Source organism: Providencia sp. 6390, assembly GCF_058148425.1.
On the sequence record NZ_JBYVYL010000007.1, the window covers coordinates 1 to 115343 of the forward strand.

At 41.4% G+C, this 115343-nt stretch carries 110 protein-coding genes, 1 tRNA gene, 1 other RNA gene and 3 pseudogenes (1 of these 115 running past the window's edge); 53 read left to right on the forward strand and 62 right to left on the reverse strand.

From position 1 onward, the window contains the following. The 4 genes from ftsY to rpoH all read left to right on the forward strand — a co-directional run. Positions 1-1492, forward strand: a 1492-nt coding sequence (gene ftsY, locus AC3Z9T_RS14685) for a signal recognition particle-docking protein FtsY (protein ID WP_490126857.1), incomplete at its 5' end; no start/stop codon positions are given. Between the two features lie 6 nt (positions 1493-1498). Beyond that, the gene (gene ftsE, locus AC3Z9T_RS14690; protein ID WP_369509357.1) at positions 1499-2164 is read left to right on the forward strand and encodes a cell division ATP-binding protein FtsE; all 666 of its coding nucleotides are present in this window, start codon (positions 1499-1501) and stop codon (positions 2162-2164) included. Then, positions 2157-3134 (forward strand): permease-like cell division protein FtsX, encoded by a 978-nt coding sequence (gene ftsX, locus AC3Z9T_RS14695; protein WP_490126858.1) that lies wholly within the window; start codon positions 2157-2159, stop codon positions 3132-3134. Before ftsE ends, ftsX begins: the two co-directional genes overlap by 8 nt. Before the next feature lie 205 nt (positions 3135-3339). Further along, on the forward strand, positions 3340-4218 hold the full coding sequence (gene rpoH, locus AC3Z9T_RS14700; protein ID WP_070928993.1) for an RNA polymerase sigma factor RpoH: 879 nt from the start codon (positions 3340-3342) through the stop codon (positions 4216-4218). An 80-nt stretch (positions 4219-4298) separates the two neighbouring features. Here rpoH and AC3Z9T_RS14705 read toward each other — a convergent pair whose 3' ends face one another. Both AC3Z9T_RS14705 and panM read right to left on the reverse strand, forming a co-directional pair. Then, positions 4299-4685, reverse strand: coding sequence for a VOC family protein (locus AC3Z9T_RS14705; RefSeq protein ID WP_490126859.1), 387 nt, complete (start codon positions 4683-4685; stop codon positions 4299-4301). 4 nt (positions 4686-4689) lie between these two features. Beyond that, positions 4690-5094 (reverse strand): aspartate 1-decarboxylase autocleavage activator PanM, encoded by a 405-nt coding sequence (gene panM, locus AC3Z9T_RS14710; RefSeq protein ID WP_490126860.1) that lies wholly within the window; start codon positions 5092-5094, stop codon positions 4690-4692. Positions 5095-5468: 374 nt separating this feature from the next. On the opposite strand from panM, the gene AC3Z9T_RS14715 reads away from it, so the two are divergent. The 5 genes from AC3Z9T_RS14715 (at position 5469) to livF (ending at position 10340) form a co-directional block, all read left to right on the forward strand. Next, positions 5469-6578, forward strand: coding sequence for a branched-chain amino acid ABC transporter substrate-binding protein (locus AC3Z9T_RS14715; protein WP_490126861.1), 1110 nt, complete (start codon positions 5469-5471; stop codon positions 6576-6578). Between the two features lie 90 nt (positions 6579-6668). After that, on the forward strand, positions 6669-7595 hold the full coding sequence (gene livH / locus AC3Z9T_RS14720) for a high-affinity branched-chain amino acid ABC transporter permease LivH (protein ID WP_490126862.1): 927 nt from the start codon (positions 6669-6671) through the stop codon (positions 7593-7595). Then, the gene (locus AC3Z9T_RS14725) at positions 7592-8875 is read left to right on the forward strand and encodes a high-affinity branched-chain amino acid ABC transporter permease LivM (RefSeq protein WP_490126863.1); all 1284 of its coding nucleotides are present in this window, start codon (positions 7592-7594) and stop codon (positions 8873-8875) included. The genes livH and AC3Z9T_RS14725 overlap by 4 nt, the downstream gene beginning before the upstream one ends. After that, positions 8872-9639: a high-affinity branched-chain amino acid ABC transporter ATP-binding protein LivG gene (gene livG / locus AC3Z9T_RS14730; protein WP_490126864.1), complete on the forward strand. Its 768-nt coding sequence runs from the start codon at positions 8872-8874 to the stop codon at positions 9637-9639. Before AC3Z9T_RS14725 ends, livG begins: the two co-directional genes overlap by 4 nt. Next, complete coding sequence (gene livF, locus AC3Z9T_RS14735) at positions 9639-10340, forward strand: high-affinity branched-chain amino acid ABC transporter ATP-binding protein LivF (RefSeq protein WP_490126865.1); 702 nt, start codon at positions 9639-9641, stop codon at positions 10338-10340. Before livG ends, livF begins: the two co-directional genes overlap by 1 nt. A gap of 77 nt (positions 10341-10417) precedes the next feature. Here livF and AC3Z9T_RS14740 read toward each other — a convergent pair whose 3' ends face one another. Both AC3Z9T_RS14740 and hutC read right to left on the reverse strand, forming a co-directional pair. Then, complete coding sequence (locus AC3Z9T_RS14740) at positions 10418-11260, reverse strand: hypothetical protein (protein WP_490126866.1); 843 nt, start codon at positions 11258-11260, stop codon at positions 10418-10420. Positions 11261-11497: 237 nt separating this feature from the next. Next, entirely contained in the window at positions 11498-12214 is a 717-nt protein-coding gene (gene hutC, locus AC3Z9T_RS14745) for a histidine utilization transcriptional repressor HutC (protein WP_490126867.1), read from the reverse strand. A 241-nt stretch (positions 12215-12455) separates the two neighbouring features. Here hutC and AC3Z9T_RS14750 point away from each other — a divergent pair, with 241 nt between their 5' ends. Both AC3Z9T_RS14750 and AC3Z9T_RS14755 read left to right on the forward strand, forming a co-directional pair. Beyond that, on the forward strand, positions 12456-13715 hold the full coding sequence (locus AC3Z9T_RS14750) for a hypothetical protein (protein WP_490126868.1): 1260 nt from the start codon (positions 12456-12458) through the stop codon (positions 13713-13715). Further along, positions 13712-14842, forward strand: coding sequence for a hypothetical protein (locus AC3Z9T_RS14755; RefSeq protein WP_490126869.1), 1131 nt, complete (start codon positions 13712-13714; stop codon positions 14840-14842). Before AC3Z9T_RS14750 ends, AC3Z9T_RS14755 begins: the two co-directional genes overlap by 4 nt. A 198-nt stretch (positions 14843-15040) precedes the next feature. Here AC3Z9T_RS14755 and AC3Z9T_RS14760 read toward each other — a convergent pair whose 3' ends face one another. Further along, the gene (locus AC3Z9T_RS14760; protein ID WP_490126870.1) at positions 15041-16330 is read right to left on the reverse strand and encodes an MFS transporter; all 1290 of its coding nucleotides are present in this window, start codon (positions 16328-16330) and stop codon (positions 15041-15043) included. A 494-nt stretch (positions 16331-16824) separates the two neighbouring features. On the opposite strand from AC3Z9T_RS14760, the gene AC3Z9T_RS14765 reads away from it, so the two are divergent. The 6 genes from AC3Z9T_RS14765 to AC3Z9T_RS14790 all read left to right on the forward strand — a co-directional run bounded on the left by AC3Z9T_RS14765 (position 16825) and on the right by AC3Z9T_RS14790 (position 23513). Further along, a complete protein-coding gene (locus tag AC3Z9T_RS14765) occupies positions 16825-17499 on the forward strand; it encodes a CsgG/HfaB family protein (protein WP_490126871.1) in 675 nt (224 codons plus the stop codon). An 11-nt stretch (positions 17500-17510) separates the two neighbouring features. Next, a complete protein-coding gene (locus AC3Z9T_RS14770) occupies positions 17511-17861 on the forward strand; it encodes a DUF4810 domain-containing protein (protein ID WP_490127084.1) in 351 nt (116 codons plus the stop codon). Next, positions 17858-18514 carry a DUF799 domain-containing protein gene (locus AC3Z9T_RS14775; RefSeq protein WP_490126872.1) on the forward strand — a complete coding sequence of 219 codons (657 nt, stop codon included), beginning with the start codon at positions 17858-17860 and terminating at the stop codon, positions 18512-18514. The genes AC3Z9T_RS14770 and AC3Z9T_RS14775 overlap by 4 nt, the downstream gene beginning before the upstream one ends. 523 nt (positions 18515-19037) lie before the next feature. After that, the gene (locus tag AC3Z9T_RS14780; RefSeq protein WP_490126873.1) at positions 19038-20441 is read left to right on the forward strand and encodes a tryptophanase; all 1404 of its coding nucleotides are present in this window, start codon (positions 19038-19040) and stop codon (positions 20439-20441) included. 65 nt (positions 20442-20506) lie between these two features. Beyond that, positions 20507-21754: an aromatic amino acid transporter gene (locus AC3Z9T_RS14785; protein WP_490126874.1), complete on the forward strand. Its 1248-nt coding sequence runs from the start codon at positions 20507-20509 to the stop codon at positions 21752-21754. Between the two features lie 205 nt (positions 21755-21959). Beyond that, on the forward strand, positions 21960-23513 hold the full coding sequence (locus AC3Z9T_RS14790; protein WP_490126875.1) for a methyl-accepting chemotaxis protein: 1554 nt from the start codon (positions 21960-21962) through the stop codon (positions 23511-23513). Between the two features lie 72 nt (positions 23514-23585). On the opposite strand, the gene AC3Z9T_RS14795 is transcribed toward AC3Z9T_RS14790, so the two are convergent. From AC3Z9T_RS14795 to acuI, 14 genes are all read right to left on the reverse strand, one after another. Next, positions 23586-24794, reverse strand: a complete 1209-nt coding sequence (locus AC3Z9T_RS14795) for an ATP-grasp domain-containing protein (RefSeq protein ID WP_490126876.1) — start codon at positions 24792-24794, stop codon at positions 23586-23588. Beyond that, entirely contained in the window at positions 24766-25932 is a 1167-nt protein-coding gene (locus tag AC3Z9T_RS14800) for an MFS transporter (RefSeq protein WP_490126877.1), read from the reverse strand. Before AC3Z9T_RS14800 ends, AC3Z9T_RS14795 begins: the two co-directional genes overlap by 29 nt. Continuing rightward, positions 25929-26963, reverse strand: a complete 1035-nt coding sequence (locus tag AC3Z9T_RS14805; protein ID WP_490126878.1) for a threonine aldolase family protein — start codon at positions 26961-26963, stop codon at positions 25929-25931. The genes AC3Z9T_RS14800 and AC3Z9T_RS14805 overlap by 4 nt, the downstream gene beginning before the upstream one ends. A 590-nt stretch (positions 26964-27553) precedes the next feature. After that, positions 27554-27850, reverse strand: coding sequence for a DNA-binding transcriptional regulator Fis (gene fis / locus AC3Z9T_RS14810; protein WP_004258438.1), 297 nt, complete (start codon positions 27848-27850; stop codon positions 27554-27556). Between the two features lie 24 nt (positions 27851-27874). Then, the gene (gene dusB, locus AC3Z9T_RS14815; RefSeq protein ID WP_490126879.1) at positions 27875-28840 is read right to left on the reverse strand and encodes a tRNA dihydrouridine synthase DusB; all 966 of its coding nucleotides are present in this window, start codon (positions 28838-28840) and stop codon (positions 27875-27877) included. A gap of 316 nt (positions 28841-29156) precedes the next feature. Then, positions 29157-30041: a 50S ribosomal protein L11 methyltransferase gene (prmA, locus tag AC3Z9T_RS14820; RefSeq protein ID WP_490126880.1), complete on the reverse strand. Its 885-nt coding sequence runs from the start codon at positions 30039-30041 to the stop codon at positions 29157-29159. Positions 30042-30057: 16 nt separating this feature from the next. Further along, on the reverse strand, positions 30058-31521 hold the full coding sequence (gene panF / locus AC3Z9T_RS14825) for a sodium/pantothenate symporter (protein WP_490126881.1): 1464 nt from the start codon (positions 31519-31521) through the stop codon (positions 30058-30060). Then, complete coding sequence (locus AC3Z9T_RS14830; RefSeq protein WP_490126882.1) at positions 31511-31753, reverse strand: DUF997 family protein; 243 nt, start codon at positions 31751-31753, stop codon at positions 31511-31513. Before AC3Z9T_RS14830 ends, panF begins: the two co-directional genes overlap by 11 nt. 131 nt (positions 31754-31884) lie before the next feature. After that, the gene (locus tag AC3Z9T_RS14835) at positions 31885-32190 is read right to left on the reverse strand and encodes a DUF202 domain-containing protein (protein WP_490126883.1); all 306 of its coding nucleotides are present in this window, start codon (positions 32188-32190) and stop codon (positions 31885-31887) included. A 4-nt stretch (positions 32191-32194) separates the two neighbouring features. After that, positions 32195-32551 (reverse strand): YidH family protein, encoded by a 357-nt coding sequence (locus AC3Z9T_RS14840; protein WP_490126884.1) that lies wholly within the window; start codon positions 32549-32551, stop codon positions 32195-32197. A 95-nt stretch (positions 32552-32646) separates the two neighbouring features. Next, on the reverse strand, positions 32647-33993 hold the full coding sequence (accC, locus tag AC3Z9T_RS14845; protein WP_490126885.1) for an acetyl-CoA carboxylase biotin carboxylase subunit: 1347 nt from the start codon (positions 33991-33993) through the stop codon (positions 32647-32649). Positions 33994-34005: 12 nt separating this feature from the next. Beyond that, positions 34006-34476 (reverse strand): acetyl-CoA carboxylase biotin carboxyl carrier protein, encoded by a 471-nt coding sequence (gene accB, locus AC3Z9T_RS14850; protein ID WP_490126886.1) that lies wholly within the window; start codon positions 34474-34476, stop codon positions 34006-34008. A gap of 91 nt (positions 34477-34567) precedes the next feature. Further along, the gene (gene aroQ / locus AC3Z9T_RS14855; protein ID WP_490126887.1) at positions 34568-35023 is read right to left on the reverse strand and encodes a type II 3-dehydroquinate dehydratase; all 456 of its coding nucleotides are present in this window, start codon (positions 35021-35023) and stop codon (positions 34568-34570) included. A gap of 231 nt (positions 35024-35254) precedes the next feature. Then, a complete protein-coding gene (gene acuI, locus AC3Z9T_RS14860; RefSeq protein ID WP_490126888.1) occupies positions 35255-36238 on the reverse strand; it encodes an acrylyl-CoA reductase (NADPH) in 984 nt (327 codons plus the stop codon). Between the two features lie 877 nt (positions 36239-37115). Between acuI and AC3Z9T_RS14865 the strand changes: the two genes are divergently transcribed. The 10 genes from AC3Z9T_RS14865 to AC3Z9T_RS14910 all read left to right on the forward strand — a co-directional run bounded on the left by AC3Z9T_RS14865 (position 37116) and on the right by AC3Z9T_RS14910 (position 48839). Continuing rightward, positions 37116-38159 carry a rod shape-determining protein gene (locus AC3Z9T_RS14865; RefSeq protein ID WP_154635575.1) on the forward strand — a complete coding sequence of 348 codons (1044 nt, stop codon included), beginning with the start codon at positions 37116-37118 and terminating at the stop codon, positions 38157-38159. Positions 38160-38246: 87 nt separating this feature from the next. Beyond that, the gene (gene mreC, locus AC3Z9T_RS14870; RefSeq protein ID WP_490126889.1) at positions 38247-39215 is read left to right on the forward strand and encodes a rod shape-determining protein MreC; all 969 of its coding nucleotides are present in this window, start codon (positions 38247-38249) and stop codon (positions 39213-39215) included. A gap of 38 nt (positions 39216-39253) precedes the next feature. Beyond that, on the forward strand, positions 39254-39742 hold the full coding sequence (gene mreD, locus AC3Z9T_RS14875) for a rod shape-determining protein MreD (protein WP_490126890.1): 489 nt from the start codon (positions 39254-39256) through the stop codon (positions 39740-39742). Between the two features lie 39 nt (positions 39743-39781). After that, positions 39782-40369 carry a Maf family protein gene (locus AC3Z9T_RS14880; RefSeq protein WP_490126891.1) on the forward strand — a complete coding sequence of 196 codons (588 nt, stop codon included), beginning with the start codon at positions 39782-39784 and terminating at the stop codon, positions 40367-40369. Next, positions 40366-41835 carry a ribonuclease G gene (gene rng / locus AC3Z9T_RS14885; protein WP_490126892.1) on the forward strand — a complete coding sequence of 490 codons (1470 nt, stop codon included), beginning with the start codon at positions 40366-40368 and terminating at the stop codon, positions 41833-41835. Before AC3Z9T_RS14880 ends, rng begins: the two co-directional genes overlap by 4 nt. A 22-nt stretch (positions 41836-41857) precedes the next feature. Beyond that, positions 41858-45652 (forward strand): AsmA2 domain-containing protein YhdP, encoded by a 3795-nt coding sequence (yhdP, locus tag AC3Z9T_RS14890; protein ID WP_490126893.1) that lies wholly within the window; start codon positions 41858-41860, stop codon positions 45650-45652. Continuing rightward, positions 45652-46491: a deaminated glutathione amidase gene (gene nit1, locus AC3Z9T_RS14895; protein ID WP_490126894.1), complete on the forward strand. Its 840-nt coding sequence runs from the start codon at positions 45652-45654 to the stop codon at positions 46489-46491. Before yhdP ends, nit1 begins: the two co-directional genes overlap by 1 nt. A 22-nt stretch (positions 46492-46513) precedes the next feature. Next, complete coding sequence (gene tldD, locus AC3Z9T_RS14900) at positions 46514-47959, forward strand: metalloprotease TldD (RefSeq protein ID WP_490126895.1); 1446 nt, start codon at positions 46514-46516, stop codon at positions 47957-47959. Positions 47960-48047: 88 nt separating this feature from the next. After that, positions 48048-48530, forward strand: a complete 483-nt coding sequence (locus AC3Z9T_RS14905; protein WP_490127085.1) for a ribonuclease domain-containing protein — start codon at positions 48048-48050, stop codon at positions 48528-48530. A 9-nt stretch (positions 48531-48539) separates the two neighbouring features. Beyond that, positions 48540-48839 carry a barstar family protein gene (locus AC3Z9T_RS14910; protein WP_490126896.1) on the forward strand — a complete coding sequence of 100 codons (300 nt, stop codon included), beginning with the start codon at positions 48540-48542 and terminating at the stop codon, positions 48837-48839. Positions 48840-49007: 168 nt separating this feature from the next. On the opposite strand, the gene yjgA is transcribed toward AC3Z9T_RS14910, so the two are convergent. After that, positions 49008-49553, reverse strand: a complete 546-nt coding sequence (gene yjgA, locus AC3Z9T_RS14915; protein ID WP_490126897.1) for a ribosome biogenesis factor YjgA — start codon at positions 49551-49553, stop codon at positions 49008-49010. 173 nt (positions 49554-49726) lie between these two features. Between yjgA and pmbA the strand changes: the two genes are divergently transcribed. Then, entirely contained in the window at positions 49727-51067 is a 1341-nt protein-coding gene (gene pmbA, locus AC3Z9T_RS14920) for a metalloprotease PmbA (RefSeq protein WP_490126898.1), read from the forward strand. A 71-nt stretch (positions 51068-51138) separates the two neighbouring features. Here the strand turns inward: pmbA and rnk are convergent, their stop codons facing one another. The 11 genes from rnk to kdsD form a co-directional block, all read right to left on the reverse strand. Further along, positions 51139-51549, reverse strand: a complete 411-nt coding sequence (gene rnk / locus AC3Z9T_RS14925) for a nucleoside diphosphate kinase regulator (protein ID WP_490126899.1) — start codon at positions 51547-51549, stop codon at positions 51139-51141. Between the two features lie 461 nt (positions 51550-52010). Next, positions 52011-52283 carry a PTS phosphocarrier protein NPr gene (gene npr, locus AC3Z9T_RS14930; RefSeq protein ID WP_490126900.1) on the reverse strand — a complete coding sequence of 91 codons (273 nt, stop codon included), beginning with the start codon at positions 52281-52283 and terminating at the stop codon, positions 52011-52013. Further along, on the reverse strand, positions 52283-53134 hold the full coding sequence (rapZ, locus tag AC3Z9T_RS14935) for an RNase adapter RapZ (protein ID WP_154624894.1): 852 nt from the start codon (positions 53132-53134) through the stop codon (positions 52283-52285). Before rapZ ends, npr begins: the two co-directional genes overlap by 1 nt. A gap of 157 nt (positions 53135-53291) precedes the next feature. Continuing rightward, positions 53292-53759, reverse strand: a complete 468-nt coding sequence (gene ptsN, locus AC3Z9T_RS14940; RefSeq protein ID WP_490126901.1) for a PTS IIA-like nitrogen regulatory protein PtsN — start codon at positions 53757-53759, stop codon at positions 53292-53294. A 107-nt stretch (positions 53760-53866) separates the two neighbouring features. Then, a complete protein-coding gene (hpf, locus tag AC3Z9T_RS14945) occupies positions 53867-54154 on the reverse strand; it encodes a ribosome hibernation promoting factor (RefSeq protein ID WP_490126902.1) in 288 nt (95 codons plus the stop codon). 22 nt (positions 54155-54176) lie between these two features. Further along, positions 54177-55622, reverse strand: a complete 1446-nt coding sequence (rpoN, locus tag AC3Z9T_RS14950) for an RNA polymerase factor sigma-54 (RefSeq protein ID WP_490126903.1) — start codon at positions 55620-55622, stop codon at positions 54177-54179. 31 nt (positions 55623-55653) lie between these two features. Beyond that, positions 55654-56379 carry an LPS export ABC transporter ATP-binding protein gene (gene lptB / locus AC3Z9T_RS14955; RefSeq protein WP_490126904.1) on the reverse strand — a complete coding sequence of 242 codons (726 nt, stop codon included), beginning with the start codon at positions 56377-56379 and terminating at the stop codon, positions 55654-55656. A 5-nt stretch (positions 56380-56384) separates the two neighbouring features. After that, on the reverse strand, positions 56385-56933 hold the full coding sequence (gene lptA / locus AC3Z9T_RS14960) for a lipopolysaccharide ABC transporter substrate-binding protein LptA (protein WP_490126905.1): 549 nt from the start codon (positions 56931-56933) through the stop codon (positions 56385-56387). Further along, on the reverse strand, positions 56917-57510 hold the full coding sequence (lptC, locus tag AC3Z9T_RS14965) for an LPS export ABC transporter periplasmic protein LptC (protein ID WP_490126906.1): 594 nt from the start codon (positions 57508-57510) through the stop codon (positions 56917-56919). Before lptC ends, lptA begins: the two co-directional genes overlap by 17 nt. Before the next feature lie 39 nt (positions 57511-57549). Next, positions 57550-58110 (reverse strand): 3-deoxy-manno-octulosonate-8-phosphatase KdsC, encoded by a 561-nt coding sequence (gene kdsC, locus AC3Z9T_RS14970; protein WP_490127086.1) that lies wholly within the window; start codon positions 58108-58110, stop codon positions 57550-57552. A gap of 15 nt (positions 58111-58125) precedes the next feature. Next, positions 58126-59094: an arabinose-5-phosphate isomerase KdsD gene (gene kdsD / locus AC3Z9T_RS14975; RefSeq protein WP_490126907.1), complete on the reverse strand. Its 969-nt coding sequence runs from the start codon at positions 59092-59094 to the stop codon at positions 58126-58128. Between the two features lie 463 nt (positions 59095-59557). Between kdsD and mlaF the strand changes: the two genes are divergently transcribed. The 7 genes from mlaF (at position 59558) to murA (ending at position 64340) form a co-directional block, all read left to right on the forward strand. Beyond that, positions 59558-60361 carry a phospholipid ABC transporter ATP-binding protein MlaF gene (mlaF, locus tag AC3Z9T_RS14980; RefSeq protein WP_490126908.1) on the forward strand — a complete coding sequence of 268 codons (804 nt, stop codon included), beginning with the start codon at positions 59558-59560 and terminating at the stop codon, positions 60359-60361. A gap of 6 nt (positions 60362-60367) precedes the next feature. Next, the gene (mlaE, locus tag AC3Z9T_RS14985) at positions 60368-61150 is read left to right on the forward strand and encodes a lipid asymmetry maintenance ABC transporter permease subunit MlaE (protein WP_490126909.1); all 783 of its coding nucleotides are present in this window, start codon (positions 60368-60370) and stop codon (positions 61148-61150) included. 3 nt (positions 61151-61153) lie between these two features. Next, complete coding sequence (mlaD, locus tag AC3Z9T_RS14990; RefSeq protein ID WP_490126910.1) at positions 61154-61678, forward strand: outer membrane lipid asymmetry maintenance protein MlaD; 525 nt, start codon at positions 61154-61156, stop codon at positions 61676-61678. A gap of 34 nt (positions 61679-61712) precedes the next feature. After that, the gene (gene mlaC / locus AC3Z9T_RS14995) at positions 61713-62339 is read left to right on the forward strand and encodes a phospholipid-binding protein MlaC (RefSeq protein ID WP_490126911.1); all 627 of its coding nucleotides are present in this window, start codon (positions 61713-61715) and stop codon (positions 62337-62339) included. 4 nt (positions 62340-62343) lie between these two features. Then, positions 62344-62634 carry a lipid asymmetry maintenance protein MlaB gene (gene mlaB / locus AC3Z9T_RS15000; protein ID WP_490126912.1) on the forward strand — a complete coding sequence of 97 codons (291 nt, stop codon included), beginning with the start codon at positions 62344-62346 and terminating at the stop codon, positions 62632-62634. A 138-nt stretch (positions 62635-62772) separates the two neighbouring features. Then, complete coding sequence (ibaG, locus tag AC3Z9T_RS15005; protein WP_070928937.1) at positions 62773-63027, forward strand: BolA family iron metabolism protein IbaG; 255 nt, start codon at positions 62773-62775, stop codon at positions 63025-63027. A gap of 50 nt (positions 63028-63077) precedes the next feature. Continuing rightward, entirely contained in the window at positions 63078-64340 is a 1263-nt protein-coding gene (gene murA / locus AC3Z9T_RS15010) for a UDP-N-acetylglucosamine 1-carboxyvinyltransferase (protein ID WP_490126913.1), read from the forward strand. A gap of 157 nt (positions 64341-64497) precedes the next feature. Here the strand turns inward: murA and degS are convergent, their stop codons facing one another. The 3 genes from degS to zapG form a co-directional block, all read right to left on the reverse strand. Beyond that, the gene (gene degS, locus AC3Z9T_RS15015) at positions 64498-65562 is read right to left on the reverse strand and encodes an outer membrane-stress sensor serine endopeptidase DegS (protein WP_490126914.1); all 1065 of its coding nucleotides are present in this window, start codon (positions 65560-65562) and stop codon (positions 64498-64500) included. Between the two features lie 112 nt (positions 65563-65674). Further along, positions 65675-67069 (reverse strand): Do family serine endopeptidase, encoded by a 1395-nt coding sequence (locus AC3Z9T_RS15020; RefSeq protein WP_490127087.1) that lies wholly within the window; start codon positions 67067-67069, stop codon positions 65675-65677. Between the two features lie 374 nt (positions 67070-67443). After that, positions 67444-67848 carry a Z-ring associated protein ZapG gene (gene zapG, locus AC3Z9T_RS15025; RefSeq protein WP_070928933.1) on the reverse strand — a complete coding sequence of 135 codons (405 nt, stop codon included), beginning with the start codon at positions 67846-67848 and terminating at the stop codon, positions 67444-67446. A 213-nt stretch (positions 67849-68061) separates the two neighbouring features. Here zapG and zapE point away from each other — a divergent pair, with 213 nt between their 5' ends. The 5 genes from zapE (at position 68062) to sspB (ending at position 72009) form a co-directional block, all read left to right on the forward strand. Next, positions 68062-69195, forward strand: a complete 1134-nt coding sequence (gene zapE, locus AC3Z9T_RS15030; RefSeq protein ID WP_490126915.1) for a cell division protein ZapE — start codon at positions 68062-68064, stop codon at positions 69193-69195. 278 nt (positions 69196-69473) lie between these two features. Then, positions 69474-69902, forward strand: coding sequence for a 50S ribosomal protein L13 (gene rplM, locus AC3Z9T_RS15035; RefSeq protein ID WP_006814213.1), 429 nt, complete (start codon positions 69474-69476; stop codon positions 69900-69902). 15 nt (positions 69903-69917) lie between these two features. Next, entirely contained in the window at positions 69918-70310 is a 393-nt protein-coding gene (gene rpsI, locus AC3Z9T_RS15040; RefSeq protein ID WP_004258235.1) for a 30S ribosomal protein S9, read from the forward strand. A gap of 557 nt (positions 70311-70867) precedes the next feature. Beyond that, positions 70868-71509 (forward strand): stringent starvation protein SspA, encoded by a 642-nt coding sequence (sspA, locus tag AC3Z9T_RS15045; RefSeq protein WP_490126916.1) that lies wholly within the window; start codon positions 70868-70870, stop codon positions 71507-71509. Between the two features lie 8 nt (positions 71510-71517). After that, a complete protein-coding gene (gene sspB / locus AC3Z9T_RS15050) occupies positions 71518-72009 on the forward strand; it encodes a ClpXP protease specificity-enhancing factor (RefSeq protein WP_490127088.1) in 492 nt (163 codons plus the stop codon). 48 nt (positions 72010-72057) lie between these two features. Here the strand turns inward: sspB and AC3Z9T_RS15055 are convergent, their stop codons facing one another. Together AC3Z9T_RS15055 and gltB are read right to left on the reverse strand one after the other, a co-directional pair. After that, on the reverse strand, positions 72058-73473 hold the full coding sequence (locus AC3Z9T_RS15055) for an FAD-dependent oxidoreductase (protein ID WP_490126917.1): 1416 nt from the start codon (positions 73471-73473) through the stop codon (positions 72058-72060). A gap of 10 nt (positions 73474-73483) precedes the next feature. Further along, positions 73484-77947, reverse strand: a complete 4464-nt coding sequence (gene gltB, locus AC3Z9T_RS15060; protein WP_490126918.1) for a glutamate synthase large subunit — start codon at positions 77945-77947, stop codon at positions 73484-73486. Between the two features lie 769 nt (positions 77948-78716). Here gltB and arcB point away from each other — a divergent pair. From arcB to mtgA, 3 genes and pseudogenes are all read left to right on the forward strand, one after another. Beyond that, a pseudogene (gene arcB / locus AC3Z9T_RS15065) lies at positions 78717-81117 on the forward strand (aerobic respiration two-component sensor histidine kinase ArcB). Between the two features lie 178 nt (positions 81118-81295). Continuing rightward, the gene (gene elbB / locus AC3Z9T_RS15070; RefSeq protein WP_490126919.1) at positions 81296-81946 is read left to right on the forward strand and encodes an isoprenoid biosynthesis glyoxalase ElbB; all 651 of its coding nucleotides are present in this window, start codon (positions 81296-81298) and stop codon (positions 81944-81946) included. Between the two features lie 8 nt (positions 81947-81954). Then, positions 81955-82680, forward strand: a complete 726-nt coding sequence (gene mtgA, locus AC3Z9T_RS15075) for a monofunctional biosynthetic peptidoglycan transglycosylase (RefSeq protein ID WP_490126920.1) — start codon at positions 81955-81957, stop codon at positions 82678-82680. Positions 82681-82741: 61 nt separating this feature from the next. On the opposite strand, the gene dolP is transcribed toward mtgA, so the two are convergent. From dolP to AC3Z9T_RS15095, 4 genes are read right to left on the reverse strand one after another with little or no spacing between them, the layout of a single operon-like run. Beyond that, positions 82742-83317, reverse strand: coding sequence for a division/outer membrane stress-associated lipid-binding lipoprotein (dolP, locus tag AC3Z9T_RS15080; RefSeq protein ID WP_490126921.1), 576 nt, complete (start codon positions 83315-83317; stop codon positions 82742-82744). A 9-nt stretch (positions 83318-83326) separates the two neighbouring features. Continuing rightward, positions 83327-83917, reverse strand: a complete 591-nt coding sequence (diaA, locus tag AC3Z9T_RS15085) for a DnaA initiator-associating protein DiaA (protein WP_490126922.1) — start codon at positions 83915-83917, stop codon at positions 83327-83329. 20 nt (positions 83918-83937) lie between these two features. Continuing rightward, entirely contained in the window at positions 83938-84321 is a 384-nt protein-coding gene (locus AC3Z9T_RS15090) for a YraN family protein (protein WP_490126923.1), read from the reverse strand. A 48-nt stretch (positions 84322-84369) separates the two neighbouring features. Then, positions 84370-86130 carry a penicillin-binding protein activator gene (locus AC3Z9T_RS15095; RefSeq protein ID WP_490126924.1) on the reverse strand — a complete coding sequence of 587 codons (1761 nt, stop codon included), beginning with the start codon at positions 86128-86130 and terminating at the stop codon, positions 84370-84372. 60 nt (positions 86131-86190) lie between these two features. Between AC3Z9T_RS15095 and rsmI the strand changes: the two genes are divergently transcribed. Together rsmI and rnpB are read left to right on the forward strand one after the other, a co-directional pair. Next, complete coding sequence (rsmI, locus tag AC3Z9T_RS15100) at positions 86191-87066, forward strand: 16S rRNA (cytidine(1402)-2'-O)-methyltransferase (protein ID WP_490126925.1); 876 nt, start codon at positions 86191-86193, stop codon at positions 87064-87066. A gap of 112 nt (positions 87067-87178) precedes the next feature. Beyond that, positions 87179-87554, forward strand: an RNA gene (gene rnpB / locus AC3Z9T_RS15105) — RNase P RNA component class A. Between the two features lie 299 nt (positions 87555-87853). Here the strand turns inward: rnpB and dagF are convergent. From dagF to AC3Z9T_RS15155, 10 genes are all read right to left on the reverse strand, one after another. Continuing rightward, positions 87854-88594 carry a 2-dehydro-3-deoxy-phosphogluconate aldolase gene (gene dagF, locus AC3Z9T_RS15110; RefSeq protein WP_490126926.1) on the reverse strand — a complete coding sequence of 247 codons (741 nt, stop codon included), beginning with the start codon at positions 88592-88594 and terminating at the stop codon, positions 87854-87856. A gap of 1 nt (position 88595) precedes the next feature. Next, on the reverse strand, positions 88596-89708 hold the full coding sequence (locus AC3Z9T_RS15115) for a DgaE family pyridoxal phosphate-dependent ammonia lyase (RefSeq protein WP_490126927.1): 1113 nt from the start codon (positions 89706-89708) through the stop codon (positions 88596-88598). Continuing rightward, positions 89692-90831: an amidohydrolase/deacetylase family metallohydrolase gene (locus tag AC3Z9T_RS15120; protein ID WP_490126928.1), complete on the reverse strand. Its 1140-nt coding sequence runs from the start codon at positions 90829-90831 to the stop codon at positions 89692-89694. Before AC3Z9T_RS15120 ends, AC3Z9T_RS15115 begins: the two co-directional genes overlap by 17 nt. A gap of 25 nt (positions 90832-90856) precedes the next feature. Further along, positions 90857-91507 (reverse strand): DUF4310 family protein, encoded by a 651-nt coding sequence (locus tag AC3Z9T_RS15125; protein WP_490126929.1) that lies wholly within the window; start codon positions 91505-91507, stop codon positions 90857-90859. 2 nt (positions 91508-91509) lie between these two features. Beyond that, positions 91510-92301 (reverse strand): DUF4311 domain-containing protein, encoded by a 792-nt coding sequence (locus tag AC3Z9T_RS15130; RefSeq protein ID WP_490126930.1) that lies wholly within the window; start codon positions 92299-92301, stop codon positions 91510-91512. A 27-nt stretch (positions 92302-92328) separates the two neighbouring features. Further along, entirely contained in the window at positions 92329-92625 is a 297-nt protein-coding gene (locus AC3Z9T_RS15135) for a DUF4312 family protein (protein ID WP_008912675.1), read from the reverse strand. Continuing rightward, positions 92626-92991 carry an SFCGS family glycine-rich protein gene (locus tag AC3Z9T_RS15140; RefSeq protein WP_070928917.1) on the reverse strand — a complete coding sequence of 122 codons (366 nt, stop codon included), beginning with the start codon at positions 92989-92991 and terminating at the stop codon, positions 92626-92628. It abuts the gene before it with no gap. An 18-nt stretch (positions 92992-93009) separates the two neighbouring features. Then, complete coding sequence (locus tag AC3Z9T_RS15145) at positions 93010-93348, reverse strand: transcriptional antiterminator (RefSeq protein WP_490126931.1); 339 nt, start codon at positions 93346-93348, stop codon at positions 93010-93012. Positions 93349-93888: 540 nt separating this feature from the next. Beyond that, positions 93889-95826 (reverse strand): BglG family transcription antiterminator, encoded by a 1938-nt coding sequence (locus tag AC3Z9T_RS15150; protein WP_490126932.1) that lies wholly within the window; start codon positions 95824-95826, stop codon positions 93889-93891. Between the two features lie 214 nt (positions 95827-96040). Next, positions 96041-96742, reverse strand: a complete 702-nt coding sequence (locus tag AC3Z9T_RS15155) for a pirin family protein (RefSeq protein ID WP_490126933.1) — start codon at positions 96740-96742, stop codon at positions 96041-96043. Between the two features lie 143 nt (positions 96743-96885). Here AC3Z9T_RS15155 and AC3Z9T_RS15160 point away from each other — a divergent pair, with 143 nt between their 5' ends. After that, positions 96886-97788 carry a LysR family transcriptional regulator gene (locus tag AC3Z9T_RS15160; RefSeq protein ID WP_490126934.1) on the forward strand — a complete coding sequence of 301 codons (903 nt, stop codon included), beginning with the start codon at positions 96886-96888 and terminating at the stop codon, positions 97786-97788. A 213-nt stretch (positions 97789-98001) separates the two neighbouring features. Here the strand turns inward: AC3Z9T_RS15160 and AC3Z9T_RS15165 are convergent, their stop codons facing one another. The 5 genes from AC3Z9T_RS15165 to AC3Z9T_RS15185 all read right to left on the reverse strand — a co-directional run bounded on the left by AC3Z9T_RS15165 (position 98002) and on the right by AC3Z9T_RS15185 (position 100569). Beyond that, positions 98002-98397 (reverse strand): DoxX family protein, encoded by a 396-nt coding sequence (locus AC3Z9T_RS15165; RefSeq protein WP_490126935.1) that lies wholly within the window; start codon positions 98395-98397, stop codon positions 98002-98004. 235 nt (positions 98398-98632) lie between these two features. After that, the gene (locus AC3Z9T_RS15170) at positions 98633-98935 is read right to left on the reverse strand and encodes a YqjK-like family protein (RefSeq protein WP_490126936.1); all 303 of its coding nucleotides are present in this window, start codon (positions 98933-98935) and stop codon (positions 98633-98635) included. Then, positions 98919-99323, reverse strand: a complete 405-nt coding sequence (locus tag AC3Z9T_RS15175; protein ID WP_490126937.1) for a phage holin family protein — start codon at positions 99321-99323, stop codon at positions 98919-98921. Before AC3Z9T_RS15175 ends, AC3Z9T_RS15170 begins: the two co-directional genes overlap by 17 nt. A gap of 5 nt (positions 99324-99328) precedes the next feature. Beyond that, positions 99329-99634: an ElaB/YgaM/YqjD family protein gene (locus tag AC3Z9T_RS15180; RefSeq protein ID WP_490126938.1), complete on the reverse strand. Its 306-nt coding sequence runs from the start codon at positions 99632-99634 to the stop codon at positions 99329-99331. Between the two features lie 272 nt (positions 99635-99906). After that, positions 99907-100569 (reverse strand): DedA family protein, encoded by a 663-nt coding sequence (locus AC3Z9T_RS15185; RefSeq protein ID WP_490126939.1) that lies wholly within the window; start codon positions 100567-100569, stop codon positions 99907-99909. Between the two features lie 617 nt (positions 100570-101186). Here AC3Z9T_RS15185 and AC3Z9T_RS15190 point away from each other — a divergent pair. Together AC3Z9T_RS15190 and sstT are read left to right on the forward strand one after the other, a co-directional pair. Continuing rightward, positions 101187-102146 (forward strand): TerC family protein, encoded by a 960-nt coding sequence (locus tag AC3Z9T_RS15190; protein WP_490126940.1) that lies wholly within the window; start codon positions 101187-101189, stop codon positions 102144-102146. A 273-nt stretch (positions 102147-102419) separates the two neighbouring features. Next, on the forward strand, positions 102420-103673 hold the full coding sequence (sstT, locus tag AC3Z9T_RS15195; RefSeq protein ID WP_490126941.1) for a serine/threonine transporter SstT: 1254 nt from the start codon (positions 102420-102422) through the stop codon (positions 103671-103673). Positions 103674-103722: 49 nt separating this feature from the next. Here sstT and AC3Z9T_RS15200 read toward each other — a convergent pair whose 3' ends face one another. After that, positions 103723-105744 carry a 2,4-dienoyl-CoA reductase FMN-binding domain-containing protein gene (locus AC3Z9T_RS15200; protein ID WP_490126942.1) on the reverse strand — a complete coding sequence of 674 codons (2022 nt, stop codon included), beginning with the start codon at positions 105742-105744 and terminating at the stop codon, positions 103723-103725. Positions 105745-106089: 345 nt separating this feature from the next. On the opposite strand from AC3Z9T_RS15200, the gene AC3Z9T_RS15205 reads away from it, so the two are divergent. Continuing rightward, positions 106090-106686, forward strand: a complete 597-nt coding sequence (locus AC3Z9T_RS15205; protein ID WP_490126943.1) for a GNAT family N-acetyltransferase — start codon at positions 106090-106092, stop codon at positions 106684-106686. 40 nt (positions 106687-106726) lie between these two features. Here AC3Z9T_RS15205 and AC3Z9T_RS15210 read toward each other — a convergent pair whose 3' ends face one another. Beyond that, the gene (locus AC3Z9T_RS15210) at positions 106727-107800 is read right to left on the reverse strand and encodes an NAD(P)H-dependent amine dehydrogenase family protein (protein ID WP_490126944.1); all 1074 of its coding nucleotides are present in this window, start codon (positions 107798-107800) and stop codon (positions 106727-106729) included. Between the two features lie 357 nt (positions 107801-108157). On the opposite strand from AC3Z9T_RS15210, the gene AC3Z9T_RS15215 reads away from it, so the two are divergent. The 3 genes and pseudogenes from AC3Z9T_RS15215 to AC3Z9T_RS15225 all read left to right on the forward strand — a co-directional run bounded on the left by AC3Z9T_RS15215 (position 108158) and on the right by AC3Z9T_RS15225 (position 109980). After that, positions 108158-108234, forward strand: a tRNA-Ile gene (locus AC3Z9T_RS15215). 525 nt (positions 108235-108759) lie between these two features. Next, positions 108760-109470 carry a hypothetical protein gene (locus AC3Z9T_RS15220; RefSeq protein WP_490126945.1) on the forward strand — a complete coding sequence of 237 codons (711 nt, stop codon included), beginning with the start codon at positions 108760-108762 and terminating at the stop codon, positions 109468-109470. Positions 109471-109623: 153 nt separating this feature from the next. Then, positions 109624-109980, forward strand: a pseudogene (locus tag AC3Z9T_RS15225) (hypothetical protein). Positions 109981-110026: 46 nt separating this feature from the next. Here AC3Z9T_RS15225 and AC3Z9T_RS15230 read toward each other — a convergent pair. Then, positions 110027-110644 carry a MerR family transcriptional regulator gene (locus AC3Z9T_RS15230; RefSeq protein ID WP_490126946.1) on the reverse strand — a complete coding sequence of 206 codons (618 nt, stop codon included), beginning with the start codon at positions 110642-110644 and terminating at the stop codon, positions 110027-110029. Between the two features lie 461 nt (positions 110645-111105). After that, positions 111106-111225: pseudogene (locus tag AC3Z9T_RS15235) on the reverse strand (antA/AntB antirepressor family protein); the annotation flags it as partial. Between the two features lie 132 nt (positions 111226-111357). Between AC3Z9T_RS15235 and AC3Z9T_RS15240 the strand changes: the two are divergent. Further along, positions 111358-111837 carry an Hcp family type VI secretion system effector gene (locus AC3Z9T_RS15240; protein WP_434171238.1) on the forward strand — a complete coding sequence of 160 codons (480 nt, stop codon included), beginning with the start codon at positions 111358-111360 and terminating at the stop codon, positions 111835-111837. 222 nt (positions 111838-112059) lie between these two features. Here AC3Z9T_RS15240 and AC3Z9T_RS15245 read toward each other — a convergent pair whose 3' ends face one another. The 3 genes from AC3Z9T_RS15245 to AC3Z9T_RS15255 form a co-directional block, all read right to left on the reverse strand. Continuing rightward, the gene (locus tag AC3Z9T_RS15245; protein ID WP_490126947.1) at positions 112060-112770 is read right to left on the reverse strand and encodes a hypothetical protein; all 711 of its coding nucleotides are present in this window, start codon (positions 112768-112770) and stop codon (positions 112060-112062) included. Between the two features lie 486 nt (positions 112771-113256). After that, the gene (locus AC3Z9T_RS15250; protein ID WP_490126948.1) at positions 113257-114228 is read right to left on the reverse strand and encodes a nucleoside hydrolase; all 972 of its coding nucleotides are present in this window, start codon (positions 114226-114228) and stop codon (positions 113257-113259) included. A 319-nt stretch (positions 114229-114547) separates the two neighbouring features. Further along, positions 114548-115343: the 3' portion of a MetQ/NlpA family ABC transporter substrate-binding protein gene (locus AC3Z9T_RS15255; protein WP_490126949.1), read on the reverse strand. Its footprint extends 29 nt past the window's final position; only the last 796 of its 825 coding nucleotides appear in the window; its start codon lies off the right edge, out of view; its stop codon occupies positions 114548-114550.

Consider the following 115343-nt stretch of genomic DNA (forward strand, 5'->3'; position numbering starts at 1 on the left):
GGCGGCACGTTTAGCGGAAGAAGAAGCGGAGCGCCAACTCCAAGCGGAAGCTGCCGCCGCGAAAGCCGCAGCAGAGCAAGCAGAGCGTGAGCGCCAAGAAGCAGAGGCGGCACGTTTAGCGGAAGAAGAAGCGGAGCGCCAACGCCAAGCGGAAGCTGCCGCCGCGAAAGCCGCAGCAGAGCAAGCAGAGCGTGAGCGCCAAGAAGCAGAAGCGGCACGTTTAGCGGAAGAAGAAGCGGAGCGTCAACGCCAAGTGGAAGCTGCCGCCGCCAAAGCCGCAGCAGAAGAAGCAGAGCGTGAGCGCCAAGAAGCAGAGGCGGCACGTTTAGCGGAAGAAGAAGCGGAGCGTCAACGCCAAGCGAAAGCTGCCGCCGCGAAAGCCGCAGCAGAACAAGCAGAGCGTGAGCGCCAAGAAGCAGAGGCGGCACGTTTAGCGGCAGAGGAAGCGGAACGTCAACGCCAAGCAGAAGCACAGGCAGAACTCGAAGCTCAAGAAATTGCAGCATTACGTGATGAAGTATTGAGTGAGCAATCCGAACAGCCTAAGCAAATTGAACAAGAGAAGCCTAAAAAAGAAGGTTTCTTTAGTCGCTTGAAAAAGGGCCTATTAAAAACCCGCCAAAATTTAGGTTCAGGTTTCCTTGGTTTATTCACTGGCAAAAAAATTGATGACGATCTGTTTGATGAATTAGAAGAACAGTTGTTAATTGCAGATGTTGGCGTGGAGACTACACGCAAGATCATTGATAACTTAACCGCTCACGCAAGCCGTAAAGATTTGAAAAATGCCGAAGCGTTGTATGGTCGTCTGCGTGAAGAAATGTCTGATATTTTAGCGGGTGCAGATAAACCGCTGGTTATTGAAGACAAGAAACCCTATGTTATTCTTATGGTTGGGGTTAACGGCGTGGGTAAAACTACCACAATTGGTAAATTAGCTCGCCAGTACCAATCAGAAGGTAAAAGCGTCATGTTAGCTGCGGGGGATACTTTCCGTGCTGCGGCTGTTGAGCAATTACAAGTATGGGGGGAGCGTAACCAAATCCCTGTTGTCGCTCAGCACACTGGTGCCGATCCTGCTTCAGTTATTTTTGATGCTATCCAATCAGCTCAAGCAAAAGGCGTGGATGTTCTTATTGCTGATACAGCAGGCCGCTTGCAAAATAAAGCGCACTTGATGGAAGAATTGAAAAAAATCGTCCGTGTTATGAAGAAGCTGGACGAAGAAGCGCCGCATGAAATTATGCTAACGTTAGATGCAAGTACTGGACAAAATGCTGTCAGTCAGGCGAAACTTTTTAATGATGCTGTAGGTCTGACAGGTATCACATTGACTAAGCTCGATGGTACAGCAAAAGGTGGGGTTATCTTTTCGATTGCTGATCAATTCGGTATTCCAATTCGCTATATCGGGATTGGTGAAGGAATTGAAGATTTGCGCCCATTTAAAGCAGACGACTTTATCGAGGCTCTATTTGCCCGAGAGGAATAATTTTCGATGATCCGCTTTGAACATGTCAGTAAAGCTTATCGTGGTGGCCGGCAGGCTCTTCAGGGGGTAGATTTTCATCTACAACCGGGGGAGATGGCTTTTTTAACCGGTCACTCAGGTGCCGGTAAAAGTACGCTACTCAAACTCATTTGTGGTATTGAGCGCCCAAGTGCTGGGCATATACTGTTTAATGGTCATGATATCAGTCGATTGAAAAACCGGGAGATCCCTTTCTTGCGTCGGCAAATTGGGATGATTTTTCAAGATCATCACCTGTTATTTGATCGAACAGTCTATGATAACGTCGCGATGCCATTGATTATTTCAGGGGCGAGTTCAGAAGATATTCGTCGCCGAGTTTCTGCGGCATTGGACAAGGTGGGTTTGCTTGATAAAGCAAAAAACCTGCCTATCCAGTTATCTGGCGGTGAGCAGCAACGTGTTGGGATTGCTCGTGCAGTGGTCAATAAACCCACGATGTTACTTGCGGATGAGCCAACAGGTAACCTTGATGGTGAGTTGTCTGAGGGGATCATGCGCTTATTTGAGGAATTCAACCGTGTCGGGGTAACGGTACTTATGGCGACCCATGATATCGCATTAATTGAGCGACGTAGCTGCCGTGTACTGACTCTGAGTGAAGGAAGAATGGTCGGGGGTCAACATGGCTAAAAATGCACGCAAAGGTAGACCAGAACGGCCAATGCAATCAAAAACCAAAGCACTGAAAGGTGGCTGGCGCGAACAATGGCGTTACGCATGGTTAAATACGATTGCGGACATGTTAAGGCAGCCTCTGGCAACCTTCTTGACGGTTATGGTGATCGCCATTTCTCTTGCGCTACCAAGCCTCTGTTATATTGTTTGGAAAAATGTGGCTCAAGCTGCAAACCAATGGTATCCAACGCCTCAGCTCACCGTTTATTTAGATAAATCACTGGATGAGCAAGGTGGGCAAAATGTGGTTAATCAGCTGCAAGCTCTTGACGGGGTTGAAAGTGTAAACTACTTATCTCGTGATCAGGCAATGAGCGAATTTCGTAGTTGGTCTGGTTTTAGCACTGCATTGGATATGTTAGAAGAAAATCCATTACCTGCGGTGGCGATTATTACACCAAAAATTGATTTTCAAAGCTCCGAAGTGCTAACTACCTTACGTGATAGAGTCAGCCAAGTCGGTGGTATCGAAGAAGTTCGCATGGATGACAGCTGGTTCTCTCGTCTTGCCGCGTTGACACAATTAGTTGGGCAAGTTGCGACCGTGATTGGTATTTTAATGATTGTGTCGCTATTCCTTGTCATTGGTAATAGTGTGCGTTTAAATATTTTTGCTCGCCGAGATACCATTAACGTCATGAAATTAATCGGGGCGACAGATGGATTTATTATGCGGCCCTTCCTGCATGGTGGCTTGCTCATGGGGGCACTCGGTGCGGTGATTTCACTGATTATGTCAGCGCTATTGGTTTGGAAATTGTCTGATGTGGTGACTCAAGTCGCTAGTGTGTTCGGAACGCAATTCCACATCGAAGGGCTGCTATGGGAAGAATCATTATTGGTTATCCTTATGTCAGCAATGATTGGTTGGATTGCTGCGTGGTTAGCAACAGTTCAGCATTTACGTCATTTTACCCCTGAATAATCATATTGTTATCGGCATGGCAGTAAGCTGTGCCGATAAAAATCGAGTTATTGAGGAACTTTTGAGTTTCAAAATTGTCTGACATTGACTTGCTTCGATAATGGCAAGTGTCATTTATTTGACTCAGTAAAACTGCTAAACTACGTTTCACTAGTCTCATCACTTTGCATTAATCTCTTTCTTTATAACTTCAATGAGGATCTGAATGACCAAAGATATGCAATCATTAGCACTTGTTCCGCAAGGAAGTATTGAAGCCTATATGCGGGCGGCTAATGCTTATCCTATGCTCACCGCTGAGGAAGAAAAGGAACTTGCTGAACGGCTGCATTACCATGGTGATCTGGATGCGGCAAAACAATTGATCCTATCGCACCTGCGTTTTGTGATCCATGTTGCTCGTAGCTATGCAGGCTATGGTTTACCGCAGGCAGATCTTATTCAAGAAGGGAACATTGGCCTGATGAAGGCGGTGCGTCGCTTTAATCCAGAAGTGGGCGTTCGCTTAGTTTCTTTTGCTGTTCATTGGATCAAAGCTGAAATTCACGAATACGTTTTACGTAACTGGCGTATTGTTAAAGTCGCGACCACTAAGTCGCAACGCAAACTGTTTTTTAACTTAAGAAAAAACAAAAAACGTCTTGGTTGGTTTAATCAAGATGAAGTGGATATGGTGGCGAAAGAGCTGGGCGTTAGTACAAAAGATGTCCGTGAGATGGAGTCACGTATGTCGGCGCAAGATATGGCATTTGATATGTCGGACGATGATGATAGCGGTGACTTTGGTCAGCCGGTTGCGCCTGTATTGTACTTGCAAGACAAATCATCAGACTTTGCTGGCTCTATCGAAGAAGATAACTGGGAAAGCCATGCTACGGATCGGTTAGCCGATGCTTTAGATTCACTCGATGAGCGTAGCCAAGACATCATTCGAGCTCGTTGGTTGGATGATGATAATAAAACGACGCTACAAGAACTGGCTGATAAGTACGGCGTTTCTGCTGAACGTGTTCGTCAGCTAGAAAAAAACGCAATGAAGAAATTGCGTGCTGCTATGGAAGATGACGAAGAAGACGAATATTAGTCTTCTTTTTATTCTATCTGGTCTGACTCTGCATTTATTGCTGCCTATCGACATGGCGCAGTAAATGCAGAAATGCTTTATTAATCACTGTATAACTCTAAAGGTAATCCATCAGGATCAGCAAAAAAGGTAAATCGTTTTTGCGTATAAGGATCTACCCTAGGTGCCTCACAAACCACATCATGATTTTTCAAATAATCAATCCACTTATCAAGATCATCGACACCAAATGCCAGATGGCGTAAGCCACAGGCTTCGGGGTAACTAGGGCGTGTTGGTGGATTTGGAAAGCTAAATAACTCAATTTGATATTGATTGTCTAATGCTAAGTCCGCTTTCCATGAATCAGTCTCTGCTCGATAATGTTCTTCTAGCAAATGCATGCCGAGGATCTGACAGTAAAAATGTTTACTTACTTCGTAATTAGAAGCAATGATCGCAACATGATGGATCCGTTTTAATTTCATTTCATTACACTCGCTTTTCCCACTGTTCGCTATTCGGCACTTTTATAAACCCGCAAGCTAGTAAAAACTGTGTCATCACACTTTTATTAACATCAACGATGCCTTCTAAGCTAAATAGCCAATGAGTAACTTGAGGCTGTTGTCGGCAAATTTCATCCAATAAATAAAGCCCTACGCCACGACGGCGGGTGATTTCACGCACTAAAAAGTGACAGATTGTCCCTTGCTGGTGATCAACCTGCACTTTTGCCGCAGCGAGTAAGCGATCATTAAAGCGAGCCGCATAAATTTTTTGCCCAGATAGAAGGAAAGCATTGAGTTGATTTTGACTCTGGTCTGGCCAGATTTTGTACAGGTCAAGGTATTGTTGATTAGTAGGATCAACCAAAGCAATTATTGTCAGTTTCATGATATTTGTAGCTGTTTCCCCGCTTATTTTTCAGTCACACCTATCGACAGAGTGATCTATGACCGATTTTTGGATTTTAGAGTTAAAAAGTTGGCTTGAACAGATCTTCCGAGTTTAGCTCGGATTTATTTAAATTTAACTAGAATATAACACTAGCATTTAGCGAAAACCTACCGATTAACGTTAGATTTTTATTCTGCTCATAACGTAATTATCTATCATATCCATTTGCTATTTAGCATATTTATCTTGTTTAATGTTATGAAATATATGGTCTTATTGTCTATGTGTTGAAATATGGCTCATAGGGTAATACCAACTATAATAACAAATCAAACATAAACATGCAGAACCACAGCGATGGGGACAGACGAATGAAACAAATGAATAAAGCATTATTAGCAGGATGTATTGCGATGGCATTTAGCCAAGCGGTATGGGCTAAAGAAATCAAAATTGCAGTTGTTGGTGCTATGTCAGGTCCTGTTGCTCAGTATGGCGATATGGAATTTACCGGAGCACGCCAAGCGGTTGCTGATATTAACGCAAAAGGTGGGATCAATGGTGACACTTTAGTTGCGGTGGAATATGACGACGCATGTGATCCAAAACAAGCGGTCGCAGTCGCCAACAAAGTGATCAATGACGGTATTCGCTATGTTATAGGCCACCTGTGCTCTTCTTCAACACAACCTGCATCTGATATCTACGAAGATGAAGGCGTTATCATGATCACTCCAGCTGCCACTAACGCTGATCTTACCACCCGTGGCTATCAAATGATCATGCGTACCACCGGTTTGGACTCTGACCAAGGACCAACAGCAGCGAAATACATCATCGATCAAGTAAAACCAAAACGTATTGCAGTGGTTCATGACAAACAACAATATGGTGAAGGTTTAGCACGCTCAGTGCGTGAAAACTTGAACAAGGCAGGTGTTAAAGAAGTTATGTTTGAAGGTGTGACTGCGGGAGATAAAGATTTCTCGGCACTGGTCGCAAAACTGAAAAAAGAGAATGTGGATTTCGTCTATTTTGGGGGCTATTACCCAGAAATGGGGCAAATTTTACGCCAAGCAAAACAATCAGGCTTAAATATTCGCTTTATGGGGCCTGAAGGTGTTGGTAACTCCTCACTGTCAAATATCGCTGGTGAAGCCTCTGAAGGCATGTTAGTGACTCTGCCTAAACGCTATGATCAAGTACCAACTAACCAACCGATTGTTGATGCGATCAAAGCCAAAAAAGAAGATCCAACAGGGCCGTTTGTTTGGACAACTTATGCGGCGATCCAAGGCCTGACAACGGCAATGGAGCGTACGGGAAGTCGTGAGCCAGAAGACTTAGCAAAAGATTTGAAAGCTAACCCTGTTGATACGGTTATGGGAACATTGACTTGGCAGCCTAATGGGGACCTGAAAGGTTTTGAGTTTGGTGTATTTGAGTGGCATGCAGATGGCACATCCACTGCAGTGAAGTAACCTAACTATTCAAGCGCAAACCGGAAGCGAGCTATGCAGCTTCCGGTTTCTGCACTTTGTTTAGGGATAGTAGTTTGAAAGGATAGCCTTATGTCAGATCAAATTCTTTATTTTATCCAACAATTCCTCAATGGTTTAACGCTAGGCAGCACCTATGCGCTGATAGCCATCGGTTATACCATGGTGTATGGCATCATCGGTATGATCAACTTTGCTCATGGCGAAGTGTATATGATCGGCAGCTATGTTTCGTTTATTGTGATCGCTGGCCTGATGATGTTAGGTATTGATGTTGGATGGATCCTGATTGCTGCGGCATTTGTAGCGGCAATTGTTGTTTCAAGTTCTTACGGCTGGAGCATAGAGCGTGTTGCCTATCGACCAGTTCGCCATTCAAAAAGATTGATAGCCCTGATCTCCGCGATAGGGATGTCAATTTTTCTGCAAAACTATGTCAGTTTATCTCAAGGTTCACGTGATCTAGCGTTACCGAGCCTGATCACCGGACAATGGGTATTAGGTGAAAGTGATGGTTTTGAAGCCACCATTACTAAAATGCAGCTCACGATTTGGGTTGTGACCCTGCTTGCCATGTTAGCGCTGACTGTATTCATTCGCTATTCACGTATGGGTAGAGCATGCCGTGCTTGCGCTGAAGACTTAAAAATGGCGAGTTTACTTGGCATTAACACTGACCGTGTTATTTCGTTAACCTTCGTTATTGGTGCCACGATGGCAGCTGTTGCAGGGGTATTACTGGGGCAATTTTACGGTGTTATCAATCCATACATTGGATTTATGGCAGGTATGAAAGCCTTTACCGCGGCAGTACTCGGCGGAATTGGTAGCATTCCTGGCGCCATGTTAGGTGGTTTAATCCTCGGTGTTGCGGAAGCGATGACATCTGCCTATCTAAGCACTGAATATAAAGATGTTGTGTCATTTGGGTTATTGATTGGTGTGCTGCTGATCATGCCAACCGGCATTCTGGGTCGCCCGGAGGTCGAAAAAGTATGAGAAAAGAAAATTGGATTAATGCCATTGTTGCTTCGGTGATGTTCTTCATCTTAGCCGTCTTTATGATGGGGTTACAGCTGACACTTGATGGCACTAAGTTGGTTGTCTCGACGGGGGACTCGATTCGCTGGAACTGGATATTTGCTGGTATTGCAGTGATTTTTGTTTTCCAACTCATTAGACCATCACTCGTTAAAGTATGGCAAGGAGTACCAAAGAAATCATGGGCAGTACCTGATTTTGATGGTTCTACGGCAAGGCAAAAGATCTTGGCTGTGGTCATCATCATTGCTGCCATTATTTGGCCATTTATTGCTTCTCGCGGTAGCGTTGATATTGCCACCTTAACATTGATTTATGTGATGTTAGGTTTGGGTCTCAACGTAGTCGTAGGCCTGTCTGGTTTACTGGTTTTAGGTTATGCAGGTTTCTACGCTATTGGCGCCTATACATTTGGATTACTCAATCATTACTATGGCTTTGGCTTCTGGGAAAGCTTACCTATAGCAGGCCTAACGGCAGCACTGGCTGGCTTTTTGCTGGGGTTCCCAGTATTGCGACTGAGGGGAGATTATTTGGCGATTGTCACCCTTGGTTTTGGTGAAATTGTACGTATTTTATTGCTCAATAATACTGAAATTACGGGAGGGCCGAATGGGATCAGCCAACTGCCTAAACCGACCTTTTTTGGCTTAGAATTTAGCCGTACGGCAAAAGACGGTTGGGATACTTTTCATAATTTCTTTGGCCTTGATTACAACGCAGGTGATCGGATTATTTTCTTGTATTTCGTTGCCTTATTGTTGGTGGTGTTAACCTTATTTGTGATCAATCGTTTATTACGCATGCCATTGGGACGTGCATGGGAAGCACTACGAGAAGATGAGATAGCTTGCCGTTCTTTAGGGTTATCGCCAACAAAAATTAAACTGACGGCATTCACCATCAGTGCTGCTTTTGCAGGTTTTGCAGGTACGTTATTTGCTGCACGTCAAGGGTTTATCAGCCCTGAATCATTCACGTTTGTTGAGTCTGCATTTGTCTTAGCAATTGTTGTTCTCGGCGGAATGGGATCACAAACCTCTGTCATATTAGCCGCGATCATATTAGTTGTTTCAAGAGAGATGATGCGTGATCTGAATGCCTACAGCATGTTGTTGCTAGGGGCTTTAATGGTACTAATGATGATTTGGCGTCCTCAAGGGTTATTACCAATGAAACGTCGCCAAATGAGATTGAAAAATACCGAGCAATTGGCTAATCAGGGGGAAAAACCATGACCCCTCTATTACAAGTTAATGGCCTTTCGATGCGTTTTGGTGGTTTATTGGCGGTAAATAACGTTGAGTTGGCGCTAAATCAAGGGGAAATTGTTTCTTTGATTGGTCCTAATGGTGCAGGTAAAACCACCATTTTTAACTGCTTAACGGGTTTTTATAAACCAACAAGTGGCTCAATTGTTTATCGTGAAAAGCATCTAGAAGGTTTATCAGGACAAGCTATTGCTCGTCTTGGCGTGATCCGAACTTTTCAGCACGTCCGTCTATTTAAAGAAATGACGGTGATTGAGAACCTGTTAGTCGCACAGCATCAACACTTAAAAAGCGGTATTTTATCTGGCTTATTAAAGACGCCTGCATTTCGTCGAGCGGAATCAGAAGCTATTGATAATGCAGTTAAATGGCTTGAGCGGGTCAATTTACTACAGTTTGCCAATCGCCAAGCGGGTAACTTAGCTTATGGCCAGCAGCGCCGCCTAGAGATTGCTCGTTGTATGGTGACTCGCCCAGAGATTTTAATGCTAGATGAGCCAGCGGCAGGTTTGAACCCGAAAGAAACCAATGACCTCGATGAATTGATTGCTGAATTACGTTCTCACCATCAAGTTTCTATTTTATTGATTGAGCATGATATGAAGTTGGTGATGGGCATTTCAGATCGTATTTATGTGGTCAATCAGGGAACACCATTGGCGAATGGAACACCTGATCAAATTCGTCAACATCCAGATGTTATCAAAGCTTATTTGGGGGAGGCTTATTAATGTTAGAGTTTAAGCAAGTTTCTGCCCATTATGGAAAAATTCAAGCCTTACATCAAGTCAGTCTGAATATTCAAAAAGGGGAAATTGTTACCCTAATTGGTGCTAATGGGGCAGGGAAGACCACTTTACTAAGTACATTATGTGGCGATCCACGTGCTTCTGAAGGGCAAATTCTCTATCGCGATGTGGATATCACTCAGTTGCCTACTGCAAAAATTATGCGTGAAGATATTGCGATCGTACCAGAAGGGCGGCGTGTTTTTTCACGTATGACCGTTGAAGAAAATTTGGCGATGGGCGGTTTTTTTGCTAATCGTCAGCAATATCAGCAGCGTATAGAACGTGTGTATAAGCTATTCCCTCGTTTATATGAACGTCGCAGTCAACGTTCAGGTACCATGTCAGGGGGCGAGCAGCAGATGTTGGCAATTGGTCGTGCACTGATGAGCCAACCTGAATTGCTGTTACTGGATGAGCCATCATTGGGGCTAGCGCCGATTATTATCATGCAAATATTCGATACTATTTTGCAATTACGTGAAGAAGGAATGACGATTTTCCTTGTAGAACAAAATGCAAACCAAGCATTGAAGCTCGCAGATCGCGGTTATGTCTTGGAAAATGGGCATATTGTTCTAGAAGATAGTGGCAAAGCATTATTAGCCAATGAGGCCGTGCGTAGTGCTTATTTAGGCGGTTAACTAATTGAATAAATAAAACGTCGATATTAATAAATTTTATCGACGTTTTTTTATATAAGTAGCTTGTTATTTTTAATTTATTGTGAAGCTATATCTTTGCTAACTTTTACAGTGATATCGTCATATGAGTTTTCATTTTGGATAAGGTTATTATTGCTATCACGTTGTATATATGTGCTTCTCTCAACAAGTATTTTTGTATCGGATAAGTATCCTTCACTCAGCATATTTCTTAATTTATATAAACAGCTTGATTTGATGATATATTCATTTTTTTCAGTTTTTTCAATGTTGATTTTTAAATCATCTTTATTCTTTGACTGTACCACTAAGTAGTCATCATTCTTATACAATGCCATGGCAATATTGGTTGAGTCAGCAAGGTGCCCTTGATGAGCGATGCTTGTTAGATCTTTAAGGTCATTGACGGTGAATAAATAGGTTAAATCTTCTAATTTACCTAATGATAATTTTGGTGATTGAGGTAATGATGCGCTATATCTAATTCGGTCAAAGTCTTTAATAAACTGTTCAGTTAAATGGTAATCTTTTTTATTTTCTTGATTTTCTTGTTTTTTCATCGGTGTCTCATAGAACAGCTCATTACCTGTTGGTATGAATGTTTCTATATCATCAACTTTCCATATATAACTAACACACGCTTTACCTTCATTGTTCTTTTCTATTACTTCGGTTGCGTTTTCTTGAATACTAAAATTATTAAGTAAAAAGTTCTTGGCGAATAATTGACAATCTCTATTTTTTTGTTCTTTGGATAAACAAAAAATAGAGCGAAATTTACTTAGAAAAGACTCCTGACTATTAGTAACATTATTAACAGTGGATGTTGATTTCGATTTACAATAATTTGTTTTATTATGAGTTATAACTATATTTTTGTTTTCATTTATTGTTGTCATAAAATTTCCGATTAATGTTTAACTTATTATGATTTTATTCTACCTTTATTTTTAAATTAACTATTGCAAAAAAGAATGAAAAAAGCGGTTTATATCCATTTCCTAACACTAATTGTCTTTAGCGCCAGTGCAATGTATGAGCATCATTAATGTGAACTTCTTCTCATTTCAGCTATTTGCTTGTTTCTACTGAATTAATTAAATATACATATTCTTTTTTATTTATCCCATTTTTAATTAAGGATTCTCAATTCGTGAATGGAGTTTTAACTTGTAACGTGAACCCGCGGTGATCATATTGACATAGCTGATCAACGCAGTGGCTGTCCATGTACGGCGGCTGAGTTGCAGACAAGGAGAACCTTCTTTGATCGACAGAGAATGGGCGATAGTTTTGGTGGCTAATGCCGCTTCAATAGTATGTTCCATTTCGCTCACTGGAAAGTGTCGTTGTAAATAGCCACTGGGGGTTTCTGTATCCCCAAAATGTTGTTTAACAAAATCAGGTGCAATAGTGTGATTAACATAACGCTCTTCTAGCATCAATGGGATATCATTTTCAAAATGCAGCACTTTACAGTAACCCACATTGCTGCCTTCTCTGACTCCCAACTGTAAGGCGATCTCGGCTGAAGCGGCAATGACTTTTAATTGCAGTTGATGACCGCTGTATTTATTACCACTTAGTGATATTTCATCAAATATATCAAACGCTTTAGTTACGGGTAATTCATGTTTTTGCGTAGCGACAAAAGTCCCTTTACCTGCGATACGGCTGAGAATACCTTTTTGGCTCAATTCAGATATGGCTTTATTCACCGTCATGCGGCTCACACTAAACTGTGCGCAGAGTTCGAGTTCTGTAGGTATCTGTGTTTCAGGCTTAAAAATACCTAAATCAATACTCCGCAGAATATAAGATTGAATTTGTTTGTAAGCGGGTTGTGAAGTCATTGTTATTATTCAATTGGTAATAGTCTCAGGATTAACCTATTTATGGCACTCATCGCCGTTGCTCAAGTTTAACAGTAAATGCGTTCTTTTCTAGTAACCTCTGTCGTTAGCAACAAAAATTTCGCTAAAACTCGGATAGAGAATAATCTGTAATTATCTGAATCATAGTGAATTCCTATTGGGTGGTTAACTTGTTTTGACTATGATGATGAGATATTAATGATCAAGATGGGCATAGAAAATGCGTGTTCAATATTTTAATGTCACATTAACCCAATGTGACTACAAAAATGTCATACCAAAAGGAATGGTAAGGCTAATAGCATCTGACCTAGTTTTCTTTTTTAATCTTGAAGATTTTAAAAATAGCAATGTCTTTTTAGAGAGCTTAAATAGCGGCGATCAATTAGTGATCTGCGCGGAAATGCTCAACGATGGCAGCTATTGGCTAAAATGGGCGTATCATAAAACCAAAGGGCGCATTGAGCCAGATAGAAACGTGTCATTCCACCGGGGACTTATCAAAGAGTTCTTTTGGGCTTTCGGGCTCTCTGCTTTTGCGGTACTAGCCTATTTTTGCTTTGTTTATTCAGATGATAGTGTGTTGCTGATTGTACTTGGTGCATTTGCTAGCTGTGCGGCCTTTATTGGCTTTGGGATGGGAATGCTGTTTCTCAAAACAATTTGGAATATTATTAGTCCACGTAGAAAAACAATACTTAAAGCATTAGATCGAGTCATTGCAGGGCAATATCAAATTAATGATGAAAATGCTAAATTAATTAGCCTATCAGGGATCCGCAATTCTAAAATAAAGCCAATAAAATCCCAACCAATTCGAGAGCCTAAAATAGCCGAAGGTGAATTCCAATCCATGCAAGGGAAAGCGGATTTATTTGAGACTCAGCAATATACCGTGATTGGCTATAAAGGGGCAAAAACCGTTCTTAATGCAAATTTATTACAAATAGACGATGAGCCTTTTAGTATCGTAACCCCAGAAAATGAACCTTTGTTTAATAATCACAGTTTATTTATCGCCCAAGGTGATCAAATTGAAATTTTCTATAAGAAACTACACGAAACGGATATAACAGAAACGGTATTTGGTGTTTTTAACCAACGAGATCAATTGGCTTACACCATCAATAGTGGCAGTAGCCCACAAGAGCGTAGTTTCTATAAAGGGGTATGGATATTTACAGCGGCAATGATTGCACTTTTTTCTATTGTGATATTAACGATGAATATCACGGAGGTCATTGAGCGAGGCAATTATTGGGATTATTGGGATTGGCTTGATATTTTAGATTATGGTGTTGGTTTTATGGGGTTTGCGGCTTCAATTACGTTAGGCGTTGGTTTTTTAGCTGGCTTATGTGTGACCACCTATTTTTCAGTTTCTAAGCGTGGGCGTATGAATTTTATTACGCAACGTTATTTAAGCTATTTGCGCCAAAAGCAAGGGAAATCAGATTATGTGACGGAGGTGCGCACATGAATCCATTCCTCAGTAAACGTTTTATTATTTTGAGCGTCGCATTTTTTGCTTGCTTAGCTGCAACCATTGCATTCCATTTTCGCGGTAATGCAGCCGGTTGGACATGGGAAAATAATAACCAAAAAATTGGCTCAGAACTCGCTAATTTTGATTGGGTCAAAACTTACCCAACAGATCAGGGAATGTTGATCGTTGTTCAGAGAAGCCAGAGCTCAGGCTATTACTCTTACTCACGTTATAATATTCCTTCCTATGACTACAGCTATCAGGTGCTTTTGGCTAATAAAGCAGGGATCCATTACATCGAAAAAGGAAATCACAGCTTTTACAACGCGGCGTGTAATAAAGCGGAATGTACACTGATCTTTAATGATGGCAGTAGAGTATTAAATTTAGCCGATTATTCCATAACGGAAATGGAGCCTTGGCAAGAGACATATGGTGAACAATACTCGGCTTTAATTATTGGGAAAATACTGAATACACCTAATGAGAAAACTTACTTAGTCGTGAGTAATAGCGACCTATTTAAAACAACGGATAAAGGTCGTACATGGCAACTTTTTGGCAATGTACGTGAATTAGTTAAATTGTATTATCCAGAAGAAATTGTTGATAACTCTAACTTCTTATTTGCCACCCAAAAAAATAAGTTAATTGTTTGGTTTAGCTATGGCAATGACATGGGCTCTCTTGAGATCACGATTGATAGTGATACGGGTAAGATTTTAGGTAATAAATGGTTACCATTGCGGATCAATGAAGTCGAACAATCACTTAATGGCGATATTTATGCCATTGCTCAAGAGCCATCACGTAAGCTATTTTCACTGTTACAGTTTCAGGATAATGGTGAGTTTACTGTGATTACAGAAAATGGTTATGGGAGCTTGCAAGGCTTACAAGTCAGCAATCAAACGGTATTGTTGAATGAAAAGTGGCGGGGTCGATACGGTTATTTGCTGGTCGATGTGGAAAACGACCAGCTAACACATCGTGCTGAGCTGGATGAGTATGATAAAATCTTTAATAGTGTTGATAATACCTTTATTAAATTAGGTAACAGCTATTTAGAGGATGTTGAAATCAATCAAGGTGATTTGATCCGTCATAAAACAGCTCAGTAGCAAAAAACGGGCCTGATGGCCCGTTTCAGACTGCTGACAAACGTATTTTGTTTGTCTGCGGTCGTTAAGGTTTTTGAAATAAACGAGGAAAATCAATTTATTGATTTTCGGCTGATAACACGGAGCGGGAAAAACCACGCTTTTGTCCCGCTTCGTCAACAACCTCACACGGGCCTGATGGCCCGTTGTTGTCGTGACTTATTGCACACGTTTGGGAAGCAACATCACGGCTAAAGAAGCAATAACAGCAACAATCGCAAAAGCAATAAAGTTCCAGCTACTGGCAATACCAAGGCTAGCAATATAGGCGCCAAACATCGGACCTGACATTGCGCCTATTCGTGAAAAACTCAATGCCCAACCAGTCGCGGAAGCGCGTACATTTGCTGGGTAGTAATTGGCAATATAGCCAGTCAGTATTAACGCCGCGGAAATACTACCAACCCCTGCAAATGCGACTAATAAGTAATTAACATAGATATTTTGTTTAAATATAAGGGCACCTACACCGATTGCACCTAATAAAAAGAAGAATGAAACCGAGCCCCTGACACCGTATCTATCTGCTATTTTTCCTAAAAACAACCCGCCAATTGCGGATGCTAAGCTAAATACAATCAAGAAAGTGAGGCTAGAACCTAAGTTATATCCTTCTTTGCGCATGATGGAAGGTAACCATGTATTTAAGCCATAAACTAATAGCATTCCACAAAATAAGGCAATCCAAAAACAGGTTGTTGCGCGTAAATAACGCCATGCAAAAACCACTGCAATAATGTCTTTGATACTTTGTTTTTGCTGTTGTTGCTGTGCTGGTATGTGGTAACTGATATCTAATTTATCAGCCAGTGCTTGGGCTTGTGCATGCATTCCTTTATGGGAAAGATATTCAAGAGACTCAGGTAAGATGCGAGCCATCGGCCAAATCAACAATAGTGGTAAAGCGCCGAATGCAATAACACTGCGCCAACCAAAGTGTTCTAATAGCCAAATAGCGACTAAAGCCGCACTTAAAATACCTAATGAATAACCTGAATACATGATCCCATAATTAAAAGAGCGCTTTTCTGCGGGGGAATATTCAATCGTTAATGCAGCAGCAACGGGGATCACCCCGCCCAACCCAACACCACCAATAAAACGCATAATACCAAAGATCAATGGGGTTGGCGCAAGCGCAGCACCTAACATGGTGAGTGAAAATAGGGTTACACAAATAAGCAGCATGCGGCGGCGGCCATAAAGTTCACTCAATGTGCCGATGATAAAGGCACCAAAAAACATCCCGACAAGTGCATAGCTACTTAGCGCACCTAATTCTAATGGCGTGAGTGACCATTGTTTATATTCAGCGAGCGTGGGTAATACGGCTCCCATTACGCCAACATCATAGCCTTCAAATAAAATACTCATCCAGCAAACCAATAAAACCTTCATGGTGGTTCTTTTGGTGCCGAACGTTGTGACCGCTGGTGATTGTGTTGTCATAGTCAGTTATCTCATCGTAAGCGATTAATACCGTTTCAAATGTTTGGATGCATCTGTGTTATTAGTTTGGAAATGGCACTCACTACATTTAACTTTTTCATAACAAATGCACAATTGGTGATATTATGGAATGAGTGAATTCATGCGGTGAATGGATAAGTTATGCATTTTAGGTTTAATAACCCTATTTTTATTATGTGAAAAGGAAGGTAAGCAGTGTTGCCATAAATCAAATCACAATAAATATTATTAATATTCATTATAAAAATAGATAAATATAATATTGATGTATTTAAATGATATATTAAATTTATATATTTAAAATGCATGAAATAAGGCAGGGTTATTTATAGATTAAATAAATATGATATTATTGATTCTGGAATCTTTTATTAATTAAAAAATAGAGTTTTTAGTGGTGAATATTCGCCATTTGATGCAGAATATAAATGTAACAAATTAATACTAATAAAAATCAAATAGAGAATTTCTAAATGAATAAATCAAAACTCGTGATTACTTCTGTTTTTATTGCTGCTGCATTATTAACGGGTTGTGCGAAAGAGTCTTCTCGCTCACTACAGGTCGAGAAAGTCGCAACCTATAACACTCATTATTCAGGACCTAAGAGCCCGATATCAATTGGTAAATTCGATAACCGTTCTAGCTATATGAATGGTATTTTTTCTGATGGTGTTGATCGTTTAGGTAATCAATCAAAAACGATATTGATGACGCATTTGCAGCAAACAGGGCGATTTAATGTTCTTGATCGTGCCAATATGCAGGAATTAAAACAAGAAGCTGGAATTAAAGGGCAAACACAGCAGCTTAAAGGTGCAACTTATGTCATTACAGGTGATGTCACGGAATTTGGCCGTAAAGAGGTTGGTGATCGCCAACTATTTGGCATTTTAGGTCGTGGTAAATCACAAGTTGCCTATGCAAAAGTTAATTTAAATGTGGTGAATGTGCAGACCTCTGAAGTAGTATTTTCTGCGCAAGGGGCTGGTGAATATGAGTTATCAAATCGTGAAATTATTGGTTTTGGTGGCACAGCGAGTTATGACTCAACATTAAATGGAAAAGTACTCGATTTAGCCATTAGAGAAGCCGTTAATAATCTCGTTACTGGTATTGAAGATGGAGCATGGCAACCAGCCAAATAAAAGGGAATATGATGAAAACTAAATTATTAGGGATATTTGTAGTTGTTATATTAAGTGGTTGTACGAGCGCACCAAAGCCACTTTATCATTGGGATGGTTATCAAAAGACAGTCTATCAATACTATCAGCAAACAGAAACGAGCCCACAAGAGCAAATTGAAGCATTAAAGAAAAATATTGAGCTTAATAAAGCGAAAGGGACTTCAGTACCGCCAGGGCTACATGCACATTTAGGGTTACTGTATGGTTCAACAGGTGCAATTGATCTTGCAATGGTGCAGTTTAATACTGAAAAAGCTTTATTCCCAGAATCTGCGAATTACATGGATTTTCTGATGAAAAATAAAGGGACTAAAAAATGAAACGGATTATGATCATCAGTAGTTTGGTTATGGTGTGGTTACTTTCTGGTTGTGCTCAACCAACAAAAACTGATTATACAGCGTTTAATCAAAGCAAACCAAAAAGCATTTTGGTTTTATTGCCACAAAATAGTACCCCTGAAGTGCAAGCGAGTCATGGTTTATTATCACAAACAACATTGCCATTAGCTGAAGCGGGGTACTATGTTTTCCCTGTTGCCGTAGTTGAAGAGACGTTCAAGCAGAATGGCATGACAAATGCGGGGGATATTCAAGCCGTCCCTGTTGCAAAGTTACATGAAATTTTTGGTAATGATGCCGTTTTATATTTGAATATTACGCAGTATGGAACCAGCTATCAGGTTATTGCTAGTGATACTCAGGTGAGTGCAAGCGCTAAACTGATCGATGGGCGTACGGGGCAATTGTTATGGAGTGGTTCAGCGACTGCATCCAGTACAGAGAATAATTCATCATCAGGCGGTATCATCGGCATGCTGGTTTCAGCAGTTATTGAACAAATCGCCAGTACTTTAACGGATAAGAGTTATCAAATTGCAGGTGTGACGAGTGCTAGATTGTTATCTGCAGGATCATCTAATGGTATTTTGTATGGTCCAAGATCGCCCAAATACGGTAAAGATGCGCAATAGCCATTAGTTTACGATAAAACAAAAAAGAGTCTTTATTGGCTCTTTTTTACTTTAATTTATTATTTAATTTTTAATTAAATTTAGCTTAATTCAATTTTTACATAAGTGATACTATATTGATATTCAATAAAAATTGGCATTTCAATTTAATTAAAATGCTGGAATTATTAATAGTTAGGTAATATTGTGATGCAAATCATGCTGTCGCCAGGAAATGAACTAATAGTGTGATGCATATACAATATAATGACAATCATGATTAAAATGTACGTTCGATTGTTATATATATAATGGTAACGGTTGTACTAAATCCTTAATTAAAGGAGTCATAGTATGTTTTTGTTAAATGAATTATTAATATCAAGGGATTTCTTCTACATGAAGAAATGGTTTAATATTGATATTGCTCTCGCCTTCTTTTTTCCTCATAAATAATCCTTTTTTTTTCTCATCTAAAATATTGTTAGCTTATTAATTATAAGTTCGGTTATCTATTATTTAATGAAAAATTAAAGGTATTATCATGGCTAAAAGGATCGTAGAACCATTTCGTATTAAAATGGTTGAAAATATTCGTATTCCATCAAGAGAAGAACGTGAGGCGGCGTTAAAAGAAGCAGGCTATAACCCATTCTTATTACCTAGTAGTGCCGTTTATATTGACTTGCTTACAGACTCAGGCACCAACGCGATGAGTGACCACCAATGGGCAGCGATGATCACGGGGGACGAAGCATATGCAGGCTCTCGTAACTATTATGATTTAAAAAACAAAGTTAAAGAGATGTTTGATTATGATTATACCATTCCTGCGCACCAAGGGCGCGGTGCTGAGAATATGCTATTCCCTGTGTTATTAAAAGTGAAGCAAGAGCAGGGGGGCGCGAAAAAGCCAGTATTTATTTCTAACTTCCACTTTGATACCACAGCAGCACATGTGGAATTGAATGGCTGTAAAGCAATCAACATTGTTACTGAAAAAGCCTATGACTCAGAGACTTATGATGATTGGAAAGGCAACTTTGATATTCAAAAATTGAAAGATAATATCGCTAAATATGGTGCTGAAAACGTGGTTGCTATTGTTTCGACAGTAACCTGTAATAGTGCTGGTGGTCAGCCTGTTGCAATGTCGAATTTAAAAGAAGTGTATGAAATTGCCAAACAGCATAATATTTTTGTGGTGATGGATTCAGCTCGTTTCTGTGAAAACGCGTATTTTATTAAAGAGCGTGATCCTAAATATAAAAATGCCACGATTAAAGAAATTATATTTGATATGTATAAATACGCTGATGCATTAACTATGTCAGCGAAGAAAGACCCACTATTGAATATTGGTGGTTTAGTAGCGATTAAGAGCGATGAAAATATCTTTACGTTAGCAAGGCAACGCTGTGTTCCTATGGAAGGTTTCGTGACTTATGGCGGCTTAGCTGGCCGTGATATGGCTGCGATGGTGCAAGGTCTTGAGGAAGGTGCAGGCGAAGAGTATCTGCATTATCGTATTGGGCAAGTTAAATATTTAGGTGACCGCTTACGCGAAGGCGGCATTCCAATTCAATATCCTACTGGCGGCCACGCTGTGTTTGTTGACTGTAAGAAATTGGTTCCGCAAATTCCTGGTGATCAATTCCCTGCGCAAGCCGTTATTAATGCGTTATATCTTGAATCAGGTGTACGTGCTGTTGAAATTGGTTCGTTTCTATTAGGTCGTGATCCTGAAACAGGTAAGCAAAAGCATGCTGATATGGAATTCATGCGTTTAACTATCGCTAGACGTGTCTATACCAATGACCATATGGATTATATTGCGGATGCTTTAATTGGTCTTAAAGATAAGTTTGCAACACTGAAAGGGCTTGATTTTGAATATGAGCCACCAGTATTAAGGCACTTTACTGCGAGATTAAAACCAATCAAATAATAGGTAATAAATAAAGGGCTCCTGTGCAATGCGGGAGCCTCATCCTTATTTCTAAGGTAAATACCATGAATAATTCAGCAGCGAAGAAAGAACCCTCCATATTGGTAGGGGGCTTTGTGCTCGGTGGCGCTATGATAGGGGCTGGCATGTTTAGCTTGCCAACAATTATGGCAGGGGTATGGTTTATTAATTCAGTTTTTATTCTATTGATTGTTTGTTTTTTTATGTTTCACTCAGGGATATATATTCTTGAATGTATATCAAAATATGGTTCGGGTACAAATTACTTTTTTATCTCTAAAGAGCTATTACCTAAATGGGCCTGTTATATCGCCAATGCAGCATTAATATTTGTATTATATATATTGATATATGCCTACATATCAGCAGCAGGCTCAGTGATTAAAGAGGCTGCTTCTATATATGGCTTTGATATTAATTTAAGGCTGATATTTATTGTTTTCACTTTAATATTAGGTGCAAGTATTTGGTGGAGCGGTATTGGTGCTAGTCGTTTAACATCAATATTTCTATTAATCAAAATAGTATTGTTCATCTTAGCATTTTCAGGTTTATTTTTAATTGTTAAAACTGAGCTATTATTAAATGCTCCTATTGAGGGAGGACAAACATCACTGCTTCCTTTTGTCTTTATTATTATCCCTTATGCCATCACATCGTTTGGCTATCATGGTAATGTATGTAGCCTTTATAAGCTATATCATGAAAATGAACGCAAAGTGGTAAAAAGCTGTGTTATTGGATGTTTATTGGCGTTAGTTCTGTATTTTTTATGGATATTGGGTACGATGGGCAATCTACCTAGAACAGAGTTCCTAACTATTATCAATAAAGGGGGAAATCTCGATGCCTTCATTGAATCGTTATATTCTGTACTAAGTAGCCCACATATTGCGACTTTCTTATTGTGGTTTTCGATTAGCGCAGTATTTTGTTCATTCTTAGGTGTGGCTATTGGCTTATTTGACTACATTCTGGCATCTTTAAATTTTCAAGATAATAGCTCAGGGAGAATGAAATCGGCATTGCTATGCTTTTTGCCACCATTGATACTCTGTATGTTATTTCCTAACGGATTCTTAATTGCTATTGCTTATGCAGGGATGGCGGCATGTATTTGGGCTATTATCTGCCCTGCGGTTATGGCTCTTAAAGTAAGAGGGCGCTTTCCTGACTCTAGGTTCAAAGTTTGGGGCGGGAAAGGGTTAATATATGCTGTAATTGCTTTTGGTGTTGTGGGTATTATTTGCCAATTACTTGCTCAATTTAATTTATTACCGATTTACCGTTAATTTTTCAATATTATATGACTAACTGTCCAAGGTACAGTAATGTTTGCTGTGCCTTTTTATGATTTAATTGTTTGATTATTAATATATTTTATAAATTTTGATATTTTTAAATATGCTAAGAAGTTTATGTAAAAAATTAAAATTTTCTTTTTTTGTGCCGATAAAGTTAAACATGATCATTTAATTTTATCAAAAGAGAAATTATATGCAGAAACTTCGAAATTATTCCATTCGCACTGTAATGCTCGTTTTATTAGGTTTTTTATGTCTGATACTTAGTGGGATGAGTGCGTACAGCGTTTGGTCGTTATCACGAATATCTGATGGAAATGAAGTTGATCGGCAACTCGTGAAACAAATGACAATATTAAGTCAGGGCAATGATCAGTATTTTCGTTTTGTAACGCGTTTGACTCGGGTGATGGAGACAAAAAACTCGGGAGAAGAGCCCGATTACGCTTTAGTAAAAGAAGCGATGGTGAATATGGGACATTATTTAGATGAAATGAAATCCATTTCTCCGGGTCCAATGGATAAACAGATATCTGAACAAGTGATTAACAGCTGGCAGGCGTTATTAGATCAAGGTGTTGCGCCTCAATTGACGCTCTCTGTAGAGAAGGATATCTCTGCATATAATCAACATTCTCATAACGTAACACCAGCTTTAAGTCGCTCTTTTGGGGCTGCAATAACGCAGTTTAACCAAACAGCAGAGCAAATGATTGACCATACAAGGAGCGTTGTTGATGGTTTAATGAAGGTAACGCAATTCGTTGTTATTGCAGCAGCGCTATTAGGTTTATTTATTTTAATTTTTACTGATCGTTATCTCGCTAACATGTTACAAAAACCATTAGATCGCATCAGACAATATTTTGTGCAAATTGCAAAAGGGGATCTAAGCCAAGAGATCACCCCTTTTGGCCGTAATTGTGTTGGTAAGTTATTTCCATTACTCGATGAGATGCAAAACAGTTTGCGGGAAGCGGTGACAATAATACGTACTGGTAGTGAAAATATTTATCGTGGTGCCGTTGAAATATCTAATGGTAATAATGATCTTTCTTCCCGTACAGAAGAGCAGGCCGCTGCATTGGAAGAGACGGCTGCAAGCATGGAGCAGATAACCGCAGCGGTAAAATTAAATATGGAAAATGCGCACCAAGCAAGTCAGTTAGCTGATGTCGCATCATCAACTGCGGAACAAGGTGACTCGATGGTTGAGTCTGTGGTTATGACAATGGGGGAGATCACCAATAGCTCAAAGAAAATTGCTGATATTATCAGTATTATCAATAATATTAGTTTCCAAACGAACATATTGGCGTTGAATGCTTCTATTGAAGCCGCTCGAGCTGGTGCTCATGGTCGTGGTTTTATGGTGGTCGCAGGGGAGGTTCGCACGCTAGCGAGTCATAGTGCAGATGCTGCCAAAGAAATAGAACGTTTGATTGCGGACTCGTCTTCTCGTGTTGAAAAAGGAACTCAGTTGGTGAATGAAATGGGTAGCACGATGGAAAATGTTCTACAGAGTATTAATGAAGTGACAGTGATTATGAAGGAGATTGCCGTAGCTTCTGAAGAACAGAGTAAAGGCATTTCGCAAGTCAGTATGGCTATCAACCAAATGGATAGTGTGACTCAGCAAAATGCATCATTAGTGGAACAAGTTGCAACAGCCGCAGGGTCGCTTGAACAGCAAACTGAAGAGTTGCAACTATCAGTGCAAAAATTTCATCTAGCGGCACATTCTTGACAGAACATCGTCGATATTGTTGCCTAAAACAGAGCTAAGGAATTATCGTCGCTTCAGCTTTTTATTGGCAATTTATTGGTAAGCTATTTTCACCTGCTTGATATAGTTTTCAGCATCAGTAATAGCTTGTTTTTGAGTGGCTGCTTGTGTAATGACATATCCCAAGCGGCCATAACTATCTGTCAGTGGCTCAACTTTGATTGGTGTGGGCACAAAATTAAACAACAAAGGTTGGTTGGATAAGAAGTTAGGCGTAATGCTGTTAATAACTCCAACCTTATCTGAGGTTAAAAAACGAATTGATGCATAACATTTTTTATTTTTTAACTGGGGAACGTATTCCATATCTTTTACAAACTGAGCTAAATAGCAGTGCACAAGATCGAACCCTGTTGCTATCTCACATAATTTATCAATCATTCCTCCTGCAACTCGTGGGTTAATTTCAATTAGCTTAACGGCGCCATTCTGTAATTTAAATTCAATGTGTACGACAGTATGAGTTAACCCAATATGATTAAGCCAACAGATCAGTGTCGCTTTAATTTCAGGGAGTGAATCTAACTCATAAGGAAAATCATGACCTATTTCAACAGAATATTGCCCCTTTGTGGTCTGTTTTTTAGTAATACCAAGTATTTCCCATTGATTTGTATCGGTATCCCAATACGCTTCAGCGCTATATTCATCACCTTGAATAAATTCCTCGATAAGATAGTCTGAGGACAGTTCATAGCCTCGTTGGTTAACCCTAAATTTGCTTATGTCTTGGACTGCATAGGCTAGCTCTATAGGTGTATGACAAATAGTGACTTTATTGCTACCACTGTCATCACAGGGCTTTACCACCAATGGAAATGAGAGATTTGAAATATCTATGTCACTTTTAATATTAACAACATTATAGTTAAAGCCTTGGTGGTATTCGCTCAAAATCTTACGCGTTTTTTGCTTGTAGCGACATGAAATTAAAGACTTAATCTCTGGTGAAGGAAGCGCCAGCGCATGAGAAGCCGCTGCTGCGGTAATTAACCGATAGTCATCAAATGCAACGATGCCATAAGTTGTATAATTCATAGCATGATAAATCACTGACGCAAGATTATCGGTATTAAACTCAACAATATCGTCAACAAAGCACAATGGGTTATCTGCAATATGTTCATAAAAAGAGCGTTCTTTAGTGAATAAAATGGTTCGATAACCAGCCTTTTTGGCTATCTTAATTGCCTTTACGCCAGTTCCGGATAGATTACACTCCAGAAATATAATCGTTTTCATGACTTTTCCTTTTAGCCAGTAAACCTTCAATACAGAATAAAGAAATAAGAATTAAGAATGAGAAAAATGGAATGAGGAAGTGTAAATGGTAGGTATCAGCAATAATCCCCATATAAGCCCCAAGAGATTCCGCTAAACCCCAAAAAAAGATGCAGATCGATAGCGATAATTTTTTATTTTTAAAAGGGCATTTTTCGATGGATAAGCTATTATTGTAAGGGCTCCAAACCAGCTCACTCAGTGTAAAAAGTACCACCAGAAAGTACATACTTAACGCCGATTGAAAATTAAATATTAATAATAGAATAGAGACTAACACTAGGCTCAATTTATAAATGAAAATTTGCTTTTTCGTACTTTGAGCTGACAGCAAAGAAGTTGACTTAACTTGTAAAAATATGATGATAGAGGCATTTAATGCAAATAAGGCTGAAACGGAGACGTAACGTAGGGTATCGTTATTATTAGCTTCAAAGTGGAACGCAAGATTTCTCAGAATTAAGCCAATCATAAAAAAAGAGATTGAGCTGTAACAAACAAATACAACCCATTCAAGAAAAGTTGACATAACTTTTTCTCTATTTTTCTGGTTTGCCTTGTTATGTTTTATATCTTTAAAAGTGCAGCAATAAAGTGATGATGCTAGCATGACCATAGCGGGAAGGATGATAATTCCTGAATAGAAGCCATGATAAAACCACTCACCTATCACACCACCGATAGCAGATGAAATATTGACTGCAACATTTAGTAGAGAAAAATTCTTTACTCTTTCGGAATGATCATTATTTTCTGCAACAAAAAGGCTGGTACACACATTGGCGATAGAAAAACCTGCACCAATGATTGCTGATATCAGTAGCAAAAATGAAAAATTATTAATGGAATAAATAGATAATATGGCTACTGAGGCCATTAAATAGCTTAATATTAAAGTAAGTTTATAACCGACTAAGTCGATAATATAATGTGTAAATAATGAACATGCTCGACTAACAAACAAGAAAATAAATAGAATAATAGCCACGTCATGTTCACCAATATCCTTGTAGTTAATTAGGTATATGGAGTAAAACGGCAGGAAACTATAAAATGATACTCCAGAAAGAAAACGGGATGTGACTATTTTATTTATCATATAAACTCTTTTTGCTTATGGATTTTATCAAAAATGGGTTTCAACTGAGTAATCATTTCCTTAGTAATATTAGAACTAGTAACAAAACGAACTGTATTGGATGTCCATGCTGTAGCCAATACACCGTATTTTTTTAACTTATTAACAAGGTTATCGGCATTGTGACTTTTGATCATTACAATATTGGTTTCAACTGGATACGCTAGTTGGGTGTATTGAGTGCATATTAATCCTAGATTTTTAGCATTGAGATGATCGCACTCGAGCCTATCCGAGTAATTTTTTAACTTATTTAATGCAATTGCTGCCATTAGCCCTGATTGATGTAATACACCCCCATACCATTTTCTTATTTTTTTTGCTTTATCAATATCGTGTTTTCTGCCTATTAGGACTGAACCAAAGGGGGCACCGATACCTTTAGATAGGCAAATGTTTAACATATCAATATGTTCAGTATATTTTTCAGGTGAAATACCAGTGGAAATACAGGCATTTAAAACACGGGCACCGTCTAAAAATAGATGCATATTTTTTTTATTACATAACATTTTTAACTGATATATTTCATCAAGTGGGAATACTATGCCCCCATAAGTACTAATACTGCTTTCAATTGATATAATTTTTGGGCTGGCATATAAATGTGACCAGCGAGCTTTATGATTAATGGCATTTAATACGTCTGATGCCGTTAATATCCCGCACTTAGAACGCACATTATTGATTACTAATCCACTTAATGCCGATGTTTGTGATGATTCGAAAAAACAAACATGATAACCAACCTCCGTAATGAGTTCTTCACCTGGATTTGCAAGCACCTTCAAGCCAACCTGATTACTCATCGTTCCTGATGGCATAAATAGTGCACTCTCTTTACCAAAAAGATCTGCGATCTTAAATTCAAGCATTTTGACATAGCGATCTTCGTTATAACAATCATCACCGATGTAATCATAATTAATATTTGATAGGTCTTCAGGTTGTAATTTTGTTAATGTATCGCTTCTGAGATCGATTAATTCCATAGGTAGTTTCATTCCTAATTATTTTAAATTTAATTATCATAAGGATATTTTTATCTATAATAGGAATAGGCTATTTTTATGAATTTATAAATATTATTTTTACAAAACAAGTTTTTATTTTTTATAATAATGTAATTGTGAGCAGTATCATGATTTATGGTGTATTTTTATAGTTTATAAATAAATTATTTATTAATTATTTTATTTTCATTGAAATAATGCGAAGGTTATTTTTATTTTAGCTATTGATATTATAATTCTTTCTGGATTATCTTAATTATGATGAATGACAAAGCTCAGAGATGTATATATACTCTAAATACTTCAAGTTGCAGGGCATTTCGTTGTGGCATAAGTGACTACGCTACGCTCGCCGAGTCACAGTGTTTATCTGTGTTCCTTTGTCGTTTAACTGCAATTCGTATGGTTATTTTTACGTTATTAGTTTTATGAAATATCATCAATTAATTGATGTTGATAGAGGTTGGTGATAAGTGATAAGCGGGGAAGTATCTAACTGTAGGATAACAAAAAAGCACTTCCCGAGAACCAGAAAGTGCTTCTAAAAACACTGCATTAACCGACTAGGATTAGTTCATGCCGTATTTTTTCAGTTTCTTACGCAGAGTACCGCGGTTGATACCCATCATCAGGGCTGCACGGGTCTGGTTTCCACGGGTATATTGCATAACCATGTCCAACAAAGGCTGCTCTACCTCAGCCAGTACCAGCTCATATAAATCATTAACATCTTGATTGTTTAATTGAGCAAAATAGTTCTTCAGTGCTTGCTTAACTGAATCACGCAACGGTTTTTGAGTTACTTGATCTTGTGAATTTACAGTAGCAACGGTTAGTACGTCAGAATTTACGCGTTGTTCGAACATAGTTCTGTCAGCTCTTATCTTTATTTACGCAAAATATTCAAAAAATGCTTCCAACACCTCCAGCTGTTCGCTGGCGTCCTCAATGGCGTTGAATGAGCGCCGGAACTGGCCATCAGGTGCATGTTCTTGCAAATACCAAGAAACATGTTTACGCGCTATACGGGCTCCTTTGCCTTGACCGTAAAAGTCGTGCAACTCCTGTACATGCGCTATTATAATGCGTTTCACTTCTGCCATTGGCATCGGTGGTAACATTTCACCTGTGTCCAGATAATGCTGGATTTCCCGAAAGATCCAGGGTCTTCCCTGAGCTGCTCGTCCTACCATCAGGGCATCCGCCCCTGTGTAATCCAATACAGCTCTGGCTTTTAGCGGGTCAGTAATGTCGCCATTGGCAATAACCGGTATGGCAACAGTCTGCTTAACTGCCCGTATATTGTCGTACTCAGCTTCGCCATTAAACAAACAGGCTCGAGTCCTACCGTGAATGGTCAGCGCTTGAATACCACAATCTTCGGCCAATTTGGCAATATCTATGCAGTTTCGTTCTTCAGGTGACCAGCCTGTGCGAATTTTCAACGTGACAGGTACATCAACTGCTTTGACAACCGTAGACAAGATGGATTTCACCAAGTCGGGGTAACGTAGCAGCGCTGAGCCCGCAAGTTTACGATTCACTTTCTTAGCTGGACAGCCCATGTTGATATCGATAATTTGTGCACCACTCTCAACATTAATCTGAGCAGCGGCAGCCATTTCATCGGGATCATTGCCAGCTATTTGAACGGAACGCACCCCCGGTTCATCGCGATGGATCATTCTCAGCCTCGATTTGTCGGTCTTCCAAACTTGTGGGTTGGAAGAAAGCATTTCTGAGACCGCCATACCTGCACCCATGTCATAACAGAGTGACCTAAATGGTCGATCTGTAATGCCTGCCATGGGGGCAGCAATAAGACAGTTTCGCAACTGATATTGTCCGATTCGCATAACTAAAGGGGGCCATACTGTGACTGCAAGGGCGCGTATATTACGCATTTTTTTCAAGATATGAAAGGACAAACTTTGAGCAAACCGTTATTTATCACTAACTTTTTTATCTTGATTTTTTCAAAATTCAATTATTAGTGTTTAATAACAATTGGTTAAGTGATTTTCTAAAGAAATCACTAAATTCGCCATTAGCCTGTTCAAATCTCAAGCAGGATAGAATATCACCAGCAGTTGAACAATATTTGAGCTATAAGATAATCTATTCCTGCTTTAATTTCAAAGAAATTATTCACTGATTTTTATTATAAATTTATTAAAAATGCTTGACACCAGTGATGCGACACCATTCTTCTTTCTCTGCGATTGGGTCAATTTCAAACTGCTCACGGTATGCATCTGCCACTCCTTCCGCTTGGGTTGCTAGCACACCAGAAAGTCCCAGCAAGCCACCTGAGTGAGGCAGTACGCTGATCATGGGGGCTAACTCGCGTAGTGGGCCTGCTAAGATATTAGCGACCACCACGTCTGCTTGTAGCTCTTTTGGCTGGTCTTTTGGCAGATAGAGTGATAAACGATCGGAAACACCGTTGCGTTCAGCATTATCACGGCTAGCAAGGATCGCTTGCGGATCAATATCTATCCCAATTGCTTGGGCTGCACCTAATTTCAGTGCAGCGATCGCAAGGATCCCTGATCCACAGCCGAAATCGATAACCGTTTTGCCTTGAAGATCTAACCCGTCTAACCATTCTAAGCACAATGAGGTGGTAGGGTGAGTGCCTGTACCAAATGCTAAACCAGGATCTAACATAACATTGACCGCGTTAGGATCTGGAACATCGCGCCAGCTTGGGCAAATCCATAAACGTTGTCCAAAACGCATTGGGTGAAAATTATCCATCCACTCTCTTTCCCAGTCTTTATCTTCAAGTTGTTCGACCTTGTGAATAAATCCTTTTTCGAGTAAGGGGCTATTTTCTAATTGCGCTACGACTATCGCCATATCTGTTTCAGCGTCATAGAGGCCAATCACATCAGTATCACCCCATAAACGAGTCTCACCCGGTAAGGGTTCGAATACAGGGGTATCATGGCTGTCTTGAAAAGTGACTGAAACTGCACCACTTTCAATCAGTTCGTCACCAAGTGCTTCAGCCTGTTGGCCAGTTGAGTTAAGTCGTAGTTGTATCCAAGGCATAGTTAATCTCTTTTACTTAATTGCTTGCGGGCGTAGCCTGCTCATTGGCTGCTGATTGTACTGGATTTTTACCGAAAAGATTACCAATTATAAAGGCAATCAAGCTAAATAGTAGTGAAGGAACGATTGCATGGAAGCCCATTAATTCAATTTTAAATGAAGCTAATAATGCATAGCTTACGCCACCGATAACCATGCCACTGATAGCACCTTTACTATTGGCTTTCTCCCAGTATAGACCTAAAACGAGTGGCCAAAGGAACACCGCTTCGAGACCACCAAATGCTAATAAGTTTAGCCATATAATCATTTGTGGTGGGTTCCATGCAGCAACTAGCAGTAATGCGCCCAATATTAATGTTGAAAAGCTGGAAATACGTGACAGCCTTTTTTCATTATGAATTTGCTTTGGTGCACTACTGAGGTAAATATCTTTTACGATGGTGGCTGATGATTGCAATAACTGCGCGTTAATCGTCGACATAATCGCAGCCATAGGAGCCGCTAAGAAAATACCCGCTGCAAATGGCGGTAACACCTGCACCATTAGGGTTGGGATCACTTGGTCAGGAATGGTGAGGTCAGGTAAAATTGCGCGGCCTAGAGCTCCGGCAAAGTGCATACCAAACATGAGTATGGCCATCACAATTGTACCTAGAATAATTCCACGATGAACGGCTTTGCTGTCTTTATAGGAAATACAACGGACAGCAGTGTGTGGTAAGCCTATCACCCCAAAGCAAACTAAAATCCAAAATGATGCAAGGAAAGGGCCACTTAGAATATCGTCAGCGCCTTCGACAGAAACTAATTTAGGATCGATGGTATGAATTTTTTCCACTGCGGCACCAAGACCGCCTGCATGATAGATAATTGCCACCAGTAAAATGACAGTACCTAGTAGCATCACGAGCCCTTGCAGAGCATCGTTGAGTACACTCGCTCTGAATCCACCGATAGCGGTATATAGCGCAATTGAGATACCAAAAATCAGCAGGCCATAGGTATAAGGGATACCTGCGGCGGTCTCCAGCAACCGCGCTCCACCAATAAATTGTACAGTCATGGCGCCAAAGAACGCGACTAGTAAGCTGATACTGGCAAACCAAACTAGAAAACGGCTTTGATAACGTGCATAAAGCATATCATTGAGGGTAACTGCATTATAACGTCTCGCTAAAATTGCAAACTTTTTACCGAGTACACCGAGTGATAACCAAATGGCAGGTAGCTGGATCATGGCCAGTAGCACCCAACCTAAACCATATTTATATGCAGCACCGGGCCCACCAATAAATGAGCTAGCGCTGACATAGGTTGCGGTGATGGTCATGGCAAGGACAAAGCCTCCCATGGAGCGATTACCTAAGAAATATTCGTTGAGGAACTCGCCTTTGGTTCGTTTACGGTAAGCGTATACGGATAGCAAAAAAACCAGTGCCAAGTATCCAATTAGAGGTAGTAAAACTTCAGTCTGCATCTTTACCCTCCAATGGAATATCTTTGAAAATGATTTTAACCATCATGATGCACAACAGAATAAAGATGATTGGTAAGATCAGGCACGACCACTCAAACCACAACGGTAGACCCGTTACACCGATAGCATTACTCGGAAGATAGGCACAGATCACCCAGCCAATAAGATAGGCAAGAGTGAGATAGAGTGACCAGCGAGCTTCCTTGTTTGATTGAAGAAAACGTTTATCCATACGTATTTCCCCCTCATAGAAATAAAAATAATCAGGGATTGTACGATAAACCTCGGGAGGTGTGTAAAAAAACAGTTCAAGTCAGGATAGGGTGCTGCATTTCTATGCATATATCTGGTGGGTAATTTGGCTTATGCTACGATAAGGAGGTGGATGATCAACAAGACTGACATCGCTAAAATAGCAAAAGCGGTGATATAAAGAAAAAACGCATTATCAATTTTTAAGCCATTATTGTGATAAGCGGACGAGATATGTCTTTTAAAACCAATCATGCATAGCAGTAACAAGGCAATAACAGCACCCGTAAAGGGGAGCCATGACGAATCTAATAAACCAAGTCGTAGGAACAATAAGCTATTAACGAATAATAACAATAAAGTACGGCTCCATGCTTGCTGGGTTCGTTCGGGTTGTAAACCAGGATCTCGCATCATCAGCCTAAATTAATATGTACAGTAGAGAGATTATAGCGATAGTGACAATGAACAACGTCATCATGGTGAGGAAAGAGGTATATTGCAATGGCTCGTCTTTACGCATGGCAATTTCATTTTGTTTCCAACGGTAGAGTGCCATAATTGCGGTAATACCGCCCGCACAAGCCAGAAATAGCGATAATACCGTTCTTAGCCATGGTGTGGCAGTGTCATGAAGTAGTTGCTCAACGGCGATTGCTCCTGCTAATAGTGCTAAAGCTGTTCTGATCCACGCCAGAAAGGTTCTTTCATTCGCTAATGAAAACCGATAATCAGGCGTTTTTCCAATATTTTTCCATTCGTTACGCTTCAATGACATATTACTTCCTGATTTGCAGGGTAATTAAAAATATAAAAAAATACCGAGAAGTATGCGTTCTCGGTATTTTTATTGTACTTCAGTAACGCGGTTAATTAATCTTGAATACCGAGTTTTTTCTCCAAATAGTGGATATTGGTGCCACCTTTTTGGAAGTTTTCATCGTTCATGATCATTTGGTGCAATTCAATGTTGGTTTTAATGCCATCGATGATCAGCTCATTGAGCGCATTTTTCATACGAACAATGGCGATTTCACGAGTTTCACCATAAGTGATCAATTTACCAATCATTGAGTCATAGTATGGAGGTACGGTGTAGCCTGCATAAATATGTGATTCCCAACGAACACCAAAACCGCCCGGAGAATGGAAACGGGTGATTTTACCTGGGCTAGGCATAAAGGTATTTGGGTCTTCAGCATTGATGCGACACTCAATAGCATGACCGTGAACTACCACATCTTCTTGCTTAACAGACAATGGCATGCCTGAAGCGATACGCAGTTGTTCTTTAATCAGGTCAACACCAGTGATCATTTCAGTGACAGGGTGCTCAACTTGAATACGGGTGTTCATTTCAATGAAGTAGAACTCACCATTTTCATATAGGAACTCGAACGTACCCGCACCGCGGTAGCCGATTTCGATACAAGCGTTGGCACAGCGCTCACCGATGCTACGGCGAACTTCAGGGGTGATCCCCGGAGCTGGTGCTTCTTCAACCACTTTTTGGTGGCGGCGTTGCATTGAGCAATCACGCTCTGCTAAATAAATAGCATTGCCTTGGCCATCAGCCATCACCTGGATTTCAATATGACGTGGGTTTTCAAGGTATTTCTCCATGTAAACCATGTCATTGTTGAATGCCGCTTTTGCTTCCGCACGCGTCAGGCTGATCGACGACTCTAAATCTTTTTCGTTACGAACGACACGCATACCACGACCACCGCCGCCGCCAGAGGCTTTGATGATCACAGGAAAACCAATACGTTTGGCGATAGCTTTGTTTTTGTCAGCATCGCTGCCCAATGGGCCATCGGAACCTGGTACGCAGGGTACGCCAGCTAATTTCATCGCTTCAATCGCTGAAACTTTGTCACCCATTAGGCGGATGGTTTCAGCTTTTGGTCCGATAAAAATAAAACCTGAGCGTTCAACTTGTTCTGCAAAATCCGCATTTTCAGACAGAAAACCATATCCTGGGTGAATGGCTTGAGCACCTGAAATTTCTGCCGCTGAAATGATGGCAGGGATGTTCAAGTAGCTTTTTGCGGATGCTGCTGGCCCGATACAAATTGTCTCGTCAGCCAACAGGACATGTTTTAGATCGCTATCTGCCGCAGAGTGCACAGCTACGGTCTTGATGCCTAGTTCTTTACAGGCACGAAGAATACGCAGTGCAATTTCCCCACGGTTAGCAATGACAATTTTTTCCAGCATGGATACGCCTCGTTATTCGATAACCACTAACGGCTGGTCATATTCAATCGGCTCACCGTTCTGCGCTAGGATTGCTTTCACAACACCTGCTTTCTCTGCTTCAATTTGGTTCATCATTTTCATCGCTTCGATGATGAAAAGAGGATCGCCAACGCTAACCGTTTGACCAACTTCAATGAACGGTTTGGCTTCAGGGCTTGGTGAGCGGTAGAAAGTACCAACCATAGGTGAACGCACTTGGTGGCCTGAAACAGCTGGTGCTGCCGCAGGTGCCGCAGCTTCTTGAGCTGGTGCAACCGCTGCTGCTAATGCAGGTTGTGGTGCCGCAGGTGCCGAGTAAAACTGTTGAGGTGCTGCCATGACCTGAGAAGCAGCTGAAACACGACTGATACGTACTGACTCTTCACCTTCAGAAATTTCCAGTTCAGAAATGCCAGACTCTTCGACCAGCTCGATCAGCTTTTTAATTTTACGAATATCCATGGATATGATTCCGTACTCTTATATTTGAATTTAAGTGATTTATGCTCGTTATACTTCAAGTTGTAGCGTTGTTGATTAGCTACATCTCAAATTATTCAGAGCAAGATGACAGACGGTTAACCGCTGCCTGTAACGCAAAACTGTAACCATCGGCACCAAGACCACAAATCACCCCGACTGCTTTGTCGGAGAGATAGGAATGATGGCGGAATGGCTCTCTGGCATGCACATTAGACAGATGGATCTCGATAAACGGGAGCGCAACCGCTAATAATGCATCACGCAAAGCAACACTGGTATGCGTGAATGCAGCCGGATTAATCAGAATAAAATCTACGTTATCCTTTGCCGCATGAATTTTATTGATCAGTTCATGCTCTGCATTGGACTGAAAATGACTCAATTTTACGCCTAATTGTTCCGCTTCCAGCGTGAGTTTAGACACAATATCTGCAAGGGTAAGGTTACCGTATTTATCAGGTTCCCTTGTGCCAAGCAAATTTAGGTTCGGCCCGTTGAGGAGTAAAATGTGAATATCTTCTGCCATTGTGTTGCTAACTCCGACGATATGTCAATAACCCGACAACATAACCTGATGTAGATGGTTTGTCATCTTTTATCATAAAAATATATCAGATCTTTATTGATAAGGTGGGCTATTATAATTATTTCACTGCATATGACAGCAAAATACTGGTCTTATCAGAGAAATTACCCACACTTATTTTTTGAATTGTGCGGTAATCCAAACTTTTGAATTGAGCCGCACAAAACTCAATTATGGTGTTAAAATCTTGACGAGTGTACGCCCTGTAATCTGATTTTTGAGCAATTTTTTTGCGTACTCCACGGATTGTTCCAACGTAATTTCTGAAGTAATTTGTGCATAAAATGAATCAGGTAGCAGTTGTGAAAGGCGCAGCCAAACAGCTGGACGTTTTGTCGCTGGGTAATAAACAGAGTCAACACCTTGCAGGCGGATATTACGTAAAATAAATGGCATCACTGTGGTTGGTAGCGAAAAACCACCGGCAAGGCCGCAAGCTGCGACAGCACCATTGTATTGCGTTTGCGCCAATATGTTGGCAAGAACTTCACCACCAACAGTATCAATAGCGCCTGCCCAATGCTGTTTATCTAATGGCTTCGCTGTGGCAGTAAAATCACTGCGGGGAAGAACTCTTTTAGCGCCGATCTTCAGCAAATAATCACTATTTTCAGGTCTACCTGAGATAGCCACCACATCATAACCCAGTTGTGATAACAGTTGGATGGCTGTGGAACCAACACCACCACTAGCACCACTAACGATAATTTCACCTTTATCAGGGGTGATCCCCGCATCTTGTAAGGCATTTACACACAGCATGGCCGTGAAACCTGCCGTGCCAATGATCATGGCTTGCCGCAATGATAGATTTTCAGGAAGCGGAGTGAGATAATCTGCGGGAACTCGAGCTTGGGTTGCTAGCCCTCCCCAATGGGTTTCACCGACTCCCCAGCCAGTAAGTAGAACGTGTTGCCCTACGCTAAAACGAGGGTCTTCGCTGTGGTGTACGACGCCTGAAAAATCAATTCCTGGAACCATCGGGTATTGACGAACAACCCCTGCTTTTCCATTAATTGCCAAGGCGTCTTTGTAGTTTAATGTTGACCAATAAATATCAACAATAACATCGCCAATTGGTAGTTGTTCTGTCGGAACGGACTGTATATTGGCGGTCAGCTGGTCATGATCTTTTTGTAGAATGAGGGCTTTCATACTTCACTCCTAATTTATACTCGTCATACTTCAAGTTGCAGCGCTGTTGAACTGCGTTCACTCGCGCCAGTCACAGTGTTATCTAGCGACTCGCTCACTTGTCGCCTAGCTGCACCCCGAACTATTTAGAGTATAGTGGGGGGGTAAGATTAATAAACTCTACTTATAGCCGCAATGTCTAATATAATTAGTGAGTTGTGACCTGTGCACTGTTGCTATTGTAATTAATTTGTAAAAATGTAATTTTTTCTGGCGTAAACCCTGTTTTATCGTGCAAAATATCATGTTACGAAGCGTTCTGTTTATGTATCGGTGATACTACAGAGGTTTTAGAGTAGATTATTGGATTAACATACAGAAAATGCACATATTTAGCTGTGAAGGCGGTCTATGTGCAGCGATAAAAAAAATAACAAAAGATTATTTGAACTTGTAGTCATAAAAACTTGTCAACACAGGGTGGAATAAAAGACGGCGTATATAACAACCAATGCGCTATTATTTATTGATGTATTTTTAAATTTACGCATCAATATGCTTTAAATATATAGAGGGACAGCGAGTTAATAGCGCTGAAACTTGAAGTATGGTGAGTATAAATAGCGATATACTGTAAAGAGTTCGAGGTGTAGCTAGGCGGCAAGTGAATGGGTCGCTAAGAGCGTAGCAAGCGCTGCAACTTGATTTATGAAGAGTATATCTAAGGTTGTTATCTGCTTCGTTTTTAAAAGAGGCATGTACAGTATTTGTGCTGTAACAACAGATGGATTAACCATATTTTTAGAAGCTGCTCATTAACGCCTTGAGACAGCTTCAAGTGGTTGGTAGAGTAGACGGGTTTTTATTCGTCCCCAGCTTGCAGGATAACCCTTTCGTTATGTTTAAAAAATTTCGTGGCATGTTTTCTAATGACCTGTCAATTGACTTGGGTACGGCCAATACCCTCATTTATGTCAAAGGACAAGGCGTAAAATTAAATGAACCTTCTGTTGTCGCTATTCGCCAAGACCGTTCTGGTACGCCAAAAAGCGTTGCCGCAGTGGGTGGTGAAGCTAAGCAAATGCTGGGGCGTACACCTGGTAATATTTCAGCAATAAGGCCAATGAAAGACGGTGTTATCGCAGACTTTTTCCTAACTGAAAAAATGCTACAGCATTTTATCAAACAGGTGCATAGCAATAGCTTCCTTCGCCCAAGCCCTCGTGTGCTAGTTTGCGTGCCTGTTGGTGCAACACAAGTTGAACGTAAAGCTATCCGTGAGTCAGCATTGAGTGCTGGCGCGCGTGAAGTCTTTTTGATTGAAGAGCCGATGGCTGCGGCAATTGGGGCTGGTTTACCTGTTTCCGAGGCAACAGGTTCAATGGTTGTTGATATCGGTGGTGGTACGACTGAAGTTGCGGTCATTTCCTTGAATGGCGTCGTGTATTCTTCTTCTGTTCGTATCGGCGGTGACCGTTTTGATGAAGCAATCATTAACTATGTGCGTCGTAATTACGGTTCTTTGATCGGCGAAGCAACGGCAGAGCGCATTAAGCATGGTATTGGTTCTGCTTACCCAACTGACGAAGTGTATGAAATTGAAGTTCGCGGTCGTAACCTTGCTGAAGGTGTTCCTCGTGGCTTTAAAATGAATTCAAATGAAATTTTAGAGGCATTACAAGAGCCATTAACCGGTATCGTAAGTGCGGTGATGTTAGCGTTAGAGCAATGTCCTCCTGAATTAGCATCTGATATTTCAGAACGAGGCATGGTACTTACCGGCGGGGGCGCATTGTTGCGTAACCTTGATCGTTTGCTAATGGAAGAGACAGGGATACCTGTGATTGTTGCGGAAGATCCTCTGACCTGTGTTGCCCGTGGTGGTGGCAAGGCATTAGAAATGATCGACATGCATGGCGGCGATCTATTTAGTGAAGACTAAATGATGTCGTAAGCGGGCTGGGGTCTTTGCCCCAGCTGCTGCTTTGCCTATTTTTGATCCTCTGAACTTAGTGAAACTCAGCCATACATGAAGCCGATTTTTAGGCGAGGTCCCTCTCTCCAGTTGCGTATTTTTATTGCCGTTATCGTTGCAATAGCACTGGTGGTAATTGACCATCGTTTTGAGCCTTTCAATAAAATCCGTAACTATTTAGACACGGCGGTTAGCCCATTTTACTTTTTGGCTAATGGTCCGCGTCAATTTCTTGATAACGTTTCTGAGAATTTCTCCTCACGTGGACAACTCCAATTTGAGAATAAAGCGCTGCGTCAGGAACTACTATTAAAAAAGGCAGATAGCCTTTTACTTGAACAGTTAAAACAAGAAAACGCGCGTTTGCGGGAGCTGCTTGGTTCTCCACTGCGTCAAGACGAACATATGATGGTCACACAAGTGATCTCCGGTGCAAATACTCCTTATCGTGACCAAGTGGTTATTGATAAAGGCGAAAATGCCAATGTTTATGAAGGGCAACCTGTTATCAGTGATAAAGGTGTGGTAGGGCAAGTGGTAGGTGTTAGCCAGTTCAATAGCCGCGTTCTACTGATTTGTGATACTACCCATGCGTTACCTGTTCAAGTATTACGTAATGATATCAGAGTGATAGCTTCAGGTTCAGGGTGTGCAGACGACCTACAACTTGAACCCTTACCTGAAAATACTGATATTCGTGTTGGTGACGTGTTAGTCACTTCCGGACTCGGTGGGCGTTTCCCTGAAGGTTATCCTGTCGCTGTTGTCTCAAGTGTTAAACATGATACACAGCGTGCTTATACCATTATCAGTGCAAGGCCAAGTGCAGAGCTACAGCGCTTACGTTATTTGTTGCTGTTATGGGGTAATGAAAATGAGGCGGTGACACCATTACAACCTTCAGAGGTTTACCGTGCAGCAAATGAGCGCCTAATGAAAGTGCTCCCTCAGGTTTTACCAAACCCAAGTGAAATTCAGGGGCCGCCGTTACCACCATCAATGTCTCCAGCAGTGCAACCATAGAGGAAGATATAGTGGCTATGGTTAAGAGGGGAAGCTAAATGGATGAGTATCGTGGCAATGGCCGCAGTATTATCTGGATTTCGTTTTTCATTGCATTAATTTTACAGCTTATCCCATGGCCGGAGCAATTTGCTTTTTACCGGCCTTCTTGGTTGCTGCTGATCTTGATTTACTGGGTAATGGCATTACCACATCGAGTGAGTGTCGGCAGCAGTTTTATTCTTGGTATTATTGTTGATTCTATTCAAGGTTCTGCTTTAGGCGTGCATGCGCTTTCTTACAGTATTATTTGCTACCTAGTCTCTTATAAACATCAATTATTGCGTAATATGGCACTTTGGCAGCAAGCCCTAATGATTATTTTGCTGACTGTCATTCTAGATATGACCGTGTTTTGGGCCGAATTCGTATCTTCTCAGGTATTATTTCACCCTCAAGTATTCTGGAATAGCCTTGTGAATGGTATTCTGTGGCCATGGTTATTTTTACTATTACGGAAAATTCGCCGTAAGTTTTCAGTATGTTAAGTTTTTAGCGGTAACCCCATTATCTCAGGAACATCGTTTATGAGTTATATCTATTTGGCTTCAGGCTCTCCGAGAAGAAGAGAACTGGTGCAATTGTTAGGACACGAATTTGCGATTTTACGCCCTGAAGTTGAAGAGCAATGGCAAGCAGGTGAAACACCAGAAGCCTATGTGCAGCGGTTAGCACAAGATAAGTCACAGGCTGGTGTTAAAATTGCGCCAGAAAATCATCCTGTGATTGGTGCTGACACCATCGTTGTCTTGAATAATCAAATCTTAGAAAAACCACGCGATGAACAGCATGCTCAAGAAATGCTGTCGGCGCTCTCAGGCCAGACCCATCAGGTTATGACCTCAGTAGCAATCTCTGATCGAAATCGCACATTAACCACCTTGATTGTGACAGATGTGACATTCCGCGAGTTATCATTAACTGAAATGCATGATTATATAAAATCAGGTGAGCCTATGGATAAGGCGGGTGCATATGGTATTCAAGGAAAAGGCGGTTGCTATGTTAGGCGAATTAATGGCAGTTATCATGCTGTTGTCGGTTTACCGTTAGTCGAAACAGATGAATTAATACAAAGATTTTTAGCGTTAGGTGATGGTAAGGAGATGTCATGACCGCGGAGTTATTAGTAAATATTACACCATCTGAAACGCGTGTTGCTTATATTGATGGTGGGATCTTACAAGAGATCCACGTAGAGCGAGAAGCCAAAAGGGGTATTGTAGGGAATATCTACAAAGGTCGTGTGAGCCGCGTATTACCCGGTATGCAAGCGGCCTTTGTTGATATTGGCCTCGATAAAGCCGCTTTTTTGCATGCCTCTGATATCATGCCCCATACAGAATGCATTGCGGGTGATGAGCAGAAAAACTTCCATGTTAGGGATATTGCGGAGCTGGTTAAGCAAGGGCAGGATCTGATTGTCCAAGTGGTCAAAGATCCATTAGGCACCAAAGGTGCACGTTTAACCACCGATATTACATTACCGTCTCGTTATCTTGTCTTTATGCCAGGGGCATCTCATGTCGGGGTTTCGCAACGTATTGAGAGCGAAACGGAACGTGAACGTTTAAAAGAGTGTGTTGCTCAATATTGTGATGAAAATGGTGGGTTTATTATTCGCACTGCTGCTGAAGGGGTCGGTGACGATGAAGTTAGACAAGACGCTGCATTTTTAAAACGTTTATGGGCTAAAGTGATTGAACGGAAAAAACGTAATGTTACTCGAACTAAGATTTATGGTGAGTTGGCATTAGCGTACCGGATCATTCGTGATTTTGCTGGGGCGTCATTAGATAGAATTCGTGTAGATTCTCGACTAACCTATAAGCAGTTACAAGAATTTATCGAAGAGTATGTGCCAGAAATGACGGCTAAGCTTGAATTATATCAAGGTAACCAGCCAATCTTCGATTTATTCGATGTAGAAAATGAAATCCAACGAGCAATGGATCGCAAAGTTGAATTGAAATCGGGTGGTTATTTAATTATTGATCAAACCGAAGCCATGACAACGATTGATATTAATACCGGAGCGTTTGTTGGGCATCGAAATCTTGAAGAAACTATTTTCAATACAAATATTGAAGCGACCCAAGCGATAGCACGCCAGTTACGGCTAAGAAATTTAGGCGGGATCATTATTATTGATTTCATCGATATGAGTGATCTTGAACATCGTCGTCGTGTTTTAGCTTCTTTAGAGCAAGCGCTTAGTAAAGATAAAGTGAAAACCACTATCAATGGTTTTTCACAATTAGGTTTAGTTGAAATGACCCGTAAACGAACGCGTGAAAGTCTTGAGCACGTGTTATGCGATGTTTGCCCGACTTGCCAAGGCCGTGGTACGGTGAAATCCGTTGAAACCGTATGCTACGAAATTTTACGTGAAATCGTTCGCGTACATCGCAGTATCGACGCCGATCGTTTCTTAGTGTATGCATCACAATCGGTGGTGGATATTCTCACAGGCGATGAGTCCCATGCTTTAGCCGAAGTGGAAATTTTTGTTGGCAAACAAGTAAAAGTTCAGACTGAATCATTATACAGTCAGGAACAATTTGATGTTGTCATGATGTAGTTTTTACGTGAAGGAGAAATGGGTGAAGCGACTGCCACGAGTAGTATGGATGACGGCGGCTATCGTGCTGCTGCTTTGTGCATTGCTGCTAACAGGGCTACGTTTTTTCTTACCGAACATTAACCACTATCGGCAAGACATCATTGCCTATATTGAAAAAAACAGTGATATTTCGCTGAAAATTGGTGAAATTACAGGGGCTTGGCAGTCGTTTGGGCCGGTGTTAACGCTCAATAATGTTGTCGTAAATCATGCAGATGCAGATGCCAAGGCGAGCCAAATTGCCGTTGAGTTGGATATATGGAGCTCGTTGCTTTCACTTGAGTGGCGTTTTCGTGACATTACATTCTATCAGCTAGATGTTGACTATAAGATCCCTTTCAGCTTTGAAGGCAACGATCAACCTATTGATAGTGATGGTATTGAGGGCTTGTTTTTAAAGCAATTCAATCATTTCACCCTGAAAAATAGTCGTTTTACTTTTTTCACGCCATCAGAGCAAAAAACCACTCTGATCTTACCAGAACTGACATGGTTGAATGAACAAGAGCGCCACCGTGCTCAAGGTTTTGTTAGTTTAGAAACCATTAACAAACAGCATGGTTATCTACAGATCAAAATCGATGTTAAAGACAAAAATGGTATTTTGAGTGATGGTACGGTTTATTTGCAAGCCGATAATATTGATATGCAGCCATGGCTAAGTCGTTGGTTGCGTGAAAACACTGGGCTGCGTGATGCTAACTTTAGTTTATCATCATGGGTTTCGATAAAAAATAATCGTATCAATAGTGGGTTATTGCAGTTGCGCCAAGGCGAAGCCAACTGGGGGCAAGAGCCACTAGCGCAAAATTTACAAGTCAACGATTTGCTGATCCGTATGAGGCGCCAAGGGGAAGGGTGGTTATTTAACATCCCTGAATTGAATACTCTGAAAACCAACGAGTATATTTGGCCAAACGGTAGCGTTTCAGTACTGTATTTACCTTCATCAGTTAAATATCACCAAAAAGATCACTGGCGGGTACGCGCAAAGAATATTGAATTAGAGCGTTTGAGCGAAGTTCTCCCTACGTTTTCTTTTTTGACTCCTGAAACGGTGCAGGATTGGCAACATCGTCAGCCTAAAGGGCTGTTATCAGCTTTTTCGTTAGATATTACTCCTGAGCAGCTCGATCACACTCAAATCGATATGGATTGGCAAGATGTCAGTTGGCAAAAGTGGAAACAATTGCCTTCTGTTGATCATTTCACTGGGGTGTTGGTTGGAAATATGCAACGTGGTGTGCTGGAAGCAAGCTTAGAAAACAGCGAAGTCGATTATCAACCTGAATTTAAAGCTCCTTTTCAAGTTAGCCAAGCGGCAGGCCAAATATATTGGCTCAATGACGACAAACAGTTCAAATTGTGGAGTGATGAGCTGGATGTTCAAGCAACCTCACTATGGGCAAATGGGCAATTTAGTTTTTTAAAGTCGAAGCAAACCGATGAAAACGATCTGAGCATTTTAGCGGGGATCCGTGTCAGTGATGCGGGGGATGCATGGCGTTATTTTCCCCAACAATTGATGGGGAAAAATTTGGCTGACTATCTGTCGAAAGCGGTGATCGCAGGGCAAGTTAATGATGCTACCTTAACCTTCAAAGGCAATCCGCAGCATTTTCCGTTTGATCGAAATGATGGACAGTTCCAAGTCTTTGTTCCTCTACGAGAAGCCACGTTTGAGTATGATGAAGGTTGGCCTGCGCTGTTTAACTTAGACATTGACTTAGATTTTCAACGTAATGGTCTAGCGATGCGTGCCGATAGTGTTAAGTTAGGGGATGCAACTGCCACTAACTTAACTGCTGATATTCCTAATTACTTGAATGAAATGTTATTTATTAAAGCCGACCTCGCAGGGACGGGGGCGCAAATTCAGCACTATTTCACGTTGACACCAATGAAGCATTCCATTGGTGACACACTCGATGAATTGCAAATTGGTGGTGAGGTGACCGGGGATCTGTCACTTGCAATTCCTTTGTCTCATGGCAAAGAGGTTGTGGCGAAAGGTAATGTTTATCTTAATAAAAATGATTTGCTGATTAAGCCTATTGATAGCAAATTAACGGCACTCAGTGGCAATTTTCAGTTTACTAACGGTGATTTGGTTGGTGATAAACTACAAGGCCATTGGTTTGGTCAACCAATTAATGTCAATTTTTCAACGTCAGATACCCCGAAAGATTATCAAGTCAATGTTGATTTAGCCGGCAATTGGGATGTGGCAAAAATCGCTCAATTACCTGATTCAATAAAACAAAAGTTTTCAGGAACCAGTGACTGGGAAAGTCATGTTGAAATTAAACTTCCGAATTCAGCGGCTGAACAAATGGCACTCACTGTTGAATTTACAGCAGGTTTAGACAAACTCAATAGCTTGCTGCCTGCTTTAGATGGCCATTTGTTGAAAGAACTTGCGACAATCAATGCGAAGGCTCAAGGCTCGACAACCCATTTAACCATTGGGGGTGATATTGGGCAGCGTATTGGTTTTAATACTGAGTGGGATCTTAGCTCACCTAAGCTTCGATTAAATAAAGCCACCATTGCTCAGTGGAAAGGAACGGTTCCGACGCTACCTAATTCATCAACGTTATTAGCGGATTTGCCCGCGGTGACCAATAGTGGTTGGCTGCGATTTGTCGACACGTTACTTTCATCGGATCAAACGAGTCATCCAATCAATATCGGTTTACCTGAAACGGTAACCGTAAAAACGCCTTCCCTGTCTTTAGGTGGGCAAGCATGGAAAGATGTTGATCTGTCTTTCAGCTTGAAGGATATAGATCAGTTGATCAAAGTTTCCAGCGAGAACTTAAAAGGTGAATTACAAATTTACACCAAGCAGCCTTGGGTACTAAATATTGATTATTTGTATTACAACCCAAGCGCATTTCCGGGCAAAGAAACCAGCAGTGCCAATGATGGCGGCGAGTTTGATTTTAGGCGCTGGCCTGAAATGGCGATACATTGCCGTGATTGTTGGGCTGGTGGGCAAAAGTTAGGTGAAATAAAAGCACGTTTAAAACCACAAGGAAATAGCTTACAGCTCACTGATGGAACACTGACCAACAGTGCAACACAATTAAAAATAGATGCAATTTGGCAAAGTGGTCAGCACAATCGCACACAGGTTGCGGGATCGTTGAGTGGTGAACAGTTTGATGAAACGGCGGCTTATTATGGCATTTTAGTGCCTATCATTGATTCACCTTATACTCTGGATTTTCAGCTAAACTGGCAAGATGTGCCGTGGTCGCCAGACATTGCGACATTGAATGGTAAATTATCAGCTAAACTCGGCAAAGGTGCTATCGCTAAAATGGGGGGTGGGCGAGCTGGGCAGCTATTACGTTTAGTGAGTTTTGACGCGTTGTTGCGTAAGCTGCAATTTGATTTTCGTGATACCTTCAGTAATGACTTTGACTTTGATTCAATTAAAGGTAATGCCGTGATCCAAAATGGTATTCTATCAACGAAAGATCTCTATATTGATGGCTTAGTTGCAGATATTGCATTAAATGGTCAAATTGATTTGGTGAAACGTCAAATTAATGGTGAAGCGGTCGTCACCCCAGAAATATCTGCTACAGTTGGAGTGGCAACTGCGTTTGCGGTTAACCCAATTGCAGGTGCAGCTGTATTTGCTGCATCAAAAGTATTAGGTCCATTATGGAGTAAAATTTCTGTTATACGTTATCGCGTGTCAGGAAGTTTGGATGAACCAAAAATTGATGAAGTATTGCGTCAGCTAAAGGAGACTCAAGAGTAATGAAAAATGGCAATGTTGCACTTTTGCAGTTATGCAGTGGTAAAAATACTAAACATAATTTGGCACAGATTGAGCAGCAGATTAAACAGTTGCCAGATACTGTTGAGTTAGTATTAACGCCTGAAAATGCCTTGTTGTTTGCCGATGCAGTAACTTACCGTAAACAAGCCGAGCAGGAAGGGCACGGGCCACTTCAAGAAGCGATTGCGAACATGGCAAAACGCTACAATGTTTGGATTTTGATTGGTTCGATGCCACTGATCAGCCGTGAAGACCCTGAGCGTATCACCAGCAGCAGTATCTTGATTGATTCTAAAGGGAAAATTCAGGCTCGTTACGATAAAATTCACATGTTTGATGTGAGTATTGAAGACGAGCAAGGCACTTATAATGAATCAGTTATCTATCAGCGCGGTGAACACATTACTGTCGTGGATACACCTGTAGGTCGCTTAGGGATGACTATTTGCTACGATTTACGTTTCCCTGGATTGTTTCAAGCATTGCGTGAGCAAGGTGCTGAGATTATCTCTGTACCTGCCGCATTTACACGCTATACAGGGAAAGCACACTGGGAGCCATTATTGCGTGCAAGGGCGATTGAAAATCAATGCTTTGTGTTAGCACCTGCTCAGGTTGGTGTTCACGGGACACGCCGTACTTGGGGGCATAGCCTCGCTGTTGATGGCTGGGGTAAAGTAATGAAAAAGAACGTTGATGCGGTCGCAGCAACGGTTTTAAATATTCAAACAGAAAGTCTCAATGGAATGCGTGAGCAGATCCGTGTGGTGAAACATAATCGCTTTAGGCCACAACTGACTTCACTGATTAAAAAATAAACGACAACAAAGAGTAACCAATATGAGTTTAGCTTCTGTCAGCGACCATTTGCTGGCTGCCAATGGTCTTGACCATCAAAAACTGTACGATACACTCGGCCTGCTATCTGAGCGCAAACTGGATTATGCCGATCTTTATTTTCAATCTAGTTACCATGAAGCATGGGTACTGGAAGATCGTATCATTAAAGACGGCTCTTATAATATCGACCAAGGAGTAGGTGTCAGAGCTGTACATGGCGAAAAAACCGGTTTTGCCTATGCAGATCAGATCTCGCTGCTTGCATTACAGCAAAGTGCTACAGCAGCGCGCAGTATTGTTGGTGAGCAGGGTCATGGTCAATCACAGATTTTGACTGAAGTTGGCTATAAAAAGCTTTACTCAGAAGCGGATCCACTACACAGCCTATCGCGAGAAGACAAAATTGCATTACTGCATCGCGTCGATCAAATTGCGAGAGCCGAAGATCCTCGTGTCATTGAAGTCAACGCAAGTTTGACAGGGGTGTATGAACAAGTATTAGTGGCTGCTACTGACGGTACATTAGCTGCTGATATTCGCCCATTAGTGCGCCTGTCTGTGAGCGTGTTAGTTGAACATGATGGCAAACGTGAGCGTGGAGCGAGCGGTGGTGGTGGTCGTTATGGTTACGAATACTTTCTTGAAGTGCATCAAGGCCAAGTATTGGCAGAGCAATATGCCAAAGAAGCCGTTCGCATGGCATTGGTGAATTTATCTGCGATTGCAGCACCTGCTGGAATGATGCCTGTAGTATTGGGCGCTGGCTGGCCGGGTGTTCTGCTGCATGAAGCAGTCGGTCATGGTTTAGAAGGTGATTTTAACCGTCGTGGTACTTCTGTGTTTTCTGGGCAAATGGGGGAGCTGGTGGCTTCACCACTTTGTACGGTAGTGGATGATGGCACTATCGCAGGCCGTCGTGGCTCTTTAGCCATTGATGATGAAGGTGTTCCTGGTCAATACAATGTATTGATTGAAAACGGTATCTTGAAAAATTATATACAGGATAAACTCAATGCTCGCTTGATGGGGGTTGCTCCAACAGGTAATGCACGTCGTGAATCCTATGCCCACCTACCGATGCCGCGTATGACGAATACCTATATGTTAGCTGGCGATTCAACACCTGAAGATATTATTGCGAGTGTTGATAAAGGTATCTATGCCCCTAATTTTGGTGGTGGGCAGGTTGATATCACATCTGGTAAGTTTGTTTTCTCAACCTCTGAAGCTTATCTGATTGAAAACGGTAAGATCACTTCTCCAGTAAAAGGCGCGACCTTGATTGGCTCGGGTGTTGAGGCCATGCAGCAGATCTCGATGGTGGGTAATGATCTCGCTCTTGATAAAGGTGTCGGGGTGTGTGGAAAAGAAGGACAAAGTGTACCCGTTGGTGTTGGACAGCCTACACTAAAACTGGATAAGATGACGGTTGGCGGCACGGCATAATCTAGATTCTAAATAATTCGAGATGCAGGAAGGTGCTGCATCTCGAAATATAACGCATATAAACCAGAACCAAGGAAGGAACTTGATGATAAATAAACGTGTGATTTCTCTCGTGCTGATGGCCATTTTGATTGCCCTTAGCTTGTACTTTAATGCAGGGGAGCAATCAGGAAAAAAACAGGCTGAGCAGCCAGTTTCAACACCAGAGCAAACGATAGTCGTTCAACATGCTCAAAAGATTGATGAGTTAACTAAGCAAGCTAATGTAGTCAGTTATTTACAAAAGCATCAGCAGCTACCGAGTTTTTACATCACCAAAAAAGAAGCTCGTGATGCTGGTTGGAATCCTAAACAGGGTAATCTCTGCGAAGCACTCCCCGGTAAAGCGATTGGCGGTGACCGGTTCTCTAACCGTGAAAAACAGTTACCTACAGCCCCTAATCGGCAATGGTATGAAGCCGATCTCAACTACAATTGTGGCCACCGAGGAGCAGATCGTTTGCTATACTCTTCAGATGGCATGATTTATGTCACCGCAGATCACTATAAAAGCTTCCAAAAGATCAATTAAGGTACTTGAATGAGCAGTCGTGTCGCCATCTTTAATTTTCAGCAAATAGACAGCATGGATGATTTTTATCGCCAGTTTGAACTGCAATTTTCATTGCCAGTGTGGTTTGGTAAAAATCTTGATGCGTTATGGGATATGGTATCGGCAGGTATTGAACTGCCAGTCGCCATTGTCTTTACTCATATTACCGATGAGCAAAAAGTCCAATTTGAAGACATTATTGCGATAATGCACGATGGCCATGATTTATGGGGCGATGATCTGTTGTTTGTCTGTGAAAGTGCGGATGGGCAAGTGGAAGAGCAATAATAGGATTGATTAATCAGCTATTAAAGCTCTTCAAGATTGACTCGGATACGTTTTGCTGGAGTTTGTAGGCGCTCACGCACTGTCTCTAATATATCTGTGTCATCATGACTTTCTATATCATTTTTGAGGATAAATCGCTCCTCTATAGTATGTATAGAGGAGATGCTGTTAGGCGCTTTCCGATAACTCTTTGAGGTATTGAAAGATCTGGCGGAAGGCTTTTGGTGGTTTATTGGCTTCGCGTTCTTTTTTGGCATTACGCACTAATACCCTCAGCTGTTGCCTATCGGTATGTGGGAAGAGAGCAACTACTTCTTCGATCACATCGTCATTGCCTTCAACTAATCGAATACGCAAGTCTTCAAGCTTATGTAAGATAACCACTTGCTGATTATGGCGGTTTTTCAGCTTGTCTAGTGCTTCGGTGATTGGCTCTACATCGCGAGCACGCAACAATTTACCAATAAATTGCAGTTGGCGACGACGACCTTCACGTTTAATCTTTTGTGCAAGCTCAATTGAATCAAGTAGCTGGCTATCGAGAGGGATACGTTCCAGCTCGCTTTTACTCAATTCAACCAATTCAGCTCCCAGCTTTTTAAGCACCTCAGCATCGCGTTTAATTTCACTTTTACTGACCCAAATGATCTCATCATCGTCTTCTTCTTGCGGCGCTGGGACATCATCCAGCCAGTCTTCAGGCTGTTTGGCCATATCGATTTCCTTTTTACAGTACGCAGCGCAGTAATTTACATGACCTGCTACGTTGTGGGTGTTAACATTGAATATATACTATTGTAACTGGGAAAAAGCCCTGATGACTACCCGACATTGTGTGTTGGTGTAAAAAAAACAGCCTTTTACCTTATTTAATTTGGATTGAGTACATGAATTTAACTGAACAAGTCAACGAACAACGCAAAAATTTGGAAGAAGCAGTTGCACAAGCACTCTCATTTGCCAAAAGCCGTTGTGATGCCGCTGAAGTTGCCGTGAATAAAAGTACTGGGATCAGTGTAAGCACCCGCCAAGGTGAGGTTGAAAATGTTGAATTTAACAGTGATGGAGCATTAGGGATCACCGTTTATCATAATCAACGCAAAGGTAGTGCATCATCAACGGATTTAAGCCCAGAAGCCATTGAACGTACCGTACAAGCGGCAGTTGATATTGCTCGCTATACATCAGAAGATCCTTGTGCTGGTCCTGCTGAAAAATCACTTCTCGCTTTTGAAGCGCCTGATTTACAGCTTTTTCAAGCCAGTAACCTAACACCTGAACAAGCGATTAAATATGCCTCACAAGCTGAAATGGCGGCACTTAATGTGGACTCACGTATTGTGAATACTGAAGGCGGTAGCTTTAATGGCCATTATGGGGTGCGTGTGTTCGGTAACTCACATGGTATGCTACAAAGCTATTGTTCAAGCCGCTACTCAATGTCTAGCTGCGTGATCGCCGAAGAAAATGGTGAAATGGAGCGTGACTATGCCTACACTATTGGGCGTAGCTTAGAGGCATTGAAATCACCTGAGTGGGTTGGTCAAGAGTGCGCTCGTCGTACACTATCTCGTTTATCGCCAAGAAAACTGCCTACGATGAAGGCGCCTGTAATTTTTGCCGCAGAAGTCGCGACAGGGCTTTTCGGTCACCTTGTTGGTGCGATTAGCGGTAGCAGTATCTACCGTAAATCCTCTTTCTTATTAGACAGTTTGGGTAAACAAATTTTACCTGATTGGTTAACGATTAATGAGCAACCTCATTTAATGGGTGGCTTAGCCTCTTCTCCATTTGATAGTGAAGGTGTTCGTACCACAGAACGCAATATTATCGAAAATGGCGTACTGCAAACATGGTTAATGACCTCTTATTCAGCGAGAAAACTAGGCTTACAAAGTACTGGCCATGCTGGTGGTATTCATAACTGGCGCATTGCAGGTCAAGGGCTATCATTTGATGCATTGCTAAAACAAATGGGAACGGGTCTTGTTGTTACCGAACTGATGGGGCAAGGCGTGAGCGGTATTACCGGAGATTATTCACGCGGCGCCTCTGGTTTTTGGGTAGAGAATGGTGTGATCCAATATCCAGTGAGTGAAATTACCATTGCGGGTAATTTAAAGGATATGTGGGCAAATATCGTCACTATTGCTGATGATATTGAAACTCGCAGTAACATTCAATGTGGCTCAGTGTTACTACCTGAAATGAGTATTGCGGGGGAGTAATTTCCTTTAGAATTTAAAACACAAAAGGCACTCAGGTGAGTGCCTAATCTAGCAGCCAATACTCACTAATATTAACGGTGGAACTCACCGGCAGCTTCTGGCTGATAAATAATTTCCAGTACTCTTACACGTGTTTCAACGCCGTTAGGCAGTGCCCAACTGATTTCATCATTCACATGTAGGCCCAGCAGGGCAGCGCCGATTGGCGCCATGACAGAAAGCTGCTCAGCACTGTCTTTCAGTGAGGCTGGATAAACGAGAGTACGCGTGCGTTCTTCATTGCTGATCAAATCAAGAAAACGAACCGTACTGTTCATTGTAACCACATCAGCAGGAATTTCTTGAGGCGATACGATGTCTGCACGATCAAGTTCATCATTCAGGGCTTCTGCAACAGGGGTGTCTGCATAAGCAGCTTGTTCTAACAGCGCATCTAGGCGTTCTGCATCTAAATCATTAATAATAATTGTTGGCTTTGTCATACCACACTCCAATAGAAACGTACAAAGCAAACACCCCCCACCCTTGTAAGGTAGGGGGTGTCGCAATAATATGGGTACTCGTCATACTTCAAGTTGCAGCGTTGTTGACTTCACTCACTCGCACCAGTCACATACTTATGTATGCTCCTAGTGACTCGTTCACTTGTCGCCTAGCCGCACCTCGAATTATTTAGAGTATCTACTCGTCATACTTCAAGTTGCAGCGCTTTTCGTTAAGGTATAAGTGATTTCACTCACTCGCACCCGTCACACACTTGTGTATGCTCTTAGCGACTCGTTCACTTGTGCCTAGCCGCACATTGAATTATTCAGAGTGTAAATTTATTTGTATGAAATATTAGGCTCTTCATGCTTCGAAGGGAAGAGATCGTGATCACGATCTATGAGCCGTTTTTTGTAAAACAATTGATATTTAGTTCACTAGTCATTAGCTGATAATGCTAACTTTCGTCAAACCCACTTTCAAATAGGTCAATAATCGCAGATAAAGCCTGATGTTCATCAGGGCCGCTAACCTCAATATCAATAGTACTACCTTGCTCCGAGTCTAGCATTAACATTGCAATAACGCTATCGGCTTCAGCCTCAATGTTATTATTATTACGTAAAATAACCCTAGAGTTAAATTTTTTAACTAATTCATAAAGTAACATTGCCGGCCGGGCATGCATACCCAGCCGATTTTTTAAGGTAATCGTGGCTTTTAGTGCCATTACTTACGCTTTTCTAATGTTCTGTGGCGGGACTGTACGTTTTTGCCCCGTGAGCGAAAATAATCGGCGAGTTGCTCTGCGACATAGACCGAACGGTGTTTACCCCCCGTACAGCCAATAGCAACAGTGAGATAGCTGCGGTTATTGGTTTCTAGCATTGGTAGCCATAACTCAAGGTAACTGCGTGTTTGATAAATAAAGTTATGCACTTCTGTATGCCGATCGAGGAACGCCGCAACTGGGCGATCAAGACCAGTCATTGGGCGCAATTTGGGATCCCAATGCGGATTCGGTAAAAAGCGCACATCAAAGACATAGTCTGCATCGATGGGGATACCATGTTTAAAGCCAAATGATTCGAAGACCATAGTCAGTTCACGTTCACGTTTGCCCATTAAACGTGTTCTGAGCATTTCAGCTAATTCATGCACTGACATTTCAGAAGTATCTATGACGAGATCCGCACGTGAACGTAGTGGCTCGAGTAATTCATTTTCTTCGTCAATAGCACTTTCAAGTGATAAGTTTTTACTTGAAAGAGGGTGTAACCTGCGTGTATCGCTGTAACGGCGGATCAATGTGTTGCGATCTGCGTCCAGAAACAGTAACTGAGGCGAAAAGCTAGCAGGTAATCTATCTAGCGCTTCTTCAAAGATCTCTGGGTTATCTGGCATGTTACGCACATCAATGCTCACTGCAGCTGAAATATTACGATCTGCGAGTGAATTGGCCAGTTCTGGAAGCAGCACCACCGGCAGGTTATCTACACAATAGAAACCCATATCTTCCAGCGCACGTAAGGCAACGGATTTCCCCGAACCGGAACGGCCGCTGACAATCATCAGCACCATGAGCTAACTCCCTTTTATTTCTTTTCGGCGATCTTATGACCCCGATAGTGAATAGATCTTTTGGTTACTTATCAGTACATCACCGTGTATAGTTGAATAAAATATCAAAAATTCATACACATGTAACCCTGTGATGGTAAAGTATTTTAATTATAACTTACTCAGTGATTATACTATACAGCTCTGCATCGCTTTGAGCAGATCTCAATCGTTTACAGAATGATTTGTCAGCCAGCTTTTTAGCGATTAAGGAAAGCGTGTGTAAGTGCGTTTTGCATTGATCGGCTGGCACTAATAAAGCAAATAAGATATCAACAGGTTGGTTATCTATTGCATCAAAAGCAATAGGTTCTTCTAAATGTAAAAAAACGCCAACAGCCTGTGTGTGTTCCCCGTCAGCAAGCTTGCCATGAGGAATGGCGATCCCTCCGCCAATGCCAGTTGTACCTACTTTTTCTCTGGTAAGTAATGCTTCAAATACCGTATTTTCCGGTAATCCCAACTCTGCGGCAGCCAGTTCACTAATAATCTCTAACGCTCTTTTTTTGCTGGTGCAAACAAGATTGTTACGTGTACATGCTGGAGATAATACGGCGCTTAATTGGATTTCTATATCACTGTTCATTTTATTGTTCGCTTAGGACTACAAAACCAGCTAGCGGCATACCACTAGCTGGTTTGACCATTTATTTGCGACTTATCACGATACACTGTGATTGCGCTATAAATGTATTAATGTTGTCTCAGTTTTTCTTTGTGTTTAGTTAATTGGCGTGACAGTTTGTCTACCAGTTGGTCGATTGCAGCGTACATATCATTTTCTTCGGCTGACGCATGGAGTTCTGCACCATTAACCTGCACCGTTGCTTCAGCAATTTGCTGAACTTTCTCAACTTTCAGAACGACCTGAATGCCGTTGATTCGGTCAAATAATTGCTCCAATTTTCTGACTTTTTTCTCAACAGTTTCGCGTAATGCAGGGGTGACTTCGATATTGTGTCCAGTAATCTGAAATTCCATACAATCTTCCTTATTTTTTCAATTAAACCAATTTTTTACGTTGGTTTGAGGGCGGAATAGATAACGATTCACGGTACTTAGCGACAGTCCGACGTGCAACCTGAATGCCCTGTTCGGCTAGCATGCTAGTCAGTTTGCTGTCACTCAATGGTTTTGCTGGGTTCTCAGCAGCAACCAGTTTTTTCACTAATGCACGTATTGCTGTCGAGGAGGCTTCTCCTCCTGTATCGGTGCTCACGTGACTAGAGAAAAAATACTTCAACTCAAAAATTCCCCTAGGGCTATGGAGAAACTTTTGAGTTGTCACTCTTGATATCGTCGATTCATGCATATCCACTTGATACGCAATATCTGCGAGTATCATGGGTTTCATGTATTCATCACCATATTCAAAGAATTCTTGTTGTTGCTCAACAATACAAGAAGCTACTTTTAGCAAGGTCTCATTGCGGCTTTCTAAGCTTTTAATCAACCATTTTGCATCTTGTAAATTACTACGAATATACTGCGAATCACTTTCGTTTACTGAATCTTTTATCAAAGAAGCATAGTGGTTATTTATGCTTAGTTTAGGAATGCTATCTGTATTTAATTCAACTTGCCAGTGTCCACTGATTTTTTTCACTAGAACATCAGGAATGACATATTCAGACTCTCCAGTATTGATGGATTGCCCCGGTTTTGGGTTCAGCGTTAATATTAAATCAATCGCTGTTTTTAGTGCGTCCTCTTTTAATCGAGTCAGCTTACTGAGTTGACGAAAATCACGATTAGCTAATAGATCGATATGCTGACTAATAATTGTTCGCGCTTCAGCCAATCCTTCCGTTTCTTTTGGGTAAAGAGACAATTGGATCAGCAAACACTCTTTAAGATCTTGCGCAGCGACGCCCAGAGGATCGAAGTGTTGAATACGTTTTAGTACTGCAATCACCTCTTCAAGGGTGATCTCAGGATTGTCGATCCCTTCATGGATATCGCTAATCGGTGTTGTTAAATAACCTGAATCATCAATCGAATCAATAATTGCTGTGGCAATGGCACGATCCGTTTCAGTAAAAGGAGTCAATTCAGACTGCCAAACTAAGTAGTCTTGCAGGGTTTGCGTGGTTTCCCCTTGATAAATTGGTAATTCATCAAAGCTATAGTCGTTACTCGTGCCTGAAGGCGTGCCCGCGGTATAAATTTCATCCCAATTTGTATCAAGAGGCAACTCATCAGGCATGTCATTTTTTTCGAGTGCTTCTTTAGTATCCATTTCACTACTATCGGCACTTGTTTCAAGGCTGTCGAGGGATTCTAGTTCTGAAGCATTTTCCTCTTGCTCTAGAAGCGGGTTCGTTTCTAGTGCAAGTTGTATTTCTTGTTGTAGCTCAAGCGTAGATAATTGCAACAAGCGGATGGCTTGCTGCAACTGAGGCGTCATTGCCAATTGCTGACTGATTCTGAGCTGCAAACTTTGCTTCATGAATACTTTTTTCTCCCTCTAATACGATAAATTATAGACGGAAACCTTCTCCCAAATAGACGCGTTTTACTTGCTCGTTTTCGAGGATCATTTCAGGGGTACCGTGGGCAATTAAATGGCCTTGGCTTACAATATAAGCTCTTTCACAGACATCTAATGTCTCACGTACGTTATGGTCAGTGATCAAAACACCTAAACCATAATCACGTAAGTGTTGGATAATTTTTTTGATATCCAATACTGAAATGGGGTCAACCCCTGCAAACGGCTCATCTAATAAAATAAATTTCGGGTTTGCTGCGAGAGCTCGAGCGATTTCAACACGGCGACGTTCGCCACCAGACAAGGATTGACCAACGCTATCACGCAAATGGGTGATGCTAAATTCTTCCATCAACTCTTCAGCACGCTCTTTACGTTGCTCTGAGTTTAAGTCATGGCGAATTTCCAGTACTGCCATTAGATTATCATAAACACTCAGACGACGAAAAATAGAGGCTTCTTGTGGAAGGTAGCCAATACCACGACGTGCGCGTTCATGTAATGGTAGAAGACTGATATCCTCACCATCAATGGTAATCTTGCCTGCATCCCGCTGGACTATTCCGACCACCATATAAAAAGTGGTGGTTTTACCGGCGCCATTAGGGCCTAGCAGGCCAACAATTTCACCTGATTTCACCTCAAGGCTGACGTCTTCAACCACCTTGCGTTTTTTATATGCTTTTGCCAGATTTTCTGCGGTTAGTGTCGCCATAACGATTATTTACTCTTTCCGTTGTTTGCCGCTGGGCCTTTTTCTTGTAGCTGTGATGGCAATAATACTGTTGTTACGCGTTTACCTTTGTCACTAAACGCTTCCATTTGCTGAGTTGGAACAACATAGGTGATCTTATCACCTTTGATATTGCTATCTAGCTGCTCAAGATAGGCATCACCTGTTAGTGTCAAAAGTTCTTTATCAACTTCATAGCGCGCTTTCAGCGCATGGCCTTTGATAGGTTTGCCATCATCTTGTAACTGATAAAAGGTCACTGGTGTACCAAAAGCTTCAATGGTAATTTTGTCGGAATCACTGCTTGGGCGTGTGACAACGACTTTGTTAGCTCTGATATCAATCGAACCTTGTTTTATGATGACGTCATCTGTAAATGTGGTGACATTTTTTTCTAAATCAAGGGATTGCTTGACTGAGTTAATGGTCATTGGCTGTTGCGTATCTGTTTTTAATGCGAAAGCAGGTACGCTAAGAGCAAGAATTGCGCTGGCAACAGCTCCTTGAATAAAACGCTTTTTATTTACTTGATTCATTTTTTTGCTCTTCTTTTTGTAGCACGTAATGAGTTTTGACATCTTCAATTAACTCTGCGGTTCTTGAACGCAGGTTACCGCGCATTTTTAAACCCGTTGAATTAAGACCTTGCCCGATGATAGTGACTTTATCATCCGATGAAACATCTTGAGTTATTAAGTTCACAATCGCATTTTGCGTTGAAATACGCTGAATTTGAGAGTCAGGGCTTAAACTATCCACTTGGACATCATCATAGAGATAGAGAACTCTATCATTCGTCAATTTAGCTTTCAGTGAACGCACAGTCCAAGTTGGTACACCTGCTTCGTTATAGGTTGTTAAAACAGGATTGGTGAACCAAGTCACTTTATTTGCTGTGTAATTATCAATTTTATCTGATACTAACTTATAGGCCAAATCGCCTACTGGATTATAGACGAATGTCACTGAATCATCAGTTTGATAATTAGGTTGAGCGTTGTCGAGCACATTATTAACAGGTGCTTCGGTATCATTACCAGCTAGGTTCCAACCGATCAAACCAAGCGCAATCAATGATAACAGGATGATTAACCACTTTTTAGCGTTGCTCATGGATATGTTTTTTAACTAATAACCTTTTAATCAATAACCTTAAATCGATAAGCCTTTAGCTTCTTCAAGTTTACCTTGTGCCAGTAGTATTAGGTCACAAAGCTCACGGACAGCCCCTTTACCTCCACCGATACGTGTTACGTAATCCGCCTTTGGTAGCAGGAGCGGGTGTGCATCTGCAACGGCAACAGAAAGCCCAACTTTTGCCATTACAGGCCAATCAATGAGATCGTCACCAATATAGGCTATTTCTTCTTCTGTTAACTGCAGTGTATCTAACAGTTGATGATACGCCAAAAGCTTATCGCTCTGACCTTGGTAAAGATATGTAATGCCTAATGTTGCTGCGCGATCTTCAAGCAATTTCGCTTTTCTGCCAGTAATAATAGCAACCTCAACGTCAGAGGTTAATAAACAGCGAATACCATAACCGTCACGAACATTAAAAGCTTTCAGCTCTTCACCATTATTTCCCATATAAATAAGGCCATCAGACATCACACCGTCAACGTCACAAATGAGTAATTTAATTTTGGCTGCTTTTTGTAAAACAGACTGAGCGACAGGGCCGTAACAGGTATCCTGAATATGAAGAGCCATCATCATTCCTTTCTTTTATACAACGCCAGCTTGTAGAAGATCATGCATATGCAATACACCCACGAGCTTATTACCTTCAGCGACCATCAGTGAGGTGACATGTTTAGACTGCATTAGATTGAGTGCTTCTACCGCTAAAATATTTGGGGAGATTTTAATTCCACCGCGAGTCATGACATCGGCTATTTTTGCATTATTTAGGTCAATACCCATATCAAAAATACGACGTAAATCACCATCAGTAAAAATACCAGCAATATTCATATCGTCATCACAAATTACGGTCATACCTAATTTTTTGCGAGTAATCTCAATTAAAGCTTCACGTAACGTGGCTGTTTGGGGAATATGTGGAATATCATCATCGACGTTCATTAAATCACGAACTAAAAGTAAAAGTTTGCGTCCTAGTGCGCCACCGGGGTGAGAAAGGGCAAAATCTTCAGCGGTAAAGCCTCTGGCTTTCAATAGGGCAATGGCTAGCGCGTCGCCCATGACGAGTGTTGCGGTGGTACTTGTCGTTGGTGCAAGTCCTAATGGACATGCTTCTTGTGGCACTTTTATACACAAATGTGCATCTGCATATTTACCCATATTGCTACTTGGGTTACTTGTCATACAGATCAGCGGCACTTTAATTCGTTTTAATACAGGCAACAGGGCGAGGATCTCACCTGACTCACCTGAATTGGAAATGGCGAGCACAATATCTTTATTGGTGATCATGCCTAAGTCACCATGGCTGGCTTCACCTGGATGGACAAAGAAAGAAGGTGTTCCTGTACTTGCTAATGTTGCAGCTATTTTTCGCCCGATATGCCCCGATTTCCCCATACCCATGACAACAACTTTCCCTTGGCAGTCAAATATGAGCTGACAGGCACGAGTAAAATCATCGTTAATGTATTGTTCTAAGTTTTTTAGACCTTCACTTTCGATATGGAGGACTTCTTTACCTACTTGCTGAAAATCGATGTTTGACATTTTCTGTTCCATGCGTAGCTTTTCAGTTAATCGGATTAGCGAGCGCGAATTGTATAACGAATACTTACTATCAGTAAGTGCTTTGTCAAATCAGTCGAGAATTAATTGTACTTTTATGAATGATAACGGTAGCTAGCTTAATAAAAGCTGGGGATCCGCACCATAAACTAAACTCAAAAAAAGAAAATTGAGTATTCTCAACTGGTAACAAATTTTTAAAGTCTAAGAGCTATCTGCTTTTATTACGTAAAAATAATGGTTAACTGGCATTAGTTTCCCAGTTTCATGTATATGTTAGTCATATAAATACACATTTTGAACACCAACGACACATTTAGCACGTTATAATAGTTTTAATAAACTTAGATGCGATATTAGACGATTTTCATTTCATCTTTAGGTAAAATTGCGCGCTTAGCGCTTCAAAAAAATAATATTTATGGTGTGGTGAGCTATCAAACAAATGCAAGCACAGACAGACAACTTAATCGAAGTACGTGACATGTGTTTTACCCGCGGCAACCGGAAAATATTCGAAAATATTAACCTTACCGTACCGCGTGGCAAAATAACCGCCATTATGGGGCCATCAGGGATTGGTAAAACAACCTTATTGCGTCTTATTGGTGGGCAGTTACGCCCAAACCAAGGTGAAATTTGGTTTGATGGTGATAATATTCCTAGCTTATCACGCTCAAAGCTGTATCAATCACGTAAAAAGATGAGCATGTTGTTTCAGTCAGGTGCTTTGTTTACTGATATGGATGTGTTCAATAATGTCGCATTTCCGTTACGTGAACATACCAATCTACCTGAATCGCTGATCCATACCACTGTGATGATGAAACTAGAAGCAGTGGGCCTACGTGGCGCTGCGCGCTTAATGCCTTCTGAGTTATCAGGCGGGATGGCGAGGCGTGCTGCATTAGCGAGAGCAATAGCTCTTGATCCTGATTTGATCATGTTTGATGAACCTTTTGTGGGGCAAGATCCCATCACCATGGGGGTTTTAGTCAAACTGATCGATGAGCTCAATCAGGCGTTAGGTGTGACCTGTGTGGTGGTTTCTCATGATGTCCCTGAAGTGCTGAGTATTGCTGATAAAGCGTATATTGTGGCTCAACAGCATGTTATAGCGAAAGGCACAGGGGAGGAATTGCGAAATAATCAAGACCCACGTGTTAGGCAGTTTTTAGATGGTATTGCTGACGGGCCTGTACCATTCCGTTTCCCCGCCAATGATTATCTGGCTGATTTATTAGGGTAAAATAAGATGATAGTAGAGGCAATCGCTGCCTTCGGACGTCGATGGATTGAAATTTTTGCGGCTTTTGGGCGAGCAGGTTATATGCTGCTGCGTTCATTAATTGGCAAACCTGAATTTTCCAAACAATGGCCGCTGTTGGTGAAACAGTTGTATGCCGTTGGTGTGCAATCATTGCTGATTGTGGCGGTATCGGGGCTATTTATCGGTATGGTTTTGGGGCTGCAAGGTTATTTAGTGTTAACCACATTTAGTGCTGAAGCGAGCCTTGGCATGATGGTGGCGCTATCACTATTACGTGAATTAGGCCCTGTAGTGACTGCACTATTGTTCGCTGGGCGAGCCGGGTCAGCATTAACCGCTGAAATTGGCTTAATGAAAGCAACAGAACAAATTTCTAGTCTTGAAATGATGGCCGTCGACCCACTTCGTCGGGTGATTGCACCACGTTTTTGGGCTGGTTTTATTAGCATGCCATTGTTATCACTAATCTTTGTTGCAGTGGGGATCCTTGGTGGTGCATTAGTTGGCGTTGATTGGAAAGGGATTGATGAAGGCTTCTTTTGGTCTTCAATGCAATCATCTATCGATTGGCGTATGGATATAGTGAACTGTTTTATCAAGAGCCTTGTGTTTGCATTTACGGTGACTTGGATTGCATTGTTCAATGGTTATGATGCGATCCCGACATCGGAAGGGATCAGCCAAGCCACAACACGAACCGTGGTACATGCCTCTTTATCGGTTCTAGGTCTAGATTTTGTACTTACCGCACTGATGTTTGGGAACTAAGTCATGCAAAGTAAAAAAAGTGAAATATGGGTTGGTTGTTTTATGTTGCTGGCAATTGTGGCAATTATTTTTTTATGCCTGAAAGTGGCTGACTTGAAATCGATTGGTAGCCAGTCAACTTACCAAGTATCAGCATCTTTTGAAAACATTGGTGGCTTAAAAGAAGGTTCTCCAGTGAAAGTGGGGGGCGTCGTGGTAGGGCGAGTCGCTAGCATTACCTTGAACAAAGAAAACTATGTTCCTGATGTGAAAATTGATTTGCTTAGTGAATATGACAACATTCCAGATTCAAGTTCACTATCTATTCGGACATCTGGTTTATTAGGCGAACAATACATAGCGATGAATATTGGTCCAGAGGGCGAAGAGTTAGGTATTGAGACGTTGAAAGATGGAGGCCGCATTGAAGACACTAAACCTGCTATGGTATTAGAAGATTTGATAGGGCAGTTCCTGTATAAGAGTGGTGACAGCCAAGGTGCTGCGTCAGCACCAGCTGCGGCACCTGAAGCGCCTGCTGCGCATTGATTCGACATTAACACGAATTTAGAAGGAAGAAATTATGTTTAAACGCTTAATGATGATAGCAATGCTAGCGATTGCACCATTTGCAATGGCGATTGATCAAACCAATCCCTATAAACTGATGGATGAAGCGGCTGAAAAAACCTTTACTCGTTTAAAGAATGAGCAGCCTCAAATTCGTAAAGATCCTAATTACCTTAAAACTATTGTGCGTGAAGAGTTACTGCCATATGTACAAATTAAATATGCAGGGGCTTTAGTGTTAGGTACTTATTATAAGAATGCGACGCCAGCACAGCGTGACGCTTACTTTACGGCTTTTGAAGCTTACCTTGAGCAGGTTTATGGTCAAGCTCTCGCGATGTATCACGGTCAAACTTATCAAATAGCACCAGAGCAGCCAGTTGGTGATAAAAATATCGTCGCTATTCGAGTGACTATCCTTGATCCTAACGGTCGTCCACCAGTACGTCTTGATTTTCAATGGCGTAAAAATAGTAAAACAGGCTACTGGCAGGCTTATGATATGATTGCGGAAGGCGTGAGTATGATCACCACTAAACAAAATGAGTGGGGTGATATTTTACGTAAACAAGGTATTGATGGTTTAACAAAACAGTTAGAAATGAACGCAAAAGCGCCAATCACACTGGAAGAGAATTAATCTGATGAGCCAAGCATTGTTGTGGGAAGTATCACAATCGACTTTGCGTTTATCAGGCACGCTTGGCCGGGAGTCATTATTGGCGTTTTGGGAACAACGTGAGTCACTTGTCGCTCAAACTGAACAAATTGATGTTTCAGGCCTAGAGCATGTTGATTCAACAGGTTTAGCTATGTTAGTGCGCCTCAAAGGTGAGTTTGCAACTCAAAAACGTTCACTCAGTATCGTCGGTATGAGTGATAACTTAACCACATTAATGGAACTCTATGGGGTCAAATCATTACTGTTAAGTTAAGTCAATTTATGTAAAAAAGGGCGCCTCTGCGTGTTTTTGTGCACCGGAGGCGTTTTCTTTGGTTTAAGAATGGCGATGGATCCTTTAGGATAGACGTCTATTTATGTCAGTAAGCGAAAATTATAAATTGAGTCATATATGGAAACCAACGAAATAAAGCAAGTATTGATGGATAAGCTATCTCTGGATGAGGTGATTGTTAATGGTGATGGCAGCCACTTTCAGGTTATTGCCGTCGGAACCATGTTTGAAAATATGAGCAGAGTCAAACAGCAGCAAGCTGTTTATGCCCCATTAATGGAGTATATTGCAGACAATCGCATTCATGCCCTGTCTATTAAAGCATATACCCCTGCTGAGTGGGCGCGCGATCGCAAGCTAAACGGCTTTTAATAATCGGATCCGCGAACAGTATTTAAAATATAAAATACGAGATTAACCGAATGGATAAATTTTTAGTTAAAGGCCCTACCCGTATTGAGGGTGAGGTAACAATTTCAGGTGCGAAAAATGCTGCACTGCCAATTCTGTTCGCTGCGCTGCTGGCTGAAGAGCCTGTAGAAATACAAAATGTTCCTAAACTTAGGGATATCGATACGACGATCAAACTTTTGAACCAATTAGGTACTAAAGTTGAGCGTAATGGTTCAATTTTTGTTGATGCAAGTAATGTCACAGAATACTGTGCCCCTTATGATTTGGTGAAAACGATGCGTGCCTCTATCTGGGCATTGGCACCTTTGGTTGCACGTTTTGGCCATGGCGAAGTGTCATTACCAGGTGGCTGTGCGATTGGTGCACGCCCTGTTGATTTGCATATTTCAGGATTAGGGCAACTCGGCGCACATATTGTTTTAGAAGACGGCTATGTGAAAGCGACCGTTGAAGGCCGTCTAAAAGGCGCTTGTATTGTGATGGATAAAGTCAGCGTAGGTGCGACGGTTTCTATCATGACCGCAGCGACTCTAGCGGAAGGGACAACCACTATCGAAAATGCGGCTCGTGAGCCTGAAATTGAAGATACGGCTAATTTCCTTAATACACTCGGTGCTAAAATTACTGGTGCGGGTACAGACCGTATTGTGATTGAAGGTGTTGAGCGCTTAGGTGGTGGTACTTATCGTGTTTTACCTGATCGCATCGAAACAGGAACCTTCCTGATCGCCGCAGCGGTATCAAAAGGTAAAGTGGTTTGTCGCAATGCATGCCCAGATACACTCGATGCTGTTTTGGCAAAATTGCGTGAGGCTGGCGCCAAAATTGAAGTTGGTGAAGATTGGATTAGCTTGGATATGGAAGGTAAGCGCCCTAAAGCGGTTACGTTACGTACTGCGCCACACCCTGGTTTCCCTACGGATATGCAAGCTCAATTCAGCTTATTGAATTTAGTGGCTGAAGGTGCTGGCATGATCACTGAGACGATTTTTGAAAACCGTTTTATGCATATCCCAGAGCTTATCCGTATGGGGGCACATGCTGAAATTGAAAGTAATACTGTACTGTGCCATGGCGTTGAAAAACTGACGGGTGCACAAGTAATGGCGACTGACTTACGTGCTTCAGCGAGCTTAGTGATTGCTGGATGTATTGCTGAAGGAACCACGACAGTTGACCGTATTTATCATATCGATCGTGGCTATGAGCACATTGAAGATAAGCTTCGTGGCTTAGGTGCTAATATTGAGCGCATTAAGTCTGAAGATTAAGCTATTCACGATATACTCGTTATACGTTAAGTTGCAACGCCTTTCGTGAGATATAAGTGAGTGCGTTCAGCTGCATCTTGAATTATTTAGCGTATATTTAGCTCAAAACAAAAAAGTTGTTCCATTGTGAACAACTTTTTTGACTTTGGAATAGGGTTTATCCTGCTTGCCCTTCGGGTATCTCTTCAATAATGACATCAATATCTTTGACCTCACCATTACGTAAAATTTTGACGGAAGCTTTGCTACCGGGGCGGATTTCTGCGACTAAATCCATTGTTTCGGCGGCAGAAACAGCGGGTTTACCATCAACAGACAAAATGATATCACCTTGAACAATGCCAGATTTAGCGGCTGGTCCATTAGGGGAAACCTGGAAAACACGTAGGCCTTGGATCTGATCGATGTTGTTATTATTGGTTCTAATTTGTGGTAATTCACGTGCTGTGATCCCAATGTAACCGCGGATCACTCTACCATCACGGATCAGTTTTTCCATGATCTTGGTAGCGAGTGCGGTTGGAATAGCAAAGCTAAGACCTTCAGAGCTGAAACCTTGGCCTGCGCTAAACGACAGGGTGTTAATACCGACTAACTCACCTTCGCTGTTAATTAATGCGCCGCCTGAATTACCTGAATTGATGGATGCATCGGTTTGCAGAAAATTTTGCCGACGGGTTGAGCTTAATCCTACGCGTCCTGTTGCACTAATAATCCCTTGTGTGACTGTTTGCCCAATGTTGTATGGGTTACCAATCGCTAGCACTACATCGCCAACATGGGTAATGCGTAGCTGATTAATTGGGATCACAGGAAGGTTTTCGGCTTCAATTTTTAACACTGCTAAATCAGTCAAGGCATCTGAGCCAACTAACAAGGCATCAAAGATAGATCCATCTTGCAGAGCAACTAGTATTTGGTCTGGGTTATCAACAACATGCTTATTGGTAATAATATAGCCATTTGCACTCATGATCACACCTGAACCGAGAGATTTTAGTTCGCGACCAGACTGTGAGAAGCTACCTTTAGAGCTACTATAGACATACACAACTGCGGGAGCCGCTTTGCGTACAGCTTTGTTGTAACTGACGGGTTCACTATCTATTTTGCCATAAAGCAAGTCTGCTAAGCCTTGGGGGCGTAAAGAAGGGACCGCAACGATAATAATCAAGGCGGTTAATAGGCCTAACAACGCTGCCCAGAGAAGCTTTTTGACCATAGATATCGAACTTCAGCTTGTTAATTAAGGGAACTTTAGCATAGCATAAAAAAACAGGCACAGCAGTGGGTACTGTGCCTGTTTTTAGCTTTTAGTCGTATAGCGCTGTAAATTAGTTTTTCATCAGCAAATACAGAGTTTCGCCACCACGCAGCACTTTCATTGCCAGTACAGGTGGCTTGCCGTCAATCACTTTGCGGAACTGATCAATATTTTCAACGCGAATATCGTTCACACCGAAGATCAAGTCACCTTTAACTAAACCAACCGCAGCAGCAGGAGACTTAGGTGCTACGCTGTCAATCTGTACACCTTTTGTATTGCTGATTGTCGCGTTAGATAAGGTTGCACCAAGCAGTGATTCACTCAATTTTTCTGCTTTGGTTGCTTCGCCTTCATCATTTTCTAAAACCACTTTAACATCGAGTGGTTTCCCTGAACGGATCAGACCAATCGTGATTTCTTTTCCGATTTGGCTAGTTCCAATTTTCGCTCTTAATTCAGCAAAGCTATTGATACGTTTACCATCAACAGAGACGAGTACGTCACCTGATTTGATACCAGCTTTGGCAGCAGATGATTTCGGCAGTACTTCACTAACGAACGCACCGCGTTGTGCATCGATGTTGAAGGCTTTCGCGATGTCGGAATTCATTTCAGTACCTTTGATACCTAAAATGCCGCGTTTCACTTCGCCATGTTTGATCAATTGCTCGCTCAGGTTTTTCGCCATATTACTTGGTATCGCGAAGCCGATACCGATATTACCACCGCCAGGTGCTAAAATTGCCGTATTAATACCGATCAATTCACCGTTGAGGTTAACTAGCGCGCCGCCTGAGTTACCACGGTTAATTGAAGCATCGGTCTGAATAAAGTTTTCTAAGCCTTCAAGGTTTAGGCCACTACGACCCAATGCTGAAATGATCCCAGAGGTAGCTGTTTGGCCTAAGCCAAATGGGTTACCAACTGCAACAGCGAAGTCACCAACACGTAATTTGTCAGAATCAGCGATGCTAACTGCAGTTAGGTTTTTGATATCTTTTGCATTGCTGATTTTCAGTAAGGCAATGTCTGTTTGCGCGTCTTTACCAATCAATTTGACATCAATTTCACGACCATCATTTAACTGAATTTGGATTTTATCTGCGCCATCAATAACGTGGTTATTGGTAAGGATATAGCCTTGTGTTGCATCAATAATGACACCAGAGCCTAAGCCCTCAAACGGCCTAACACTTTGTTGCTGTGAAGGAACATTTGGACCAAAGAAGAATTTCAGCTCTTCAGGGATCTGTTGGTTTTGTACGCGAGTACCTGACACATGAATATTAACAACAGCAGGCAGAACTTTTTCTAACATTGGTGCCAAGCTAGGCATATTTTGGCTTTGTGCTGTCGCTGGTAATGTTGCAGGTAAAGCTGCACTGCTTACAGAAGGTAATACTGAAAGGGATAACCCTAGACTCATTGCCGCAGCAGTGAGAAAGAAATTTTTTCTTTTCATCATTCCGTAGATTCTCTTAAGAATAAAATTTATCAGGTTGTAGCAAGGCTACGTTAATCACGATATTTGATTTTACTGATAACTATGACCATGGATTATGCGCAAAAGTTCATACAACGGATAGTGACTATTGATTCTTTTACATCTATTTACATGACTTGTTGATGGGGCTTTAACTTCTATACAGTTTTGAAATAAAAAGAAATATTTTAAATGAAATGATATCGCGTAGAATATATTTAATCGATAGTTTTATAGCAGTATACACGTCGTTTTTGTGTGTATGAAAAATGATATTTGGTCTTTGGCTGGTGAATGGCTATCCAGCCAATAATCTTTCACCAGTAAATAGATTTACTGGTGAATAGAATGGGCTACTTCTCTTTTTCGTCGATAGGACGAAATAGCCCTGATGCACCATCTGAATAATCCCTTGGTGGCATTTTGACCGGCGCTTGATCATTATCAGCTTCTGATTCGGTGAGGCGATAATTAAATGGATTGTCTTGCGCAGGCATGTCTGGCATCAGTTCAGAAGAACTTTGTGCCATATGTTGATACAGTTGACGGTAGTCACGAGCCATATTATCCAGTAACTCAGCACTGCGAGCAAAGTGGCCAACGAGCTCTTTACGATACTCTTCTAGTTCTGTGCTTTTCTTGTCTAATTCAGCTTGTGCTGTCTTTTGTTGGCGAAGTTTTGGGTTACCATAACGAACAACCAGTGCGCCGATGATGAAACCAATAACTAATCCAATTAGTGCATACTCCCAGGTCATGCTGACTCCTTCGTTTACTTCACTGTTCGCAGAAATTAAGCTTGGCTATCTATTATTATACCTGTTAACGGGCGGAATACTAAGGCAAAATTCCTCGTGTTTTCAGTACCCGTTAACTAAACGTTAAATAATAAATGAATCTGGTTATAATGAGGCCAGTGTATACCATATAACGGTAAAAAAACCGAAAATTTTTTAAGGATTATTCAGTTAATGTCGCCGATGACTCCCACTATGCGTTATCAACAGGCTCTTGCTGAAGGTAACTATCAGCCTGATAACGTGCAAAAACGTGCTGTTGAACGTTTAAATGAAATTTATCAGCAGTTGGTCGCAACATCCTCTACAAATGAACAAAATAAAAAGCCTTCGGGGTTAAAAGGGCGTTTAGATCGTCTTCTGGGTAAAAAACAAACTAATACTCAAGAACCCATTCAAGGGCTATATATGTGGGGTGGTGTTGGGCGCGGTAAAACGTGGCTGATGGATATGTTCTATGAAAGCCTACCTAGCAATCGTAAATTGCGTTTGCATTTTCATCGATTTATGAAAAAAGTCCAAGAAGATTTAATGGCTTTGCAAGGGCAAGAAAACCCATTAGATATCATTGCTGATGAATTTAAAAAACAGACTGATATTTTGTGTTTTGATGAGTTTTTTGTCTCTGATATTACGGATGCGATGATTTTAGGCACGCTACTTGAAGGGTTATTTGCCCGTGGTATCACACTAGTGGCAACATCGAATATTATCCCTGATGATCTTTATCGAAATGGGCTGCAACGTGCGCGTTTTTTACCTGCTATCGATCAAATCAAAAAATATTGTGACGTAATGAATGTTGATGCAGGTGTTGACTATCGATTACGTACCTTGACTCAAGCGCATCTTTATTTATCCCCAATCAATGATGAAAGCCGACAACATTTAAATGAAACGTTTGTTAAATTAGCTGGCAAAGCAGGGGAGCAAAACCCAGTGTTAGACGTTAACCATCGAAAGATGCAGGCGATAAGTTCCGCAGAAGGGGTATTGGCTATCGGTTTTAAAGCGCTTTGTGAAGAAGCTCGCAGTCAAAATGACTATATTTATCTGTCTAATTGTTATCACACTGTTTTGCTGTATGACGTGCCTGCTTTAGGGGTTAAAGAAGAAAATGCTGCTCGGCGTTTTTTAGCCTTAGTAGATGAGTTCTATGAACGCAAAGTAAAACTGATTATTAATGCTCAGGTTCCGATGGAGCAGATTTATCAAGGCAATTTGCTCACGTTCGAGTACCAACGCTGTCTATCACGTTTACAAGAGATGCAAAGCGAAGAGTATTTGAAAATACCGCATTTATCTTAAAGGTAGACTAGATAAGATGATTGGTATTTGTACAAAAAGGCAGCTAATCTTAATGTAGTGAAAAAAAATGTGTTTTGGGGTCGATTTTTGTTGCTGACTTCTCTATAATCTTGCGACCCCACGTTACAGCGATGTTTTTTATTTCCCAAGAAATATCGCATAATGCCGGCTAGGCTGCTCGAAGGGGTGGGTTTGCTGGACAAGAGTCGTGTGAACCTCACAAAGTTTATGAACATGAGTGTTCACCAACGTGTAACTTCAATATTGGGTAAGTTTTAATGAAAACTTTTACAGCTAAACCAGAGACCGTAAAACGCGACTGGTACGTTGTTGATGCAGATGGCAAAACATTAGGCCGTCTTGCAACTGAAATTGCTAGCCGTCTGCGCGGTAAGCATAAAGCGGAATATACTCCGCATGTGGATACTGGTGATTACATCATCGTTCTGAATGCAGAAAAAATTGCTGTTACCGGCAAAAAACGCGAAGACAAAATCTACTATCGCCACACTGGCCATGTAGGTGGAATCAAGCAAGCAACTTTCGAAGAAATGATTGCTCGCAGTCCTGAGCGTGTGCTTGAAATCGCGGTTAAAGGCATGTTGCCAAAAGGACCTCTGGGTCGTGCAATGTACCGTAAACTGAAAGTTTACGCAGGTAATGAGCACAACCACGCGGCTCAACAGCCGCAAGTTCTTGACATTTAATCGGGATTATAAGCAATGGCTGAAAATCAATACTACGGCACTGGTCGCCGCAAAAGCTCATCTGCTCGTGTCTTTATTAAGCCGGGTAGCGGTAACATCACAATCAATCAACGTACACTGGAACAATACTTTGGTCGCGAAACTGCGCGCATGGTTGTTCGTCAGCCGTTAGAGCTGGTTGAAATGTTGGAAAAACTGGATCTGTACATCACTGTTAAAGGTGGCGGTATTTCAGGTCAGGCTGGCGCAATCCGTCACGGTATCACTCGTGCACTGATGGCTTATGATGAGACTCTTCGTTCTGATCTGCGTAAAGCTGGTTTCGTTACCCGTGATGCGCGTTCTGTTGAACGTAAGAAAGTGGGTCTGCGTAAAGCACGTCGTCGTCCACAGTTCTCCAAACGTTAATTTATTGCCCTTTGGGCATAAAATTGATGAAAAAACCCGTCTTTATGGCGGGTTTTTTATTGGCAAAAATTTAGGTTGAGTACTAGCTTCTTTAACAACGATATTTTTCATAACTAAATGCGTAGTTAACCATTCAAATGTATTTTTGTTTATGAAAGTGTTAAAACAACGAAATAAAAGAAAATATATTGGTGAAAAGATTATTTTCCCCTGAATTGTTTTGATAGCCAGTAATAACCTTAGAGTTTGCTTTAGGGTTTTTGGTCTGCTAATCCGGCTTTAGTTAGGTTAATTATCTAAATTGTGGTTGTTGGTATAAATTAAATGATATTTAGTTATGATTTTTTCACCAATGTCACCCTAAGTTGTACAAAATCTGCTAGAATATGCGACTGCTTTTTATTTTCTAATTTCTCGCCATATTAACGCGAGAGGGTTGTGCTGACTTTCTAAATGGATCTCATGAAAGTTTTTGCACAGGGGATTTTAATGGGCGAGCGGGTAATGATTGCAAATCAGTTACCGTTTAGCTCATTTTATGCAACTTGGAGGTTTTAATGGCTGTCGCTCCTAACAAACGTTCGGTAATGACATTATTTTCAGGCCCAACCGACATTTTTAGTCATCAAGTCCGTATTGTTCTGGCTGAAAAAGGGGTTAGCGTTGAGATTGAGCATGTCGAACAAGGTCATCTGCCTCAAGACCTGATCGATCTAAACCCATACCAGAGTGTCCCGACTCTTGTTGACCGTGATCTGACCCTATATGACCCACACATTATCATGGAATACCTTGATGAGCGTTTTCCTCATCCACCTCTGATGCCTGTATATCCAGTTGCGCGTGGTACAAGCCGCCAATTGATGCATCGTATAGAAAAAGACTGGTATTCTCTGATGAGCAAAATCGAGAAAGGTAATGCACAAGAAGCTGATAATGCACGTCGCCAATTGGCTGAAGAGCTAATCGCAGTTTCTCCTGTTTTTGCTGAAATGCCTTTCTTTATGAGTGATGAGTTCAGTTTAGTTGATTGTTACTTAGCGCCACTATTATGGCGTTTGCCAGTGCTTGGTATTGAGCTGAAGCCATCTAGCAGCAAACATCTGCAAATGTATATGCAACGTGTTTTCGAACGTGATGCATTCTTAGCGTCATTAACCGAATTAGAACGCGAAATGCGTCTTTCGGCACGAGGCTAAGTGGCATGATGGAAATGGCGCCAATGACACCTCGACGCCCCTATTTGTTACGAGCACACTATGAATGGTTGCTCGATAACGATATGACACCGCATTTGGTGGTTGATGTCACCGTTCCAAATACCCTCGTTCCAATGGAATTTGCACGTGATGGGCAAATTGTTTTGAACGTAGCGCCACGTGCTGTGGGTAACTTTGAGATCACCAATGACGAAGTTCGTTTTAATGCGCGATTTGGTGGTGTACCTCGCCAAGTATATGTGCCTATGGCGGCAATTATTGCTATCTATTCACGAGAAAACGGTGCGGGTATGATGTTTGAACCTGAAACCGCTTATGAAGAGCAGCAATCAGCAGAGCTTGAAGTGGTTGAAGATAAACCAGCTGAGGGCATAACGTTAGTTCATGAGTCTGAGACAATAAGTGATGATCACACACCGCCAGATGATGAACCAACGCCACCACCTAAGGGTCGGCCTTCTCTCAGAGTTATCAAGTAATATATAGTAGAAATGTTTAGGCAGAGGATAAGCCCTCTGCCTTTTGTTTTAAACGCCCATAAAACACAATATCCCATCAGCGGCCTTGCGTCCTTCGGCAATTGCAGTAACCACTAAATCAGAACCACGCACAATATCGCCTCCGGCAAATATTTTGGGGTTTGAAGTTTGATAGGATAGCAAGTCATCACTGCTGGCAATAATACGCCCTTGGTTATCTAATTGAACACCATGCTCAGCAAGCCATGGCATCGCATGTGGACGGAAACCAAACGCAGTGATGACCGCATCAGCTGGTAGTAAATGCTCTGAACCTTCGATAGCTTCAACTTGAGAGCGGCCTTCCTTTGTCTTAACCATCTGTGTTTTGATGACTTTCACACCACACACATTACCTTGCTGATCAACTTCAATACTGAGTGGTTGTAGGTTAAATAAAAACTCAGCACCTTCCTCGCGGGCATTTTTCACTTCTCTTGGTGAGCCAGGCATGCTTGCTTCGTCGCGGCGATAGGCACAACTGACTTTTTTTGCGCCTTGACGAATAGCCGTTCTTACGCAATCCATCGCGGTATCGCCTCCGCCAAGTACGATGACTCGTTTGTTCTTAAGATCGGTATAAGGCGTGTCTGGCTGATTATCGAACTCCATCAGGCGACGTGTATTTGCAATAAGATAAGGTAAGGCATCGTGAACACCTTTGGCATTCTCATTGGCTAATTGCCCTTTAGTCGACTGATAAGTACCTGTACCAATGAATACTGCGTCATATTCATCGATTAAACTATTTAAAGAAATATCTTTCCCAACCTCAGTATTGAGTTTGAACTCGATCCCCATTGAAGTAAAAATTTCCCTTCTACGGATCATAATTTCTTTTTCAAGTTTGAAAGCGGGAATGCCAAAAGTGAGTAACCCACCAATTTCAGGATGGCGATCATAAACGACTGCTTGCACACCATTACGTGCTAATACATCTGCACAAGCTAGTCCAGCGGGGCCAGCGCCAATGATAGCGACTCGTTTATTGACAGGAACAACATGAGAAAGGTCGGGACGCCAGCCCATAGCAAACGCAGTATCGTTAATATAGCGTTCAATATTGCCGATGGTGACAGCGCCAAAGTCGTCATTCAGTGTACAAGCACCTTCACAGAGGCGATCTTGAGGGCAAACTCGCCCACACACTTCAGGTAGACTGTTAGTTTGATGAGAAAGCTCTGCTGCTTCAATAATACGCCCCTCATTGGCTAACTTCAGCCAATTAGGAATATAGTTGTGAACAGGGCATTTCCATTCACAGTAAGGGTTGCCACAGGAAAGACAACGATCAGCCTGCGTTTGTGCTTGAATGGCGCTAAACGGCTCATAAATTTCAACAAACTCAATTTTACGTACGTTTAAGGTTTTTTTGGGCGGATCAACACGTTGTAAGTCGATAAATTGATAAACATTCTGGCTCATTTTTCTCTCCTTACTGTGCTTGTACGCGCAATTCAGCGGCTGAACGGCTACGATGGCCTAATAGTGCATTAACGTCACTTGATTTTGGCTTCACTAATGCAAAACGGCTAACCCAACTCTCCCAGTCAGCTAAAATGGTTTCACCACGTGCTGAGTGTGTTAAGCGAACGTGTTCGGTAATTAGTCCACGCAGATGTTCCGCATGGATCGGTAAATCATTCACAGACAATAATTCAACCATTTCATTATTGACACGACGTGAAAAGTTTTCTTCTTCATCAAGTACATAAGCAAAACCGCCAGTCATGCCAGCACCAAAGTTGATCCCTGTATTTCCGAGTACACATACGATCCCGCCAGTCATATATTCACAGCCATTGTCACCGATGCCTTCGATCACCGCTGTTGCGCCTGAGTTACGAACGGCAAAACGTTCACCCGCCAGCCCCGCCGCATAGAGTTTACCGCCTGTTGCGCCATATAGACAGGTGTTACCTGCAATGGTTGTTTTATGGGTTGCAAATGAAGAGCCAACTGGTGGGCGGATAGCGATGATCCCTCCTGTCATACCTTTGCCAACATAGTCATTAGCATCACCCGTTAAGATGAGTTCAACGCCACCTGCATTCCATACACCGAAACTTTGCCCAGCAGTACCTGTAAAACAGAATTGCAGTGGAGTAGCAGCAAAACCTTGATCACCAAAGCGGCGAGCGATTTCCCCTGATAAGGCAGCACCAATTGAACGATCGGTATTCATGATGTCATAGAAAAAGGTTTTTGACTGTTTTTGGGCCAAATAAGGTTCTGCATCACGCACAATACGTTGATTAAGGAGCCCTTCATCAAAAGGAGGATTATTTTCGGTACAAAAAACGGCGGCACCAACATGAGGTTCGCTGGTTTCTAACAAACTTTGTAGGTTAATTTTGCTTTGTTTTGCTGTTGTACCTTCAATAATTTCAAGTAAATCAGTACGACCGATTAAATCAGTGAGTTTAGTTACTCCTAATGTAGCCATAAGTTCACGCGTTTCTCTCGCAATAAAGCGGAAGTAGTTGATCACACGTTCAGGTAAACCGTGATAGTGATGTTGGCGCAAAGTATCATCTTGAGTTGCAACACCAGTAGCACAGTTATTGAGGTGGCATATACGTAAATATTTACAGCCGAGGGCAACCATCGGGCCTGTACCGAAACCAAAGCTTTCAGCACCTAAAATAGCGGCTTTGATAATATCTAACCCTGTTTTCAGGCCGCCGTCGGTTTGTAGACGGATCTTATGACGTAAGCCATTAGCCACCAGCGCTTGTTGGGTTTCAACAAGGCCGAGTTCCCATGGGGACCCCGCGTATTTCACTGATGATATAGGGCTAGCACCCGTGCCGCCATCGTAACCAGCAACGGTGATCAAGTCTGCATAGGCCTTAGCGACCCCTGTTGCAATGGTGCCAACACCCGGCTCTGATACCAGTTTTACCGAAATTAATGCCTTAGAGTTGACTTGTTTAAGGTCAAAGATCAGCTGTGCTAAGTCTTCGATTGAATAAATATCATGATGTGGTGGTGGTGATATTAAGGTGACACCGGGCACCGAGTAACGTAAACGCGCGATATAAGGGGTGACTTTATCACCCGGTAGTTGGCCGCCTTCACCCGGTTTTGCACCTTGTGCAACTTTTATTTGGATAACATCTGCATTCACCAAGTAGGCAGGAGTCACACCAAAACGGCCTGAGGCCACTTGTTTAATACGTGAACGTTTTTGGGTGCCATAACGAGCAGGATCTTCACCGCCTTCACCTGAATTGGAGAAACCACCCAATGTGTTCATCGCAATCGCTAATGCCTCATGCGCCTCAGGGCTTAATGCTCCAATTGACATTGCAGCAGTATCGAAACGTGAGAATAGTGCTTCTTCTGGTTCGACATCCTCTAACGAAATGGCATTAGCGGCAGTTTTTAAATTCAACAGATCACGAAATGTTGCAGCTGGACGGTGATTGACTAGCTGCGCATATTTCAAATAATCATCGTAATCGCCACTATGGACGGCTTGTTGCAGTGTTTTAACTACATCAGGGTTATAGGCGTGGTATTCACCATTATGCATATATTTGAGCAACCCACCTTGTTCGATGGGGAGACGTGGTAGCCATGCTTTACGTGATAAATTAAACAGGTCTAATTCAAAGTCACTAAAACTCGCTCCACTGATCCGACTTACAACACCATCAAAGCACAGCTGCGTGACCTCTTCATGTAGCCCAACCGCTTCAAACAATTTAGCGCAACGGTACGAGGCAATTGTCGAAATACCCATTTTCGACATGATTTTGTATAGCCCTTTGTTGATACCATTACGATAATTTAAGAGTACTTTATTGAGTGGCTTATCAAATAATTGCCCTTCAGACATGGCAGCTAGGGATTCGTAAGCTAAGTAAGGGTAAATAGCGGTTGCGCCAAAGCCTAGTAGTACGGCGAAATGGTGGGGATCTCGAGCACTGGCAGTTTCAACGATTAGGTTAGCATCGCAACGTAAATTATTTTCCACTAAACAATGCTGTATTGCCCCAACTGCCATTGCCGCAGGGATAGGCAAGCGTTCAGGTGAAATTTTGCGATCAGAAAGGACTAACATGACAGCACCATCTCGTACTTTTTGTTGTGCCTCTTCACAGAGCTGTTCAATCGCTTGTTTTAAAGAAAAAGTCGCTGGTTGATAAGTGATATCAACGGTTTCTATTTTGTAATAACGGCTGTCTTGTTGATGTAACTGCTGAAAATCAGAATAGAGTAAAATCGGTGATTTAAAGCTGAGCCTATGGGCTTGGCCTTCTGCCTCACAGAACACATTCATTTCACGACCAATACAGGTAGCAAGTGACATGACATGTGCTTCCCTCAGTGGGTCAATTGGAGGGTTGGTGACCTGTGCAAACAGCTGCCTAAAATAGTCATAGAGTACGCGTGGGCGCTGTGATAGTACCGCAAAAGGGGTATCGTCACCCATTGAACCCGTCGCTTCTTGGCCATTTTCACCAAGCACACGAATGACTTGCTCGAGTTCTTCGCTAGTGTAGGCAAATTGTTTTTGATAGGCAGCTAGTGTTTGGTTATCCATCGAACGTTGTCCAATCGCGTTTTGCTCTTGTTTCATCGATTCAAACGGGGTTAGGCGGATAACGTTTTTTTCTAGCCATGATTTATAAGGGTGACGGCTTTTTAGGTCATTATCGGTTTCAGCACTATGCAGGATCCGTCCTTCTTGGGTGTCGATAAGCATCAATTCACCGGGCCCCACACGGCCTTTTTCAACCACTTCATCAGGTTGGTAATCCCAAATACCCACTTCGGAAGCACAGGTGATGAGTTTATCTTTTGTGATCACATAACGTGCTGGACGTAAACCATTACGGTCAAGGTTACAGGCGGCATAGCGCCCATCAGACATCACCAGACCGGCAGGGCCGTCCCAAGGTTCCATATGCATTGAGTTGAAATCAAAGAAAGCTTTGAGGTCATCATCCATATCAGGGTTATTTTGCCACGCTGGTGGAACTAATAAGCGAATTGCGCGGATCAGATCCATCCCACCATTTAGCAGGAGCTCTAACATGTTATCGAGAGAACTGGAGTCGGAACCAGTTTCATTGACAAAAGGCGCCGCAGACTGCAAATCAGGGATCAGTGGGGTACGAAATTTGTACGAACGCGCTCGCGCCCATTGGCGGTTACCTGTAATGGTATTGATTTCACCGTTGTGTGCTAAGTAGCGGAATGGTTGTGCGAGAGGCCAACGTGGTACAGTATTGGTTGAAAATCGTTGATGGAATAAGCAGATAGCCGACTCCATACGTAAGTCAGCCAAATCAGGGAAAAAGCGAGGCAAGTCAGTAGCCATGCATAACCCTTTGTAAATCGTGACGAGGTTTGAGAGGCTGCAAATATAAAAATCGCTATCTGTAATGCGTTTTTCTATACGTCGACGAGCCACAAACAGACGCCTTTCAAGATCGCGAGGGCGCCAACCCGCGGGGGCATTAATAAATAATTGCTCGATTTTAGGTAGGCTAGAAAGAGCGATACTACCTAGAATATCACGATTAATGGGAACCTCTCGCCAGCCAACAATAGCAAGGGTTTCATCTAAAATTTCTTCTTCAATAATGCGGCGGCAGTCAGCAGCAATAGCTTCGTCTTGGCTAAGGAAAATCATCCCTACTGCGTAGTTACGAGCTAAACGCCATCCATGTTCTTCAGCGACTAGGTGAAAGAAACGGTCAGGTTTTTGTAATAGCAATCCGCAGCCATCACCAGTTTTGCCGTCAGCAAGGATTGCACCACGATGCTGCATTCTAGCCAGGGCGTGGATCGCAGTTCTAACAATTTTATGGCTAGGCTCGCCTTCTATATGGGCGATCAGGCCGAAGCCACAATTGTCTTTTTCTAGTTTTCGATTATACAGCATGTGCATCTTCTCCCATCTTCATCGCTTTCCTAACTACAACATTGCTTACCCATTTATTTGCTAACTATTAACCGTGTTCCATCTTCTGCGCACACCAAACAACAGCGTCAATAAGCCGCTGTTTTCCATTTTTAATAAAATAAACAGTGTGTGGGGATAATTATTATGTATACGTCATCAGAAGAGAGGGCGGTACACGGTAAGGTTTTAAATTAGCGAGATTCTTTTTCTAGGTCAAATAATGCGTAATAAACATTATTTGCGATATAAAATAATGTCATTTATTTGATTATGAAAGAAAAAGTCACTAAAAATGCTTTTGTGATAGAGGTCTGGTTTTCTGGGATACTGTGATATACATCACTATCAAATTTGTGTTTTTTAATGTATCTCTATTGAGTTTTACTTATTAATCAACCTAATGTTTTGCATTTTTCTATCTATGTGGTTTTTTATTTTGTTTTTTGCCGTTTTATAAAATTAATAATATAGGTAATGAACATAAAAAATACTTATGTCATTGAAATATAAAAATATATTATCATTTTATGATAGGCTATATGGGTTAAGTTAGGCTATGTAACGCTTTATTTTATTTTGGAATATGGGAATTTTAATATCAATTATACGAATCTATCATTGATAAAGTATGTGTGAGTGACTGAAATCCACCTTGATTAATGCGCAAGATCGACATTTTTTATCAACAATTATTCGAGCCTGCATTAATTGATATATGATTTAGCAAGGAACATATTGAGGGGGGGTTATGAAAGTACTTCGTGGTCTTGCGCAGTATTATGTCGATCTTATGATGAAGCTTGGCTTAGTCAGGTTTTCACTTTTGCTAGCATCTGCATTAGTTGTACTTGCAATGATAATGCAAATGGCCGTTACGATTGTGCTGCGAGGTCAGGTTGATAGCCTTGATCTGGTTGGCTCTATTTTCTTTGGTTTAATTATTACGCCATTGGCAGTTTATTTTTTATCCGTAGTTGTTGAGCAACTTGAAGAATCTCGACAGCGTCTTTCCCGGATGGTAGATAAATTAGAGGTGATGCGTAAGCGTGATGCCGAATTGAATACGCAATTGCAAGGCAACATTGAACAATTAAATCAAGAAATCCTTGAACGAGAGAAAGCTGAGAGTGCTCACCTCGAGCTACTGGAACAACTTAAGCAGGAGATGAAGCACCGAGAGCAGACTCAAATTGAGTTGGAGCAGCAATCGGTTTTGCTACGTTCATTTCTCGATGCATCCCCTGATCTGGTTTATTACCGCAATGAAAATAATGAATTTTCGGGTTGTAACCGTGCGATGGAATTACTGACAGGTAAAAGTGAAAAACACCTTGTTGGACTCACACCACTCGATATTTATGATGTCGAAATTGCCTCAAAGGTGATGGAAACGGATGAGAAAGTTTTCCGCCACAATGTTTCGTTAACTTATGAGCAATGGCTTGTTTACCCTGATGGGCGAAAAGCCTGTTTTGAATTACGCAAAGTGCCTTTTTATGATCGCGTAGGCAAGCGACATGGGCTTATGGGTTTTGGACGCGATATCACGGAGCGTAAGCGTTACCAAGAGGCGTTAGAGAACGCAAGTAGGGATAAAACCACCTTTATTTCTACTATTAGCCATGAGCTGCGTACACCACTTAACGGCATTGTTGGGTTAAGCCGTATCTTGCTTGATACAGACCTCACGACTGAGCAAATGAATTATTTAAAAACTATTCATGTCAGTGCGGTGACATTAGGCAATATTTTTAACGACGTGATTGAAATGGATAAAATTGAACGTCGTAAAGTGCAGTTGGATAATCAACCGGTTGCATTACCTCAATTTGTTAATGACCTAGAAAACTTAAGCGGCCTTTTGGTGCAACCAAAAGGGCTCAAATTTGTTATGGATGTAGCCGCTGGGCTGCCAGAAAAAGTGCTTACAGATGGTACGCGCTTACGGCAAATATTGTGGAATCTGATTGGTAATGCCGTCAAATTTACTCAGCAAGGGGAAGTTAAGTTAAGTATTTGGCGTGAAGGGGACGATAAGCTGTTTTTCCGTGTTCAAGACAGTGGTATTGGCATCCCGAAAGATGAGTTGGATAAAATTTTTGCTATGTATTATCAAGTGACCGATAGTGCTGGTGGGAAACCTGCAACAGGAACTGGAATTGGTTTATCAGTATCGCGCCGCTTAGCGCAAAATATGGGTGGAGACATTCAAGTGGAAAGTGAAATTGGCCAAGGCTCTACATTCACACTTTCCATTGTGGCACCAGTGGTTGAAGAAGAGATTATTGATCCACAGGAAAGCGACGATGATTACCCATTGCCTGCGTTGCATATTTTGTTGGTTGAAGACATCGAGCTGAATGTGGTTGTAGCATGCTCAGTGTTAGAAAAACTCGGCAACACCGTGGATGTGGCGATGAATGGCAAAGAGGCATTATCGCTATTTGCACCGGGTGAATATGACTTGGTGCTACTGGATATTCAACTTCCCGATATGACGGGTATGGATATTGCTCGTGAGCTGAATCAGCGTTACAGCAAAGATGACTTACCACCATTGATTGCTTTAACCGCCAATGTGCTGAAAGATAAAAAAGAGTACTTTGATTCAGGAATGGATGGCGTTTTAAGTAAGCCTCTATCGGTGACTGCGCTTAAACAGGTAATTGAGCAGTTCTGGGGTGAGCATGCACAAGAAACTTCTCAAAATAGCGTACAAGACGCCTCAGTGGATAAAAACGATGCCATTTTAGATTGTGAGATGCTTGAGCAGTATATGGAGCTAGTCGGCCCTAAATTGATTTATGATGGCCTTGAGGTATTTGAGAAGATGATCCCTGGCTATTTAGCGATTTTAGATTCAAACATGGTAGCGAAAGATCAGAAAGGGATTGTCGAAGAAGCACATAAAATTAAAGGCGCAGCTGGCTCTGTTGGTTTGAAAAATTTGCAAAAAATTGCGCAACAGATCCAATCCCCTGAATTGCCTGCTTGGTGGGATAATGTTCAAGAATGGGTAGATGAGTTGAAACAAGATTGGAAGTCAGATATAGAAACTTTGAGAAACTACGTTGATGGACGTACAAAAAAATAACCCCAACCGAAGTTGGGGTGCGCGAATACTGCGCCAACACCAGGGAAAACGTTGATCTACCTATGGTTTTCTTTCTGGGCAGACCTTTATAATCTGTTTACTGCTTTAGAGAATAACACCAAGATACCAAATATTAGCGATTTTGTTACAAGATTCATTAAAATCTGTGATGAAGATTGATGTTTATTCCCTTTTTGCGGTACAGAGATAATTTACTACAAATGGAGCAAGATATGAAATCAATTGCGGTTATTTTAAGTGGATGTGGTGTTTTCGATGGAAGTGAGATCCATGAGTCAGTATTAACTATGCTTTCTTTGAGTAAAAATAATGCTGAAGTTCACTTTTTTGCACCTAATGAAAGTCAAGCTACTGTTATCAATCATGTTAACGGTGAGACAAAAACAGATAATCGTAATCAAATGGAGGAGGCTGCACGTATTTCGCGTGGTAAAATAGCGCCTTTGTCCTCTGCGGATGCTAATAAGCTAGATGCCCTTATAATTCCTGGTGGTTTTGGTGCGGCAAAGAATTTATGTGATTTTGCGACACGTGGAAGCGAGTGTGAAATTAATAAAGAACTATTAAGTTTAGTACAGCAAATGCATCAGCAAAAAAAGCCATTAGGGCTGATGTGTATTGCTCCGGTGATGTTACCCAAGCTATTAAATACATCAGTTGAATTAACTATTGGCAATGATCCGGAAACGATTGCTCAGATTGAAAAGATGGGTGGTAAGCATATTACATGTAGCGTGGATAATATTGTAGTTGATCATACTAATAAAGTTGTGACAACACCTGCTTATATGCTGGCTCAATCAATCTCTGAGGCTGAGATTGGGATTAATAAACTCGTTGAGAAAGTATTAGAAATGGCGTAATTCACCTTATGATGAATCTCATTTCTCGATTATGGTACTGGTTAAAGCGAATTTTGCTTTCATTAGTCGCTTTTTGGTTTTTAACTGTGATTGCATTTAAATTCCTCCCAGTGCCATTTTCAGCTGTCATGATAGAAAGACAGTTATCTTCATGGTCATTGTTAAATTTTTCTTATGTTTCTCGTTCTGAATGGGTTGATGAAAATCACATTTCTCCTTACTTGTACTTGGCTGTAATTGCAGCGGAAGATCAAAATTTTCCTCATCACTGGGGTTTTGATCTCGAAGCAATAGAGAAAGCTTATAAACACAATATGAGTAAAAAAAGTACAGTAAGAGGGGCGTCTACAATCTCTCAACAAACTGTAAAAAACTTATGGTTGTGGGATGGACGAAGCTGGATAAGAAAAGGCCTAGAAACTGCTATGACTCCAATTATGGAGGTTTTATGGTCTAAAACACGGATTCTGACAGTTTATTTGAATATTGTAGAGTTTGGTGACGGAATTTTTGGTGTGGAAGAGGCATCAAAACAATTCTTTAAAAAGTCAGCAAATCAATTAACTATGGAAGAAGCTGCCTTATTAGCAGCGGTTTTACCAAATCCTCATCGATTTAAGGTGAAATCACCATCTTCTTATGTGTTAAAGAGACAGGCGTGGATCTTGAATCAAATGTACCTTCTTGGTGGTAGGAATTATCTGAAAAATAATGACGTGGGCCCGAAAAAATAAAAAAAGTCATGAATTTTCACTCATGACTTTTCATTTTATAACAATATATTATTGTTTATGATTAATTAAGATAGGTGAATGCAGTCGTTACTCGACGAACACCATCGGTTTCACTGGCAATTTTAGCTGCTGCATCGCCTTCTTGTTTAGTTAGAACGCCTAACAGGAAAACTTCACCGTTTTCAGTAATCACTTTAACACTTGATGATTTCACTGCATCACTTGTCAGGATCTTGGACTTAACCTTAGTGGTTATCCATGTATCTTTTGATGCTGTTCCTAAATCAACAGGTTCACCTTGGCGAACTTCGTTGTAAACTGCGCTGGTTCCATCAACGTTGGCAGTGATTTGTTTTGCGCGCTCAGCCCATGATAGATCAGGGCTCTGACCTGTGAGTAGAACATTTCCTTTATAGGCAGTCGCAATAATGCGTGCTTTACCTGTAATGTCTTTATCTTTATTTAATTGGCCACTAACACGAGCTTCTAGTGTGCCATCATCAACTTGCTGACCGACAGATCGTGGATCTGTGGCACTTTTGGTGGCAACAGCAGCGGAACCTACTACAGCGGCACCGATACAGCCTTGCAGCATTGTCATGCTAACGACGATGGCTACTATGGGGAGTAATCGCATTTTTGCTCCTTAATCATCCTGATGGGGGAAAAGTGTATTATCTATCAGATCACATAGACAATTCACTGTAAGAAGGTGGACCTCTTGGATCCTGACACTACGTTGTGATGGGATGCGAATTTCAACATCTTGAGGCCCTAATAGGCCAGCAAGCTCACCGCCATCATAACCGGTTAGTGCAACAATTGTCATATCACGCGTGACAGCAGCTTCAACGGCTTTGATAATATCACCGCTATTACCATGGGTTGAAATCGCCATTAAAACATCACCATGCTGACCGAGGGCTCTAACCTGTTTAGCATATATTTCTGTTGGTTGTTTGCTACCAGAAATCGCGGTTAAAACGGCATTGTCCGTGTTTAGTGCGAGCGCAGGAAGGCTTGGGCGCTCTGTTTCAAACCGATGGATCATGCTAGCCGCAAAGCGTTGTGCCGTTGCTGCAGATGCACCATTACCGCAGCACAAAATTTTGTTACCATTTAGCAGCGATTGAACCATCATCATTGCTGCTCGCGATATAGCATCTGGCAGAGCCTCTGCCGCCGCTATTTGAGTTTGAATACTTTCAGTAAAACAGACTTTAATTCTATCCAGCACTTGCTTATTTTCCTGTGAAATTAACCAACATGTTCACTATCGTTAAAGGCATTCTGTATCCACTCAAACTGACTATCAGTAATTGCACAGATATCAAAACGACATGCGGTAGTTTCGAAGCTTTCTTGTCTTTCGGCAAGCCAATATTTAGCCGCTGCGAGTAATTTTTTGCGTTTGCGTGGATCGACTGACAGTACCGCTCCACCATATTGCTCGTTTTGACGAAAACGTACTTCTACAAAGACCCAACCAGAGTTATCACGCATGATAAGATCGATTTCACCGTGGCGGTTTCTGGTGTTTCGTTCAATAAATGTTAACCCTTGTTGTTGCAGGAAGACCAATACTTGGTTTTCGTAGTATCGGCCTGTTAACCATTTTAATGTTTTTTTAAGCGGTTTCATGACGTCCTTGTCTGAAAAGTTAGCAATTATTCTAATTGCTAGGCAAGATTATTTTGCCAATTTGATTTGCCCTTGGCTGAACTGCAACCAAGGTAGATCACGATAGACAACGCAATTATTATCCACGGTTAAAGCCCCTGAAGCACCTTGTAAGCGGAATTGATTGTTATGTTGTAGCTGATCATAGTTGTTTGCGAGTGACCAAGCATCTATGCCTAAAGAGTAAAGACGTAACAGCGAATAATCATTGCCTAACTTTTGTTGTGCTTGTTTACGTAAATTATTGTTCGCGCCTGCTAACAGTGGGATATCACTGAATTTGACGCCATCCATTTCAAAACGATAATCAGCACCATTACCTGCTTGGTTGCTACGAGAACTTGCATAAATAGCTGGGCGTTGACGGCTACTAATTGCCATTTCAATCATTGGTTTGACGAGTGTCAGTTCATCACGTGTTGCAACAATATACACCGAATCAACCGCGTCAGATGAGCCAACTTGTGGTTCAGGCTGAGAAATCGCAGGGTAATCTTGACCATCAATTGATTGTGCTTTCGACTGGCTATTGACGATAACAGGTGTGCCTGTCATGCGAATACCCGCTCCGCGATTGATCGATTCTTTTAATGAGGCAACAGAGCCAAAAGATTGCATCAATACTGTTGAACCACCTTTAGATTGCCACTCTTGAGCGAAAGCTTTAGCAACACGCTGACCGAAATCATTGGATGGTACTAAAATCAGTGGTGCTCGTTTGCCATCAGCCATTATGTGAGCAGCTGCATTTTTAGCTTCATCTTCAGGTGATAATGAAAAATAGCATAAGTTTGGACGAGGCTGTAGCTTGTCAGCATCTAGCTCATTTAACGCTAATACGCTCAGTGGTGAGCCTGATTGTGCAATGGCTTGAACTTCAGGTTTGAGTAACGGACCAACCACTAAATTAAAGCCTTCACTTTGTGCTTGTTGTAACAACTGTGGAAGTTGTTTGCCATTAGTATCAAATACTTTGACACTTTGGCTATTGGCCGGGGTTGATGCAATGCGTAATGAAGAATTGACGACATCATTATCATTGGCTGTATCATTGGCTGTGCTGCTATTACCTGTTGCCGCTGCGACTTCTGCATAGATTTGATCTAATACATCGTTATTACTGGCTGGCTCGGCAGTCGATACAGGTGTAGCCGTGGTTGCTGGTGCTTGCGGTAAACCTTTTTGTGCATCCATAAAACCTTGCATGATGGCTTCACCAAATACTTTGCCTTGACCACTCATTGGCAGAAAAAGTGCAATTTTCGGGGTTTTGCCAACAGGAGGCTGTGTGGATTGCATTAACTGATTAGGAGGCGTTTGTGCCGCAGGGTGCTCCGCATAGCGAACTTTCCAATCATCAACACCTGCTTTGAGTGCCGCTGCATCATCACGATTATTGAGGTAAATATCGAGTAAATCGACCCAACCAGCCAAGGTTGTTTCATCTGCGCCAATCCCATCAACCTGATTAGGGGTCATTTGTGTTAACATCTGCCATGTGCCATCAATATTGGCTTGGCGAGCGGTTGGCTCGGTGAGTAACGTTTCTTGGCTAATGTAGGCACGTAAGACATCAATAGAAGGCTTACCCTGCGCAGAATCAATGATAGACTGATAACGACTCACTTCGGAGCTAATTTGTTCAGGTGTCGTCGGGGTGATTGGTGCTTTGTTATCCCCTTTGAGTTGACAGCCAGACAACACTAAAGCAGATAGCATTGCTGTGCAGACTAACCCTTTTTTTACATGCAAAAAAATTGAAGGACGCATACTGTATCCAGTGGTGTATTTTCAGTTGCTTAATTTTAAACCGGCTATTCGGATGAAACAATGAATCAACCTAATCAAGCAGTGGTTATGGCATCCACGCTGTATATTGTGCCTACCCCTATCGGTAATATGGGCGATATCACGCAACGTGCGCTGGATGTTCTTAAACATGTTGACCTTGTCGCTGCTGAAGATACGCGGCATTCAGGCATGCTATTACAAAACTTCGCCATCAATGCACGTATGTTCGCCTTGCATGATCATAATGAACAGCAGAAGGCAGATCAATTAATTAGCAGACTTCAACAGGGCGATAGTATCGCATTAGTTTCCGATGCAGGTACACCTTTAATTAATGATCCTGGCTATCATCTGGTCACTCGTTGCCGTGAAGCTGGTATTCGTGTTGTTCCATTGCCCGGCGCTTGCGCTGCGATTACGGCTCTTAGTGCAGCAGGTTTACCCTCTGATCGCTTCTGCTATGAGGGTTTCTTGCCAGCAAAAAGTAAAGGCCGCAAAGATGTTCTTAAGGCGCTTGAACATGAAACGCGTACATTAATTTTTTATGAATCAACGCACCGTTTACTCGATAGTCTAGCAGATATGGTTGAGGTGTGGGGGCCTGAACGCCACGTTGTATTGGCTCGAGAAATTACCAAAACGTGGGAATCGATTGAAGGGCGCCCTGTGGGTGAGTTGCTAGCGTGGGTTAAAGAAGATGAAAATCGCCATCGTGGTGAAATGGTCCTGATTGTTGAAGGCTATAAAGCCAATATAGAAGAAGACGAAATTTCGCCTGATGTGATCCGTACGTTGAATCTATTGCAGCAAGAGCTACCACCCAAAAAAGCGGCAGCGATCACCGCTGAAATTTATGGCTTGAAGAAGAATCGTCTTTATAAGTTGATGCTTGATAAAGCAAATACTGAGGAATAACTTTATATACTCAAGATAATTCGAGGTGCAGGTAGCCAACAACCCTGCAACTTGAAGTATGACGAGTATAAACCTCTATACATGGCACACTAAAGTGCTTATAATCCGCCTCGGAGTTGGCCAGACAACCGCTGCTTTATCGTAGTCCTTTCGGGGGAGACGGATAGAGGGGAGGAAAGTCCGGGCTCCGCAGGGCAGGGTGCCAGATAACGTCTGGGAGGCGCAAGCCTACGACTAGTGCAACAGAGAGCAAACCGCCGATGGCCTGTTTACAGGATCAGGTAAGGGTGAAAGGGTGCGGTAAGAGCGCACCGCGCGGCTGGCAACAGTTCGTGGCACGGTAAACTCCACCCGGAGCAAGACCAAATAGGGGTTCATATGGTGCGGCCCGCATTGAACCCGGGTAGGTTGCTGGAGCCAGTGCGCAAGTGCTGGCCTAGATGAATGGTTGTCCACGACAGAACCCGGCTTATCGGCCAACTCTTTCAAATAATCAGCCCACTGCTTTCAGCGGTGGGCCTCTCTTCATATTTCAAGCCGTAACTGCGTTGGCTTCACTCAACCACCTTAGTCACATACTTTATGTATGCTCCAATTTTTTCGTCATACTTCAAGCCGTGACTGCGTTGGCTTCACTCAGCCACCCTAGTCACATACTTTTGTATGCTCCTAGGGATGTCTTCGTCTTGCCGCCTTGCCACAACTCGAATTATTTAGAAAAAATTCCCAGTGTTTTTTTAACTGGTTAAAAAAGAATAATTTCTTACTTCTTACGGCTTTCTAATGGTTACTTAACAGCTTGTTTAACCATTTCTAGTAGCTTACGCACATCGTCTGGGCGGGTGTCGCCGCTTTCTTTATCAATAATTGAGCTGTAAATATGTGGAATGATCTTCTTCACGCCAGCGTCGAGGGCGATTTGGAGAATTTGTGGGAAATTTTCTAAATCAATGCCACCAGTTGGTTCTAAAGAAAAATCAAATTTAGCACAGGCTTCTGCAACAGCTTTATATTCCTCAATATAGGTTAATCCTTTCATATTGAAGAACTTGATTGAGCTAGCCCCCATGTCTTTTAACATCATGATCGCTGTTTCAACAGGAACGATACCCTCTGGTGCTTGAGAGCTGAGTGGGCCCGTAGAGATTTTTACCATACCAATGGTGCCGCTTGGGGAGACTAGGGCGTTGACGAAGGTTTCATCTTGTCCAAGTAATGCACGGCTAATTGGCGCGCCAGTAAATACTTGGTTGACGTGCTGTGGTTGAATTTCCTTTGAAATCAATGAAACCATGGTGGATTGGTTCGGATCACCCGCACCTAAACCAACAGAAAGTGCATTGTCGGTTTCTTGTGCATAAATACGCATATCCGCTATCGCACTGGCTAAATCAGGGTAGTTTTTCGATAAAACGCCAACAACAACATAAGTCTCAGCGGCTTGGTAGATGTCTTTCGCGTTTTGATGGCTGCCAGCCAGTACGTTCAAGCAAACTCGGTTTTGGTAAAAATTTGGTGACAATTTCATATTACATTCCTTTTACTAACAAACGGATACGCTCTGCGATGACACTCAGTTGCTCATTGCTCACACTACGAATGTCTGCTTCCACTTTGCCTTCGTTGGCCTTGTATTCGCGGAAGTAGATGGCAGTATCCCCTTGTTTTAATTCATTCATGACTTGGTAGGTGGTTTTACCAATCACTTTTTCATCAAAGCTAATTTCTGCGCGAGCAATATCGCGTCCAGCAGCGTCCCATACGATGCGAGCCGAAATCGCTGGGATCGCGTTGAGCTCTTCAATAAAGCCATTCATGCGGTTAACCATTTCAGCACCAGTTTCTTTGGTTGCCGTTAAATATTGCTCAATTGCCAGTGCTAGCCCTAAAATGCCTTCTTTACCGACTTTCATTGCTCGTCCAATGCCTTGGCTTTGGCGTTTTACCCATTCGACATAGGTTTTTTTACCCACAACGAGGCCGCTGGTAGGGCCTTCAATCGCTTTGGCACCACTATAAATGACTAAGTCAGCGCCTGATTGGTAGTAGCTAGTCAGATCTTCTTCCGCGGCAGCGTCAACAATCAATGGTACATTATGTTGACGAGCAACTGCCGCTGCTTCGCTGACACTAAGCATACTTTTTTGCACCGTATGGTGGGATTTGACGTAAAGAATGGCCGCAGTTTGTGGCGTGATCTTTGCGGAAAGTTGAGCAGCAGAACATTCATTAGCAAAACCTGCTTCAATTACCTTACCGCCACCGAGTGTGATCATGGTATCGACCGGTGCGCCAAAGTTAACGTTGTGGCCTTTTGGTAGCACAATTTCACGTGGAACCACTTTAGATGATGAGTGCAAGTTGAGCAGTAAATCATCGTCATCACGGACAATGACTGCTGCAACAGCTTGTGCGATACCTGCGGAGGCGCAAGAAACCACAACAGCACTTTCTACATCCAGTAACTTGGCGATATAATCGCCAGTTTTATTCACTAAATCTTTAATTTCAAAATAATGATTCAGGCCATAAGCAACACGTTCAACCACTTCTGGTGTTGGGGTTGAAACGCCAAGAATGGTCATGCGGCCAGAGGCGTTAATCACGTGTTTTAACTGATATTTCTCATAAATTGATTGCATGTTCAGATTCGCCTTCTGCATGAATAATATGTTTGCCACCAATAATTGCTGCAATAGGCACAAAACGTTGTGTACCTACGCGATGCTCGCCTTCTGCATCAGTCAGCTCGGTGCGTTCTTCTTTAAGATCAAACAAGGTGATGTCAGCATCAAAACCGGGTTTTAAATAACCTTTTGCTGGTAGAGCGAGCAGATCAGCGGCTTTTTCTGTTACGCATCGTAAGATTTTTTCAGCGCTAAAGCCCATACATAGGAACTTGGTCATGACAAAGGCAAGGCTGTAAACTGGGCCATTAATACGATTGCGATGGTAGATGTCAGAACTAATAATGTCGGGATAAGTACCTATGCGCATGGCTTGTTCTGCCACTTTGAAGCTAAAGCTTTCACCACCGTGACCAACATCAAGGATCACTCCGCGCCCTAAGGCACGAGCAATTGAAGGTTTTAGGTTCCCTTGCTCGTCCAAAATGCGATTAGGCTTCCCATTAAAGCAGTGAGTAATGATGTCACCGCGAGTCAGAAGATCAGCAATTTCATCAATATTCGGTGGGTTATTACCAATATGTACCATTAATGGTAGTCGGTGCTTTTTCTGCATCTGTTTTGCTTTGATCAGCGGCTCAATGCCATTATCACCGACAACACTTTTGCTCATGCGCGCTTTCATGCCAACAATGAAGCCCTCATGGCGCTCAATCGCCTGTTGAAAGCAAGTTTCATCGATGTTGTTCATATCAGACAGCTCGTTTTGCGCAATAATGCCAATACGTGAAATGTTTAATAATGAAAACACGTTGGTTTGAGATTTTTGTGTAAGTTGATAAAACTTGTCAATATCGTCAGCACCGACACTACCTGCATCAACCAGTGAGGTGACACCGCCAGCGGCACCTGCTAAGTCTGGGTCATCGAAGTAGATAGGTGACTCGGCAAAACAGTGAGCATGTGAATCAATCCATCCCGCACTGACGTAGGTTTCCCCTTTTAGGTCAATCCATTTTTCAGCTTGTTGGTTGCAGGCCAACTCAGGGCCTGCAGCTTCGATTTTTCCATCTTTGATAAGAATATCGATTAATGTGCCATCGATACGCTTACCCTGTTTGATGATTAAAGAATACATAATTACCTTCTTTGTTATCTTTGACTTAGGCCGCGAGAGGGAAGAAATATCCAAACAGCATCGCCCCTAAAATTGCGCCACCAGCAACTGGTTTTTGCCATACATAGAAGATCAGCGCACCTATCAATGAACCAATACCGATAGGAATAGATGCAGCCATCGCAGCTAGGATAATCAATGGACCTAAGAAACGGCCTGATGTATTACCTGCGCCCATCATGATGTCTGCGCCAAAGGTGGAGTTGGCTTGCGCGATAGTAAATTTACGAGCGAATACGATGATCAAACCGATAATCAGCCCAAGAATTAACCCTGTAACTAGTGAGAACCAAAAGTTAGTCACTAAAATGTCCCAACCCGCCGCAAGGAACAGCGCTGGTACACCAAGGCCGATACCGGTTTGCAGTGCGCCGCCGATATCCAAAATACCAACTAGTGATCCTTCAATAATACGAGCAAATAGGAAGCTGGCACCAAACGCAGCAACGGCGCCATAAACACCAGTATCTAAACCTGCTTTTAACATGGCCACAAAGGCAACTTCGTTAAATGCACCGAACCCGTAAACGACATACATATGAGTACCGGCAAAGATCCCTGCTGATAGTAGCCCAACAAAGATGGGGAAGGACCACTCTGCGTACCAAAAGTCTTGTTTGTTGATTTCAGTTGTCATGATTATTTCCCGCTCAGCAGTCCATGGATGTATTCAAGCCACAGAGGTTTATCCAGATGGAAAGAGGTGATCATCTTCAGGTCGAATTCACGGAAGAATCCACTCAGAACAAACAGTAACACTACAGTGATCATCATAGTACGAGTGACACGGTTCCAGCCGTTATCATCAACGCCTTTACCAATCAGAATACCGAGAACCAGACCAGGGATTGCGTTACCCATGATCAACTGAGCACATCCACCAAACAGTGTTGCCCAAAAACCAGAACGGCGCCCTGCATCCATCGCTGCTAACCAGAAAATAACTGGCATCACGGTATTAACCAGTAGGTTTGCTGCCGGTACTAATACGTTGATAGCAGTCGTTTGCAATGCAGCAGGAACTGCTGATGCGGTGGTATTTAAGAATGCAACCACCACAGCTCCGATAATGGTACAGGCAATCGCCATTTTTTTCGGGTTATGCAGGGTTTCTGCAACATTACGGTTTTTTGATAACAAGGCCGCGGCACCCCAGTTAGGGATGATGCGATGGTCAACGTCTTGTGTGAATGCCCCAGCAGCAACGGATGATGCCCATGCGTTGAAGAAAAAGCCTAAACCGAATGAGAAGTGAGAAGCAGGGTCGCCTTCACATGCATTAAGTTCGCCAAGTGTACGGAATGCCCCCATCCCTTGGATCGTAGGAGCGTGGAACATACGAGCTGCACCTGCACCAAGGCCAAAGCCACATAGGCCGCCAATGATGAGGGACATACCCAATATTTCTAAGAAAGATGCAGTTTCACTCATGGAAATGCCTCCAGACCTGAATTGTTTTTATTGTTCTGTAAATGGTATTTCGTTGACAGAAAGTAGGGTGACATCTAGCGAAACGTCGAGCACCACACGAAAATGTTCACGTTTGCGAGGCAGAAAAACGAAGAGGAATTTCTCTGTCCGCGATTGTGAGTGTGCACTCACAACGGCAACATCCTTGGGCTCGATTCGCAGGATAATGTCATTGCTTTCTTTCAGTACGGTGCGTTGAATAGAGTTCAGTGCGTCAGCAATTGCTTTTTGCTTGCTATCGCCTTGACCCGAGACTCGCACCACCGTTTCGATAGATTTTTTCATTTACGCGTCGCCGTATTTTTTGATATATGCTTTGACCAAGCGCTCGCCGAGTTCTTCTTTATCCATAAAACCGAAACCTAATACGATGCAACCTTCTGCAATCGCGGTTTCGCCTTCTTCGATTGAGCGCATACCGTAACGAGCTTTATAACCGTATTTTGTTTGAGCAGTGATTGCGCCAGCGCCACCACTACCACAGAAAGAGATCCCCAAGTTAGCTTGCTCTGCATTCATTACGTCGCCCAATTTCATATCTGCCGCGACACCGGGAACAACAACGGCTTTACCGCCAGCGGCTTCAACGCCCGCTGCAACTTTTTGGCCTTTACCTAGACGATCTCCGATAGCAACAACAACTTGTTTCATAGTGTTTTTCCCCAAAAATTAATCATTCGAACGGATAACTTCAAAGTGAACAGAAAGCAAAAATGTCTCTTCTGGCGCCAACCCCGGAAGGGTATCGACAACGCGTTGCGACAGTGCAATTGAGTGTTGTGAAATCTCATCGAACAGACTGATATCGACTTCTGGTAACGCTTCACCCGTTTTTGCTCTAGCCACCATGGCTCTGAGATGAGACTCCAACATCTGTTGTTGTACATCTGTGGTGTAGCAATTTTCCTGTTTCAGCCAGCCACTGATGACGGCTAACAGCTCCTGTGTTACTTCATCGATGTCGAGATTTTGTTCTGACATCTTGAAAACGACAACTGATTCACTCATAACTGTTTAAAATCCAAGGTAATAATGCAATTAAACTGCTTGTTACTTCATGATGAATACCTTAATCGGTTCCATATGACTTGTGCAGGCATGGAATTTCCACTTAGAAGTGGAAATAAATTGGAAGTGGCTAAATGTGATTTATGGCTATTGATTGAGCTAAATGGAAAATAAATGGAAATATATTCAACATATGAATATCAAAAGGAGATAATCCTAAGTGGTTTTATCTATAATTACATTTTAATTCAGTTGGTTAACGGTTTTTGAAGTGTGCTGGAAATCACAAGCTGCAATTTCTAGCTAAGTGGAAATGGAAAAGTGGAAATAGTTAACTGAGGGGCTTTTTCATTTCCACTTGATAGGATATCCACTCAAAGCAAGTGGTTTTATAGAAAAATAAAATGATAGAAATGCGGTTATGATCACGCAAAATAACGCAATTGCTATTTTTCCGATAGTAAGTGGAAGTGGGGAGCTGCTGAGGATTTTGCTAGTCATAGAGCTCTCCACTCTTTAGGGGGAGAGCTGAGATCAGGGTTAAAGAATACGTGCTAAGCTGTCTTTGGCGATGACTTGGAACTCATTGAAGTTTTTCACAGTGATTAACCTGCGGGTGGTTTTCTCTTTCACAAAGGTGACAAATAGATCGTAGATCGCCATGGCTTCTTCATAGTCTGCTTTGCTGATTGCCAACAAGAAAATCACATATGCATTTTCTTTGCTGTCTTTATTCCACTCGATACCCTTAGGTGCCACAATCGTCACGACGACTGTTTTATTAGCAAGTAGCCCCAGTGAATGCGGCAAAGCGATACCTTCACCAAGCAGGGTAGAGACAATAGACTCGCGTTCCTGCAACGAAGGATAAAAATCAGCAGTAACATAGCCATCTTGTTGCAATTTTTGGCAAACGGTTTGGAATAGGGTTTCTTGGCTGATTTTTTCGTTAATCACCATAAAGTAACGTTCATCAAAGAAACGCTCAATGATATAAGGGCGGGTCTGATCCATCATTGCCAGTCGGCCCACTTGCTCTAATTGATAAGGGGTTGGAAAGGGGGCGATTTTAATCACAGGTTTATTTTTTTCAGAGATACGCACTGTTGTAATAACAAAATCTTCTTCTACTTGATCCAGTGATTCATACTCTTGCAGTGTTAGTCCACGGCTGAACTTGAGCTGTGGAAATTCACGCATGATTTTTGATTCAACAACTCGGAATGTTGAGTTGCCTGCATCGGTCACAACAAGTACTTCTGTTTGTCGAATAGAGCCAGCGCCATAGTTTCTTTCTAAGCTAACGCCAATATGGACGGCAAGGTAACCTAGTTCGTCTTCATTTATTGGGTAAGGAAGTAATTGCTTACTTGCACTGGTGAGTGCGCTTAAAGTGACATCATAAGCGAAAGGGTAATATTGCTTTATATCACTCAGTAGCGGGTTGGGGGTAATGATGTGATATTGAAGGCGAGTGATCAGCGCTGCAATATGGGTGTTCAGGTCTTTCTTGAGTTTTTCATCATTACGCAAGTCATAGTTATATAACTCATTAATATAATTAAGGATATATTCAACTAACTCACTGTGACTGCCACTTTTTTGCTGAGCAGCGTCTTGGTTGCTGATCCGCTGTGCGATGATTTGATCGTGAAGGTAGCTAAGCTCAGGACTAGAGAGATCGCTACCAAGGAAATAAATCAGTCCTTTTGAGACTTCATCACAGGCTTTGCGTAAGGTTTCTTCACTATCATGATTTTTGATAATAGAAGTAAGTTCATGGCCTCGGGTAATACGTAAAATAGTCACAGCACAATTGAACACTAAGTAGAGATGGCCTTCATTACTGAGTCGAATATCAAAGCGATTCATGCTGTTATGTAACACTTTATCGATATAGGTCAAATCAAGATTATCTAAGCATTCGGGCTGGAACGTGGCTAAATCATGATTGATTTGTTGTGAGAAGCGACGCCATAACGTTTCTGTCATACAAGCTCGGATCGCCCATTCGCTACCATTAAGGCGGATACCTTGATGGGGAATGCTTTCTAACAATATTTGATATTTTTGCAGATGTTCTCTGACGATACTCATATCTTGCTGTAGTGTTCCACGGCTAATAAACCACTCTTCAGCAATATCATCTAGTTTAACAGGCAAGGAAAGCATCAATAATTTTAACAATAGTGCATCGACGCGCTCCTTGCTGGTGCGAGGAATACCATTTTCTGCTTCATTTTGTTGCGTGAGTTTGGAAAAAAGCGCCTCATCATCGACTTTCAAACAATAACCACGACCACGCTCATAAATAATATGGGCGCTGTAATTTTGTATTAACTCATTAATCTCATTGATATCCGAGCGAATGGTCCGTGAGGAAACGGAAAAGCGCTTTGCCAGCTCATCTTGAGGAACAACTTCATCAAGAATACTTGCAAAAATTTGATTGAGTCGTTGTTGGGTGAATAAAGCCACAAAAACACCTTTTAAAACAAAATAATAGCTGATTAACCAAAAATATGCTGCGTATTTTGGCGGATGATGAGTTGGACTCTACCATAAGGAAAGCAATATACAGAGTATGTGGGATCATAAAATTGCGAATATCATCGCAAAAAAAGAGAGGATATTGTAAACAGAGCATTTTGGAAGGGGGCAAAGAGAGCCTTGCCCCTATCTATCAGGTTGGCTATTCGCCAATATCAATCAGTAATGCACGTATTGTGGTTGAGGAAGAGAGTGTTAACTCACTTTCATCTTGAATAAACACGCCATCATTACAACGTAATTCAAGGGTGTCACCACTGCCTGCTTTGAGGCTTGCTCCACCGTGAATTGATTGAAGATAGGCATTTTTACCTTTTAATTTAATATGCTGTGGATTGTCAGAGGTAATATTCAGCTGCGTTATCCAAATTTGTTGACGTAACTGTAAGCTATTATCTTCACCACTAGGTGAAGCAATTAACATATTGCTTGTATCTGGTACGACGATTTTTTGAGCGGGGTGGTACTCCTGCTCTGGGCAAGCATTTAACCATAGCTGTAAGCGAGTGAGTGGTTTCTCGGAACACATGTTGTGCTCACTGTAACTTAAATCAGGACGTGGTGAAAAGCGGATGCATTCGCCTTCATTGACCTTGATTTTATTGCCTGAACTGTCGCGGTACTCGGCACTGCCTTGCAGCACAAAATTAACAATATCAACATGCGGGTAGGTTTTAGGCTGAAAAGCGCTTTCAGGCGCAATAACTTCCTGATTCAATACGCGTAATGTCTTAAACCCCATAAAGTCAGGGTCAAAATAATGGCCGAAGGAAAACGAATAGCGTGCTTGTAACCAACCGTAGTCGGCTTTTCCGCAATGGTTAACGGGTCTTAATGTCATCATGGTGGTTAACCCCCCTCTATTCTCGTTTTAACAAAAATATACAAATATATATAAAATTATACCGTTATAATAAATAGCTGGACGTTGAATTGTTAGCCAGTTAATCTGTTCCCTTCATTCAAAATTCCTGAAAGAGATATTCCATGAGTAAAGAGAGAGCATTAACACTTGAATCATTAAGGGTGATGGATGCGATCGACCGTCGCGGTAGCTTCGCAGCTGCTGCTGATGAATTGGGTCGTGTACCCTCAGCACTCAGTTATACCATGCAAAAATTGGAAGAAGAGCTCGATGTGATCCTTTTTGACCGTTCTGGGCATCGAACTAAATTCACCAATGTCGGTAGGATGTTGTTAGAACGTGGGCGAGTGTTACTGGAGGCAGCGGATAAATTGACCTCAGACGCTGAGGCGCTGGCTAAAGGTTGGGAGACTCACTTAACCCTTGTTTGTGAAGCATTGGTTCCTGCCAGCGATTTATTTCCTTTAGTGGATAAATTGTCTGATAAATCCGATACACAGCTTTCTATTTTAACCGAGGTGCTTGCGGGGGCGTGGGAGCGCTTAGAAAGTGGTAAAGCGGATATTGTGATTGCACCAGATATGCATTTTCGTTCATCTTCTGAGATCAACTCTAAGCCACTATACAGCATTAGTCATGTGTATGTCGCCAGCCCTGACCATCCTATTCATCAAGAGCCTGAGCCCCTTTCCGACGTTACGCGAGTCAAGTATCGAGGGATCGCGGTTGCTGATACGGCTCGCGAAAGACCTGTGATCACGGTTCAACTGTTAGATAAGCAGCAAAGGCTAACTGTTTCCACTATTGAAGATAAACGCAATGCATTGTTAGCTGGCTTAGGTGTAGCGACGATGCCTTATCCGCTGGTGGAGCAAGATATTCGAGAAGGCCGTTTGCGTGTTGTCAGTGCAGAGTACAGCCATCAAACTAATATTATTATGGCATGGCGTCGAGATAGCATGGGGGAGGCCAAGTCTTGGTGTTTGCGTGAAATTCCAAAATTGTTTGCCAATAAAAATAAATAGTCGTCATAAAAAAGCCCCCAAACGTGAGTTGTGGGGGCAATGGCTGGGTATACTCGTCATACTTCAAGTTGCAGCGCCTTTCGTTAAGGTATGGTGACTACACTCATTCGCACTAGTCACCTACTTTATGTAGGCTCGCAGCGACTCATTCACTTGTCGCCTAGCCGCACCTCGAATTATTTATAGTATAAGAGGGCATAATGAATGACTGTCTTACCATTTTTTATTTAATAAATGGTCGATGCTGAATTTCCCTGGGCCGGTCACAGCAAGTAGTAAAAATCCGCCTGCAATTGTCATGTTTTTCATAAACATCAGGCTATTTGGCTCAACGCTGAAATCAATATGGAACAGCAGAGCAGTTAATACGGTAAACCCAGCAGTGAAAATAGCCACTGTTCTAGTCAGGAAACCGAACAGAACGGCTAACCCACCACCCAGTTCTAATAAAATGGTTAATGGTAATAAAAATCCTGGAACACCCATTGCTTGCATATACTGTTGGGTGCCTTCATAAGCGCCACCTAATTTGCCATACCCAGCAACAATAAACAGAACTGGCATCATAATACGAGCAAGTAATAAAACACCATTTTCTAAATTTTTCATGAAGATTCTCCAGCTAACTCGGTCAGCCAATGTCTAATAAATGCGATATGTGTCGCTATATAAAGTTATTTTTTAGCACTAAATGATTAGAAATCATTTGATGTACCTATAGTAATTACTTGGTGCTTCAATAAAAAGCAAAGTATATTAACAAAGATGGACAAAAAATTTGAATGATAGGTTTTGTATGAGTGAAACCTAAAGATTTAACTTCAGGTTTCAGCAGATAGGGAGATTATTTATGATTGGAATTAACAGCGCCTCGGACTGTGCGAATGACGCTCCAAGTTGCCAGCGCTTTTTTCCCTAACGAAAAAATTCGCTTTGGTCGCTTAATGGTATAGATAGAAAGTAAACCTGCGGCAGCCATAAAAATTGGTCGAAAAGTCACGATAACTTTCCATGTGCGATCATAAGGCTCAGTGGCTTGTAGCCAGTCATTTGAAGCGGTAGACAGCTCTATGCGCTGTTGCTCAATTTCCTTGATCAGACGTTGTTTTCTTATAGTGAGTAACTGACGTTTATTTTTGTTCATCATCCGACCCTACTAAAGCTTTTGAGTCTTTCTTTAATTGCTCCCGGGTTGCACCGAGCAAAGTAGACTGTTTTGCTTTATTAAGTGTCCAAATGGCGCCGATAATGGCTAATAAGATAAGAACACCTGTAGTGATCGCGAGGGCTTGATAGCGATAAACAGGATCGACAGACCAAAAGATCAGACCAAGTAAACACATTAACCCAAATGCAGTAAATAGTAGCGTGATACCCGCCATTAAAATAAGCTGGATTAGAGTGGTTTTTTCTTCCTCTAACTCAACAGCAATCAATTGGATGCGAGTTTCTACCATTTGCACTGCAATACTTGCGATACGCTGTAAGGTATTTAGGACCCCTTTGCCGGGGCCCTGACGCTGTTGTTGTTCCATACTAATTAGCGTTTAGCAAGTAATACGCCAAGAACAACACCGACAGCCGCACCAATACCGATACCTGTCCATGGATTTTCGCGAACATAGTTATCTGCACGGCCTGCAATTTCTTTAGTCTGCTCAGTGATTTTTTCACCTGCTTGGCTGAGTTTAGCGCGTGAAGAAGATAGGGCATCCTGTGCTTTATGCTTTAGGTTCTCTATTTCTTCTTTCGATTTGCTTCCGGTATCGTTTAGCATCGCTTCTAAAGAGTCTGCCAGTGATTTGAGTTCTGCGCGTAGTTCTTCTGATGAATGGTTCGATGACATGGTGAAACCTCCGATTAATCAATAGAAAAAATATAGTTAGCAGTTATAACAATAGCTATTTTTGCTGTAAGTGCAATGAGGGATTGACTAATTATTGATTAAATTAATGTAAAAGAGTATTTGATTTTAAACAAGAAAAAAAATTGTAAAAATTTTGATGTGTAATTGTTAATTTTAATTCAAATTGGAATGTCTATAAAGGATTGTTGAAATGTGGGTGATTAAATAAGAGAAAAGCGAGAAGCTGTTTCGCCTCTCGCTTAATGTTTAGTTTATTTTTTGGTGGATAGCTTTTTCTTGACCACCACAGCGATGCTACCGATAAGACCTAAGATCAATAACCCTACAGGGATCAACATCAGCACATTCATAATGTGATGTTCATATTGAAGGAAGATTGGGCTTTTACCAAAACCAAAACCGATCGCGGTTAAGATCAGTACCCAAAGCAGGCCACTCAGCCAGTTAAACACTTGAAAACGGCCATTTTGTAAACCTGCCAGCCCTGCAATTGTAGGCAGTAATGTTCTAACAAAGGCTAAAAAACGACCAATCAATAGTGCTGCTAGGCCATGGCGATGAAATAGGCCGTGAGCGCGTTGGTGGTAGTGCTCGGGGAGGTGGGCTAGCCAACCTTTCACCATTTTAGTATTACCCAGCCACCGGCCTTGAATATAGCCAACCCAGCAGCCTAGGCTTGCGCCGGCTGTTAAAATGACAATCGTCAATGGGTAACTTAGCGTACCTTTTGCAATGAGAACACCAACGAGGATCAATAAACTGTCACCTGGTAGGAACGCGGCAGGGAGAACCCCATTCTCAAGAAAAAGAATTGCAAATAACATAAAGTAAATAGCCCAGACCAACGACGGGTTGGATAGGGTTGCATAGTCTTGATGCCAAAGGGCAAAAAATAGTTCTTTAACTAATTCCATTAATGTTTCCTAAACGGCAATAACAGCAACAATCTTATTGTTGAGCAGGGAGACATGGATTATGCGAATACCTAAGTGAAAAGTCATGTTCCCTCAGGCTGTTAGTTTAAAGCATGCTCACTTTAACAAAAGCGAAAATAACTAAACAGTAAATTCTTACTCTATTTTTAGTATTCATTTAAGTTTTTCATGGGAGAAGGTTGTGAGCCCGTTGTCTTTCCTGCCGTAAATGACGTGAAAATAGGCGCTATCAGCATTTTTGAGCCTAAAAATGATAAAAAGTGATTTTTGATGGCGGACTGCTGACTGAAAAATTTTATTTAAATACTGTGTGCTAATGATTGCATTTTAGGACTAATTACCCTAAGCTTACCCCCTATAGCAAAGGGGAGTAACTTCTTCTTGTCGGTTTATCGTCATTACGGTGCACACATTGCACCCGGTAGCCGAGCATCACAATTTCCAGATCTTAGGACTATTGTGTTGTAAGTGAGACCTTGCCAGAAGGCGAGGTTTGCTCATTGTTTACAACCAAAAGTATTGTTCTAGGTTCAAACAATTTAAAGCGGCTGGCGTCTTCTGAGATGTCAGCCGCTTTTTGTTTTTAAGGAAATCATATGCACTCTGTGGGTAACCCTATTTTATGGGGTAGTTTTGCGGTTATGATCTTGTTCATGTTGCTTGTCGATTTGTTTTGGCAAGGGAAGCACAAAGGACAAGCAATGTCGATGAAACAAGCTGCGGCTTGGAGTATTCTTTGGGTCACGTTATCACTGATCTTTGCCGGTGGGTTCTGGTGGTATCTTAACGACACTGTTAGCGCAGAATTTGCGAATAGCCAAACAATGGCATTTTTAACCGGTTATCTATTAGAAAAAGCGTTAGCGGTTGATAATGTCTTTGTGTGGTTAATGCTATTTGGCTACTTTGCTATTCCTGCTAACCTACAAAGAAGAGTGTTGGTTTATGGTGTGTTCGGCGCTATCGTCCTTCGTACCATCATGATCTTTGCGGGGAGCTGGTTGGTCACTCAATTTAGCTGGATCCTATATATATTTGGCTTATTCCTGTTATTTACAGGGATCAAAATGGCTTTTGCAAAAGAAGATGATTCCCCAATTAATGATAAGCCGTTAGTTAAATGGGTACGTTCGCATCTACGTATGACAGATGAGTTGCATGGTGAGAAGTTTTTTATCAAGCGTAATGGCGTACTATTTGCTACACCTCTGATATTAGTGCTAATACTTGTTGAAATCAGTGATGTTATATTTGCCGTCGATAGTATCCCTGCTATTTTCGCTGTGACTACTGACCCGTTCATTGTCTTGACATCGAACCTATTTGCGATCCTAGGTCTGCGGGCGATGTACTTTTTACTGGCAGGAGTCGCTGAAAAATTCAGTATGCTTAAGTATGGATTAGCGGTGATTTTGACCTTTATTGGCGTCAAGATGCTATTAATGGATGTTTATCATATTCCAACCTCCATTTCTCTAGGTGTAGTAGCGGCTATTTTAGCTATCACTCTAATTATTAATGCAATCGTCAATAAAAGACATGCATCTCATTATTAACATTTAAATTCCATTTTGAATAAAAGCACTCAACATTAATGTGGGTGCTTTTTTTTATTTAATTGATTGAAAATCATCATACATTTTATTCGTTCGATCCTACTATAAGAAACAAAATACAGCTAAGATCACAGATATGTAAATATATTGTTAAAATAAATAATTTATTGTCTATATTTAAAATAATCGCCTTTTCAGAAGATAATTATTCCTTATACTGGCAAGGCAAGCACATTTTATTCCTAATAATGATAAATAATATATGGGTCTTCTATGGATACAAACAGAATGGGGTTATGGCAGGTCATAACAAGAGGCAGTTTGGTTAAACAAATACTCGTTGGTCTGATTGCGGGTATTTTACTGGCGTGGCTATGGCCCGCAGCTGCAAAAAACGTTGCGCTGTTGGGGGATTTATTTGTTAGCGCATTAAAAGCGGTGGCACCCGTTTTGGTCTGGGTGCTGGTTATGGCATCGATAGCCAATCACCGTAAAGGGCAAAAAACCAGTATTCGACCAATTTTAGTACTGTATATATTAGGTACTTTCTTTGCTGCACTGGTTGCTGTAATGGGGTCTTTCTTGTTCCCATCAAGTCTTGTTTTAGCTGTTGGTGATACTCAGCTTACCCCTCCGGGGAATATTGCCGAAGTGCTTAAAGGGCTATTGGTTAATATTTTTGCTAACCCTGTTGATGCACTGATTAAAGGTAACTATATCGGTATTCTTGCTTGGGCAATTGGTTTAGGGATCGCATTACGTCATGCGAGCGATACCACTAAGAGCATGATCCAAGATTTCTCTGAGAGTGTCACTCAGTTGGTAAGAGTGGTGATCCGTTTAGCGCCTCTTGGTATTTTTGGACTGGTTTCTTCAACAATTGCGACCACCGGTTTTGCTACTCTAAAAGGCTACTTCCATGTACTGGCGGTGTTGATTGGCTGTATGTTGATTGTGGCTCTGATTGTGAACCCATTAATTGTTTACTGGAAAATTAGGCGTAACCCTTATCCACTGGTTTTTGCTTGCTTACGTGAAAGTGGGGTAACCGCCTTCTTTACACGCAGCTCAGCAGCTAATATCCCTGTGAATATGGGAATGTGTCGCCGTATGAATCTTCATGAAGACACCTATTCGGTTTCGATCCCTTTAGGGGCAACGATCAACATGGGCGGCGCAGCGGTGACAATTACAGTACTGACATTAGCAGCAGTACATACATTAGGTATCCCTGTTGACCTTCCAACCGCACTATTATTGAGTGTTGTGGCAGCGGTGTGTGCTTGTGGCGCTTCAGGTGTTGCTGGCGGCTCGTTATTGTTGATCCCACTGGCTTGTAATATGTTTGGTATTTCCAACGAAATCGCGATGCAAGTCGTGGCCGTTGGGGTCATGATTGGTGTGTTGCAGGATTCTGCTGAAACCGCACTAAATTCATCAACCGACGTATTGTTTACCGCAGCAGTCTGTTTGGCTGAAGATGAAAAGTTAGTTGATCCAGAATCTCAGTTTTCTCAGGAAAAGTAATGAGTTATTGAAGAAACCCGCTTTTAAAAGCGGGTTTCTTGTTAACTGATTATAATTGATAGGCTACTTGCATTCCTTGTTCGATTGCTCTTCTTGCATCAAGCTCCGCGGCAATATCAGCGCCACCAATCACATATGCATTGATTCCACGTTCCGATAGCTGTTCTTTTAAAGGACGATACGGCTCTTGCCCTGCGCAAAGGATCACATTATCAACAGGTAAACAGCGGACTTGGTCTTGATGACGAATATGCAGTCCATCATCATCAACACTCATGTATTCAACGCTATTTAACATTTGTACGCCACGTTTCATTAATGATAAACGATGTACCCAACCCGTTGTTTTGCCTAGTCCAGCACCGACTTTACTGTTTTTACGTTGCAGTAAATAAAGTTGCCGAGGAGATTGGATTGGGTGAGGCGAATGCTTGAATAATCCACCTGCGGAATGGATACTTGTATCAATATTCCATTCTTGATTGAATAATGGCGGGTTCAAACTACTGCTTTGGCCTTTTTGACTTAAATACTCAGCGACATCAAAACCAATACCACCAGCACCAATGATTGCTACTGAATGACCGACAGCATGTTTACCGAGTAAAACATCAATATAGGATAATACTTTTTGATGATGAATACCTTCTAAGTGGATGGCTCGCGGCACAACACCAGTTGCAATGATCACGTCATCAAAATCAATCAAATCATCAATATCGGCTTGATGATCAAGGCGGACATCAATATTCAGGAGCTCGAGCTGACGGCAAAAATAGCGGATCGTTTCATAGAATTCTTCTTTTCCGGGGATCTGCTTCGCCATATTAAATTGACCGCCGATCTGATCTGATTTTTCAAATAAGGTTACTTTGTGCCCACGCTTAGCTGCATAAATCGCACATGATAGCCCTGCGGGGCCTGCGCCAACGATGGCGACAGACTTCGATTGTGAGGCTTTTTCATTTGGGTAGTCTAGTTCTCTAACAGCTTGTGGGTTAACAAGACAAGAGGCGAGTTTACCGTTAAAGATTTGGTCAAGGCAGGCTTGGTTACAGCCGATACAGGTATTGATTTCATCGGCGCGGTTTTCCTGTGCTTTACGAACAAATGCCTCATCAGCTAGGAAAGGACGTGCCATAGAAACCATATCAGCTTGACCAGTCGCGAGGATCCGCTCTGCAACAAAGGGGTCATTGATTCTATTGGTTGTGATCAGCGGGATATTGACTTGACCCATTAATTTTTCCGTTACCCAGCTAAACGCACTACGAGGCACTTGTGTCGCAATGGTTGGGATCCTTGCCTCATGCCAACCGATACCTGTATTAATCATGGTAGCGCCAGCTTGCTCTATCGCTTTAGCTAAGTAGATGATTTCTTCCCAATTAGAGCCATCTTCGACTAGGTCGAGCATGGATAGACGATAAATAATAATAAAGTTATTACCTACGTGCTGGCGAATTTGGCGAACAATTTCCAGTGGAAAACGTATTCGGTTTTCATAGCTGCCACCCCATTGATCTGTTCTATGATTAGTGCGCTTAGCTATAAACTGGTTAATTAAATAACCCTCAGAGCCCATAATTTCAACGCCATCATACCCAGCTTGTTGAGCAAGTTTTGCCGTATTGATGAAATCATCAATCGTTTTAGTTATTTCTTGTTCAGACAATGCTCTTGGAGCAAAAGGGGTGATTTCAGCTTGAATGGCGCTGGGGGCCACGATATGTGGATGAAAACCATAACGGCCTGCATGTAAAATTTGCAACGCAATTTTACCGTCGGCTTGATGAACTGCTTGAGTGATCTCTTGATGAAAAGGGAGCTGCTTAGTGCTATCAAGTACCGCGCCATGAGCAGCGAGTGCACCTTCTTTATTAGGTGCGATCCCGCCAGTGATGATCAAACTCACGCCATTTTCTGCGCGTAAGCGATAGAAGTTCGCTAAACGTTGACTGCCTTCAGGATGTTCTTCAAGGCCAGTATGCATAGAACCCATTAAAATGCGGTTCTTTAATACTGTGTGCCCCAAATCAAGCGGGGAAAAAAGATGTGGAAAATTGCTCATATTTTGCTCCCTTAAGGGGTCTTATTTTACTCTAAATAATTCAAGGTGCAGCTAGGCGACAAGTGAACGAGTCGCTAAGAGCATACATAAGTATGTGGCTAGTGCGAGTAAACGTAGCCAACAACGCTGTAACTTGAAGAATAACGAGCATAACAGGTCAGATGAGTTAACTTTAGCTTAATAAGATGATTAATAGAAAAATATGTTAAAAAAATGTGATATTTATCATGTGTTTTATTTGCATATAATTGCCGCAAATAATAATTGCGTATATATTTTATATTCCTGTCACAATTCACCTGTAGAAATAATTAAAGGCGTTCTATATAGAGATAGGGGTCAACCATGAAAAACATATGTCAGGTGATTGAGCTTGAAGGGAAATTTGTGCGCCTTGAGCCATTGACTCATCAATACGACCAACAATTTACTGATATCATACAGCGCGATGGTCTACACAATTTATGGTATACCTCTGTTCCTGAACCTGAAAATGTTGGCAAAGACGTTGATAGGCGACTGGGGCTTTATCAAAAACAAGAAATGCTACCATTCGTTGTGATAGATAAAGTAACAGGTAACCCTATTGGCATGACGGCTTACAATAAAGTGGATCATGAGACTCGAAGGGTTGAAATTGGGGCAACATGGTATAGCCGAGAGGTTCAACGCACCGCAATTAATACTGAAGCAAAATTTTTATTGCTACAGCATGCCTTTGAATCTTTATCTTGTGTTGCTGTAGAGTTTAGAACTCATTTTTTAAATCAGCAAAGCCGTAAGGCGATTGAACGCTTGGGGGCCAAACTTGATGGCATTTTAAGAAGCCATGTTTATACACGGACTGGCGAGCTGCGCGATACCTGTGTTTACAGTATTGTTTTGCCTGAGTGGCCATCGATAAAGCGTCATCTAGAGTGGCAAATGGTCAAACCACGCTAGCGATGATGGAGCACATTGTGCTCCAGATAATAATATTTTCTTATAAATATTCATGCATTGGTTTAGTCATAAACACATTATTTGGCATTTTCTCTGTAGTCACAAAACCAGCAGGACTCTTGATAAGAGCGGGTATGCGATTAACGAGATTCGCGCAAGTCAATTCAACCGTTGCAGGGTTATTCACTTCAATCGCAGTATTTGGCTCACCAAAAAATTGCCAACTATTTTTATCACACTCATTTGCCGTTAATATTTTACCGATACATTCAGTTTCTAATGTTATGCCTTCTGCTGTTTCGGTGATCACAACCGCAGATAAGCCTAATACATCATTTTTTTTCACGGTCATTTTTAAGGTATCTGAATAGATATCTTCAGCGGCGATTTGTGGCACACAACGTTGGGTTTGATTGGTGATAGTCAATCCTAGACGACTTGCTAACCAGCCATTCTGTGTCCACATATAAGGTGGTGCATATTCGCCACTTTCTATTTTGTGTGAGATCTCTGCATAAGGGAGGTCATTGTAGTTGCCAATTTGCTGATCAAACTCAGTAACGGTTAACCCAGCACCATGGCCTTTTGCCAGTGCAATTCCGTAATCTTCGACGTTATAGCAGCTAGAACCTTTGATCTTAGTGAGTTTATGCATTGACCCTGCCAATGTATCAATGAGAACCCCCCAATACATATCTGGGTAGCCGCTACCTGCTAATGTGCAATTCGTCGTTTTGGCGAGTTGATCGAGCTGTTTGGTAATATCAGGCGATGAATTCCATGGATAAAGGGCTTCTTCACCTGTCGAGATAGCATTAATACCTAAACGAGCAAAGAGAGAGAATGCATCATTTAAATCAGCCATGGTACTCAGCGTCGCAATCACACCAACGTCAGGTTTTAGGCGAGTTAAGGCTGTTTCGGCCTCACTTAATGGCTGAACTTTAACTCCTGTTAGTGCAGTACCCGATATTTCACCAATATCTTTACCAATGACCGCCTCATTGATATCAAAAGCTGCTACGACTTCAGCACCATGTTCTTGTAGGTAACGGATCAAGAATTTACCCATTTTTCCACAGCCGTATTGAACCGCACGTACTTTTTTCATCATTAAGATCCTATTGTTAATCATCTATCACCATATTCACCTAATGTAGATAAATATTATTGTTTTATATCAATTAATTGCGTCATTGCTATGTTTGAATTATAAAACACATTTTGTTGGGTTTTTATCAGGAATATTTCATTTTCTATAAGTTATTCGTTACAAAAATATGTCGTGGAAGTGTATTTAAAACGAGAATGGGAAAAGATAAATGCATCATTATTTTATTGTGAATAATGGTTTCTGGTGATGCTATCTTGCTGAAGAATAAGGTTGCTAAATGGGTTGGATAGAAAATCGCCATACAGTTTTGAAAGACTAGACCTGAGATAAAACAGCACGTATAATCCTTTCCACTTTGGCCCCTTAGCTCAGTTGGTTAGAGCAGTCGACTCATAATCGATTGGTCGCTGGTTCAAGTCCAGCAGGGGCCACCAAATTTATCAAGGAGTTACGTTAATAGCGTGACTCCTTAGTTTTATCTAGGATACCTATAGGATACCAGCGAACGGTATATTCAAGTAATAATAGGTAGCTTACGTCAAGAAAACAGTTGGGTCATAGCAGCCATTCATCTGTGAATTAAGAAAGTGCTACGGGTTTGAGTGCCCCATTAAGGCAACCTTGAGAGGGATCTATGGAAACTATCAAAAAGGGCTCAGACCTGCTGTCAAAACGTTTGATTGCTATGAGTGGACTTATAATGGCATTGTCAAATATTGGATTTCCTCCGATATCTGTCGTTGCTGTAAGTATCATTCTAGTGTTTATTCTGCGTGAGTAATGGCGTAACAAGCTCGGCCTAACGAAAGTTAGGCCACCTTTCTTTTCCCCTCAGCATCCCTTTAGTTATCTTTTTAATGTATTCAAAGCTTATTGAGGACACATTATGAGCTCACGATATAAAAAGCTAGAAGAAGAAGTTAGGAAATTGGAAAAAAGCTAATCAGCTTTATTTATCAATGCACAGAGAATGTGGAAATATTGATGATGACGATGCTAAGGAATATGAAGCAGATGGAGTAAAATTTATATCTTTCAGTAATCATTATCAATCATGGTATACAAAAGCATATCGTGTAATAAAACAAATAATACCAGAGCGCCTACAAGAATTTGAAAAAATGTATAAAGGTGATGAAAAAAGAAAAGAAGTGTCATTTATGAACTATTCTATATATGACTATTTACTTGGATTGCAAAGCTCTAGTGGTGGTAAAGTAATTGCATCTAGAAAAAATGCAATACAGAAGATGGAAACTCAATACCATATTTTATCCTCTGCAACTAAAAAATTTAAAAGCTCATTGTTTGATATAAATGAAGTATTACAAGCAGATCTTTTTGATACTGAACTTGATTCAGCAAACGAGCTAAATAAAAAGGGGTTCTCTCGTGCAGCTGGCGCGGTAACGGGGGTCGTTCTTGAGAAACACTTATCTCATGTTTGCTCATTACATCAATTAAAGCCTAAAAAATCAAACCCATCAATATCCGATTATTATCAGATATTAAAAGATAATGAAATTATTGATACGCCAACATGGAGATTTATTCAACATCTTGGTGACATACGGAATTTATGTGATCATAACAAAGAGCGAGAACCAACTAAGGATGAGGTTGCGGAATTCATAAAAGGTGTAGATAAAATTATAAAAACAGTATTTTAAAATATATATAGGCTCGGTTTAATAACAATTCTGTACTTCAGTTGTTATATTTCGATTTTCTATCTAGTAAATTACAATATCCCGACCTTATGTAGGATAGATATCATCTACAATAAGGGGTTCTGCCATGGGACTGACTAAATATAAAACGAAATATTAATTTACTTCGAGCCTGAGAACTGCGAATGGACCACCTTTGTAATATGACAACCACCCTTTGATATATCAGATATCGCCTACCTACTTCATGGCATGGCTTCATTTGATAAAAAAAGCCTGATTGAAACCACGCGCTGAACACTTGATAGCATGGTGGCTGATGGCCTATTGGACAAAGTCTCCAGCTATGAGCGGCGTCAAAATCTGCATCATGGCTCGTCGGATTCGGCAGAAGTAAATTGTGTAGTTGCTCGATATGGATTACCTAATCAGTGCCGGCTGATAAAAGCACAAGAGAGCCTCACGGATAGAGGCTATATCGATGCTGAATATACTGCGATGAGTGAGTGAAGATAGGCTGCTCCCCTCTTTTCATTGGTAGGCACCACTAAAATGATCATACCTCTTTAATTTTACTCTCCATCAGGTCTATCAGGTTATTCACCTCGCCGATCAGCAATTGCTTTATTTCGTGCTGGTCAGTCATCACAGCCAATTCAGGCGCTAGGCGTGCAGGCCAAGTGTGCATTAAACTTGTCACAGCAGCACCGCAAGCACGGGCATCTTGTGCTACAAGCTCCTTACTGATCAGTTCGCCTTGTGCTTTACGTACCTCAATGTCTGCTAATGCCGCTAGGCGAGCCTCTCGAATTGCACGAGAACGAACAATCCTATCCGCATCTGGCAGATCATTAAAATCACCTCCCAGCAGTGAATTTAGCCAAGAATCAACGTTTGTTACAGCCTCTTTAAGTGGCTCCATTTCACCGTTAAAGTTGGCATTTGGTACATAGGCAGCAGTGGCTTGTTTTGATAATGCTTGGTTAATTTTTCGATTGTTCAGATGTGCTAAGCCACATACTCTCTTGGCATCTTCATAAATGAATAAGGGCTTTCCTGTTTCCGTTTTATCGGCAGGGATAAGCTGACCTGTTTTCACATATTTTGAAACAGCTGCTTTACTGACTGAAAATTCACGAGCAATTTGTGCTTGAGTTAAGAGATCTGCTTTCATTTAACACCTCTGATAAAAACCGGAAAAAGCGAAAAAATTCACAGCCTAGGTAAAAATAAAAAGTTCACGGTAAAATGGAAAAAAACGCTATCGTGAACAAATTAAAAAATAATTTAATAATTAAAAATCAAGTGGATAGAATAAAACATCCTCAGAAAAGTTAATCCGAAATTTTTTCGTAGGTCTGTCTAAATGCTGCGAGTCGCAAGCCCCCGCAGTCGTTTTACCTCGTCACAGTACCTTGACGGGGGGGAAGGGGGCGGTATAGGATGGGGTATAACGATTATGACCATTAAAAAGCCACCGCAACTTAGCAGAGGCAATGTATAAACATTATTTTTCGACAGTTATCTCATAGGTCTTGCTAAAGTCTTTACTAGGATACATAGTGCCATAGGTGGAGGCTCCTATATCAATGGTAATCTTACCTTTTTCTTTGGAACACCAGAAAGGGTCTTGTATTATTCATTAAGTAAGCAGTGAATATTAAAGTCATCATCTGATTGATAATCTATTCTTTCAGAAAAGATATACTTATTGATACTCTCAATAATCCAAGTGGAAAAATTATGCCCTACACCTAACGCTTCGAACTAAAGTAACTATTTATAAAATTTGATTATTTTTTATAGCAAACTTGGTGTCGTTTGTTTAAATAATTTAGCTTAGGTGATATAGTTCGGCGCTGATTTCCAATTTAGAGAGGCTTTATTGTGTCAAATATTACTTATTTAAGTTTAACGGGTAAAACACAAGGATTAATATCTTCTAAATGCTCAACCTTAGAATCAATCGGAAATAGATATCAAATAGGGCATGAGGATCAAATTCAAGTATTGAGTATGGGGCATACAATTACAAGGGCACAAAATGCATCACATCATCCATTACAAATTATCAAACTTATCGATAAATCATCCCCTCTGCTAGGTGTTGCAATTACTAATAATGAATTATTAGAAGCTATCTTTACTTGTTACAGAACCAATCAAACAGGACATCTTGAAGCTTATTATAAAGTAAAGCTTACAAAAGCCACAATTCTTGAAATAACCTCAACATATACAAACACTATTAATTCCGAAGGTATATTACCACACGAGAAATTGTTATTAAGTTATGAATCCATTACATGGGAACATCTAGTTTCAGGCACAAGCGGTTATTCAATAAAAGAGTCAGACATATTCTAAAATCGACAGTAGTCCAAACAGCAGGGCTACTGTCACCTTGATTTACTCTTTTTTAGATAAAATCTTATCACAAAATAAATAAGAATTATCGAACCTGCTAAAATGGAGGGTATTTTTGTGATAGGTATGAGCAATAATGAAAAGACAAAAAAAATCACAATTGCGCCCTTTATATCTAGAAATAATTCGGATAGAAAAATTTTTAAAAATTTAGGCATGTTTTTACCCGTAGAAAACTTTCATGAACGCCTGATAAACATCAATCACCCTATTTCTAGTCTTGCTAATTAAATGTAGTCCACACCCTAACCGCTCTTCGACAAGAAAATAAAGCATTTCAATTCCCGAAATATATAATGACCAATAATAAATCGGATTCTGTATTCTTAATCGTTCCTTCGCTAAAGATGCCTTTTCAAGAAAGCCATAGGAGCCAAAGGCCATAATAGCACCACCAATTACACCTCGAGAAACTAATTTTAGCGCTTCACTTTTTAAAATAAGTGAATAAATAGCTTCAGAAATAGCAACCCTAATAGCCATAGAAGTAACATATTTAGATGACAAATGCGTAGTTATAGCTAAAGCAGCAGATAGTTTTTCATAAAGAAATTCCATTTCTTTTTCGGTTAAACCTGCAACGCACTGTTCAACAAAAATATTAATCATCTCTTGAATTGGATCTCTGCCTTGCATATACATCCACCAGGCTTTAGTAAAACGAGTATCCTCCTCCCATAAATTGACACCAACATCTTTATAATCATCGAAAAAAAGCGATCCGTATCTTACTGACCGATCAAATCCCATTCCCGCTTGCTCAACAGTATGTTTCGCAGTATCACTAACGCCGTGTACTGCATTCTCAAGATATATACCTAGTTGTCTATCAGATTCAATCTTTCTAGCAACCGCTTTACCATAGTAGCTCATAGTTATTTCTTTTCTTAAGTTAAATTTCTTTTAATACTACCAGAGCAATGATAGATCAACTAACATTTATATGAGCTTCATCAATACCATTCATTGAAAAGTATCTATAAATTATAATCATTTCACGCTTATGACCGAAAAATAACCAAATCGGCGATATTCGCTGTTATTTAACATATTGATTATTCTTTATTTGAATGGCTTTGGTATAGGTAGCTATTCAATTTAGGGTGTTTATAAGTAATATAGGGTATATAGAGAATGGTCTAACTTTTTGAAATTAAACAAAAAGTATTTTAGGTAATTTATACTCAAGAAACTCATAATCGATTGGTCGCTGGTTCAAGTCCAGCAGGGGCCACCAAATTTTAGCTGTTAAATCAGCACATTAAGCCACTTCTTAGTAAGTGGCTTTTTTGTTTTTAAAGGTCACTGACCTTTTTGTCTCATTAGTTTTTATGTTACATAGACAAGGATGTAATAAGGCTATATCTCTTGATAAACTAAATTAGGGGTTATAGCTGGACGGCTAAAGCCGGAAGGCATTGTTTTATCAAGTGTAGCAATGCGCTCTGCAATTAAAGACATCAATTTCGAGCTATTTACATCGGTAACAATGGTACATTTTGGCTTGATACCTTTTGTTTTTTCATTATTAATTAATAAACTATGACCAAATAGTGTCTTAGACTCACACTCAATATAAATATCTCCTTCTATAGATGTAAACATCTCTGGCTGAATGAGATAGGCAATGACACAAGGATCATGAAGGAATGGGTCAAATTCAGCATATTTCCGAGACATCGCAGCGGTTGTCTGAGCAATATAACCTTTCTTTTCTAATGAACTACAAAGGCCTGATCTAATATCTGCTTTTGTTGTTACATCCAATCCAAGCATAGTGATATGGCGAGCGTTTTCAAAAACAATATGAGCAGCGTGAGGGTCAACATAAAAATTAAATTCTGCCGCTGGAGTGACATTTCCTTGAGTGAATGCTGCGCCTCCCATTAAGACAATATCTTTTACACAATCGGCTAGCCTTGGTTCTTTGATCATTGCCATTGCAATATTGGTTAGCGGAGCGATAGGGCAAAGTGTTATTTCACCTGGATTGGACATTACAGTATCAATGATAAAGTCAATCGCATGCCCCGCATAGTCAGGTGTGTTTGATTCGGGTAATGTGATACCTGAAAGTCCATCTTCACCATGTACATCAGTATGATTGCTACACCTTGTCATGATTGGGTGAGAGCAACCTTTAGCGAGAGGGATATCAGTTCTTTTCGCTAATGCTAGCAATCGTTTCGCATTATTATGGACTTTATCTAATCCAACATTTCCAGCGACAGTAGTAACTCCAACTAGCTCAATTTCAGGCGATGCAAGAGCTAAGAAAATAGCAACGGCATCATCAACACCCGGATCGCTATCAATAATAATTTTATGCATTAGTAACTCCTCAATTTATGTTTTATGTAAAAGTGCTAACCATAGTTATTAGTAAATAATTGGGGGGTTTAACCATAAATTCGATTTTTTATTCTAAATCTACAACTTTTACTGTGATTGGATTGACACGAAATGCTTTTTGAAGTGGTCGATTTATGGTTTGTTGGATACTAATGTTTTTATTTCTACCGTAAAACTAACATTTTTTAAAAATACGATGTCATACAAGTTTTAAAGGGTTATTTAAATAAATCTAGGTTAAATAGCACATTATTTATTGCTATTTAACCTAGATTAAAATTAAGCGTTTGATTAATTATTAAGGAACTGGAACTGCCTCACCTTTAAAATTATCTAAAATAAATTTTTTAGTTTCTGGACTTTTTAACGCAGTCATTAGCTGTTGGATCCGTGGGTCATCTTTATTATCTTCTCGAGCAACGATGACGTTGGCAAATTTGCTGTTTGCTGCGGGCTCTGTGTAGATAACATCTTTGCTCAGATCTAACCCTGCATTAATCGCAAAATGGCCATCTATAGAAGCAACATCAGCTTCACCATTTTTATAGATCTGTGGCATTAGTGGGGCATCGTAGGTGAATAAAAATTGTAGGTTACGTGGGTTTTCTACAACATCGTCGATAGTGGCATCATCAGGATCGATACCACTACGAATTTTGATCAAACCCTCATCTTGGAACAATTTTAATATATGTCCATGCTGAGCAATGTTATTACTGCTCATGACTTTTGCCCCATTTGGTAGCGCTTGCAGGCTCTTATGTTTTTGTGAAAAGAAACGGTATGGGTGCATATGCACGGCACCGACAGAAGTTAATTTCCAATCGGGATGATCGGCTAAGGTTTTATTTAAATAAGGAACGTGCTGGAAAAAATTGGCATCCAATTCTTTTTCTGCCAGTGCTTGATTTGGGATAATATAATCATTAAAGACTCTAATATCTAAATCAACCCCTTCTTTTTCCAATTGAGGTTTAATAAATTCTAATATTTCAGCATGGGGTGTAGAAGAGGCTCCAATAATCAGCTTATTATGCTTTTCCTGTTGATCTGGTTGGCAAGCTGTTAATACCAAACCTGTAACTAATAATATT

Bases quoted from the DNA above. Each gene is read 5' to 3' on its own strand.
- ftsE (WP_369509357.1), top strand. From the start codon at position 1,499: ATGATCCGCTTTGAACATGTCAGTAAAGCTTATCGTGGTGGCCGGCAG.
- ftsX (WP_490126858.1), top strand. From the start codon at position 2,157: ATGGCTAAAAATGCACGCAAAGGTAGACCAGAACGGCCAATGCAATCA.
- rpoH (WP_070928993.1), top strand. From the start codon at position 3,340: ATGACCAAAGATATGCAATCATTAGCACTTGTTCCGCAAGGAAGTATT.
- AC3Z9T_RS14705 (WP_490126859.1), bottom strand. From the start codon at position 4,685: ATGAAATTAAAACGGATCCATCATGTTGCGATCATTGCTTCTAATTAC.
- panM (WP_490126860.1), bottom strand. From the start codon at position 5,094: ATGAAACTGACAATAATTGCTTTGGTTGATCCTACTAATCAACAATAC.
- AC3Z9T_RS14715 (WP_490126861.1), top strand. From the start codon at position 5,469: ATGAAACAAATGAATAAAGCATTATTAGCAGGATGTATTGCGATGGCA.
- livH (WP_490126862.1), top strand. From the start codon at position 6,669: ATGTCAGATCAAATTCTTTATTTTATCCAACAATTCCTCAATGGTTTA.
- AC3Z9T_RS14725 (WP_490126863.1), top strand. From the start codon at position 7,592: ATGAGAAAAGAAAATTGGATTAATGCCATTGTTGCTTCGGTGATGTTC.
- livG (WP_490126864.1), top strand. From the start codon at position 8,872: ATGACCCCTCTATTACAAGTTAATGGCCTTTCGATGCGTTTTGGTGGT.
- livF (WP_490126865.1), top strand. From the start codon at position 9,639: ATGTTAGAGTTTAAGCAAGTTTCTGCCCATTATGGAAAAATTCAAGCC.
- AC3Z9T_RS14740 (WP_490126866.1), bottom strand. From the start codon at position 11,260: ATGACAACAATAAATGAAAACAAAAATATAGTTATAACTCATAATAAA.
- hutC (WP_490126867.1), bottom strand. From the start codon at position 12,214: ATGACTTCACAACCCGCTTACAAACAAATTCAATCTTATATTCTGCGG.
- AC3Z9T_RS14750 (WP_490126868.1), top strand. From the start codon at position 12,456: ATGCGTGTTCAATATTTTAATGTCACATTAACCCAATGTGACTACAAA.
- AC3Z9T_RS14755 (WP_490126869.1), top strand. From the start codon at position 13,712: ATGAATCCATTCCTCAGTAAACGTTTTATTATTTTGAGCGTCGCATTT.
- AC3Z9T_RS14760 (WP_490126870.1), bottom strand. From the start codon at position 16,330: ATGACAACACAATCACCAGCGGTCACAACGTTCGGCACCAAAAGAACC.
- AC3Z9T_RS14765 (WP_490126871.1), top strand. From the start codon at position 16,825: ATGAATAAATCAAAACTCGTGATTACTTCTGTTTTTATTGCTGCTGCA.
- AC3Z9T_RS14770 (WP_490127084.1), top strand. From the start codon at position 17,511: ATGAAAACTAAATTATTAGGGATATTTGTAGTTGTTATATTAAGTGGT.
- AC3Z9T_RS14775 (WP_490126872.1), top strand. From the start codon at position 17,858: ATGAAACGGATTATGATCATCAGTAGTTTGGTTATGGTGTGGTTACTT.
- AC3Z9T_RS14780 (WP_490126873.1), top strand. From the start codon at position 19,038: ATGGCTAAAAGGATCGTAGAACCATTTCGTATTAAAATGGTTGAAAAT.
- AC3Z9T_RS14785 (WP_490126874.1), top strand. From the start codon at position 20,507: ATGAATAATTCAGCAGCGAAGAAAGAACCCTCCATATTGGTAGGGGGC.
- AC3Z9T_RS14790 (WP_490126875.1), top strand. From the start codon at position 21,960: ATGCAGAAACTTCGAAATTATTCCATTCGCACTGTAATGCTCGTTTTA.
- AC3Z9T_RS14795 (WP_490126876.1), bottom strand. From the start codon at position 24,794: ATGAAAACGATTATATTTCTGGAGTGTAATCTATCCGGAACTGGCGTA.
- AC3Z9T_RS14800 (WP_490126877.1), bottom strand. From the start codon at position 25,932: ATGATAAATAAAATAGTCACATCCCGTTTTCTTTCTGGAGTATCATTT.
- AC3Z9T_RS14805 (WP_490126878.1), bottom strand. From the start codon at position 26,963: ATGGAATTAATCGATCTCAGAAGCGATACATTAACAAAATTACAACCT.
- fis (WP_004258438.1), bottom strand. From the start codon at position 27,850: ATGTTCGAACAACGCGTAAATTCTGACGTACTAACCGTTGCTACTGTA.
- dusB (WP_490126879.1), bottom strand. From the start codon at position 28,840: ATGCGAATCGGACAATATCAGTTGCGAAACTGTCTTATTGCTGCCCCC.
- prmA (WP_490126880.1), bottom strand. From the start codon at position 30,041: ATGCCTTGGATACAACTACGACTTAACTCAACTGGCCAACAGGCTGAA.
- panF (WP_490126881.1), bottom strand. From the start codon at position 31,521: ATGCAGACTGAAGTTTTACTACCTCTAATTGGATACTTGGCACTGGTT.
- AC3Z9T_RS14830 (WP_490126882.1), bottom strand. From the start codon at position 31,753: ATGGATAAACGTTTTCTTCAATCAAACAAGGAAGCTCGCTGGTCACTC.
- AC3Z9T_RS14835 (WP_490126883.1), bottom strand. From the start codon at position 32,190: ATGATGCGAGATCCTGGTTTACAACCCGAACGAACCCAGCAAGCATGG.
- AC3Z9T_RS14840 (WP_490126884.1), bottom strand. From the start codon at position 32,551: ATGTCATTGAAGCGTAACGAATGGAAAAATATTGGAAAAACGCCTGAT.
- accC (WP_490126885.1), bottom strand. From the start codon at position 33,993: ATGCTGGAAAAAATTGTCATTGCTAACCGTGGGGAAATTGCACTGCGT.
- accB (WP_490126886.1), bottom strand. From the start codon at position 34,476: ATGGATATTCGTAAAATTAAAAAGCTGATCGAGCTGGTCGAAGAGTCT.
- aroQ (WP_490126887.1), bottom strand. From the start codon at position 35,023: ATGGCAGAAGATATTCACATTTTACTCCTCAACGGGCCGAACCTAAAT.
- acuI (WP_490126888.1), bottom strand. From the start codon at position 36,238: ATGAAAGCCCTCATTCTACAAAAAGATCATGACCAGCTGACCGCCAAT.
- AC3Z9T_RS14865 (WP_154635575.1), top strand. From the start codon at position 37,116: ATGTTTAAAAAATTTCGTGGCATGTTTTCTAATGACCTGTCAATTGAC.
- mreC (WP_490126889.1), top strand. From the start codon at position 38,247: ATGAAGCCGATTTTTAGGCGAGGTCCCTCTCTCCAGTTGCGTATTTTT.
- mreD (WP_490126890.1), top strand. From the start codon at position 39,254: ATGGATGAGTATCGTGGCAATGGCCGCAGTATTATCTGGATTTCGTTT.
- AC3Z9T_RS14880 (WP_490126891.1), top strand. From the start codon at position 39,782: ATGAGTTATATCTATTTGGCTTCAGGCTCTCCGAGAAGAAGAGAACTG.
- rng (WP_490126892.1), top strand. From the start codon at position 40,366: ATGACCGCGGAGTTATTAGTAAATATTACACCATCTGAAACGCGTGTT.
- nit1 (WP_490126894.1), top strand. From the start codon at position 45,652: ATGAAAAATGGCAATGTTGCACTTTTGCAGTTATGCAGTGGTAAAAAT.
- tldD (WP_490126895.1), top strand. From the start codon at position 46,514: ATGAGTTTAGCTTCTGTCAGCGACCATTTGCTGGCTGCCAATGGTCTT.
- AC3Z9T_RS14910 (WP_490126896.1), top strand. From the start codon at position 48,540: ATGAGCAGTCGTGTCGCCATCTTTAATTTTCAGCAAATAGACAGCATG.
- yjgA (WP_490126897.1), bottom strand. From the start codon at position 49,553: ATGGCCAAACAGCCTGAAGACTGGCTGGATGATGTCCCAGCGCCGCAA.
- pmbA (WP_490126898.1), top strand. From the start codon at position 49,727: ATGAATTTAACTGAACAAGTCAACGAACAACGCAAAAATTTGGAAGAA.
- rnk (WP_490126899.1), bottom strand. From the start codon at position 51,549: ATGACAAAGCCAACAATTATTATTAATGATTTAGATGCAGAACGCCTA.
- npr (WP_490126900.1), bottom strand. From the start codon at position 52,283: ATGGCACTAAAAGCCACGATTACCTTAAAAAATCGGCTGGGTATGCAT.
- rapZ (WP_154624894.1), bottom strand. From the start codon at position 53,134: ATGGTGCTGATGATTGTCAGCGGCCGTTCCGGTTCGGGGAAATCCGTT.
- ptsN (WP_490126901.1), bottom strand. From the start codon at position 53,759: ATGAACAGTGATATAGAAATCCAATTAAGCGCCGTATTATCTCCAGCA.
- hpf (WP_490126902.1), bottom strand. From the start codon at position 54,154: ATGGAATTTCAGATTACTGGACACAATATCGAAGTCACCCCTGCATTA.
- rpoN (WP_490126903.1), bottom strand. From the start codon at position 55,622: ATGAAGCAAAGTTTGCAGCTCAGAATCAGTCAGCAATTGGCAATGACG.
- lptB (WP_490126904.1), bottom strand. From the start codon at position 56,379: ATGGCGACACTAACCGCAGAAAATCTGGCAAAAGCATATAAAAAACGC.
- lptA (WP_490126905.1), bottom strand. From the start codon at position 56,933: ATGAATCAAGTAAATAAAAAGCGTTTTATTCAAGGAGCTGTTGCCAGC.
- lptC (WP_490126906.1), bottom strand. From the start codon at position 57,510: ATGAGCAACGCTAAAAAGTGGTTAATCATCCTGTTATCATTGATTGCG.
- kdsC (WP_490127086.1), bottom strand. From the start codon at position 58,110: ATGGCTCTTCATATTCAGGATACCTGTTACGGCCCTGTCGCTCAGTCT.
- kdsD (WP_490126907.1), bottom strand. From the start codon at position 59,094: ATGTCAAACATCGATTTTCAGCAAGTAGGTAAAGAAGTCCTCCATATC.
- mlaF (WP_490126908.1), top strand. From the start codon at position 59,558: ATGCAAGCACAGACAGACAACTTAATCGAAGTACGTGACATGTGTTTT.
- mlaE (WP_490126909.1), top strand. From the start codon at position 60,368: ATGATAGTAGAGGCAATCGCTGCCTTCGGACGTCGATGGATTGAAATT.
- mlaD (WP_490126910.1), top strand. From the start codon at position 61,154: ATGCAAAGTAAAAAAAGTGAAATATGGGTTGGTTGTTTTATGTTGCTG.
- mlaC (WP_490126911.1), top strand. From the start codon at position 61,713: ATGTTTAAACGCTTAATGATGATAGCAATGCTAGCGATTGCACCATTT.
- mlaB (WP_490126912.1), top strand. From the start codon at position 62,344: ATGAGCCAAGCATTGTTGTGGGAAGTATCACAATCGACTTTGCGTTTA.
- ibaG (WP_070928937.1), top strand. From the start codon at position 62,773: ATGGAAACCAACGAAATAAAGCAAGTATTGATGGATAAGCTATCTCTG.
- murA (WP_490126913.1), top strand. From the start codon at position 63,078: ATGGATAAATTTTTAGTTAAAGGCCCTACCCGTATTGAGGGTGAGGTA.
- degS (WP_490126914.1), bottom strand. From the start codon at position 65,562: ATGGTCAAAAAGCTTCTCTGGGCAGCGTTGTTAGGCCTATTAACCGCC.
- AC3Z9T_RS15020 (WP_490127087.1), bottom strand. From the start codon at position 67,069: ATGAAAAGAAAAAATTTCTTTCTCACTGCTGCGGCAATGAGTCTAGGG.
- zapG (WP_070928933.1), bottom strand. From the start codon at position 67,848: ATGACCTGGGAGTATGCACTAATTGGATTAGTTATTGGTTTCATCATC.
- zapE (WP_490126915.1), top strand. From the start codon at position 68,062: ATGTCGCCGATGACTCCCACTATGCGTTATCAACAGGCTCTTGCTGAA.
- rplM (WP_006814213.1), top strand. From the start codon at position 69,474: ATGAAAACTTTTACAGCTAAACCAGAGACCGTAAAACGCGACTGGTAC.
- rpsI (WP_004258235.1), top strand. From the start codon at position 69,918: ATGGCTGAAAATCAATACTACGGCACTGGTCGCCGCAAAAGCTCATCT.
- sspA (WP_490126916.1), top strand. From the start codon at position 70,868: ATGGCTGTCGCTCCTAACAAACGTTCGGTAATGACATTATTTTCAGGC.
- sspB (WP_490127088.1), top strand. From the start codon at position 71,518: ATGGAAATGGCGCCAATGACACCTCGACGCCCCTATTTGTTACGAGCA.
- AC3Z9T_RS15055 (WP_490126917.1), bottom strand. From the start codon at position 73,473: ATGAGCCAGAATGTTTATCAATTTATCGACTTACAACGTGTTGATCCG.
- gltB (WP_490126918.1), bottom strand. From the start codon at position 77,947: ATGCTGTATAATCGAAAACTAGAAAAAGACAATTGTGGCTTCGGCCTG.
- elbB (WP_490126919.1), top strand. From the start codon at position 81,296: ATGAAATCAATTGCGGTTATTTTAAGTGGATGTGGTGTTTTCGATGGA.
- mtgA (WP_490126920.1), top strand. From the start codon at position 81,955: ATGATGAATCTCATTTCTCGATTATGGTACTGGTTAAAGCGAATTTTG.
- dolP (WP_490126921.1), bottom strand. From the start codon at position 83,317: ATGCGATTACTCCCCATAGTAGCCATCGTCGTTAGCATGACAATGCTG.
- AC3Z9T_RS15090 (WP_490126923.1), bottom strand. From the start codon at position 84,321: ATGAAACCGCTTAAAAAAACATTAAAATGGTTAACAGGCCGATACTAC.
- AC3Z9T_RS15095 (WP_490126924.1), bottom strand. From the start codon at position 86,130: ATGCGTCCTTCAATTTTTTTGCATGTAAAAAAAGGGTTAGTCTGCACA.
- rsmI (WP_490126925.1), top strand. From the start codon at position 86,191: ATGAATCAACCTAATCAAGCAGTGGTTATGGCATCCACGCTGTATATT.
- dagF (WP_490126926.1), bottom strand. From the start codon at position 88,594: ATGAAATTGTCACCAAATTTTTACCAAAACCGAGTTTGCTTGAACGTA.
- AC3Z9T_RS15115 (WP_490126927.1), bottom strand. From the start codon at position 89,708: ATGCAATCAATTTATGAGAAATATCAGTTAAAACACGTGATTAACGCC.
- AC3Z9T_RS15120 (WP_490126928.1), bottom strand. From the start codon at position 90,831: ATGTATTCTTTAATCATCAAACAGGGTAAGCGTATCGATGGCACATTA.
- AC3Z9T_RS15125 (WP_490126929.1), bottom strand. From the start codon at position 91,507: ATGACAACTGAAATCAACAAACAAGACTTTTGGTACGCAGAGTGGTCC.
- AC3Z9T_RS15130 (WP_490126930.1), bottom strand. From the start codon at position 92,301: ATGAGTGAAACTGCATCTTTCTTAGAAATATTGGGTATGTCCCTCATC.
- AC3Z9T_RS15135 (WP_008912675.1), bottom strand. From the start codon at position 92,625: ATGAAAAAATCTATCGAAACGGTGGTGCGAGTCTCGGGTCAAGGCGAT.
- AC3Z9T_RS15140 (WP_070928917.1), bottom strand. From the start codon at position 92,991: ATGAAACAAGTTGTTGTTGCTATCGGAGATCGTCTAGGTAAAGGCCAA.
- AC3Z9T_RS15145 (WP_490126931.1), bottom strand. From the start codon at position 93,348: ATGAGTGAATCAGTTGTCGTTTTCAAGATGTCAGAACAAAATCTCGAC.
- AC3Z9T_RS15155 (WP_490126933.1), bottom strand. From the start codon at position 96,742: ATGATGACATTAAGACCCGTTAACCATTGCGGAAAAGCCGACTACGGT.
- AC3Z9T_RS15160 (WP_490126934.1), top strand. From the start codon at position 96,886: ATGAGTAAAGAGAGAGCATTAACACTTGAATCATTAAGGGTGATGGAT.
- AC3Z9T_RS15165 (WP_490126935.1), bottom strand. From the start codon at position 98,397: ATGAAAAATTTAGAAAATGGTGTTTTATTACTTGCTCGTATTATGATG.
- AC3Z9T_RS15170 (WP_490126936.1), bottom strand. From the start codon at position 98,935: ATGATGAACAAAAATAAACGTCAGTTACTCACTATAAGAAAACAACGT.
- AC3Z9T_RS15175 (WP_490126937.1), bottom strand. From the start codon at position 99,323: ATGGAACAACAACAGCGTCAGGGCCCCGGCAAAGGGGTCCTAAATACC.
- AC3Z9T_RS15180 (WP_490126938.1), bottom strand. From the start codon at position 99,634: ATGTCATCGAACCATTCATCAGAAGAACTACGCGCAGAACTCAAATCA.
- AC3Z9T_RS15185 (WP_490126939.1), bottom strand. From the start codon at position 100,569: ATGGAATTAGTTAAAGAACTATTTTTTGCCCTTTGGCATCAAGACTAT.
- AC3Z9T_RS15190 (WP_490126940.1), top strand. From the start codon at position 101,187: ATGCACTCTGTGGGTAACCCTATTTTATGGGGTAGTTTTGCGGTTATG.
- sstT (WP_490126941.1), top strand. From the start codon at position 102,420: ATGGATACAAACAGAATGGGGTTATGGCAGGTCATAACAAGAGGCAGT.
- AC3Z9T_RS15200 (WP_490126942.1), bottom strand. From the start codon at position 105,744: ATGAGCAATTTTCCACATCTTTTTTCCCCGCTTGATTTGGGGCACACA.
- AC3Z9T_RS15205 (WP_490126943.1), top strand. From the start codon at position 106,090: ATGAAAAACATATGTCAGGTGATTGAGCTTGAAGGGAAATTTGTGCGC.
- AC3Z9T_RS15210 (WP_490126944.1), bottom strand. From the start codon at position 107,800: ATGATGAAAAAAGTACGTGCGGTTCAATACGGCTGTGGAAAAATGGGT.
- AC3Z9T_RS15220 (WP_490126945.1), top strand. From the start codon at position 108,760: ATGCACAGAGAATGTGGAAATATTGATGATGACGATGCTAAGGAATAT.
- AC3Z9T_RS15230 (WP_490126946.1), bottom strand. From the start codon at position 110,644: ATGAAAGCAGATCTCTTAACTCAAGCACAAATTGCTCGTGAATTTTCA.
- AC3Z9T_RS15245 (WP_490126947.1), bottom strand. From the start codon at position 112,770: ATGAGCTACTATGGTAAAGCGGTTGCTAGAAAGATTGAATCTGATAGA.
- AC3Z9T_RS15250 (WP_490126948.1), bottom strand. From the start codon at position 114,228: ATGCATAAAATTATTATTGATAGCGATCCGGGTGTTGATGATGCCGTT.